Below are 115,343 nucleotides of genomic sequence, written 5' to 3' on the forward strand. Positions count from 1 at the left end.
GCCAGTGGAACCAGTACATGCTCCCCACCGTGCTCAACACCCAGCCCGAGAAGAAAGTCCTCTCCCAAGGCCTGGTCGAACTCGCCGTCTCCCAGGGCTACAAAGGCGACTGGTCCGGACTCTTCGCAGGCCTCGTCATGGCCATGCTCCCCGTCCTGGCCGCCTACATCATCTTCCAACGCCAAGTCGTCCAAGGCCTCACCGCCGGCGCCGTCAAATAACCCACCCACCACACCAGCCCCGGACGACAGCCCCGGACAACAAGACCCCAACGCGCGGCACCCTTGTGGGGGGTGCCGCGCGTTGTCGTTCCATTCCCTGAGGAATGAGATGGGGGGGGATCCGCGCGGGCGGGTGCGGTGTCCCGTCTGCGCCGTGACCGAGTGGCCCGGCAGGGTAGTTCGGGGGCGTGCGTCACCGGGGCCGGTCGGCCGCCCGTTCAGGAAGGGTCGGCGGCGGGCTCGGTCGGTTCGGGCGGGAGCCAGCCGAGTTCCCTGGAGATGACCTCGGTGGTCTCCAGGAGGGTGGGCAGCAGCTTGCGCAGCTCGCCGAGGTCGGACTGCGTCTTGATGGCGGTGATGGAGATGCCGCCCGCCGCCGAGCCGGAGTGGTCCCAGACCGGTGCGGCGATGCAGTTGGACAGGGTCTCGTACTCGCCGTCGTCGTAGGCCCAGCCCTGCCGGGCGACCTCGATGAGGCGTTCCTCGAAGGCGGTCCTGCTGGTGAGCGTGGTGTCCGTGTACTTCTCGAAGTCCGCCCCGGCGAGGATGCGTTCGCGTACCGCGCTGGGCACGTGCGCGAGATAGGCCTTGCTGACCCCGGCGGTGTGCACGGTGGCGTACCCGCCGATGCGGGTGTTCAGCCGGATCGAGCTGGGCGGCTCGATCTTGTCCACATAGACCAGGTGATCGCCCTGCGGGACCGCGAACTGGACGGTCTGGCCCACCCGTTCGCTGAGTTCCACGATGTGCGGGTGCACCACGGTCCGCAGGTCGAACTGCTCCAGCGCCGATTCGGCCAGCGCGGCGAGCCGGAAGCCGACGCCGTACCGGCCGCGCTCGTCCTTGCGGATCAGGCCCCCCGCGATGAGGGTCTGCACGAGCCGCAGCGCCGTGGTCCGGTGCACCCCCCACAGCTCGGAGATCTCGCGGAGTTCACGGGGCCGCCGGCTGCAGAATTCCAGCACCTCGATCGCCCTGCTGACCGTCTGCGCCACCATGCCTCCTGAAGCCCCGCGCCCTGGCGCCATTCTAGTGCGCCACCCATCCCCGACCCGCCTGCGTACGGGCCCGTCCGGGCCCCTCAGCCGAAGTACTGGCCGCCGTTGACGTCCACCACCGTCCCGGTGACATACCCGGAGTCGGCGGAGGCCAGCCACAGCGCGGGCCCCGCCACATCCTCGGGGGTACCCGCCCGGCCCGCCGGAATGGTGGTGAGGGTCTCCCGCTTGGAGTCCTCCGTGGTGAAGGTGTCGTGGAAGGGGGTGGCCTCGATGAAGCCGGGGGCGAGCGCGTTCACCGTGATGCCGCGCGGGGCCAGCTCCTTCGCGAGGCCCCGGGTGAAGCCGAAGACCGCGGCCTTCGAGGTGGCGTAGGCCAGCGCCCCGGGGTGGCCGCCGTTGCGTCCGGCGAGCGAGGCGATGTTGATGACGCGTCCCGCCCCGGCGGTCATCAGCGGCACGGCCTGCTGGGTGAAGAGGAACATGCTGTCCAGGTTCACCGCGAGGATGCGGTGCCAGAGCTTCAGGTCGAGTTCGCCTATCGTGGCGCGCCGCACCAGGCCCCCGACGTTGTTCACCAGGATGTCCGGGCCGCCGGTCTCCTCTTGTACGGCGCGGACGGTCCGGGCGACCTCGGTCTCGGAGGTGGCGTCGGTGGCGAGCGCCAGGGCGGGGCGGCCGGAGGCCTCGGCGAGGGCGTCGAGGAACTCCGCCGAGGGCTCGTGGCTGCGGTAGGTGAGGGCGATACGCGCACCGGCCCGGGCGAAGGCGAGGGCGATGCCCTGTCCGATGCCGATGCCGCCGCCGGTGATCAGCGCGGTCCGGTCGGCCAACTGCCGTGTCATTCCGGGTTCTCCCAGGGGTGAGGGTGAGGTCGGGTGGATGCGCTGCGGTCGAGCGCTGCGGTCGGGTGCGCTCAGCGCCCGACCGCCGTACGGGTCGCGGGGCGGTCGGCAGCGGGTATGCGCGGGGCGGCGGTGCTCTCGGGGCGCGAGGCCGCGAAGCGGTGGACGAGGAGCCCGGTGACGGCGAGGCAGGCGGCCAGGGCCACCAGGGCGATCCGCAGGTCGCCGGTGCCGCTCTTGATCAGGCCGACGGCATAGGGGGCGACGAAGCCGCCGACGTTGCCGAGCGCGTTGACCAGGCCGAGTCCGGCCGCGGCGGCGGCGCCCGAGAGTGCCGCGGAGGGCATCGCGAGGAAGGGGGCGACGGCCGCGTAGATGCCGATCGCGGCCAGGGAGAGGGAGGCGAGCGCGGCCACCGGGCTCACGGCGAGCAGGAAGGCCGCCCCCACCAGACCGACCGCGGCGAGCACCAGGCTGACGCTCGCGTGCCAGGCCCGGCGGCCGGTGCGGTCGGCGCGCCTGCTCCAGTAGTAGACACAGGGCACGGAGACCGCGTACGGGATCATCGTGATCAGGCCGAGCTGGGTGCTGCTGTAGCCGCCGATGGCGTCGACGATGGTCGGCAGCCAGAGCCCGAGGCCGTAGATGCCGCACACCATGCCGAAGTTGAGCGCTCCGTACACCAGGGACCTGCGGTCCTTGAGGCCCGCGAGGAATCCGGCGCGGCCCGCGGCGGGGGTGGCCGCGGCCTCGGCGTCGATGGTGCGGGTCAGCCACTCGCGTTCGGGGCCGCTCAGCCAGCGCGCCTCGGCGGGCCGGTCGGTGAGCAGCAGCGGGGCGAGCAGCCCGAGCAGCACCGCGGGGGCGCCCTCGACGAGGAAGACCCACTGCCAGCCCTGGAGGCCCAGGGCCCCGTCGAGGTTGAGCAGCAGCCCGGAGAAGGGGGCGCCCAGGGCGTTCGCCACCGGCTGCGCGAGGACGAAGACGCCGAGTGCGGCGACCCGCTGCGCCACCGGGAACCAGAGCGTGAAGTAGAAGAGCACGGCGGGGAAGAAGCCGGCCTCCGCGGCACCGAGCAGGAAGCGGATCACATGGAAGGAGGCCTCGCCCCGCACGAAGGCCATCGCCACCGCCATGATCCCCCAGCTGACGAGGATGCGGGCGATCCAGCGGCGGGCGCCGTAGCGGTACATGCCCGCGTTGCTGGGGACCTCCATCAGCACATAGCCGATGAAGAAGATCCCGGCCCCGAGCCCGTAGGCGGCATCGCTCAGGCCGAGGTCCTCCTCCAGGCCCGCGCGGGCGAATCCGACGTTGTTCCGGTCCAGGTACGCGATGAAGTACAGCAGGACGATCACCGGCAGGACGCGGCGGCGCACCTTGCGGATCGCCTGCTCCGGGATGCCCTGGTCGGCGGCTGGGCGGGTGGCGTGATCGAACACTGCGGCTCCTGGTCCTCCGGGCTGCCCGTACGTCCCTGAACGGGCGGCGCGAATCCTCAAGGTATGCATAGCGCACTGGCTGTGCAATAGATGCACAGCTGAATTTTTCCCGGAGTCCTCACTCCCCGCCCGATCCGGCTCCGCAGCCACCGGCCCTCTCGACTGCCCTGCCGACGCTCGGCCTTGGGCGGAAGTGCCCTGTTCAGGCGGGTGCGGATCGGCTCACCCAGGTCGCTCCGGGTGGGCGTGTCCGGCGGGGCGGCCGCGGTCGGGGCCCGTTGTCAGTGGTGGCTGGCATGCTCGGTTCTCACGCTGAGCTACCCGCCGCTCACCCACGGCGTCCGCTCGGCCTGCCCGCTCGTACGTGAACCGGAGAAGTCATGCCCACCCAGTCCCCGCCGCCCCGGCACCGCCCCGACCCCGAGACCTCCGAGTCCGAACAGCTCCTGTTCGGCGGCCCCTTGCGCTACGACCTCGGCTGGAGCAAGCACGAGGACGCCTTCCTCCAACTCGGCTTACGCGCCATGGTCACCCGCCTGCCGTCCATGCTCGCCACCACCGCGCGGCTGGCCTGGCAGGCCGACCGGAACGCCCTGCGCCTGGTGACCGCGGCGGAGGTCGGACGCGGGATCGCGCAGGCCGTGGGGCTGGTCGCGGTCAACCGGGTCCTCGCCCACCTCCTGGGCGAGGGCACCACCGCCGAGCGCCTGGGCGCCGCGGGGCCCGCGCTCGCCGTCGCCGGCCTGACCGCCGTGGCGGGCGCCGCCCTGCGGGCCCTGTCCACCGCGGGTACGGGGCAGTTGGAGCCCAAGGTCGAGCGGGTGGCGACCGAGAAGTACCTCGCGCACACCGCCGGCGTCGAGCTGGAGGCGGTCGAGGACGAGGAGTTCCACAAGCTCCTGGACAGCGCCGCCTTCGGGGCCAGTTCGGCGCGCCGCATGATCAAGTACTGCCAGAACCTCATCAACGCGCTGCTCTCGCTGATCGCCGCCACCGGTGTGCTCACCGTCCTGCACCCGGTACTGCTGCCGATCCTGCTCGCCATGACGCTGCCCAGCGCCTGGGCCGCGCTGACCATCGCGCGGCGGCGGTACCACTCTTTCCACACCTGGGTGCAGCACTCACGGGCCGGGCAGTTGCTCAGCCGCCTGCTGATCTCCACGGACGCCGCCCCGGAGATCCGGGTGCACCAGGTCGGCCCCTTCCTGCTGCACCACTTCCGGGCCATGTCGCAGACCCAGGAGACGGAGCAGAAACGCCTGGCCCACCTGGCCGCCCGTACCGGCCTGATCGCCGCGGCCTTCAGCGGAGTCGCGGCCCTCGCCGCCTACGCCACCCTCGGCGCCCTGCTGTGGACCGGCGCCATGGCGCTCTCGGTGGGCGGCACCGCCGTCCTCGCCATCCGGACCGGCGCCGCCAGCCTCGACAGCCTCGTCGTCCAGCTCAACCACTGCCACGAGGAGAGCCTGTTCGTGGCCGACCTGTTCCGGCTCTGCGAGGAGGCCGAGCAGCGGGCCATCCCGCGCGGCGGGTGCTCCCTGCCCGCACGGCCCGCCGCCATCCGCTTCGAGCAGGTCTCCTTCACCTACCGGGGCAAGGACAACTCCCGCGCGCTGGACGGGGCCAGCCTGACCATCCCCACCGGGAAGGTCGTCGCCCTCGTCGGGGAGAACGGCAGCGGCAAGAGCACCCTCGTCAAACTGCTCAGCGGGCTCTACCAGCCGGACTCGGGGCGCATCCTGTGGGACGGCACCGACGCCGGGGAGGCCGACCGGCAGGAGCTGGTCTCCCGGATCGCCGTCGTCGGACAGGACTTCTACCGCTGGCCGTTCACCGCGTCCGTGAACGTGAGCATCGGCCGGCCCGACACCGCGCCCGACCCGCAGCGGCTCGGTACGGCGGCCGCCTACGCGGGCGCCGAGGAGCTGGTGAGCGGACTGCCGCGGGGCTGGAACACCCTGCTGGCCCGCGGGTACAAGGACGGTCACCAGCTCTCCGGCGGGCAGTGGCAGCGCCTGGGTCTGGCCCGCGCCCACTACCGCGCCGGGGACGTGCTCATCGTCGACGAGCCCACCTCCGCCCTCGACGCCCGGGCCGAGCAGCAGCTCTTCGAGCAGATCCGCGCCCTCGCGGACGCCGGCCAGACCGTCATCCTCATCACCCACCGCCTGGGCTCGGTACGGGCGGCGGACCTCATCCACGTCCTGGAGGACGGCCGGGTGGTCGAGAGCGGCACCTTCGAGGAGCTGCTCTCCGCCGAGTCCGCCGGTCCGGGCGCCTTCCGCGCGCTGTACGAGATCCAGGCCGCGCAGTACGCGGGTGCCGTCAAGGTCCCCGAGCCCGCGACGCCGCCCGTCGACGAGGTGGCCTGAGCGGCGGCGGCTCGGGAGGACGGGGGCCCTGGGGGCGCCGCGCGAGGAGAACGGAGAATTTCGTGCGGGCATTGCGCGCCGAATTCACCTGCCCGTTCCCGGGGCTCGAATTCGGTTTTCGGGAATTCTCCGCACCTCAGGGTCACCGTCCGTCCAAGCTCACCCGGGAATTTCGTTGCCAAATTAACTTCCGAAAATTGTCAGATCATCAGACACTTCACGCCGAGGCAATGCTGACACGTTCATGAAGTCCCCTGACCAGCAACGATGCGCGCAAGAGTGAACGACCGTGACCAGCCCGCATTTACTCGCGTTCACCAGGCGTCACACCCTCGGGCGGGGCAAGCCGCCCGGGATCCACGAAAGGAAAACAATGAACGCGATCACCTTCGAGGAGCTTGACGGTCTCACCGGCGAGCTGCTGCCCGAGCGCGCTGTTCTGTCCACCGTTGTTCCGTTCAACAACGCCGGTGGCCACGACGGCGGCGGCTCCAGCTCCAGCGCTGTCGCGCTGGGCGGTGGCGACAGCGGCAACCACGGCGCCATCTCCTCGTCGGCGTGCCAGGCGCAGCAGGTCCACGGCACCCCCGGTCTGGTGGGCGCCCTCGGCCTGGGCTCCAACAACCCGAGCGCCAGCCTGACCTGCGTCCCGACCTCGCTCGCGACGTACTGACAGTTCCTTTGAAACCGGGGAAGGCACGGCGGCGACGCCGGGCCTTCCCCGGTCCCTTAGGGACCGGGGCCCGCACCTGGCGTCCGGCTCACGGCGGACCGCGGTACGGCGCCCCCGCGGAACCCGGACCGGGTCCCGGCGCACCATGCCCGATCCGCCGTCACGGGACTTCCCGTGCCTCCGGTCCCGCATCGCGACCCACCGGAAAAAAGGAACACCACATGACCGCCGTCAGTTACCGGGAACTCGCGTCCCTCGACGGGGAGTTGCTGCCACCGCGCATGCTGCTCTCGCTCGTCGACGTGACCTTCGGCAACCGCAGTCACGATGTCAGCCAGCCCCAGGACAACGGTCAGGGCGGAGGCGCCCCCCAGACCGGAGGCGGCCTCCAGCCCGGTGCGAGCCCCCAGGGCGGAGGCGGCAACACCACCGTCGCCTACGCCTGCCAGGCGACCACCACCCAGGGCACCCCCGGACTCATCGGCTCGCTCGGACTCGGCCAAGGGCCCAGCAGCAGCATGACCTGTGTGCCCGCCGCCGTCGTGAGCAACTGACCGCCCGGCTCCCGGCCCCCGTGGCGTTCTCAGGGCCCGGCACCTGAGCCGCGCCGTCCCGGCCCGTCGGTGACGGCACCCCGGGCGGCGGGCGTAACCGGCGCGGGGGCCGGATCGTTTGCCCTTTCGAGGCCTTCGCGCCCGATGCCCTCGTCGGCGCCTGTGACAGCCCACCGTTGGAGATCGTCATCAATACGCGAGTGTCCAGCCCCCCGGACCAGACCGCTCAGCTCACCGCCTGGGCCGTACCGAGGCTCACCGAAGGCACCGAACTGGTGGGCGAGTTCGCGGGATCCGGATACCGCGTCCCGCCGCACCTCGTACACCGCTACGACGGCCAGGTCATCCACCTGCCCCCGCTGCTCTACCAGGCGACCAAGCTGCTCGCGGAGCTGGAGTCCGCCGGGGCGCGAAGGCCCCGTGACGGGCAGGCCGCCATGGCGAGGGTGGCGATGCAGCTCAGCCAGGCCACCGGACGGGCCTTCACCGCCGAGCACATCGCCTATCTGATCGACAAGAAGCTCGCCCCGCTCGGGATCGCCCGCTACAGCGACGGCTCGCCGCCCGACATCCCCACCGCCACCAGCTTTCTGGCCCTGCGCTTCCGCAAGGCCGTGCTCTCCGAGCGGGCCACCTGGTTCATCAGCGGACTCTTCGCCTGGCTCTTCCAGCCGCTGGTCCTGATGGCCGTGGTCGCCACCGTGATGGTCGGCGAGGTCTGGGTCTTCATGAGCCAGAACGTCGGCGGCGCGGTCGCGACCACCATGGCCAAGCCCAACTCGGTGCTGATCGTGGTCCTCCTGACGCTGGCCTCGGCCGCCTTCCACGAGTGCGGGCACGCCGCGGCCTGCCGGTACAGCAAGGTCAAACCCGGCGTCATGGGCTGCGGCATCTACCTGGTGTGGCCCGCCTTCTACACCGATGTCACCAACTCCTACCGGCTCGGCCGGGCGGGACGGCTGCGCTGCGACCTCGGCGGCGTCTACTTCAACGGCATCTTCATCTGCGGGCTGATCCTGCTGTATCTGCAGACCGGTTCGCCAGTGATCCTCGCGGCGATCCTCTTCACCAACCTGGAGATGGCCCAGCAGCTGCTGCCCACGCTGCGCTTCGACGGCTACTACATCGTCTCCGACCTGGTCGGCATCCCGGACCTCTTCAAGTACATCGGGCCGATCCTGCGCCGCGCGGTGCTGCGCAAGCCCGCGGACGCCCGGCTCGACGCGCTGAAGAAGTGGCCGCAGATCGTGGTGACCGCCTGGGTGCTCACCGTACTGCCCGCCATCGCCGTGCAGTTGGGCATCGTGGTGACCCGGCTGCCCCAGTGGACCGGGGCGGCGTGGCAGTCCACCAGCGGCCTCGCGGGCGGGGCGCTCAGCGGCGGCAACCCGGTGCTCGGGGTGCTCTCCGCGCTGGTGCAGATCCTCCTCCTGCTGCTGCCGCTGTTCGGTGTCGTCCTGATCCTCTGGCAGTTGACCAGTGCCCTGGTGCGCTTCCTCTTCCGGCGCTATGTGGCGCAGGAGAAGCGGGAGCGGATGGGCGCCTGGTTCGGTGCGCGGCGCCGGGTCTGGTTCGTCCTCGGACTCGTCCTGTGCGCCTGCCTGGTGGGGGTGCTGTCCTGGGCCCTGACCCCGAAGCCGGACCGCTCCCCCTCGGTGGCCACCCGCCCCTGGACGCCGCCCGCCGAGGGCCAGGCCTCCCCGTCTCCCTCGCCCCGCGATCCGCGCCCCTCGGAGCCCGCCCGGGACCGGGACACCGGCGCCGCACAGGACCGGAACGGTGCGGACACCGCGCCGCCCACTCCCGGGCCGTCCGCCCCCGCCCAGCAGGGCACGGGCGCGGGAGGCCCCGCCCAGCAGGAGCCGGTGGCGAGCGGTCCGAGCAGCGCCCCGGGCGGCGGCGCGGGGGACGACAAGCCGGGCGCCAGGCCGAGTTCACCCGGCCCGCGCGAGGAGGAGGGCGAGCGGGAGCCGAAGCCCCGGCCCTCGGAACGCCGCTGCACCACGATCCTCGACCTGCCGCTCGGCCCCCTGCTCTGCCGGTGAGCCCGCGCCCCGGCACCCACCGGGGCGTACGGAGGTGACTCCCGTACCTCCCCGCACAGGGGTCAGGGCCGGGCGTCGCCGCCGGAACCGCGCGGTTCCTCCGGGTCGCCGGCAGCGGACTCGCCCGGCTCGTCCTCCAGCCCTTCGAGGTCTCCCACGTCGCCCCACAGGCCCTCGGCCGCCGTCTCCCCGGTGCCGCCGAGGGCCTGTTCGGTCCAGATGGTCTTGCCGGCGTCTCCGTAACGGCTGCCCCAGCGGTTGGTGAGCTGGGCGACCAGGAAGAGCCCGCGGCCGCCCTCGTCGGTGCTGCGTGCCTGGCGCAGCCTCGGCTGGCTCTCGCTGGAGTCGCCGACCTCGCAGATCAGCACCCGGTCGCGGATGAGCCGCAGGGCGACCGGGCCCGCGGCGTAGCGGACGGCGTTGGTGACCAGTTCGCTGACCACGAGTTCGGTGCTGAAGGCCAGCGAGTCGAGCCCCCAGTCGGTGAGCCGGCCGACCGCCGCCTCGCGGGCGCTCGCGACCGCCGCGGGTTCCGGCGGGAACTGCCAGGAGGCGACGTCCCGTCCGGGCACCCGGCGGGTGCGGGCGAGGAGCAGCGTCACATCGTCCTGCCGCCCCGGCGCCGCGCGTACGGGGGCGAGGAGTGCGTCCGCGATCTCCTGGAGTGGGCGTCCCGGCCGCCCGGCGCGGGCGATCCGTGCGCACAGCTCCTCGCCCGCGGACCGGCCGCCGTGGCCGTCGTCGGTGAAGCCGTCGCTGTACAGCACCAGCACGCTGCCCTCGGGGAGTTCGACCTCGGTCTGCGCGAAGGGCATGCCGCCGACGCCGAGGGTGGGGCCCGGTTCGACCTCGACCAGCTGGACCGTGCCGTCCGGCCGCAGCACCGCGGGGGCGGGGTGCCCGGCGCTCGCCATTTGGCAGTGACCGGTGACCGGGTCGTACACCGCGTAGAGGCAGGAGGCTCCCACCGTGTCGGCGTGCTCGGCCTCCTCGGCGATGCGGACGACCAGGTCGTCGAGGCGGACCAGGAGTTCGCCGGGTGGCAGGTCGAGGTCGGCGAGGGTCTGCACGGCGGTGCGCACCCGGGCCATGGTGGCGGCGGCGTTCAGCCCGTGCCCGATCACATCGCCGAGCACGAAGGCGGTACGCAGCGAGGACAGCGGCAGCGCGTCGAACCAGTCGCCGCCGACACTGGCGCCCCCGCCGGCGGGCAGGTACCTGCCGACGGTCTCGGCCGCGGCGGAGCTGGTGGCGAGCGGCGGCAGCAGGCTCTTCTGCAGGAGTACGGCCATATTGTGCTCGCGGGTGTAGCGGCGGGCGTTGTCCATGCTGAGGGCGGCCCGCGCCACGATCTCCAGGAGCAGCTCGGCGTCCTCCTCGTCGTAGACGAAGGGGGTGTGGGTGCGCTGCACCTGGACGTAGCCGAGCAGCCGGCCGCGGGCGAGGAGGACCGCGCCCATCGCGGTGTGCAGGTCCTCGGGGGTGATCGAGGCGGCCTCGGGTCCGCCGCCGAGCAGGGCGAGGTGCTCGGCGCGGCTGCGGGTGATCAGCGCCTCGCCGTTCTCCATGCGGCGGAAGTCCGGCCCGGTGGGCAGCCGCGGCAGTGAGGCGCCGACCCCCCGCTGGTCCGCGGGCCAGCTCCCGGTGGCGCTCTTGGCGGCGGTGCGCCGGACCCTGATCTCGGTGCCGATGGCGCCGGGCGGCGGCTCGGCGCCCTGGGCCATGTTCTCGACGATCTCCACGCTCGCGAGGTCCGCGAAGCCCGGCACCAGGAGGTCGACCAGGTCGCGGGCGGTCTGCTCGATGTCGAGGGAGGCGCCGAGATTGCGGGAGGCGCGGTAGACCAGGTCGAGGCGCTTGCGGGAGCGGTAGCGCTCGGTGACGTCGACGAGGGAGGTGAAGACGCCGGTGGGCCGCCCGTCGAGCCCGTCCAGGCGGACCGCCGTGAGGGAGACGAAGCGGTCGTTCTCGCCCGGGGTGCGCGCCCGGAGCACACCGGCGGTGTCCACCAGGGGCTCACCGCTGTCGACGACCTGCCGCAGCAGCTCGCCCGCGGTGCCGGTGCCGTCCAGGCAGGGGGTATCGACGAGCGGGTCGCGGCCGTCCGGGCCGATCCGTCCGGCCCGCAGCGCGGCGGGGCTGGCATGGCGTACCCGCAGGTCGAGGTCGTGGACGGCGGTCTGCCAGCGGTCCTGGCCGAGCACCGCCCGGCCGAGCGCGGTGGCGGCGCCCCAGCGCTCCATCTCCTCCTCGGGCACGCCGAGGGCGAGGAGGGCGCCCCGCTCCCCGGAGAGCGGCAGCAGGCGTACCCAGACCTCGGCGGGCCGCCCGCCGCGGCGCCGCAGCCGGAGCCACCGGCCGCCGGGGACGGGGCCCGGGCGCGCCCCGGGCGGATGCGGCAGGACCAGGGCGCGGGCCGCGGTTCCGGTCAGCTCGGCGCTGCTGCGGCCGAGCATCCGGGCCGCCGCCTCGGTGCCGTGGGTGAAGCGGCCCCGCGCGTCGAGGACCGCCACCACCGCGCCCTCGAACGGCGCCGGGGGCGGGACGGGCCGAGGACTGCTCATGCCATCTCTCCGGGGCCGGTACGCACCTGTCCCCCAGTCTGCCGCGAGCGGGCGGGGGTGGCGCGCCGGGTGGCCACGGGCTCAGAGGGCGTGCAGCGCGGGCAGCAGCTCGCGTTCCGCCCAGTCGAGGAAGGCGGGCTGGCTCTCACCGCCGATCTGGACGAGGGCGACCTCGGTGAACCCGGCCTCCGCATAGGGGCGCACCGCGCTCACGAAGTCCTCCGTACGGTCGCCGCAGGGGATGGAGGCGGCCACGTCCTCCTCGCGGACGAACTGGGTGGCGCCCGCGAAGGCCTCGGTGGTGGGCAGTTCGGAGTTGACCTTCCAGCCGCCGCCGAACCAGCGGAACTGCGCGTGGGCGCGCTTGACCGCGGTGTCCCGGTCGGGGTCGTAGCAGACCGGGATCTGGCCCACCCGTGGTTTGCCCTCGCCGCCGAAGCGGTCGAAGGCGGCGACGAGTTCGGGCTTCGGTTCGGTGGCGATCAGCAGGTCGGCGAGTTCCCCGGCGAGTTCGCAGGAGGCGTTGCCGGAGACCGCGATGCCGATCGGGGGCGGGTCGGCGGGGCGGTCCCAGAGGGTCGCGGACTCCACGTCGAAGTGGGGGCCGTGGTGGTTGAGGGTGCCGCCCTCGAAGAGCTGCCGGATGATCTGCACCGCCTCGGCGAGCTTCTCCTGCCGCTCCACGACGCCGGGCCAACCGCCGCCCACCACATGCTCGTTGAGGTTCTCGCCGGAGCCGAGGCCGAGCCGGAAGCGCCCCTCGCTGAGCAGTTGCAGGGTGGCCGCCTTCTGCGCGACGACGGCCGGGTGGTAGCGGGTGGTCGGGCAGGTCACGTACGTCATCAGCGGGATGCGAGTGGTCGCCTGCGCGGCGGCGCCGAGGACGCTCCAGGCGTAGGGGGCGTGCCCCTGCTCCGTGAGCCAGGGCGAGTAGTGGTCGGAGGTGACGGAGAAGTCGAAACCGGCCTGCTCGGCGCGGACCAGGTGCGCGACAAGGTCCCGCGGCCCGGCCTGCTCGGTCATCATCGTGTAGCCGATGTCCACCATGTCCTCAGCCCTTCCGGTCGTACGGGCGGTCGCCCGCGCGCGTACGGGTGCCCGGTACGTGCCTGCGCACACGGGCCCTCGCGCACCGGGTGGCCGCTCGCGGACAGCGGGCGCGGACCGGGCGGCGGACGCGGCGCACGGCTATGTGCGCCGCGCACGCGCCCCCGGCCGCGCGCCTGTCGCTCTTCACCGTCGCACGGGCGGGCGGTGCGCGCAGGCTCAGCGGGCCGGGGGCGGGCCAGGGGCCTCAGGCGTGGCGGATCTGCATGATCGCGACGCGGGCGTCGTGTCCGTCGACGTGCATCGGGACGCTCGCGGTGCGGTTCAGCCGCAGCTCGGTGCCGTTGGTGCCGGGGAGCCAGGCGATCTGGTCGATGCCCTTGGCGAAGGCGCGCTGCTCCTGGCCGGGGACGAGCAGGGGCAGCGGGGTGCGGTTGACGTCGCCGGTCCAGATCACCGGGTAGCCCTGGGCGTGCCAGTGGGCGAGGACCTTGTCGCGGTGCGCGGCGAAGTGCTGCTGCCACATCTTGTCGCGCCAGGCCTCCGCGGGGTCGTCCTTGCCGTTGAAGGCCCCGGCGACGTAGTGGGTGTTGGCGAAGACGAACTTCACCTGGGGGTCCGCCGCGAGTTCCAGTACCGCCTCGGTGAGGACGCGGTGCGGGGAGACCCCGGCCTTGCCGCCGTGCGCCCAGGTGACGCGGTGGGCGGTGACGTTGAAGGCGGTCGGGGCGGAGATCGGGACGCGGGAGGCGGTCTTGTCGCCGACGAAGAGGTTGCGGTAGGCGCTGCCGAAGTGCTTGCCGATGAATCCGGCCTCCTTGCCGTCGTCGTCGCCCTCGCCGATCTCCTGCCAGCCCACCAGGGGCTGGGCGAGCGCGCCGTCGACGGTCACCGCGTGGCGTACGTCGCGGATGGCCCGCTCGCGTTCGGTGAGGTGCTCGCGGCCGATGTTGGCGGTGACCACCACCAGCCGGTGCCAGGCGCCGGCGGCCCGGGCCCGCGCGGGACGGGTGCCCCGGTTCCCGGCGGCCGCGGTGCCCGCTCCCGCCGCACCGGCCAGGACGCCCGCCGTGCCCAGTGCGGCGCCGCCGCCGAGTGCGAGGGCGCGCCTCCTGCTGAGCGATTCCATGCCTGCTCCTTCCCTTGGCCGTCGCCGCGGGCCCCGGGCCTGCCGGGCCCCGCGGGCGTGATCAGGAGCGGCCATATTGTCAGGGGCACGCCAATCACTGGAAGAGGGCACCCGCCGGGGGCAGGCCCCGGGGCGTCTACCCCCGCACGTACTCCCGCGCCGCCGTGTTGATCGCCCGGCTGTCCAGGACGCGCGGCCCGGTGCCGCCGCGGCGGCTGACCACGAGCATGGCGCGGCCGACGTTCTCGGTGGTGGTGACATGGGCGGGCCCGAGGAGGCGCAGCACCGGGTAGAGCCAGGAGGTGGCCAGGTAGAAGAGGCGGTACCAGCGGGTGCGCGAGCGGGCGCCGTGCAGCGGTTTGATGAAGCCCGGCCGGAACATGTACGCCTCGAAGTCCCGGGCGAGCAGGGCGTTCTCGGTACGGCCCTTCACCCGGGCCCACATCCGGCGGCCCCGCTCGGTGCCGTCGGTGCCCTCCCCCGAGACGTACACGAAGGTCAGCTCGGGCTTTGCCGGCAGCGCGCGGGCGGCGGCGAGGGCGTAGTCGTAGGTGACGGTGGTGTACGCGCGCTCGTCGTGGCCCGCCGCGGAGACGCCGAGGCAGAAGAAGCAGGCGTCGGTGTCGGCGAACTCGGCGGTGAGCGCGGAGAAGTCGGTGAAGTCCCGGTGCCGCAGCTCGCGGAGCTTGGGGTGCGAGACGCCGAGCGGCGCGCGGACCACAGCGGTCACCGACGCGACGCCCTCGTCGCGCAGGCACTCGCGCAGCACCCCCTGTCCGACCATGCCGGAGGCGCCGAAGAGAAGTACGTGCACGGGCCCTCCCGGGCGGTGGGGTGCGGCGGCTGCGGCAGCGCGCCGGTGCCGGTGGTGGCCGGGACCCGGACGGTACCAGCAGCCGCCGCCCGCGCCGAGCCGCCCCCGCCGCGTGCCTCAGCCGGTGGTGGTCATGAACTCCCGCAGGACCGCGACCAGTTGCTCCGGCTGGTCCTCGGCGATCAGGGTGCGCGTGTCCGCGATCTCGTGCAGGCGGCCCTGCGGCAGCAGTGCGGCGAGTTCCCGCCCGTGGGCCCGCGGCATCATCAGGTCGTCCGCCGCCCAGACCACGAGGGCGGGCTTGTCGAAGCCGGTCAGGCCCTCGGCCGCCTCGGTCAGCTCGGATCTGCGGACGCCCTTGTTGTAGCGCCGGAAGTCGTGGCGGATCGCCGGGTCGGTGCGCAGCGGGCGCAGCCATCCCTCGGCGGGCACCGGGCGCCTGGTGAGCGCGCCGAGCCCCACCGGCAGCCGCCGCAGCGCCCTGAGGCCGAGCACCCACGCGAGGAGCGGCACCCCGCCGGGCATCCGGCAGGCGAGGGAGAGCATCTTGCCGGGCAGTCCCGGCGGATAGTTGTCGAAGGCCTCGCAGGAGACCAGGACGAGACGGGCGAGGCGCTCGGGGTGCCGGACGGCGACGGTCTGCGCGCGCCCGCAGTCGCTCTCCACCAGGGTGACCTCGCGCAGGTCGAGCCGTTCCAGGAACTCGGCGACGAGCGCGATGACGGTGTCCGGGGAGAGCGGCACCCGCGGGTTCATCGGCCTGCGGTGCGAACCGTAGGGCAGGGTGGGCGAAAGGACGCGGTAGTCGCCGCGGAGTCCCGGGACCACCTTGCGCCAGACGCTCGCGTCGTGGACCAGCCCGTGCAGCAGGACGATCACCGGGCCGGTGCCGCCGGTGTCCTCGTAGGCGACGGGCCCCGCGGTCAGTTCGATCTCCGGCATCGGCGCGCCTTCCGGCCCTCGCCCTCGGGCGGGGCACCCTCGCTCGTGCGTCGGGCCCACTCTAGGACGTGCCCGGTACGGGCGTGAGCGGTACGGGCGTGAGCGCGGCGCTCTCACGGGCTGTCGCGGGCCGGGGACGCCGAGTGTGCGGGAGGGCCGAAGGTCCCGGCCGGTGTGTGACGGGAGCCTCTCCCCGTTCCCGGACGGGCCTTCGTAAGGTGGGCGGAGGAATGCCCGCTGTGGAACGGACCGAGGGCCTTGTACGAACTCACCGGACTCCCCACGTGGCGTGTCGAGCTGCCGCACACCGCGGCGGCCGTGCCCGTCGCGCGCTCCCTGGTGCGTACGGCGCTGGCGGAGCTCGAACACGGCGCGGACTGCGACACCGCGGAACTCCTGACGGCCGAGCTGGTCGCCAACGCCGTGGAGCACAGCTCGGGGGACGCCCCCATCGAACTCGTGGTGGAGGTCCTGCCGACCGGCTGCCAGGTCGAGGTGCACGACCGCAACCCGGAGCCGCCGGGTGACATGTCCTTCCCCGGACCGGCCGAGGAGCCCGACCCGTGGCTGGAGCACGGCCGGGGCCTGCTCCTGATCCGCACGCTGAGCCTGTCCTGCGGCCACCGCCCCACCGACTCGGGCAAGGCCGTGTGGTTCACGCTGCCCGCGATCCCCCAGCAGCGGCACCCGACCGCCTGAGCGGGAGCCGCCCCCGTACGGCCGCCGTCACCTGCCGCCGAGGGTGGCGACCAGGACCGCCTTGATGGTGTGCATCCGGTTCTCCGCCTCGTCGAAGACGACCGAGTGCGCGGACTCGAAGACCTCGTCGGTGACCTCCAGCGAGCTGAGGCCGTGGCGCTCGTGGATCTCCCGCCCGATCTTCGTACCGAGGTCGTGGAAGGCGGGCAGGCAGTGCAGGAACTTCACCGCCGGTTTCCCGGTGGCGCGCAGGACGTCCATGGTCACGGCGTAGGGCCGCAGCGCCAGGATGCGCTCGTCCCAGACCTCTTTCGGCTCCCCCATCGAGACCCAGACGTCGGTGGCGACGAAGTCGGCGCCCCGGACGCCCTCGGCGACCTCCTCGGTGAGGGTGAGCCGGGCGCCGCTCTGCTCGGCCAGGAGGCGGGCCCGGGCGATCACGGGCTCGGCGGGCCAGTAGGCCTCGGGCGCCACGATGCGGACGTCCATGCCGAGCAGGGCGCCGGTGATCAGGTAGGAGTTGCCCATGTTGAAGCGGGCGTCGCCGAGGTAGGCGAAGGCCAGCTCCGCCAGGGGGCGGTCGGCGTGCTCGGTCATGGTGAGGATGTCGGCCAGCATCTGGGTGGGGTGCCAGTCGTCGGTCAGTCCGTTGTAGACCGGGACGCCCGCGTGCGCGGCGAACTCCTCGACCTTCTCCTGGCTGTCCCCGCGGTACTCGATGGCGTCGAACATCCGGCCGAGCACCCGCGCGGTGTCCTTCACCGACTCCTTGTGGCCCATCTGCGAGCCCGCCGGGTCGAGGTAGGTGGTGGTGGCGCCCTGGTCGGCCGCGGCGACCTCGAAGGCGCAGCGGGTCCGGGTGGAGGTCTTCTCGAAGATGAGCGCGATGTTCCTGCCCACCAGGCGCCGGGCCTCGCCGCCCGCCCGCTTGGCCGCCTTCAGCTCGGCGGCGAGCGCGATCAGGGAGCGGAACTCCTCGGCGTCGAAGTCGAGTTCCTTGAGGAAGTGGCGGCCGGCGAGGCCGGGCGGGACAGTCGCCATCGGGGCGCTCCTGGGTCGCACAACAGACAAAGACAATGGAATTCTATACGGCGAGCCACATTTCTATGCGAGAGGGGCGGGTGACCGTCCTCACTGTGGCGGGCCGGTCCCCCGGCACCCCGGTGGACCGGCCCGCCGGGGACCGGACGGCGGACGCGCTCAGGACACCGCGTCGCGCTCGACCGGGCAGCTCATGCAGCGCGGTCCGCCCCGGCCGCGGCCGAGTTCGCTGCCGGGGATCTCTATGACCTCGATGCCCTGCTTGCGCAGATGCGTGTTGGTGGTCGCGTTGCGCTCGTAGGCGACCACCACGCCCGGCTCCACGGCGAGGACGTTGCAGCCGTCGTCCCACTGCTCGCGCTCGGCGGCGTGCACGTCCTGGATCGCGGTGAGCACCCGGATCTCGTCGAGCCCGAGGGCCGCCGCGATCGCCCGGTGCATGTGCTCCGGCGGGTGGTCGGTGACCTTCAGCTCCTTGGCGTCCACCCCGGGCTCGATGCTGTACGAGCGCAGCATCCCGAGCCCCGCGTACTGCGTGAACGTATCGGCGTCGACCATGGTCATCACCGTGTCCAGGTGCATGAAGGCACGGCGCTTGGGCATGTCCAGGGCCACGATGGTGCGGGCCGAACCGGCCGCGAAGAGCTTGTGCGCGAGCATCTCCACGGCCTGCGGGGTGGTGCGCTCGCTCATGCCGATCAGCACCGCGCCGTTGCCGATGACCAGGACGTCGCCGCCCTCGATGGTCGACGGATAGTCCGCCTGCCCCTCGGACCAGGTGTGGAAGGGGCCCGCGCTCTCCGCGGCGAACAGCGGGTGGTGCCGGTAGATGGCCTCGAAGTGCACGGTCTCGCGCTGCCGGGCCGGCCACCGCATGGCGTTGATCGAGACGCCGTCGTAGACCCAGGCCGAAGTGTCGCGGGTGAAGAGGTGGTTGGGCAGCGGGCCGAGGAGGAAGTCGTCGAGCTCCATGGCGTGGAAGCGCACCGAGGTCGGCTCGGGATGCTGCTCCAGGAACTCCCGCTTCGTCATGCCGCCGATGAGCACCTCGGTCAGCTCCGCCGCGCTCATCGTCTCGAAGGCGGCGCGCAGATGGTCGGTGGCGAGCGGCCCGTACTCCTTCTCGTCGAAGACCCGGTCCAGCACGAGGGACCGGGCCTTGGACAGCGCCACCGTCTCGCGGAGCAGATCGCCGAAGAGGTGCACGGTCACCCCCCGGTCGCGCAGCACATCCGCGAAGCCGTCGTGCTCCTGCCGGGCACGGCGTACCCACAGGACGTCATCGAAGAGCAGCGCGTCCTTGTTGCTGGGCGTGAGGCGTTTCAGCTCCAGGTCCGGCCGGTGGAGGATGACGCGGCGCAGGCGTCCGGTCTCGGAGTCGACGTGATATCCCATGGGGTCCATATTTCCCCGGCCGGGGGCCCGATGCGGGTCCTTCCACCGGAAAGTTGTGGGTCTGAGGCCGGTTTCCGTGATCACCGTGTACGAAGCGGGCCTCCGCACCGGAGGTCTTCCTGCGCGGGGGCGACGAAGCGTGACGGGACGGACGGGAGGGGTGAGCGGCCGGGCCCCCGCCGGAGCGGAGGGGCCCGGCGTGAGCCCTCTCAGCTCAGCTGCGACTGGACCTGGGCGGAGATGAGTTCGAGATGGTCCAGATCGTCCAGGTCGAGGATCTGGAGGTAGATGCGCTCGGACCCGGCCTCGGCGTACCGGCCGATCTTGTCGACCACTTCGGCCGGTGAGCCCGCGAGCCCGTTGGCCCTCAGCTCGTCGACCTGGCGGCCGATGGCCGCGGCCCGGCGGGCGACCTCGGCCTCGTCCTTGCCGACACAGGCGACCAGGGCGTTGGAGTACACCATCTCCCGCGGGGCCCGGCCCGCCTCCTGGACCGCCTCCCGCACCCGGCCGAACTGGCGGCGGGTGTCCTCCAGGGAGGCGAAGGGGATGTTGAACTCGTCGGCGTAGCGGGCCGCGAGCCGGGGGGTGCGCTTCGCCCCGTGGCCGCCCACCAGGACCGGCACCTTCGCCTGCGCCGGTTTGGGGAGCGCGGGCGAGTCGCTGAGCTGGTAGTGGCTGCCCTGGTGGGTGAAGGTCTCGCCGAGCGGGGTGCTCCACAGCCCGGTCACGATGGCCAGCTGCTCCTCCAGCCTGCCGAACTTCTCCTTCGGGAAGGGGATGCCGTACGCGGTGTGCTCCTCCTCGAACCACCCGGTGCCGAGGCCGAGTTCGACCCGTCCGCCGGACATCTGGTCGACCTGGGCGACCTGGATCGCCAGCACGCCGGGGAGCCGGAAGGTGCCCGCCGTCATCAGCGTGCCGAGGCGGATGCGGCTGGTCTCACGGGCGAGTCCGGCGAGGGTGATCCAGGCGTCGGTGGGGCCGGGGAGCCCGTCCGTACCCCCCATGCTCAGGAAATGATCCGAGCGGAAGAAGGCGTCGAAGTGCAGGTCCTCGGTCGCCTTGGCGACCTTGAGCAGGGTGTCGTAGGTGGCGCCCTGCTGCGGTTCGGTGAAGATGCGGAGATCCATGCCTCCATCCTGCACTCCGCCCCGCCGTCGATCCGCGCAGGCCGGGCCCGTGGTGCGGGGCGCGATCCGCACGGGCGGCCATACGGGCCGCCGTCCCGTCCCCCGCGGCGCGCGAGACCCATGTCCGCCCCGCCCGGCGGCGGTTCACCCGACCCACTCGGGGTCGGTCTGTATCTCCATCACGGCTCCCATCTCCACCACCGCGCGCCGGGTCACCCCGGGCCGGGCCCGTAAGGCGGGTCCATGGCTGCCGCCGAGGCCGCCCGCGCCGCCTCCGCCGGACCCGGCCTCCTCCTCGGCCGGGTCCGGGTCGCCCGCCGACTCCGTGAGCGCGTGCTCGCGGTCGGTGAGGCGGCGCAGCATCTCCAGGATCCGGTCCTGGCACTCGTCGGCGGCGTCGATGGCCTCCATGCACTGCCAGTAGATCCTGTCCTCCGCCGCCGTCGAGGCGATGCCGACCAGGGCGATGCCCACTTCTCCCAGCAGTGCGCCGAGGCCGGTGAGGGTCTCGCGCGCGTCCGGGATCTCGGACAGCTGCGCGGCGCGGATCCGGTCGACGCCGAACAACGGCGAGGTGAGCGCGCCGCAGCCGCGACCGCCGATCTCGCTCAACCCCAGTGCCTCGCCCCGTAATTCCGGGGGTCCGGCGACCGCCAGCCTGCTTCCGATGGCCTGGGCGAGCGACTGCGCCTGCCAGGCCTCCACCATCACGTCCGGCGCCTCATGACTGTCCGCCAGGGCACGCCTGCCTACTCCGATGAGCCGCACCGCATCCATGCGCTGCCCCGTCTCCCCTGTCCACACGCTTACTGTGCGTTTACCCGAACTCCCTTTGTCACTACCCAGCGTGAGGGCTCCAGCAACAAAAAGCCAGGGGTAGTCGGAAAACTGTGGACAGAAGTTACCTGTGGACAACTTTGCCACTCCGGAGAGTGACATTCGAAGGTGACGTAAAGTGACGAAACCCGGGCAACTGGGGGGCGTCCAGGGCTTGTTATCGCTGCGCCGCTCCCCCGTCGCCGTCGGCCGCCAGGCCGCTCCCGGGCACCGGGAAGCGCGCTTCATTGCGCGTGATCTTGGCGTCCAGGGCGGCCAGCGGGTCGATGCCGAGCACCTCGCAGAACTGCAGCAGATAGGCGAGGACGTCCGCCACCTCGTCGCGAACGCGGTGCGCGCCGCCGGGCTCGTCCAGTACGCGCAGCGACTCCTCGGGCGTCAGCCACTGGAAGATCTCCAGGAGTTCGGAGGCCTCGACGCTGAGCGCCGCCGCGAGATTCTTCGGGGTGTGGTATGGCTCCCAGTGGCGCGCGGCGGCGAAGTCGGCGAGGCGGCGGCGCAGGGCCGCGAGGTCGGGCGGGGGCGGGGTGTCGGCTGTGGTCACCGCCCCAGGTCTACCACCCGCAGCGCACCGGGCCCCGCCCCGTCCGGCGGCTCCGGCAGCCAGTCGGTGCTGCCGACCGCCGCGAGCAGGCGGATGTGGCCGCGGGCGCAGGTCTGGGCCGCGAGCCGCCCCAGCTCGCCGAGTTGGCGCAGATCCAGGCCCCGGTCGAAGCCGTCGGCGAGCACGGTCAGCGCCTGGAAGGCCTCCGGCACCTCGGCCGCGGGATCGACTTCGAGCACCCCGGGCCCGGTGAGCAGGACCAAGGCCAGGGCGAGGAAGCGCAGTTCGCCGTCGCCGAGCCGCTCGACGGGGGTGCGGCCGCCGTCCCGGCGCTGGAGCACGGCCCGCACCCGTCCGCCGCCGAGCTCCTCGGCGAGCAGGTCGGCGGTGGTGCCCCGGCATCCGGCGCCCAGGGTGCGGACCAGGATGCCGTGCCGGATGGGGCACTCGTCGTGGGTGCGGCGCAGCACCTCGGCGAGGTTGGCGCAGTCGCCGAGCAGCCGGCCCTGGCCGGCGGGGGCAGGCCCGCGCATCCGGTCCGGCTGCGGGTCGCAGCCGAAGACCGAGCGCAGCGCCACCACCATCTGCTCGGCGGCGGCGAGGACTTGGCGCTGCCCGGCGGTCTTGCCCGCGACGCGCAGCGGGAGCAGCGCGGTGCCGAGGAGGTCGTCGGGGAGCGGGGCGCGGGTGACCGGGGCGGTGCCCGCGGTGTGCCAGGCCGCCTGGACGGCGCGTTTGCCGGGGTCGCGCAGTGCGGTCTCCAGCAGGGTGAGCGGGCCCGCGGTGAGCCGCTCGCCGACGATGCGCAGCCCCGGTTCGGCCTGTACGGCCAGGTCGAGGCGGACCGGTCCGGCCGGTCCTTCGACCGTGCAGCCGATACGGAATCCGCGGCGGCCCTGGCTGTCGGCCCGGGCCGACTCCGGCACGCAGGAGACCGGGTCGGGGAAGACCTCGTCCAGCGCGTCCCCGGAGGCGAGCCGGGCCAGTGCCGCGTAGGCGCGCAGGGCGGTCGACTTGCCGCTGCCGCTGGGGCCGCTGAGGAAGGTGAGCGGACCGAGCGGGATCGTGGTCCTGCGGTGGCCCGCGAAGGCGGACAGGCGCAGTTCGGTGAGCGTAGGGCGGTCGGGCCGCGCGGCCGCGCCGGCCCGGCCGGAGGGCCCCGGGGCGGCGGCGGTCATGGTCAAGGTCATATTCCGGACGCTAAGCGCGCGCCCGCCAGGCGAACCGTTTTGCCCGGTACCGCTTCCCACGATCGTGCGACCGGGCCGGTGCCCTGTACGGTTTTCCGCCAGACGAACCACGTGTCCGGAAAGCGGCGGCGCGGCGTACGGATCCGGCCACACCCGGAGGCTGCTAGATGCCGGGTGCCGTGGCGTCCTCGATGAGTCCCTGGACCTCGGTGTCGGCCGGGGAGAGCAGGAAGACATTGCGATCGACGCGGTGCATCCCGCAGTTGAGGCCGAAGACGACTCCGCTGCTGAAGTCGAGGACCCGCTTGGCGACGGCGGTCTCGGCCCCGGTGAGGTCGAGGAGCACCGGGATCTGCGCCATCAGGGTCTCGGCGACCTCGCGGGCGTCGGCGAAGACGTTGATCCGCAGCACGACGAACTTGCGGCGCAGTTCGGTGCCGGCGCCCGGGTCGGCCAGGGCCGGATGCCCGGGCCAGGAGGGCCAGTCCCCGCCGTTGCGCAGCGGAACCACCTGGGCGAGCCCTTCCCACTGTTCGTCGGTGACGTCGTGGCCGTTCACTTCTCCACCTCGCCCTGGCTCGTCCTGGTTTTCTGCACGGCGCAATTCTTACCCGTCTTCACCCGATCGGCCCAACTGCGACACGGGTGCGCCCCGTGTCGTATGCCACTCGCCCCGCGGTCGTATGCGCCGCGCCCCGACGGAAGGCGGCCCGCCCGGAGGTGAAGCCCGGCCGCAAGGCGCGGCGGGTCCGCCGTGCGCCGCCCGGAGACGGCCCATGGCGGAAGCCGGAGTCGCGCGGAGGTGAGGACCGCCGGAGTCTGGGAACACGTACCCGCACATGTCCGCGAGCGGAGAGGCGCGGCCCTTCATGAGCGCTGCTGAGACTGCCCAACCGAACGAGGCGGCCGGGACCCCGGCCGAGGAGAGCGCGTACCCGTCCGAGCACACCGACTATCTGTCCGAGGGCGAGATCTCGGTGCTCTCGCGGTACTGGCGCGCGGCGAACTACCTGGCCGTGGGGCAGATCTACCTGCTCGACAACCCGCTCCTCGGCGAGCCGCTGGCTCCGGAGCACATCAAGCCCCGGCTGCTCGGGCACTGGGGTACGACACCCGGGCTCACCCTCGTCTACGCGCATCTGAACCGGGTGATCAGCGCCCGCGGCCTGGACATGATCCATGTGACCGGGCCCGGCCACGGCGGCCCCGCGACGGTGGCCTGCTGCTGGCTGGACGGCAGCTACTCGCAGGTGTACCCGGATGTGAGCCGGGACGGCGCGGGGATGGCCCGGCTGTTCAAGCAGTTCTCCTTTCCCGGCGGGATCCCGAGCCATGTGGCGCCCGAGGTCCCCGGCTCGATCCACGAGGGCGGCGAACTGGGCTACTCGCTCGCGCACGCCTACGGTGCCGCCTTCGACAACCCCTCCCTGGTGGTCGCGGCGATCGTCGGGGACGGTGAGGCGGAGACCGGGCCGCTGGCCACCGGCTGGCACGGCAACAAGTTCCTCGACCCGGTGCACGACGGGGCGGTGCTGCCGATCCTGCACCTGAACGGCTACAAGATCGCCAACCCCGCGGTGCTCGCCCGGCTCCCGCGGGAGGAGCTCGACGCCCTGCTGCGCGGCTACGGGCACGAGCCGGTGTACGTGACCGGCGAGGACCCGGAGCGGGTGCACCACGCCCTGGCCGCCGCCTTCGACCACTGCCTGGACCGGATCGCCGCGCTCCAGCGCGCGGCCCGCGAGGAGGGCTCGGAAGTGCGGCCCCGGTGGCCGATGATCGTGCTGCGTACGCCCAAGGGCTGGACCGGGCCGCGGGAGGTCGACGGGAAGCCGGTGGAGGGGACCTGGCGCGCGCACCAGGTGCCGCTGTCCGGGGTGCGCGACGATCCCGGACATCTGGCGCAACTGGAGGAGTGGATGCGCGGTTACCGGCCATCGGAGCTCTTCGACGAGCGGGGGCGGCCGTGGCCGGAACTGCTCGCCCAGGTACCGGACGGTGAGCGGCGGCTCGGCTCGAATCCGCATGCCAACGGCGGCCGGCTGCTGCGGAGCCTGCCCGCTCCGGACATCGCCCGGCACGCGGTGCCCGTGCCGAGCCCCGGCACCGGGCAGCACGAGCCGACCCGGGTCCTCGGCGGCCTGCTGCGCGAGCTGATGCGGGACACCGCCGAGCGCCGCGACTTCCGGCTCTTCGGCCCGGACGAGACCGCCTCCAACCGGCTCCAGGAGGTCTACGAGGTCTCCGGCAAGGGCTGGCAGGAGGAGCTGCTCGGCACCGACGAGGACCTCAGCCGTCAGGGCCGGGTCCTGGAGATGCTCTCCGAGCACAACTGCCAGGGCTGGCTGGAGGGTTACCTGCTCACCGGCAGGCACGGCCTCTTCTCCTCGTACGAGGCCTTCATCCACATCGTCACCTCGATGGCGAACCAGCACGCGAAGTGGCTCAAGGTCTCCCGGGAGCTGCCGTGGCGGATGCCGGTGTCCTCGCTCAACTACCTGCTGACCTCGCATGTGTGGCGCCAGGACCACAACGGCTTCTCGCACCAGGACCCCGGCTTCGTGGACCACATGGTCAACAAGGATCCGGAGACGATCCGGGTCTATCTGCCGCCGGACGCGAACTCCCTGCTGGCGGTGGCCGCGCGCACCCTGGACTCGCGGGACCGGATCAACATCGTGGTCGCGGGCAAGCAGCCCTCCTTCGACTGGCTGGACCTGGACGAGGCGGTCCACCACGTGGAGCGCGGTGTCAGCGTCTGGGACTGGGCGGGCACCGACACCGGCCGGACCCCCGACGTGGTCCTCGCGGCGGCGGGCGATGTGCCGACCACGGAGGTCATGGCGGCGGCGAAGCTGCTGCGCGAGGAGCTGCCGGGGCTCGCGGTGCGGGTGGTGAACGTGGTCGACCTGATGCGGCTGCTGCCCCCGGACCGGCATCCGCACGGGCTCAACGACCGTGGTTTCGACGCGGTGTTCACCACCGACAAGCCGGTGATCTTCGCGTACCACGGCTATCCCTGGCTGATCCACCGGCTGACGTACCGGCGCCGGGGCCACGACAACTTCCATGTCCGCGGCTACAAGGAGGAGGGCACCACGACGACCCCCTTCGACATGCTCGTCCTCAACGACATGGACCGCTACCGGCTCGCGATGGACGTCATCGACCGGGTCCCCGGACTCGCCCTGACGGCGATCTCGGTACGGCAGCGGCTCAAGGACAAGCGCGCCGACCACCGCGCGTATGTCGTACGGGAGGGACAGGACCTGCCGGAGATCAGGGAGTGGACCTGGTCGTGAGATCCGGTCCGGCCCACCGGGCGGATCGGACCGCGGCGAACTAGCCGGACAACCCCAGCAAGGAGCAGCACACCATGCGTATCGCATTCCTCGTGGCGCCCGAGGGCGTCGAGCAGGTTGAGCTGACCGAGCCCTGGGCGGCCGTCGAGAAGGCGGGCGGCCAGGCGCAGTTGGTGTCCACCGCACCCGGCAGCGCCCAGGGCTTCCACCACCTCGACAAGGCGGACACCTTCCCGGTGGACCTGACGGCGGGTGAGACGAGCGCGGCGGACTTCGACGGTCTGGTGCTGCCCGGCGGGGTGGCCAACCCGGACTTCCTGCGCACCGACGAGGCCGCCGTCGCCCTGGTCCGGAGCTTCTTCACCGCGGGGAAGCCGGTGGCGGTGATCTGCCACGGCCCGTGGACGCTGGTCGAGGCGGGCGTGCTGCCGGGGCGCACCCTCACCTCCTGGCCGAGCCTGAAGACGGACATCCGCAACGCGGGCGGCAGTTGGGTGGACGAGGAGGTCATGGTCTGCACCAGCGGCCCCAACACCCTGATCAGCAGCCGCAAACCGGACGATCTGGAGGCCTTCTGCGCGGCGGCGGTACGGGAGTTCGGCGCGCAGCGGGACCGGGCCTGAGGGAGGAGTCGCGGGCATGACCGAACCGGAGGGGGGCTGGACCACACCGGGCCGCCGGGAGACGGCCGAGCAGCGCGCCGACCGCCGCTGGGCCGAGCTGCTCCAGGAGGTCCGGGTGGCGCAGACCGGCGTCCAGATCCTGCTCGGCTTCCTGCTGACGGTCGCGTTCACCCCGCGCTTCCCCGAACTGTCCACTGCGGACCGGAATCTGTACGTGGTGACCGCGGTCCTCGGGGCCTCGGCGACGGGCGTGCTGATAGGCCCGGTCTCCTTCCACCGCCTGGTGACCGGCAAGCGGCTCAAGCCGGAGACGGTGACCTGGGCCTCGGGGATGACGATCGTCGGGCTGGTGCTGCTGCTCTGCACGATCAGCTCGGCGATGCTGCTGATCCTGCGGGTCGCGCTGCACAACGACGCGGTGCCGTGGATCGCCGCGGGCGTCACCGCGGTCTTCGTGCTGACCTGGTTCGTCCTGCCGGTCTGGGCGCGGATCCGCTACGGCCGGCGGGAGAGCGGCGAGGAGTGAGCGGGCGCCCGTGACGTCAGGGCGTCAGGGCGTCAGGGCGTCAGGTGGGCCTGCACCCCGGGCGCGTACCGGTCGATCAGGCGGGGCACCGGTTCGGCCCGTAGCCGGGGGCCGCGGGCGATGCCGAACATCACGCCGAGGCCGAGCAGCATCGCGACGGCGAGTTCCGCGCGCAGCCCCGCGTCGGGTCCTTCGAGCCGGGCGGTGAGGCGTTCGGCCACCTGGGTGCGGAAGTTGGCGCGCAGGATCTCGCCGTCCTCGCGGTGCATGGGGGCGAAGACGATCCGCAGGATGGGGTCGGCGCCCTGTTCGAGCTGGCTGCGGAGCAGGTGCTCGACCATATGGCGGCCGAGGGAGTCCAGGGGCGCGTCGAGGAGGGCGGCGGCGTCCTCCTCGAAGGACATCACGCGGGCGAGCAGGGCGTCCTTGTTGCCGAAGTACTTGAGCACGAGGGGCGGGCTGACCCCGGCGCGGGCGGCGATCGCCTTGAGGGTGATGTCGGCGTGCGGCTGCCGGGCGAGGAGGTGGCGGGCGGCGCGCAGGATGGCCCGCCGGGTCTCCTCGGCGTCCCGCCGCGCGGGGGCGCCGCCGTCCGCCTGCCGCTGCCCGGTCGCCGGAGTGGTCATGGCGTTCACGCCCCTTCGAGAGCCTGCTTCGGGGTGCTCAGGCCGCTGCCCGGCCCCGGGTGGTCCGCCCGCGGTTCGGCGGGTATCGCGAGCGCGGCGGCGCAGGCGACCAGGGCGACGGTACCGGCGAGGGCGAAGGCCATCAGATAGCCGTGCAGGGTCGGTACGGGCGCGCCGCCGACCGTGCTCGTGTGGTGGACGAGGATCGCGGCGACGGCGGCCGAGCACAGGGCCTGCCCGATGGTGCGCATGAGGACGTTGACGCCGTTGGAGGAGGCGGTCTGCTCGACGGGGACGGCCCGCAGGATCAGGGTCGGCAGCGCGGAGTACGCGAGGGTGGTGCCGGTGGAGACGACGGCGCCGCCGAGGACGATCACCCACAGGGCGTGGCTGTCGGCGATGCGGACCACGTAGCCGAGGGCGATCACCACGGCGCCCAGCGCGAGGGTGATACGCGGGCCGCGGGAGGCGGAGATACGGGCCGAGAGCGGCGAGAAGAGCAGCATGATCAGGCCGTTGGGCAGCAGGCACAGGCCGCTGGCGACGATGGAGAGGCCGAGTCCGTAGCCGGTCTCGGTGGGCGCCTGGACGAGCTGGGCGGTGACCAGGGAGTTGGCGTAGAAGGCGAACCCGGCGAGCAGGGCGGTCAGATGCGGCAGCGCGACCCGGGGCCGGACGGCGAGGCGGAGGTCCACCAGCGGGCGCGGGGCGCGCAGTTGCTGGCGCCACCACAGGGCGCCGGTGAGCAGGCTCGCGGCGAAGAGGCCGAGGACGGTGGCGCTGGTCCAGCCCCACTGGCCGCCCTGGGAGACGGCGAGCAGCAGGCAGACCAGGGCGGTGGCGAGGCCGAGGGCGCCGAGGGTGTCGAAGCGGCCCGGGGTGCGGACCGGGGATTCGCGCACCGCCCACCAGGCGGCGGCGAGGCCGCTCGCACCGAGCCCGCTGGTCACCCAGAACATCACGTGCCAGTCGGCGTACTGGACGATCAGCGCGGTCAGCGGCAGTCCGAGGGCGGCGCCGATGCCGACCGTGGAGCTCATCAGGGCGACGGCGGAACCGGTGCGGTGCGGGGGCAGTTCGTCGCGCAGGATGCTGATCGACAGCGGGACGACGGCGGCCGCGGCGCCCTGGAGCGCGCGGGCGGCGATGAGCAGCCGGATTTCGCTGGTGAGGGCGCAGACCACGGAGCCCGCGGTCATCAGGGCGAGCGCGGCGAGCAGCACCCGCCGCTTGCCGTACATGTCGCCCGCGCGGCCGAGGACGGGGGTGAGCACGGCGCCGGCGAGCAGGGTGGCGGTGACCGTCCAGGAGACGGCGGCCGGGGAGGCGCCGGTCAGCCGGGGCAGATCGGGCAGCAGCGGGACGACCACGGTCTGCATGACGGCCATCAGGATGCCGCCGAAGGCGAGCACCGGCACGGTGAGCTTTCGGCGCAGACCGGTCGGCGGCCCGGCGTCGGATATCGCGGGCTCCATGGGCGTCTCCAGCGGCACGGCGGTTCGGGGGCGGCGGATCAGGGAGGTGAATTCGTATTCACCTTACCTGGTGAATTCGCATTCACCTCCGCACTCACCTGCCAAGGGAGCCGGTGCGCGCACGGGTCGCCCATCCCGCCCGCCGAGTCGCCGGTTCCGCAAGCCGCGAAGCGCCCGGCGCCCGGGCGGCGTAGGCCGTTTCCCCCGAACTGTCCCACCTGCCGGACCGGTGGACTGAACCGGGCGGGGAGCGAGCAGGAGAAGGACCATGACACGACCCAGGATCCTCATCGTCGGCGGCGGCTTCGCCGGAGTGGAGTGCGCCCGTCGGCTGGAACGCAAACTCGGCCCGGGAGAGGCGCAGGTCACCCTGGCGACGCCCTTCGGCTACCAGCTGTATCTGCCACTCCTGCCCCAGGTGGCCTCCGGTGTGCTGACTCCGCAGTCGGTCGCGGTCTCCCTGCGGCGCGGGCTGCGGGGCACCCGGATCATCCCCGGCGGCTGCGTCGGGGTGGACCCGGTGGCCAAGGTCGCCGTCCTGCGCAAGATCACCGACGAACTCGTCAACGAGCCCTACGACCATCTGGTGCTCGCCCCCGGCAGCGTCACCCGCACCTTCGACATCCCCGGTCTGACCGAGCACGCCCAGGGGATGAAGACCCTCGCCGAGGCGGCCTATCTGCGCGACCACGTCATCAGCCAGCTCGATCTCGCCGCCGCGACGACGGACGAGCGGGAGCGGCGCTCCCGGCTCCAGTTCGTGGTGGTGGGCGGCGGTTACGCGGGCACCGAGACCGCGGCCTGCCTGCAGCGGATCACCGCGGCGGCGGCCGAGCGCTATCCGCGGCTCGACCCGCGGGACATCAAGTGGCACATCGTCGACATCGCGCCGAAGCTGATGCCCGAACTCGGCGACCGGCTCGGCACGGACGCCATGCACGTCCTGCAGCGGCGCGGCATCGAGGTCTCCCTCGGGGTCTCGGTGGCCAAGGTGGAGGCGGAGCAGGTCACGCTCACCGACGGCCGGGTGCTGCCCTGCCGGACCCTGGTGTGGACCGCGGGGGTCGCCGCGAGCCCGCTGATCGGCACGCTCGGCGCGGAGACCGTCAAGGGCAGGCTGGTGGTCACCGACCGGATGACGGTGCCGCGCTTCGACGGGGTGTTCGCGCTCGGCGACGCGGCGGCCGTGCCCGACCTCGCCAAGGGCGACGGGGCGGTGTGCCCGCCGACCGCGCAGCACGCCCAGCGCCAGGGCAAGGCGGTCGCCGACAACGTCCTGGCGAGCCTGCGCGGCAAGCCGCTGGAGCCGTATGTGCACAAGGATCTCGGCCTGGTCGTCGACCTCGGCGGCCGGGACGCGGTGTCCAAGCCGCTCGGGGTGCAGCTCACCGGGGTGCCCGCGCAGGCGGTGGCGCGCGGCTACCACCTGATGGCGCTGCGCACCAATGTCGCCAAGGTGCGCACCCTCACCAACTGGCTGCTGAACGCCACGGCCGGGGACGACTACGTCCGTACCGGATTCCAGTCCCGCCGCCCGGCCCGGCTGCGGGACTTCGAGTACACGGACACCTATCTGACGCCGGATCAGGTACGCGCGCACACCGAGTCCTTGCACGCGCGGCACTGAGCACCGCTACCGGACGGGCAGCCAACCTCCCGTACGGACAGGGCAGTTGGCCCGGTGCCGGTCGTCAGCCGGTGCCGGGCCGCGTGCTGTCCGCCCCGGGGGAAGGGGAGTCGGGGCCCGCTCAGGCCGGAGCGCGCCCGGCGGCCCGGCGGCGGGAGGTCCGGCCCCGGTGCCGGGCGCGGCGCTGGGCCCGGGCGAGCAGGAGCGCGGTGAGGGCGGCGAGCGCGGCGGCGCCGAGCGACCACCGGAAGGTCGCGGTGAACGCCGCCATCCGCTGCTCGGCGGTGGCGTCCGCCTCGTCGAGGCCGTTCTGCAGGACCGCGACGAAGACGGCCGTGGCGAGCGAACCGCCCAGCCGCTGCGCCATGTTGAGCTGCGGGGAGGCGTCGCTGATCTTCTGCGGGTCGAGGGCGCGGAAGGCGGAGGTCATCGCGGGCATCACGGAGAGCCCGGCGCCGAAACCGGAGACCCCCATGGCGGCGGCGACCACCGCGTAGGGGGTGTCCGCGGTGATCAGGACGAAGGGCACGGCGGCGGCCAGGCTCAGCGCCGCCCCGACGAGTGCGGTGCGCCCGCCGCCGAGGCGCTCCACCACCCGGCCCGAGAGCCAGGTGGCCGCGGCGGCGCCGATGCTGGAGGGCACCAGGAGGACGCCGGTGGCCACCGGGTCCTCGCCGCGCACGCTCTGGAAGTACAGCGGCATGAGGACCATCCCCGCGTACATGCCCATCGCGAGGAAGACCGTGGTGAGGGAGGCGGCGCGGAAGACGGGGTCGCGGTAGAGGCGGATGTCGAAGAGGGGGTGCGGGATACGCAGGGTGCGGACGACGAAGAGGAGGAGCAGCAGCGCTCCGGCGCCGAGGGCGAAGAAGGTGCCCGCCGAGGCGTCCCGGCCGGCCTCGCCGAATCCGTAGGTGAGGCCCGCCATGCCGAGCGAGACCGCCGCGAGGCCGAGGACGTCGAGCGGGGCGGCCTCCTGGGGCCGGTCGGGTGCCAGCAGCCGCAGCGCGCACAGCACGGCGAACGCGCCGACCGGCAGGTTGACCAGGAAGATCCACCGCCAGTCCGCGAAGTGCAGCAGCAGCCCGCCGGCGAAGGGGCCGAAGACCGGGGCGAGCACCAGGGGCACCCCGACCACCGCCATCACCCGGGGCAGGTTCGCCGGTCCGGCCGCCCGGGCGAGGATGATCTGCCCGACCGGCATGATCAGCCCGCCGCCGAGGCCCTGCAGGGCCCGGAAGGCGATGAGCTGGCCCTCGTTCTGCGCCAGCGCGCACAGCAGCGAGGCGAGGGTGAACAGGACGACCGCGGTGGTGTACGCGCGCCGGGCGCCGAAGCGCCGCGCCGCCCAGCCGGAGGCGGGGAGGGCGGCGGCGACCGCGAGGAGGTAGGCGGTGGCGATCCACTGGATGGTGTCCAGGGAGGTCCCGAAGTCCGAGGCGAGGGCCTTCAGGGCGACGTTGACGATGGTGGTGTCGAGGAAGGACAGGGTCGCCCCGAGGATCACCACGGTCGCGGCCCGCCGTACCTCGGGCCCGAGGCGCGGCGCCCGGCCGGGTCCCGGCGCCCGGCCGTTCCTCGTCTCACGGTGTCGTCCGGTCACGGCCGGGTCCTCTCCCCCTCGATGCGCTGCGCCCCCGCTGCGGTGCGCAGCCAGGCGTCGACGGCGCCCGCGGCGGCGGCCGCCTCCTGCTCCAGCATGGTGAAGTGGTCGCCGGGGACGTCCACCGGGGTGTGCGGCGCCGGCCAGCGCGGCCGGTGGTCCCCGGTGAGGGAGCGCTCGGCCCGTACGAGGAGGACCGGGGTGGCCAGCGGTGCGGGCTCCCAGCGGTGGAAGAGCCCGAAGTAGCCGCCCATCGCGGTGAGCCGGGCGTCGGTGGCCCAGCCGAAGTCCTCCTCTCGCGCGAACATGGCGCTGACCATCTCGCCGCGGAAGGCCGGGTCGGCGGCATCGCCCGGCAGGAAGGTGTCGAGCAGCACCAACGCCCGTACGGGGGCGCCGAGTTCTTCGAGGCGGGCGGCGACCGCGTGGGCCAGCCAGCCGCCGGAGGAGTATCCGGCGAGCGCGAAGGGGGCGCCCCCGGTGTGCTGCCCGAGCGCCTCGGCCACCCGCCCGACGAGCGAGCCGAGGTCGGCGGGCAGCGCCTCGCCGTCCACATAGCCGGGCAGCGGCAGTACGGACAGGGCGCGGCGCTCGCGCAGGGCGGCCCCGAACCGGGCGTACTGGTGCGGGCTGGACAGGGCGGTCAGCGAGGGCAGCGCGAACAGCGGGAGTCCGCCCGCGCCTTGGTCCCCGCTCCGGCTCTGGCCCTGGCTCTGGTCATGTTCCTGGCTCCGGCTCTCGGCGAGGCGGACCGCTTCGAGCGGGGCCTGATCGGTGTCCCCGGGCCGCCAGGTGAAGGCGGGCCGCAGCCGGGCGGCGGCCACCAGGAGGTCGGTGGCCGCCTCGATCTTGCCCTCGGCGCAGGCGGCCCGGTAGAGGGCGGCGACGGGTCCGCCGCTCTCGGCCGGGTGCCGAGGCGCCCCGGGGGATGCGCCGAGCAGGGTGGCGAGGTGGGCGGCGAGCTGGGCCGGGGTCGGGTGGTCGAAGATCGCGGTGGCGGTGAGGCTGAGGCCGGTCGCCGTGTTGAGGCGGTTGCGCAGCCGTACCGAGGTCAGCGAGTCGAAGCCCAACTCCAGGAATTTGCGGTCCGCTTCGACCTCCTCGGCCGAGGCGTGGCCGAGCACGGCGGCGGTCTGGGCGCGCACCACGGCCAGCGGGTCCGAGAGGTCCGCCGCCGCGGCGGCGTCCGCCCCGGGCCTCACGGCAGGGGCGGAGACCAGCTCGCGCAGCAGATGCGGGATGCCCTCCTCGGCGGCGCGGGCCCGCAGCGCCGCGGTGTCCAGGCGCAGCGGCACCCGCAGCGGGTCCCGCTGGGCTCGGGCGGCGTCGAAGAGGGCGAGCCCCTCCTCGGTGCTCAGGGCCCGCACCCCGCCGCCCCGTGCCGGCTCCGCCGCGTCCAACCCCGCTGTCATCGCGCCGCGTTCGGCCCACAGTCCCCAGGCGAGGGAGAGTCCGGGCAGCCCTTGGGCGCGGCGCAGGGCCGCCAGGGCGTCGAGGTGGGCGTTGGCGGCGGCGTAGCTCGCCTGTCCCGGCGCGCCGAGCAGGCCGGAGGCGGAGGAGAAGAGCACGAAGGCGGTGAGGTCGAGCCCGGCGGTCAACTCATGGAGATTCCACGCCCCTTCGGCCTTCGGGGCGAGGACGGTGTCCAGCCGCTCGGGGGTCAGCGACTGCACCACACCGTCGTCGAGTACGCCCGCGGCGTGCACGACGCCCCGCAGCGGAGCCTCGGCGGGAATCGTCGCGAGCAGGGCGGCGAGAGCCTCGCGGTCGGCGACATCGCAGGCGGCCAGGCGCACCGACTCCGCGCCCGCGGCGGCGAGTTCGGCCCGTACCTCGTCCGCCGCGCCCGCGCCGCCGCCGCTGCGGCTGACGAGCAGCAGATGGCGTACGCCGTGCGCGGTGACCAGGTGCCGGGCCACGGCGCGGCCGAGCACACCCAGGCCGCCGGTGAGCAGCACCGTGCCTTCGGGGCCGAACTCCCCGCCGGGCCACGGGGCTTCGGCATCGGCGGCCGGGAGCGCGGCGCGGGTCAGGCGCGGTGCGTGGGCCGCTCCCCCGCGCAGCGCGAGGCCCGGTTCGTCGAGGCCACGGACGGCGGCGGCGAGGAGGGCGGGCGGCTCGGTGCCGTCGGTGTCGAGCAGCCGGAAGAGCCCCGGGTGCTCGGACTGCGCCGAACGCAGCAGCCCCCAGACGGCCGCGGCCACCGGGTCGGTCCCCGCCTCCGGCGCCTGCCCGGGGACGTCCATCGCCCGCCGGGTCACGAAGACCAGCGGACCCGCGGCGGGCGCGCGCAGGAACTCCTGTACGGCGCCGAGCGCGGCGTGCAGGGTGGGGCGCAGCCCGGCGCCGGTGTCCACCTCGACGGTGCGCGCGGCCTGCGGGTACGGGCCCGCCTCCGGTACGGGCAGCCGCCGCCAGTCGACCTGGAACAGGGCGTCCTGGACGCCGAGTCGGCCCGCGGCGAGCGGGCGGAGGAGGAGCGAGCCGACGGTGGCCACCAGGTTCCCCGAGCCGTCCAGGACGGTCAGCGCGAGCGCGTCCGCGCCGGCCGGGGACAGGCGCACCCGCAGTGCCTCGGCGCCGGGGCGGTGGAGCCGTACCCCGGTCCAGGAGAACGGCAGCCGGACCCCGTCCCCGAAGCCGCCGAGGCCCGCGGCGTGCAGGGCGGCGTCGAGCAGCGCCGGGTGCAGCGCGAAGCGTGCGGGGTCGGCGTCCTGCGGGGCCCCGACCTCGGCGTAGAGGTCCGCGCCGTGCCGCCAGGCGGCGCGCAGTCCGCGGAAGGCGGGCCCGTACTCCAGACCGGCCTCGGCCAGCGCCGGGTAGAAGCCGTCGAGCGGGACGGGCTCGGCTCCCCGCGGCGGCCACACGGTGTCCACGGCGGGGGCCTCGGCCGTGGCGGCGGGGGCGAGGGTGCCGGAGGCGTGCCGGGTCCAGGGCTCGCCGGTGCGGCGGGCATGGACGGCGAGCTGTCTGCGGCCCCCGGCGTCGGCTGCCTCGACCGTCACCTGGAGGTCGACTGCGCCCTGTTCCGGCAGCAACAGCGGTGTCTCCAGGGTGAGTTCGGCGATCTCGGCGGCGCCGACCCGGGCCGCCGCCTGCAGGGCGAGTTCGGCGAAGGCCGTGCCGGGCAGCAGGGCGGTGCCGCGTACCGCGTGGTCGGCGAGCCAGCGGTCCTCGCGGGCGGAGAGGCGGCCGGTGAGGACCACCGTGTCCTTCTCGGCGAGGGCGAGGTGGGCGCCGAGCAGCGGGTGGGCCAGGGACTCCACCCCGGCGGACTCCATCTCGCCGGTGCGGGCGGTGGAACGCAGCCAGTACCGCTCGCGCTGGAAGGCGTAGGTGGGCAGGTCGACCCGGCGGGCCCCGGCGAGGACGGCGGCCCAGTCGGCCTCGACACCCTGGGTGAAGGCCTCCGCGAGCGCGGCCCGGAAGCGGCCGGTGCCGCCCTCGTCGCGGCGCAGGGTGCCGAGGCCCGGGTGGTCGAGTCCCGGGACGAGGACGGGGTGCGGGCTGACCTCGATCAGGACATGGCCCCCGGATTCGCCGAGGATCCGGGTCACCTCGTCGAAGCGGACGGTCTCGCGGAGGTTGCGGTACCAGTAGCCGCCGTCGAGTTCGGTGCCGTCCAGCCACCGGCCGGTCACCGAGGACAGGAAGGGCACCTCGGCGGGCCTGGGGCGCACCGGGGCCAGCGCGCGGGCCAACTCCGCTTCCAGCTCCTCCACCTGGGCGGAGTGCGAGGCGTAGTCCACGGAAACCCGCCGGGCGCCGGGCACCCGGTCGAGCACCTCCGTCAAGGCGCTGGTGCCGCCGGAGACCACCACCGAGCGCGGGCCGTTCACCGCGGCCACCGAGACGCCCTCGGGCAGCGCCGCGCGGGCCTCGGCGAGCGGCAGCGGCAGTACGGCCATGCCGCCGCGTCCGGCGAGGGAGCGCAGGGCGGCGCTGCGCAGCGCGACCACCCGCGCCCCGTCGTCCAGGCTCAGCGCGCCCGCGACACAGGCCGCCGCGATCTCGCCCTGCGAGTGCCCGGCGACCGCGGCGGGGCGCACCCCGCAGGAGCGCCACAGCTCGGCGAGCGAGACCATCACCGCCCACAGCACCGGCTGCACCACGTCCACCCGGTCGAGCCCGGGCGCGCCCTCGGCGCCCCGCAGGACCTCGGTGAGCGACCAGTCCGTATGGGGCGCGAGGGCCCGCGCGCACTCTTCGAGGCGCGCGGCGAACACCGGTGCCCCGTCGAGGAGTTCGAGGGCCATGCCCTGCCACTGCGCGCCCTGCCCCGGGAAGACGAAGACGGGGGCGGCGCTTTGGCGGACCCGGCCCTCGTGGAGGTGGTCGGCGGGTTCCCGCTCCGCGAGCGAGGCGAGCCCGGCGAGCAGGCGCGCCCGGTCCTCGGCGACCACCGCGGCCCGGTACTCGAAGGCGCCCCGGGTGGTGGCGAGGGAGAGGCCGAGGTCGGCCGGGTCGAGCGCGGGCCGCTGTGCGGCGTACGCGGCCAGGGCGCGGGCCTGGGCGCGCAGGGCCGCCGGTGACTTGGCGGAGAGCAGCCAGGGCACGGCGGGGCCGGGGAGCACCGGCTCCCGGGGGGCCGGGGCCTGGGCTGCGGGTGCCTGTTCCAGGATGACGTGGGCGTTGGTTCCGCTGATCCCGAAGGAGGAGACGGCGGCGCGGCGGGGGCGGCCGGTGGCGGGCCAGTCGCGGCGCTCGGTGAGCAGGCTGACGGCGCCGGAGTCCCAGTCGATGTGCGGGCTCGGCTCCTCGGCGTGCAGGGTGCGCGGCAGCACGCCCTCCCGCAGGGCCATCACCATCTTGATGACCCCGCCGACCCCGGCGGCGGCCTGGGTGTGCCCGAGGTTCGACTTCAGCGAGCCGAGCCACAGCGGGCGGCCCTCCTCGCGCCCCTGCCCGTAGGTCGCCAGCAGGGCGCCCGCCTCGATCGGGTCGCCGAGCCGGGTGCCGGTGCCGTGCGCCTCCACCGCGTCGATGTCCCCTTCCCGCAGGCCGGAGTTGGCGAGGGCCTGGCGGATCACCCGCTCCTGCGAGGGGCCGTTGGGCGCGGTGAGGCCGTTGCTCGCGCCGTCCTGGTTGACGGCCGAGCCGCGCACCACGGCGAGGGCCCGGTGGCCGTTGCGCCGCGCGTCGGAGAGGCGCTCCAGGAGGAGCAGGCCCGCGCCCTCGCCCCAGCCGGTGCCGTCCGCCCCGGCGGCGAAGGACTTGCAGCGCCCGTCGGCGGCGAGTCCGCCCTGGAGGGAGAACTCGACGAAGGTCGTCGGCGTCGCCATCACGGTGGCCCCGCCCGCGAGCGCGAGTCCGCACTCGCCCTGCCGCAGCGCCTGGGCCGCCAGGTGCAGGGTGACCAGGGAGGAGGAGCAGGCCGTGTCGACGGTGAGCGCGGGACCTTCGAGACCGAGGGCGTAGGAGATCCGCCCGGAGAGCACGCTGCCCGCGTTGCCGGTGCTGAGATGGCCGTCGACGCCCTCGGGGACCTCGCCGAGCCCGCTCGCGTAGTCGTGGTACATCACGCCCGCGAAGACGCCGGTGCTGCTGCCGCGCACCGAGGCCGGGTCGATGCCCGCGCGTTCGAAGGCCTCCCAGGCGGTCTCCAGGAGCAGCCGCTGCTGCGGGTCCATCGCCAGCGCCTCGTGCGGGGAGATCCCGAAGAAGCCCGCGTCGAACTCGGCGGCCCCGTAGAGGAATCCGCCCTCCCGGACCGCCGAGCGTCCCGCCTCCCCGGGCTCGCCGAAGAGGGCGTCGAGGTCCCAGCCGCGGTCCTCGGGGAACCCGGCGATGCCCTCCCGTCCGGCCGCGACCAGCTCCCAGAGGTCCTCCGGGGAGCGGACCCCGCCCGGGTAGCGGCAGGCCATCCCGATGACCACGATCGGGTCGTCCTCGGTACGGGTCCGGGAGGGCGCCCGCGGGGACGGCGCCGGCGCGGCTTCGGGTCCCGCCACGAGCCGGGCGCGCAGGTGGGCGATGAGGGCCGCGGGGGTGGGGTGGTCGAAGACCAGGGTGGCCGTGAGGCGGGTGCCGGTCTCGGCGGTGAGGCGGTTGCGCAGTTCGACGGCGGTCAGCGAGTCGAAGCCCTGCTCGGTGAAGGCGCGGTCGAGGGCGACCGCGGCGGTGCCGGAGTGGCCGAGCACCGCGGCCACCTGCCGCCGTACCAGCTCCGCCACGCCCTCGGCGGTCCAGGTGCCGCCGGGTTCCGTGCCGCCGGAGCCCGCGGCCGGGCGGCGGGTGGCGGTACGGATCAACCCCCGCAGCAGCGGCGGTACTTCGGCGCCGGAGGGCCGCAGATCCAGCGGGGTGGGCACGAGCAGCGGCGCGGGGTGGCCGAGCGCCCGGTCGAAGAGGGCGAGGCCCTGCGGGGCGGTGAGCGCGGCGAGCCCGGAGCCGGTGATCCTGCCCCGGTCGCCCTCCGCGAGCCGCCCGCCCATGCCGCCGCCCTCGGCCCACAGGCCCCAGGCCAGCGAGGTCGCGGGCAGTCCGCGGGCCGCCCGGTGCTGGGCCAGCGCGTCCAGGAAGACATTGCCCGCCGCGTAACTGCCCTGCCCCGGCGCCCCGAAGACACCGGAGGCGGAGGAGAAGAGCACGAAGGCGGCGAGGTCCCGGTCCGCGGTGAGTTCGTGCAGATGCCAGGCCGCGTCCGCCTTGGGCCTCAGCACGGTGTCCAGGCGGTCAGGGGTGAGCGAGCCGATCACCCCGTCGTCCAGTACGCCCGCCGCGTGCACCACGGCGGTCAGCGGATGCGCGGCGGGGATGCCCGCGAGCAGCGCGGCGAGGGCCGCCCGGTCGCCGACATCACAGGCCGCGAGCCGCGCCTCACCGCCCGACTCGGCCAGCTCCGCGACGAGTTCACGGGCCCCCTCGGCTCCGGCGCCGCGCCTGCCGACCAGCAGCACGTGCCGTACGCCGTGCGCGCGCACCAGATGGCGGGCGAGCAGGGCACCGAGACCGCCGGTGCCGCCGGTGATGAGGACCGTGCCCTCCGGGTCGAGGGAGGCGGCCTGCTCGGGCCCGGCGGTGGCACGGGCGAGCCGGGGGGCCAGCACCCGGCCGCCGCGCAGGGCGAGTTGGGGCTCGTCGAGGGTGAGGGCGGCGTCGAGGTCGGCCTGCGGGGGCAGTTGGGCATCGAGGCGGGTGGGCGTCGACGGTCCGGCGTCGGGCGCCGCCTGGGTCGGCGATCCGGCGCCGGGCCCCACGTCCTCCGCGTCCACCAGCCGGAAGGCTCCCGGGTTCTCCGCCTGCGCGGACCGCAGCAGTCCCCAGACGGTCGCCGCCGCCGGGTCGGGCACCTCCTCGCCCGGTACGGCGGCCAGCGCGCCCCGGGTGACGAACACCAACTGGGCGGCGGCGTACCGCTCTTCGGCGAGCCAGGCCTGCACAAGCCCGAGGGCGCGATGCGCGAGGCCGTGCGCCGCGGGGACCGGCCCCGCCGGGGAGTGCCCCGAACCGGTGCAGGAGACCAGGACCCTGGCGGGCACCGTCTCCAGCGCGGCCAGCTCCTCGGCCGAACTCACCCACACGGACGCGGAGTCGGGCGTCGCCTCCGGCACGGGAAGCTCGGTCCAGTCGACCTCGAAGAGGGAATCGGGGCGCCGGGCGGCGGCTCCCTCAACCGGCCGCAGCGCCAGCTGCTCGACGCTGACCACGGGCGCGCCGCCGGGGTCCACGGCCACCAGGGCGACGGTGTCCCGGCCCGCCGGGGAGATCCGCACCCGCAGGGCCTCGGCGCCCGCCGCGTGCAGGGTGACGCCCGTCCAGGAGAAGGGCAGGCTCGGCCGGTTGCCGGTGACGAACTCGCCCAGGCCGACCGCGTGCAGGGCCGCGTCGAACAGCGCCGGGTGCAGCCCGAACCGGTGCGCCGCGCCCGCCTCCTCGGGCAACTCGACCTCCGCGTACACCTCTTGGCCCTGGCGCCAGACCGCGCGCAGCCCCTGGAAGGCGGGTCCGTAGCCGAAGCCCGACTCCGCGAGATGCGCGTACAGCCCCTCCACCAGGACCTGTTCGGCATCGGCGGGCGGCCAGGTGAGCGAGGGGAGCTGCGGGGCGGCAGCGGCGCCGAGCCGGCCGGTGGCGTGCCGGATCCAGGGGTCCCCGTCCTGCCGGGAGTGGAGGGCGAGAGTACGGCCGCCGTCCGGCTCGGGCGCCCCCAGCCGGATCTGGAGCTGTACGGGGGCCTGCTCGGGCAGTATCAGCGGCGCCTCGATGGTCAGCTCGTCGAGCCGCCCGAGCCCCACCTCGTCACCGGCCCGAACCGCCAGCTCCACCAAGGCGGTTCCGGGAACGAAGACGGTGCCCTCGACGGCGTGGTCGGCCAGCCAGGGGTGGGTACGCAGCGCGAGACGGCCGGTGAAGAGCACCTGCTCGTCCTCGGCCAGGGTCACGGTCGCGCCGAGCAGCGGATGCGCGGCACCCCGCAGCCCCGCCGCGGCGACATCGCCCACGCGCTCCGGCTCGGGCCAGTACCGCTCCCGTGCGAAGGGATACGTCGGCAACTCCACCCGGCGGCCCGGCAGGACCCCGGCCCAGTCGGCGTCGATCCCGTGGGTGAACAGCTCCCCCACGGCCGCGAGCACCGACTGCGCCTCCCCTCGGTCCCGGCGCAGCAGGGCGGTGCAGCCGTGACCGCCGGACGCGGACTCCGCCAGGCACTCCTGGGCGGCGGCGGTCAGCACCCCTTCGGGCCCCAACTCCAGGAAGACCAAGGCGCCTTCGCGGGCGAGGGTACGTATGCCGTCGTGGAAGAGAACGGTCTGACGGGCATGGCGTACCCAGTAGTCCGGAGAGGTCAGCTCGGCGGGCTGCGCCAGCTCACCGGTCACGTTCGAGACGAGCGGGATCCGGGGCTCCGACAACGTCAACCCGCCCACGACCGTGGCGAATTCGACGAGCATCGGGTCCATACGCGGGGAATGGAACGCATGACTCACCGCGAGGCGCTTGACGCGATGACCGGCCTGACGCGCGGCCTCCTCGATCTCCGCCACCGCATCCGCGTCACCGGACAGTACGCACGCCAACGGGCCATTGACCGCGGCGACTTCCACGCGGTCGACGTACCCCGCACACAGACGGGCAGCCTCCTCCGCCGCCACGGAAACCGCGAGCATCGCACCACCCGAAGGCAACGCCTGCATCAACCGGCCCCGGGCCGACACGAGTTGAGCCGCATCCGCGAGCGAGAACACCCCTGCCACATGCGCGGCGGCGATCTCCCCGATCGAATGCCCCAGAAGGAAGTCCGGCCGCACACCCCACGACTCCACCAACCGGAACAACGCCACTTCCACAGCGAACAACGCAGGCTGCGCCCACACCGTCTGCTCCAAAGCCTCCGCATCACCGCCGAAGACGACGCCCTTCAGCGACCGGCCCACATGACGGTCGAGTTCCGCACACACCACATCGAAAGCCTCCGCGAAGACGGGAAACGCCTCGTACAACTCCCGCCCCATACCCGCCCGTTGCGCCCCCTGCCCCGTGAACAGAAAGGCGGTCGTCGGCTCGCTGCGGCCCTCTCGTACGGCGAGGTCGTCGAGGGCGGTGAGCAGGTCCTCGCGGGTGGTGCCGGTGGCGGCGGCGCGGTGCGGGAAGCGGGGGGCGCGGGCGAGGGAGTGGGCGAGGTCGGCGGGGGTGTGGCCGGGGTGCCGGACGGCGTGGGCGCGCAGTTGGTCCGCGCGGCGGCGGAGGGCTTCGGGGGTGGCGGCGGAGAGCAGCCAGGTGTGCGCGGGCGGCAGGGGCCGGTCGTGGTTCTCGTCCGCGGCGGGCCCTTCGGGGGCCTCTTCCAGGATGACGTGGGCGTTGGTGCCGCTGACGCCGAAGGCGGAGACGCCGGCGCGGCGGGGCCGGCCGAGGGCGGGCCATTCCCTCTGCTCGGTGAGGAGTCGGACGCCGCCGGTGGACCAGTCGACGTGCGGGGTGGGGCTGTCGACGTGGAGGGTGCGGGGCAGGGTGCCGTGCCGCAGGGCGAGGACCATCTTGAGGACGCCCGCGACCCCGGCGGCGGCCTGGGTGTGCCCCAGGTTGGACTTCACCGAGCCGAGCCAGAGCGGGCGTTCGGCGGGGCGGTTCCTGCCGTAGGTGTCGAGGAGGGCCTCCGCCTCGATGGGGTCGCCGAGGATGGTACCGGTGCCGTGTGCCTCGACGGCGTCGATCTGGTCGGGGGTGAGGCGGGCCTGGGCGAGGGCCTGGCGGATGACGCGCTGCTGGGCGGGACCGTTGGGGGCGGTCAGCCCGTTGGAGGCGCCGTCCTGGTTCACCGCCGAACCGCGCAGCACCGCCAGGACCTGGTGGCCGTTGCGCCGCGCGTCCGCCAGGCGCTCCAGGACGAGGACGCCCGCGCCCTCGCCCCAGCCGGTACCGTCTGCGCCCGCCGCGAAGGCCTTGCAGCGGCCGTCGGCGGCGAGACCGCGCTGCCGGGAGAACTCCACGAAGACGCGCGGGGTCGCCATCACGGTGGCCCCGCCCGCGAGCGCGAGGCCGCACTCGGAGCGGCGCAGGGACTCGGCGGCCAGGTGCAGCGAGACCAAGGAGGAGGAGCAGGCGGTGTCCACGGTGACGGCGGGGCCGCCGAGGCCGAGGACGTAGGAGAGGCGCCCGGAGAGGACGCTCGCCGCGTTGCCGGTGCCGAGGTAGCCCTCCAGTCCGTCCTCGGCGGCCAGGGCGCCGAAGAGGGCCCCGTAGTCCTGGCCGTTGGTGCCCATGAAGACACCGGTGCGGCTGTCGCGCAGGGCCGCCGGGTCGAGTCCGGCGCCTTCCAGGGCCGCCCAGGCGACTTCGAGCAGGATCCGCTGCTGCGGGTCCATCGCCTTCGCCTCGCGGGGGCTGATGCCGAAGAAGGCGGGGTCGAACTCGGCCGCCCCGTCGAGGAATCCGCCCTCGCGCACATAGCTGGTGCCCGGCCGGTCGGGGTCCTCGTCGTAGAGGGCCGCCAGGTCCCAGCCGCGGTCGGCGGGGAAGGGGACGAGGGCGTCGGTGCCCTCGGCGAGGAGCCGCCACAGCTGCTCCGGTGAGCGCACGCCGCCGGGGAAGCGGCAGCCCATGCCGACCAGGGCGATGGGCTCGTGCTCGCGGTCCTCGGCGTCCTTCAGCCGCTTATTGGCCTCGTCGAGGTCGCTGGTGACCCGCTTGAGGTAGGACAGCAGCTTCTGCTCGTTGCCCGTCGGCTTCTGCGCGTCGCTCATGTCAGCGGGTTCCGTACTTCTCGTCGATGTACGCGAACAGGTCGTCCGCGGTGTCCAGGCCCGCGCTGCCCGCGTCCTCCTCGGCGGCCAGGTCCTCGGCCGGGGTGTCGCGCAGGGCCGCGAGGAGGGTTTCCAGGCGGTCCGCGACCTCCGCCCGGGTGGCCGCGTCGTCGAGTCCGGGCAGCGAGCCCTCCAGGCGGGCGAGGCCGTCGAGGGCCCGGCCGGCCGCGGTGCCGCCGAGGGCGGAGACCAGGTGGGCGGCGAGCGCCTCCGGGTTCGGGTGGTCGAAGACGACCCCGGCGGGCAGGCTCAGACCGGTGGCCGCGCCGAGGGCGTTGCGCAGGTCCACGGCCATCAGCGAGTCGAAGCCGAGGTCGCGGAAGGGCTTGCGGGTCTCGACCCGGTCGGCGCCGCCGTGGCCGAGCACCCGCGCCGCCTGCCCGCGCACCAACTCCCGCAGCGTGCCGAGCTGTTCCTCCTCGCTCTGCGTACCGAGCCGCTCGCGCAGACCCCCCTCCGGGGCTTGCGCGCGCTGCCGGGCCGCTTCGGGTATCCGCGCGAGCAGCGGGCTGGGCCGTACGGCGGTGAGCCCGGCGGCGAAGCGCTCCCAGTCGATGTCGGCGACGGCCAGGCAGGCATCCCCGTGGTCGAGTGCCTGCTGCAGGGCGTCGAGTGCCCGGGCGGGCGCCATGGCGCGGACGCCGTGCCGGTCCAGGCGGGCGCTGACACCGTCCGCGGCGGCGGCCATGCCACCGCCGCCCCAGGCGCCCCAGGCGAGCGCGGTCGCGGGCAGCCCGTCGGCGCGGCGCTGCTCGGCGAAGGCGTCCAGGAAGGCGTTGGCGGCCGCATAGTTGGCCTGCCCGGCGCCGCCCACCGCCCCGGAGAAGGAGGAGTAGAGGACGAAGGCGTCCAGGTCCCGGTCGGCGGTGAGTTCGTGCAGGTGGCGCACGGCCTCCGCCTTCGGCCGCAGTACGGTGGCGAGCCGCTCGGGGGTCAGCGCGTCCAGGACGCCGTCGTCGAGGACCCCCGCGGTGTGCACGACCGCCGTGAGCGGGAACTCCGCCGGCACCTCGTCGAGCAGTGCGGCGAGCGCGGTCCGGTCGGCCACGTCGCAGGCGGCCAGGGTGACCCGGACGCCCCGCTCGCCGAGTTCGGCGGCCAGTTCCCGGGCCCCGGGCGCCTCCGGCCCGCGGCGGCCGGTGAGGAGCAGGTGCTCGGCACCGCGGTCCGCGAGACGGCGGGCGAGGTGGGCGCCGAGGGCCCCGGTACCCCCGGTGATCAGGACGGTTCCGGAGGGCCGCCACTCCCCGGCCGCCGCCGTGGGACGCTCGGCGCGCACCAGCCTGCGCGCGTACAACCCGCCCTCGCGCACGGCGAGTTGGTCCTCCCCCGCCGGATCGGCGAGCACCCGGCAGAGCAGATCGAGCGTCTGCGTGCCCTCCGCCACGGGCAGGTCGAGCAGGCCTCCCCACCGCTCGGGGCTCTCCAGGGCGGCGGCCCGGCCGAGCCCCCAGACCTGGGCCTGCGCGGGTTCGGCGAGCCGGTCGCCCTCCCCGGTGGAGACGGCTCCCCGGGTGGCGCACCACAGCGGGGCCGCCACGGCGGCGTCGCCGAGCGCCTGGTGCAGCAGCAGCACCTCGTCGAGTCCGGATTTCCCCGGCGCGGCGGGCAGGCTCAGCACCCCGGCGGGCGCCTGGCGCCCCGCCAGCGCCGCACGGATCCGCTCCGCCATACCCTCCCGGCTCTCCGCCGCCGCCAGACTCAGTACCTCGGCCCCCCGTTCCAGGAGAGCCTGCCGTACGGTCCCGCCCCGGTCACCGACCAGGAGCCAGGTCCCGGCAGGCCCGGCGGCCGAGGGCTCCGCGAGGCGTTCCCAGACGACGCGGTACTGGAGGCCCGCGGCGGCCTCCCTCCCGGCAACGGCACCTCCGCTCCGCGCCGCCGCCCAGTAGCGCTCCCGCTGGAAGGGGTACGTGGGCAGTGGGACACGTGTCGTGGGCGAACTCCCGTACACGGCACGCCAGTCGGGGACGACACCGGCACAGAACAGGGCACCGAGCGCGGCAGCGGCCGAACGCTCCTCACCGGCGTCGCTTCGGAGCACCGGCACCGCGACCGGGTCCGCTTCCTCCCCCGTAGTGGGCAGGGCCTCTCGCACCAAGGCGGTCAGGACAGCTTCCGGGCCCAGTTCGAGAAAACGGGTCACTCCCGCGTCGGCGAGAGTGCGTACGCCATCGTGGAACAGGACGCTCTGCCGGACATGGCGTACCCAGTAGTCCGGAGAGGTCAGCTCGGCAGGCTGCGCAAGCCGGCCCGTCACGTTCGAGACGAGCGGGATACGGGGCTCCGACAACGTCACCCCGCCCACGACGGTGGCGAATTGGGCGAGCATCGGGTCCATACGCGGGGAATGGAACGCATGACTCACCGCGAGCCGCTTCACCCGGTGACCAGCCTCACGCGCCGCCTCCTCGATCTCCGCCACCGCATCCGCGTCACCGGACAGCACGCACGCCAACGGACCGTTCACCGCGGCCACTTCCACCCGGCCCACGTAACCCGCACACAGCCGGGCAGCCTCCTCCGCCGCCACGGAAACCGCGAGCATCGCACCACCCGACGGCAACGCCTGCATCAACCGGCCCCGCGCCGCCACAAGTTGAGCCGCATCCGCGAGCGAGAACACCCCCGCCACATGCGCGGCAGCAATCTCCCCGATCGAATGCCCGAGCAGGAAGTCCGGCCGCACACCCCACGACTCCACCAACCGGAACAACGCCACTTCCACAGCGAACAACGCAGGCTGCGCCCACCCCGTCCGCTCCAACAACTCGGCATCCCCACCGAAGACAACAACCTTCAGCGACCGGCCCACATGACGATCGAGTTCCGCACACACCCCATCGAAAACCTCCGCGAAGACGGGAAACGCCTCGTACAACTCCCGCCCCATACCCGCCCGTTGCGCACCCTGCCCCGTGAACAGAAAGGCGGTCCGGCCGTCGGGCGGGGTGCCCTGGACGGTTCCGGGGGTGGGGTCGCCGGTCGCGAGTGCGTGGAGGGAGGTGAGGAGTTCGGTGGGCGTCTCGGCGGTGAGGGAGGCGCGGTGGTCGAGGGCGGCGCGGGTGGTGGCCAGGGCGAACGAGGCGTCCGTCAGGGGCAGTTCGGGGAGGGCGGAGAAGTGGGCGTGCAGGGAGGCGGCCTGGGCGCGCAGGCCCGCGGTGTCACGGGCGGAGAGGACGAACGGGAGGGGGCCGCGGCGGACGGGCTCCGGCGGCACGACGCCCCCGCCGGGCTGTTCCGCGGACCGCTGCCCCACGACCTGCCCGAGTGCCTGGTCCGCGACCTGCGCGGGGGTCCCGCCCGCGACCTGTGCGGGCGCGCGCTCGGGTGCCTGTTCCAGGATGACGTGGGCGTTGGTGCCGCTGATGCCGAAGGAGGAGACTCCGGCGCGGCGGGGGCGGCCGGTCTCGGGCCAGTCGGTGTGTTCGGTGAGGAGGCGTACGGTGCCCGCCGACCAGTCGACCCGGGGTGTCGGCTCGTCGATATGCAGGGTGCGCGGCAGCCGGCCGTGGCGCAGGGCGAGGATCATCTTGATGACACCGGCGACACCCGCGGCGGCCTGGGTGTGCCCCAGGTTGGACTTCACCGAGCCGAGCAGCAGCGGGAGTTGGCGAGCCCTGCCGTAAGTGGCCAGGAGCGCCTGGGCCTCGATGGGGTCGCCCAGCTCGGTGCCGGTGCCGTGTGCCTCGACGGCGTCGACCTGGTCGGCGGTGAGGCGGGCGTTGCCCAGGGCCTCTTCGATGACGCGCTGCTGGGCGGGGCCGTTGGGGGCGGTGAGGCCGTTCGAGGCGCCGTCCTGGTTCACCGCCGAACCGCGCAGCACCGCCAGGACCTCGTGGCCGTTGCGCCGCGCGTCCGAGAGCCGTTCCAGGAGCAGCAGCCCGGCGCCCTCGCCCCAGCCCGTACCGTCCGCGCCCGCCGCGAAGGCCTTGCAGCGGCCGTCGCGGGCCAGACCGCCCTGGCGGCTGAACTCGGAGAACAGGGTCGGCATCGCCATGACGGTGGCGCCGCCCGCGAGCGCGAGGGCGCACTCCCGGCGCCGCAGTGCCTGGGCGGCCAGGTGCAGGGCGACCAGGGAGGCGGAGCAGGCGGTGTCCACGGTGACCGCCGGGCCTTCGAGCCCGTACACATAGGAGAGGCGGCCGGAGAGCACACTGGCCGCGTTGCCGGTCATGATGTGACCGCCGAGGTCCTGCGCGGAGTTGACGGCGACGGGGGCGTAGTCCTGACCGTTGGTGCCGATGAACACACCGGTCCTGCTGCCGCGCAGGCTGTCCGGGTCGATCCCGGCGCGTTCGAAGGCCTCCCAGGAGGTCTCCAGGAGGAGGCGCTGCTGCGGGTCGAGGGCGAGCGCCTCGCGCGGGGAGATGCCGAAGAACCCGGCGTCGAAGTGGGCGGCCCCGGGCAGGAAACCGGCCTCGCGGGCGTGCGAGCCGTGCGGCGCGTCCGGGTCGAGGAGCGCGTCGAGGTCCCAGCCGCGGTCGGTGGGGAAGCCCGTCATGGCGTCGGTGCCCGCGGCGAGGAGGTCCCACAGCGCTTCCGGAGTGTCGGCGCCGCCGGGGAAGCGGCAGCTCATGGCGACGACCGCGAGGGGTTCGCTGTCGCGTGACTCGCTCTCCCGCAGCCGTTCCTGGGTCTGCTCCAGCTCGGCGGAGACGCGCTTGAGGAAGTGGCGCAGCTTGTCTTCGTTGGACACGGGCGGGTTCTCCGTCGGGGTCGTGCGAGGGGTGGGGCGGGAGGCCGGTGGCGGCGCGGTGCTCACGAGATGCCGAACTTCTCGCCGATGAGCCCGAAGAGCTCGTCGTCGTCGGCCGTGTCGAAGCCCTCGGCGGCGGGCTCCTCGGCGGCGGATTCCTCTCCGGGTCCCTCGCCGGGGCCGTCCCGCCAGGCGGCGACCAGGGCCTGCATCCGGAGCATGATCCTGGTGTGCTCGGCGCTGCCCGCGCCGAGGCCGCGCAGCTGCCGCTCGACCTGGTCGAAGGCCTCCTCGAAGCCGCTCCCGTCACCGGCACCCAGCTCGGCGGCGAGGTGGGCGGCGAGCGCGGCCGGGGTCGGGTGGTCGAAGACGAGGGTGGCGGACAGGGTGAGGCCGGTGGCGGCGCCGAGGCGGTTGCGCAGTTCGACCGCGGTCAGGGAGTCGAAGCCGGCGTCGCGGAAGGCCTTCGTACCGGCCACCGAGGCGGGTGTGCTGTGGCCGAGGACGGCGGCGGCCTGGGCGCGTACGAGGTCGAGGAGCGCGCTCTCGCGGTCGGCGGGTGCGAGGTCGCGCAGGCGGAGCGCCAGGGCGGATCCCTGGTCCTCCTCGGCCGCGCGGGCGGCCACCAGGGCCTGTACTTCGGGGAGTTCGCCGAGCAGCGGGCTGGGGCGGCCGGTGAGGAAGGAGTCGGCGAAGCGCTCCCAGTCGACCCCGGCGACGACGAGATGGGTCTCCTCGCGGTCGAGGGCGGCGCCCAGGGCGGTGAGGGCGAGCGCGGGGTCCATCGGCCGCATGCCGCCGCGCTTCAGACGTTCGGTGACGGCCTCGCTTCCGGTGGCGAGCCCGCCTCCGGCCCAGGAGCCCCACCCGAGGGAGAGGCCCGGGAGCCCTTCGGCCCTGCGGCGTTCCACCAGCGCGTCCACCTGCGCGTTCGCCGCCGCGTAGTTCCCCTGACCGGCACCACCGACCGCACCCGCGAACGAGGAGAACACGACGAAAGCGCAGAGGTCCATCCCCCGCGTCAACTCATCCAACAACTCCGCACCCCCCGCCTTCGGCCCCAACACCCCCGCAAACCGCTCCGCGGACAACGACTCCACCACCCCGTCGTCCACCACACCCGCCACATGAAACACCGCCGAGAACGCGTACTCCGCAAGCAGGGCGGCAACCGACTCCCGATCACTCACCTCACACGCCATGACGTCAGCCCGAACGCCCAAACCCTCCAGCTCCCGGACCAGCTCCCCAGCGCCAGGCGCCGAAGCACCACGACGACCGGTCAACACCAGATGCTCCGCACCCCGACCCGCCAACCACCGCGCCACACCCGAACCCAACGCACCCGTACCACCCGTCACCAGGACCGGCCCCGACGACACCCGCCAGCCCGCACCGGGGGCCGCCGACGCGGCCGGCGGGGTCACCGCCGTGCCCGCGCGCACCAGACGCCGCCCCAGCAGACGGCTTCCGCGCAGCGCGACCTGGTCCTCGCCGGTGGCTCCGGAGAGCATGGCGGCGAGCAGACCGGCATCCGCGCCCTCGGGCGGCAGATCCACCAACCCGCCCCAGGCCAGCGGCCGTTCGAGCGCGACCACCCGTCCGAAGCCCCACACCTGGGCCAGCACGGGATCGGGCGCCTCACCCGAAGCAGCCGACACCGCACCCCTGGTCAGACACCACAACCGCCCCGAGACCCCCACCTCGTCCAACGCCTGCACCAACGCCAGCAGTTCGGTCGCCGAGGCCGGACAGGCGACCACACCGGCCACCGGACCGCCCGCCGCCGCCTCGGTGAGCAGCGCGGCCAGGGACTCCCGGGTGGGTTCCCCGGTCCGCAGTACGAGGGTGTCGGCGCCCGTGGCGGTCAGCGCGCCCTCGATGTCGGGGGTGCCGGCGGTGCCGGGACTCGTCTCGGAGAGCAGGAGCCAGCGGCCGCTGAGCCGGGCTCCGGTGGGCGGGGCCGCGAGGGGCGACCAGGTCACGCGGTAGGCCCAGGAGGCGAGTTCGGCGCGGGTGCGGCGGTCGCGGCGCCAGTGCCGGAGGGCGGGCAGCGCGCCTTCGAGGGCGGTACGGGCCGGTTCCGCGGCGCCGATCTCCTCGGCGAGGGCGGGCAGGTCGGCGCGGTCCACGGCGGCCCAGAAGGCGCGCTCGGCGGGGTCGGTCTGCTGCCCGCCCGGGGTGCCGGGGCGCGGCCAGTAGCGCGTGCGCTGGAAGGGGTAGGTCGGCAGGGCCGTGGTGCGGGCGCCCGGGAAGGCGGCGCTCCAGTCGGCCTCGACGCCGCGGGCGTGCGCCTCGGCGAGGGAGCGCAGGAAGCGGTCGAGGCCACCGTCGGTGCGGCGCAGGGTGCCGACCCCGCCCTCGGGGAGCGAGGGCAGCAGCACCGGGTGCGGGCCGACCTCGATGAACTGGTGTCCGCCGCGTTCGCCGAGGAGCCGGATCACCTCGTCGAGGCGGACGGTGCCGCGCAGGTTGCGGTACCAGTAGCCGCCGTCCAGCTCCTCGCCCCGCAGCCACTCCGCCGTCACCGAGGAGAGGAAGGGCACCCGGGCCCGACCCGGCGCCACCGGCGCCAGAACCTCGGCCAACTCCGCTTGGATCTCCTCCACTTGCGCGGAGTGGGAGGCGTAGTCGACGTCGACGCGCCGGACCCGTACGCTCCCGGCGCCGGCCCGGGCAACCAGTTCGTCGAGGGCTTCCGCGTCGCCGGAGAGCACGGTCGAGGACGGCCCGTTGAGCGCGGCCACCGAGATCCGGCCGGGCCACGGGGCCGCGAGTGCCTCGGCGGTCTCCCGGTCGGCGGCGACCGAGACCATGCCGCCGCGCCCCGCGAGCGCGACCAGCGCCCGGCTGCGCAGGGCCACCACGCGTGCCCCGTCGTCCAGGCTCAGGGCACCGGCGACACAGGCCGCGGCGATCTCCCCCTGCGAGTGCCCCACCACCGCCGCGGGCTGCACCCCGTAGGACTCCCACAGGGCGGCGAGGGAGACCATCACGGCCCAGAGCGCGGGTTGCACCACATCGACGCGGTCCAGGCCCGGCGCGCCCTCCGCAGCGCGCACCACCTCGGGGAGCGACCAGTCCACATAGGCTGCGAGGGCTTTCGCGCACTGGCCGAAGCGGTCCGCGAAGACCGGTGAGGTGTCGAGCAACTCCCGTGCCATGCCGGGCCATTGGGCGCCCTGCCCGGGGAAGACGAACACCGGTTTGCGGGCGGTGGGGGCATGGCCCTCGGCGGCCGAGGGTGCGGGGCGGCCCTCGGCGAGCGCGGTCAAGGCCTGCCGGAACTGCGGCTGTTCGGCGGCGACGACGATCGCGCGATGCGCGAAGCGGGTGCGGGTGACGGCCAAGGAGAGGCCGATGTCGGCGAGTTGAGCATCGGGCCGCGCGGCGAGGAGGGCGGCCAGATCACGGGCGCGGGCGCGCAGCGCGGACTCGGACCGGGCGGAGAGGACCCACGGCAGCGGCCCGCCGCTCTCGGGCGCGGTGGCGGACTCGTGCTCCTCGGCGGGGGCCTCCTCCAGGAGGACATGGGCGTTGGTGCCGCTCATGCCGAAGGAGGAGACACCGGCGCGGCGCGGCTCCGCGGACCGGGGCCAGGGCCGGGGCTCGGTGAGGAGGCGTACGGCGCCGGAGGACCAGTCGACCTGCGGGGTGGGGGTGTCCACGTGCAGGGTGCGCGGCAGTTCGTCGTGGCGCAGGGCGAGGACCATCTTGAGCACGCCCGCGATTCCGGCGGCGGCCTGGGTGTGCCCGAGGTTCGACTTGACGGAGCCGAGCCAGAGCGGGCGCCCCTCGGGCCGCTGCTGCCCGTAGGTGCCGAGCAGGGCCCCCGCCTCGATGGGGTCGCCGAGGGTGGTGCCGGTGCCGTGCGCCTCCACCGCGTCGACCTGCTCGGGGGTGAGGCGAGCCTGGGCGAGGGCCGCGCGCAGGACGCGCTGCTGGGAGGGGCCGTTGGGGGCGGTGAGACCGTTCGAGGCGCCGTCCTGGTTGACGGCGGAGCCGCGCAGCACGGCGAGGATCCGGTGCCCGTTGCGCCGCGCGTCGGGCAGGCGCTCCAAAAGCAGGACGCCGACGCCCTCGCCCCAGCCGGTGCCGTCGGCCGCCGCCGCGAAGGCCTTGCAGCGCCCGTCGGCGGCGAGGCCGCGCTGCCGGGAGAACTCGGTGAAGGTGGTGGGGCTCGCCATCACGGTGACCCCGCCCACCAGGGCGAGCGCGCACTCCTCCTGGCGCAGCGCCTGGGCGGCCAGGTGCAGGGCGACCAGGGAGGAGGAGCAGGCCGTGTCCACGGTCAGCGCGGGACCTTCGAGACCGAGCGCGTAGGAGACCCGGCCGGACAGCACACTGGTGGCGTTGCCGGTGGCGAGGTAGCCGTCGGTCTCCTCGGGGCCGCCGACCAGGACGGTGCCGTAGTCGGCGCCGTTGGAGCCGACGAAGACACCGGTCCTGCTGCCGCGCAGGCTCGCCGGGTCGATCCCGGCGGCCTCCACCGTCTCCCAGCAGGTCTCCAGGAGCAGCCGCTGCTGCGGGTCCATGGCGAGGGCCTCGCGGGGCGATATCCCGAAGAACTCGGCGTCGAAGTCCGCGGCCCCGTCCAGGAAGCCGCCCTCGCGCGCATACGAGGATCCGGCCCGGTCGGGGTCCGGGTCGAAGAGGGCGTCGAGGTCCCAGCCCCGGTCGGCGGGGAAGGGCGACAGGGCGTCCCGGCCCTCGGCGAGCAGCTCCCAGAGGTCCTGCGGTGAGCGCACGCCGCCGGGGAAGCGGCAGCCCATCGCGACGATCGCGAGGGGTTCGCGGGAGGCCTCGGCGAGGCGGCGGTTCTGCTCGCGCAGCCGCTCGGTCTCCTTCAGCGAGGTCCGCAGTGCTTCCAGCAGCTTGTCGTTCGAGGCAACCATGTCGTCCAGTCCCATACTTCCCGCGCGCCGTCAGGATTCGCTGTTGTCCAGCGCCAGCTGGATCAGGGCGTCCGCGTCCATCTCGTCGATGTCCGCCGACCCGGTCCCGCCCTCTTCGGCGGGCTCCTCCTCCACATCCGCGAGCTTCAGCAGTACGTCGAGGAGCCCGGCCTCCTCGATCCGGGCCAGCGGCAGCGTCGCCAGCGCCTGCCGCAGCCGCGCCTCCCGGGGGTCCGCACCGCCGAGGTCCGCGCCCAGTTCGCCGAGGAGGTGGGCGGCGAGGGCGTTCGGGGTGGGATGGTCGAAGACCAGGGTCGCGGAGAGGGCGAGCCCGGTGGCGGCGCCGAGGCGGTTGCGCAGTTCGACCGCGGTCAGCGAGTCGAAGCCCAGGTCCTTGAAGGCGCCCTCGGCGTCGATGCCCCCGCTGCCGCCGTGGCCGAGCACCGCGGCGGCGTGGGTGCCGACGAGGTCGAGCAGGGCCTCGTGCCGCTCCGCCGGGGACAGCCCGGCGAGGCGCGCGGTGAGCGGTTCCGCCTCGGGGCCGCCCCGCTGCCCGGCCGCGACCTCGGGGAGGGCGGCGAGCAGCGGGCTCGGGCGGGCCGAGGTGAAGCCGGGGGCGAAGCGCTCCCAGTCGATGTCGACGACGGTGGCCGTGGTCAGGTCCGCGGCGAGCGCCCGGTCGAGCACCCCGAAGGCGGTGTCCTGGCGCAACGGCGTCATCCCGGCGAGCCGCATCCGCTCCACCACCGCCTCGTCCACCGCCATGCCGCCCTCGGCCCAGGGGCCCCAGGCGAGCGAGAGCGCCGGGAGGCCTTCGGCCCTGCGGCGTTCCACCAGCGCGTCCACCTGCGCGTTCGCCGCCGCGTAGTTCCCCTGCCCCGCACCACCGACCGCACCCGCGAACGAGGAGAACACGACGAAAGCGGAGAGGTCCATCCCCCGCGTCAACTCATCCAGCAACTCCGCACCCCCCGCCTTCGGCCCCAACACCCCCGCAAACCGCTCCGCGGACAACGACTCCACCACCCCGTCATCCACCACACCCGCCACATGAAACACCGCCGAGAACGCGTACTCCGCAAACAGGGCGCCAACCGACTCCCGATCACTCACCTCACACGCCATGACGTCAGCCCGAACACCCAAACCCTCCAGCTCCCGGACCAACTCCCCAGCACCAGGCGCCGAAGCACCACGACGACCGGTCAACACCAGATGCTCCACACCCCGACCCGCCAACCACCGCGCCACACCCGAACCCAACGCACCCGTACCACCCGTCACCAGGACCGATCCGGACGGCACCCGCCAGTCGGCGAGGGCGGTACGGTCCCCGGGCTTCCGGTGGACGAGACGGCGGCCGAGGGCACCCTGAGCACGCAGGGCGACCTGATCCTCGCCGGTGGCGCCGGACAGCACCGCGGCGAGCAGCCCGCCGCCCTCGCCGTCACGGGGCAGATCCACCAACCCGCCCCAGGTCTGCGGCCGTTCGAGCGCGACCACCCGCCCGAAGCCCCACACCTGCGCCTGTACGGGATCGGGCGCCTCACCCGAAGCAGCCGACACCGCGCCCCTGGTCAGACACCACAACCGCCCCGAGACCCCCACCTCGTCCAACGCCTGCACCAACGCCAGGAGTTCGGTCGCCGAGACCGGGCAGGCGACCACACCGGCCACCGGACCGCCCGCCGCCGCCTCGGTGAGTGCCCGGGGGTCCGCTGAGGCGCAGTGCACGACCTCGGCGCCCGCGGCGGTCAGCGCGCGCTCGACCTCGTACGTGGTGCCGGGCTCCGCTGCCTCCGCCGTCCCCTTCGCCCCCTTCATCCCCTTCGTCTCCGGGGTCGTCTCGCCGATCAGGAGCCAGCGGCCGGAGAGTCGGGCCTCCGGTGGGGTGAAGGGCTGCCAGGTCACCTCGTAGAGGAGGCTGTCGAGTGAGGGTCCGGTGCTGCCGCCCAGCCAGGCGGGCAGGACGGCCTCCTCGGCCGGGGCGGGCCAGTAGCGCGACCGCTGGAAGGCGTACGTGGGCAGGTCCGGCGCCGAGGTGGCGGTACCGCCGAGCAGCCTCGGCAGGTCGACCCGGGCGCCGCTCGCGTACGCCTGTCCCACGGCGTCGAGCAGTGTCCGTACCTCCGGCCGGTCCCGGCGCAGCAGCGGCAGCAGCACGAAGCGATCCTGGGGGGCGGGGGGTGCGGCACTGCCGTGGGTCTCGGCCCCGGTGTCGGTGGGGAGGCAGTCCTGGGCGGCGGCGGTGAGCACGCCGTCGGGGCCCAACTCCAGGAAATGGGTGGCCCCTTCGGCGAGCAGACTGCGCACGCCCGCGTGGAAGAGGACGGTGCTGCGCACGTGCCGTACCCAGTACGCCGGGGAGCACAAGTCCTCGGCCGCGGCGGGTTCACCCGTGACGTTCGAGAGGAGGGGAATCCGGGGTGCCGACAGGGTCAACCCGCTCACCACCGCCTCGAATTCATCGAGCATCGGCTCCATGCGCGGGGAGTGGAAGGCATGGCTCACCGCGAGCCGCTTGATCCGGTGACCGACCGCCTCCGCGAGAACCGCGATCTCCTCGACCGCATCGGCGTCACCCGAGAGCACACTCGCCCGCGGCCCGTTCACCGCCGCGACCTCGACCCGACCCTCGTACCCGGCACACAACCGGACCGCGTCCGCACCCGACACGGACACCGCCACCATCGCCCCACCCGACGGCAACGCCTCCATCAACCGGCCACGCGCAGCCACCAGTTCAGCCGCATCCGCCAGCGAGAACACCCCCGCCACATGCGCGGCCACGATCTCCCCGACCGAATGACCGAGCAGGAAGTCCGGCCGGAAGCCCCACGATTCCACGAGCCGGAAGAGCGCGACCTCCAGGGCGAAGAGCCCGGCCTGCGCCCACACCGTGCGGTTCAGCGTCTCCGCGTCACCGCCGAAGACGACGTCCCGTACCGACTCGCCCAGGTGGCGGTCCAGTTCGGCGCAGGCGGCGTCGAAGGCCTCGGCGAAGACGGGGAAGGTCTCGTACAACTCCCGGCCCATGCCGGGGCGTTGGGCACCCTGCCCGGTGAAGAGGAAGGCCCACCGGGCGTCCTCGCGGGCGGTACGGGGCGGGGTGAGGCCCCCGGCCACGGCGTCCAGGGCGGTTCGCAGCTCGTCGGCGGTGTCGCCGAGGACGGTGGCGCGGTGGGTGAACGGGGTCCGGGTGGCGGCCAGTTGGCGGCCGATCCGGGCGAGGTCGTCCGGGTCGGCGGTGGGGGCCGGGAGCCCGGCGAGTCCGTCGAGGTGGCCGCGCAGGCGCTCGGCCTGGGCGCGCAGGGCCTCGGGGGACTTGGCCGAGAGGGTCCAGAGCGCGGGCAGTGCGGGCGGGGTGGTGGGCTGCCCGGTCGCGGCGGCCGTGGGTTGCGCCAACTCCGGTACCGGCGGGGCCTCTTCGAGGATCAGATGGGCGTTGGTGCCGCTCATGCCGAAGGAGGAGACACCGGCCCGGCGCGGGCGGTCGGTGGCGGGCCAGTCGCGGCGCTCGGTGAGCAGGCTGACGGCGCCGGAGTCCCAGTCGACATGCGGGGTGGGCGCGTCGAGGTGGAGGGACCTCGGCAGAACCCCGTGCCGCAGGGCCCCCACCATCTTGATGACGGCGGCGACTCCGGCGGCGGCCTGGGTGTGCCCGAGGTTCGACTTGAGCGAGCCGAGCCACAGCGGGCGGCCCTCCGGGCGCTCCTGACCGTAGGTGGCGAGCAGGGCCCCGGCCTCGATCGGGTCACCGAGGGCGGTGCCGGTGCCGTGCGCCTCGACGACGTCGATGTCGCCGCCCCGCAGGCGGGAGTTGGCGAGGGCCTGGCGGATCACCCGTTGCTGGGCGGGGCCGTTGGGCGCGGTGAGACCGTTGCTCGCGCCGTCCTGGTTGACGGCCGAGCCGCGCACCAGGGCGAGGACCTGGTGGCCGTGGCGCCGGGCGTCGGAGAGGCGTTCGACGAGCAGCATGCCGACGCCCTCGGACCAGCCGGTGCCGTCGGCCGCCGCCGCGAAGGGCTTGCACCGGCCGTCGGCGGCGAGACCGCGCTGGCGGCTGAAGTCGATGAAGGACTGCGGGGTCGACATCACGGTCACGCCGCCCGCGAGCGCGAGCGCGCACTCGCCGCGCCGCAGCGCCTCGGCGGCCAGGTGCAGGGCGACCAGGGAGGAGGAGCAGGCCGTGTCCACGGTGAGCGCGGGACCTTCGAGCCCGAGGGCGTAGGCGATCCGGCCGGAGGCGACGCTGCTCGCGCCGCCGGTGCCGAGGTAGCCCTCCAGGTTCTCCGCGGAGTGGCCGACCAGGGCGGTGTAGTCCTGGCCGTTGGTGCCGACGAAGACACCGGTGCCGCCCGCCTCGGCGGGCCGTATCCCGGCACGTTCGAAGGCCTCCCAGGAGGTCTCCAGGAGCAGGCGCTGCTGCGGGTCCATCGCCAGCGCCTCACGGGGCGAGATCCCGAAGAAGGCCGCGTCGAACTCCGCGGCCTGGCCGAGGAATCCACCGCCCCGGGTGTACGTGGTGCCGAGCCGCCCGGGGTCCGGGTCGAAGAGGGCGTCCAGATTCCAGCCGCGGTCCGCGGGGAAGGGGGTGATCGCGTCCCGCTCCTCCGCGACCAGCTGCCACAGCTCCTCCGGGGAGCCGACACCGCCGGGGAAGCGGCAGCTCATCCCGACGATGGCGATCGGTTCCTCGCTGCCCGCGGTGTGGCGCGCCACGGTGGCGGCGCCACGCCCGTCGAGCAGTTCGCCCCGCAGATGGGCGACGAGCGCGGCGGGCGTCGGGTGGTCGAAGACCAGGGTGGCGGGCAGCTCCAGACCCGTGGCACGGACGAGCTGGTTGCGGAACTCCACCGCCGTCATCGAGTCGAACCCGAGCTCCCGGAAGGCGAGTTGGGGGTCGGCCGCCTCCTCCGCCGTGTGGCCGAGCACCGCGGCCACATGGTCCCGTACCAGGCCGAGCAGCACCCGGCCCGGGTCGGCCTCCGCCGCGAGCCGCCGCGCCAGGGGCGAACCCGCTCCGGCGGGCGCGGACGAACCGGGCGCCTCCTCCGGCTCCGAGGCCGGTCCTGTTCCTGCCGGAGTGCCGCCACCCGCGCGGGCGGAGGGCGCGGCGCTCGCGGGCCAGAAGCGGCGGCGCTGGAAGGGATACGTGGGCAGGTCCACGAGGGCGCCGCGCGGGCCGGGGAACACGGCCTCCCAGTCGGGGACGGTGCCGGAGCAGTAGAGCACGCCGAGGGCCGCGGCCAGCGAGGAGGCCTCGTCCCGGTCGCGGCGGAGCAGGGCGGTCAGGCGGTGGCCGGGGTGGGCGGAGGTTTCCCGGCTGATCCCGGTCTCGCGGTCGGCGGGCGTGTCGGGTACGGGGGCCTCCTCACGTACGGGGACCGCTTCCCGCACGGGGGCCTCCTCACGTACGGGGGCCGCTTCCCGTACGGCCGAGGGAGCCGACTCGGCGGGAGCGTGCCCACCGGCGGGAGCCTCCCCACCGGCGGAGGCGTCAGCGACCCGCTCGGCAGGGCCCTGCTCAAGCCGGTGCTGAGCCAAGGTCTCTTCGGCCAAGGCGGTGAGGACGGCGTCGGGGCCCAGTTCGGCGAAGCGGGTGACTCCGGAGTCGGCCAGGGTGCGGATGCCCTGGTGGAAGAGGACGGTGCCGCGGACGTGGCGTACCCAGTGCCCCGGGTCGCGCAGTTCCTCGGCGGTGGCGAGGCGTCCGGTCACGTTCGAGACGAGCGGGATGCGCGGCTCGGCGGGAGTCAACTCCCGGACCACCGCCGCGAATTCGTCGAGCATGGGGTCCATGCGCGGGGAGTGGAAGGCGTGGCTCACCGCGAGCCGCTTGATCCGATGGCCGACCGCCTCCGCGAGAACCGCGATCTCCTCGACCGCATCGGCGTCACCCGAGAGCACACTCGCCCGCGGCCCGTTCACCGCCGCGACCTCGACCCGACCCTCGTACCCGGCACACAACCCCACCGCGTCCGCACCCGACACGGACACCGCCACCATCGCCCCACCCGACGGCAACGCCTCCATCAACCGGCCACGCGCAGCCACCAGTTCAGCCGCATCCGCCAGCGAGAACACCCCCGCCACATGCGCGGCCACGATCTCCCCGACCGAATGACCGAGCAGGAAGTCCGGGACCACACCCCAGGACTCCAGGAGCCGGAAGAGCGCGACCTCCAGGGCGAAGAGGCCCGCCTGCGCCCACTGCGTACGGTCCAGGGCTCCGGCCCCCGCCGCCTCGCCGTCGGCGTCGGCCTCCGGGCTGAAGACGATCTCCCGTACGGGCTGGGGCAGATGGGGGTCGAGGGCCGCGCAGACCGCGTCGAAGGCCTCGGCGTAGACGGGGAAGGTCTCGTACAACTCGCGGCCCATACCGGGGCGTTGGGCACCCTGGCCGGTGAAGAGGAAGGCCAGGCGGCCCGGCAGCGGTACGCCCTGTTCGAGTCCCGCCGCGGGGCGGTCCTCGGCCAGGGCGCCGAGGGCGGTGAGGAGTCGCGTACGGTCCCCGGCGACGAGGGCGGCGCGGTGGGCGAGCGGGGAGCGGCCGAGGGCCAGGGCGCGTGCGACCTGAGGGGCGGTCAGCTCCGGTCGGGCGAGGAGCAGTTCACGCAGCTGCCCGGCCTTGCGGCGGACCGCTTCCTGGGTGCGGCCGGACAGCACGGCGACGGCGGGCCGGGGCGCTTCGGCGGCCGGGGTCTCCAAGGCGGGGGCGGCGGGGGCCTGTTCGAGGAGGAGGTGGGCGTTGGTGCCGCTGATGCCGAAGGAGGAGACGGCGGCCCGGCGGGGGCGGCCGGTCTCCGGCCAGGGGCGCTCCTCGGTCAGCAGGCGTACGGCGCCCGCGGACCAGTCGACGTGCGAGGTCGGCGCGTCCACGTGCAGGGTGCGCGGGAGCACCCCGTGCCGCATCGCCATGACCATCTTGATCACACCGGCCGCGCCCGCGGCGGCCTGGGTGTGCCCGAGGTTGGACTTGACCGAGCCGAGCCACAGCGGGCGGTCCTCGGGCCGCCCCTGCCCGTAGGTGGCGAGCAGGGCCCCGGCCTCGATCGGGTCGCCGAGGGCGGTGCCGGTGCCGTGCGCCTCCACCGCGTCGATGTCCGCGGGGGTGAGCCGGGCGCGGCTCAGAGCCTGGCCGATGACGCGTTCCTGGGAGGGTCCGTTGGGGGCGGTCATGCCGTTGGAGGCGCCGTCCTGGTTGACGGCGGAGCCGCGCAGCACGGCGAGCACGCGGTGGCCGTTGCGCTCGGCGTCGGACAGCCGCTCCAGGAGGACCATGCCGATGCCCTCGGACCAGGAGGTGCCGTCGGCGGCCTCGGCGAAGGGCTTGCAGCGGCCGTCGGGGGCGAGTCCGCGCTGCCGGGAGAACTCGACGAAGGTGTGCGGCGCCGCCATCACGGTGACCCCGCCCGCGAGCGCGAGTCCGCACTCGCCCTGCCGCAGCGCCTGGGCGGCCAGGTGCAGGGAGACCAGCGAGGAGGAGCAGGCGGTGTCCACGGTGACCGCGGGGCCTTCGAGCCCGAAGGTGTAGGCGATCCGGCCGGAGGCGACGCTGCCCGCGCTGCCGTTGCCCGCGTAGCCCTCGACCTCGGGCTCGTCTGCGAGCAGGTTGACGTAGTCGTGGTACATGACGCCGGTGAAGACGCCGGTCCTGCTGCCGCGCAGGCTCGCGGGGGCGATCCCGGCGCGCTCGAAGGCCTCCCAGGAGGCTTCGAGGAGGAGGCGCTGCTGCGGGTCCATCGCCAGCGCCTCGCGCGGGGAGATCCCGAAGAGCAGCGGGTCGAACTCGGCGGCCCCGTCGAGGAATCCGCCCTCCCGGACATAGGAGGTGCCCTTGCGCGCGGGGTCCGGGTCGAAGAGGGCGTCGAGGTCCCAGCCGCGGTCGGTGGGGAAGCCGGAGATGGCGTCGCCGCCGGAGCGCACCAGCTCCCACAGGTCCTCCGGGGAGCGCACCCCGCCGGGGAAGCGGCAGCTCATGGCGACCACGGCGAGGGGTTCCTCGGGGGCGGCGGCGGGCCCGGCCGGGGCGGTGGCGGCGGTGCCCCGGTCGTCCAGGAGCCTGCCGCGCAGATGGGCGGCGAGCGCGGCGGGGGTCGGCTGGTCGAAGACGAGGGTGGCGGGCAGCCGCAGGCCGGTGGCGGCGGAGAGCCGGTTGCGCAGTTCGACGGCGCTCAGCGAGTCGAACCCGGCGTCCTTGAACACCTGGGCGGGCTCGGGCAGTTCATGGGCGGCCCGGCCGAGCACTGCGGCGGCCTCGGTGGTGACGAGGTCGAGCAGGAGGCGTTCTTGCTGCGGCGCCCCGAGGGCCGCGAGGCGTCCGGCGAAGGAGCCGGGGGCGGTCGCGGCCCGGGCCGCCGGCCTCGGCGCGGCGGGGGCGGCGAAGTGGGCGAGTACGGGCGGCAGTTCGCCCGCGGCGGCGAGTGCGGCGCGGTCGAGGCGTACGGGGAAGAGCACCGGCCGGGGGTGGCCGAGGGCCAGGTCGAGGAGGGCGAGGGCCTGCTCGGTGGGGAGGGCGCGCATGCCGCCGCGGCCCAGCCGCCGGGTGTCGGTCTCCGCGAGTCCGCTGGTCAGGCCGCTGCGTTCGGCCCACAGTCCCCAGCCGAGGGAGAGTGCGGGCAGCCCTTCGGCGCGCCGCCGGGCGGCGAGGGCGTCCAGGAAGGAGTTGGCCGCGGCGTAGGCGGCCTGCCCGGGGGCGCCGAGCACACCCGCCGCCGAGGAGAACAACACAAAGGCGGTGAGCGGGAGTTCACGGGTGAGTGCGTGCAGATTGCGGGCGGCGTCGGCCTTGGGGCGCAGCACCACGTCGAGCCGGTCGGCGGTCAGCGTCTCCACGGTGGCGTCGCCGAGCACCCCGGCCGCGTGCACCACCGCGCGCAGCGGCGCCTTCTCCGGCACGGTGGCGAGCAGTGCCGCGAGCGCCTCCCGGTCGGCCGCGTCGCAGGCGGCGGTGCGCACCGACTCGGCGCCGAGCGCGGCCAGTTCGGCGGTGACCTCCGCCTCGGCCTCGGGGCTCGCACCGCCGCGGCCGATCAGCAGCAGATGGCGTACGCCGTGCGCGGCGACCAGGTGCCGGGCGACCGCGCGGCCGAGGACGCCCAGGCCGCCGGTGATCAGGACGGTTCCCTCGGGCCCGAACTCGCCGCCGGGCGGGGCCACTTCGCTCTCGGCGGTGTCCCGGGCGGCGGGCACCAGGCGCGGCACCCGCAACTCGCCTTCGTACAGGGCTGCTTGAGGGTGGCCCTGGCCCGCCGCTGCGGCGAGGGCCTCGGGTTCCGCGGCCGGGTCGGCGTCCAACAGGGCGAAGCGGCCGGGGTGTTCGGACTGGGCGGAGCGGACCAGTCCGCGGACCGCCGCGGCCACCGGATCGGTCTCGGCGGCCCGGGTCAGGAACACCGTGCGCGGCGCGTTCTCCTCGGCGAGGGCCCGGTGCAGGGCCTCCAGGGTCTCGTGCAGGGCGGTGCGCAGGCCCCGGGAGGTGTCGGGCGCGACGGTCACCGGCGGTTCCTCGGCTGTGCCGGTGGCGGGTGCGGGCACCCAGTCCAGCTGGAGGAGGTCCTGTCCGGCCGTGGAGAGGAGGGCGGGGTCCAGGGGGCGCAGGGCCAGCGAGGCGACCGAGACCACGGGGTGGCCGCTCTCGTCGGTGGCATCGAGGGCGAGGGCGCCTGGTCCGGCGGCGGTGAGCCGTACCCGCAGGGTGGTGGCACCGCCGGCGTGCAGGCGCACCCCGCCGAAGGCGAAGGGCAGCCGGGGGCCCGCGGAGCCGGGGAGCACTCCCCCGAGGGCGGCGGGCTGGAGGGCGGCGTCCAGGAGGGCGGGGTGCAGGCCGTAGCCCTCGGCGGGGGCGGCCTCCGGCGCCGGTTCGGGCAGGCGGACCTCGGCGAAGAGTTCCGCCCCGCGCCGCCAGGCGGCCGTCAGGCCCTGGAAGGCGGGCCCGTAGGCGAAGCCCTCGGCGGCGCGGTCGGCGTAGAAGCCGTCCAGGGCGAGGGGTTCGGCGCCGCGCGGGGGCCACTCGGGATCGGGGGCGGGGGCCGGGTCGGTGTCGGGGGCGAGGAGGCCCTCGGCGTGCCGGGTCCACTCGCCGCCCCGGGGGCGGGCCCAGGCGGTGAGCGGGCGCCGCCCGTCGGGCGCGGCGTCGCCGACGGCGAACTGGAGCTGGATCTCCTCCTGTTCGGCCCAGGCCAGCGGGGCGTGCAGGGTGAGTTCGTCGAGCCGGGCGCAGCCGACGTGGTCCCCGGCGCGGACGGCGAGTTCCACGAAGGCGGTGCCCGGCAGGAGTACCCGGCCCGCCACCGCGTGGTCGGCCAGCCAGGGCTGGCGGCGCGGTGAGAGCAGCCCGGTGAAGACGTAGCCGTCGCTTCCGGCGAGGGCGACCGCGGCGCCGAGCAGCGGATGCCCGGCGCCCTCCGCCCCGGCGGGGACCGCGCCGCTCCCGGTGGCGGCGCCGTCGAGCCAGTAGCGGCTGCGCTGGAAGGCGTAGGTGGGCAGCTCGACGCGGGGCGCGTCCGGGTGGGGGGCGGCCCAGTCCACCCGGGCGCCGTGGGTGTGGATCTCGGCGAGGGCGCGGGCGAAGGTGCCCACCTCCTCGCGGTCCCGGCGCAGGGCGGCGCTGAAGCGGACCGGCTGGGCGGCGGGCTCCGCGGCGAGGCAGTCCTCGGCGAGGGCGCTGAGCACGGCGTCCGGGCCCAACTCCAGGCAGGCGGTGACCCCGTGGGCGGCGAGGGCGCGGACCCCGTCGTGGAAGAGGACAGTCCCGCGGGCGTGGCGCACCCAGTACTCGGGCGCGCACAGCTCCTCGGGGCGGGCGAGGCGGCCGGTGACATTGGAGACGAGCGGCACGGTGGGCGGCTTGAACTCCAGCCGGGAGACGACCGCGAGGAAGCGGTCCAGCATGGGGTCCATCCGCGGCGAGTGGAAGGCATGGCTGACCCGCAGCCGCTTGGTGCGGAACTCCCCCAGCCCGGCGGCGAGTTCGGTCACCGCGTCCTCGTCGCCGGAGAGTACGACGGCCGCCGGTCCGTTGATCGCGGCGAGCGCGGCCCGGCCCTCGTATCCGGCGAGCAGCGGGCGGACCGCCTCGGCGGGGGCGGCCACGGAGAGCATGGCGCCGCCCGCCGGCAGCGCCTCCATCAGCCTGCCGCGCGCGGCGACCAGGGCGCAGGCCTCGGGGAGTTCCAGCATGCCCGCGACATGGGCGGCGACGATCTCGCCGACCGAGTGGCCGAGCAGCACGTCCGGGCGCACCCCCCAGCTCTCGGCGAGCCGGAACAGGGCGCTCTCCTGGGCGAAGAGCGCGGCCTGGGTGTAGGCGGTGCGGTGCAGCAGCGCGGCCTCGGGGCTGCCCTCGGCGGCGTGCACGACCTCGCGCAGCGGGGTGTCGAAGTAGCGGTCGAGGTGGGCGCAGGCCTCGTCGAAGGCGCGGGCGTAGACCGGGTGCGCGGCGTACAGGGCGGTGCCCATGCCGGGCCGCTGGGAGCCCTGGCCGGTGAAGAGCAGGGCGAGCCGTCCGGGCACGGCGGTGCCCTCGACCAGAGAGTCGGCGCCGGTGCCCGCGGCAAGCGCGGTCAGCGCGGTCCGCAGCTCCGCGGCGTCGGCGCCGAGGACCACGGCGCGGTGGTCGAAGGCGGTGCGGGTGGTGGCCAGGGCGCGGGCGGTGCCGCCGAGGGAGGGGGTGCCGCCGGGGCGCGCCGGGTCGGTCGCGGCGAGGAGGGCCGCCGCCTGGCCGCGCAGGGCCTCGGGGCTCCGGGCGCTCAACGGCCAGGCGTACAGGGGCAGTCGGGGTTCGTCCTGGGCGGGTCGGGGCGCGGGCTGCGGTGCCTGTTCCAGGACGAGGTGGGCGTTGGTGCCGCTGATGCCGAAGGAGGAGACCGCGGCGCGGCGGGGGCGGCCGGTCTCGGGCCAGTCGGTGCGTTCGCCGAGCAGGCCGATCTTCCCGGCCGACCAGTCGACCTGGGGGCTCGGCCGGTCCAGGTGCAGGGTCCTCGGCAGGACGCCCGCGCGCAGCGCCATGACCATCTTGATGACCCCGGCGGCTCCGGCCGCGGCCTGGGTGTGGCCGAGGTTCGACTTCACCGCGCCCAGCCAGAGCGGCCGTTCGCGGTCCTGGCCGTAGGTGGCGAGCAGGGCGTGCGCCTCGATGGGGTCGCCGAGGGTGGTGCCGGTGCCGTGCGCCTCCACCGCGTCGACCTCGGCGGGGGTGAGCCGCGCCTGGTCGAGGGCCTGGCGGATGACGCGCTGCTGGGCGGGCCCGTTCGGGACGGTCATGCCGCTGCTGGCGCCGTCCTGGTTGACGGCGGAGCCGCGGATCACGGCGAGCACCGGGTGGCCGTGGGCCTCGGCGTCGCTGAGGCGCTCCAGGAGCAGCATGCCGGCGCCCTCGCCCCAGCCGGTGCCGTCGGCCGCGGCGGCGAAGGGCTTGCAGCGGCCGTCGGCGGCGAGTCCGCGCTGCTGGCTGAAGTCGACGAAGAGGTCGAGGGAGGACATCACGGTGACGCCGCCCGCGAGCGCGAGTCCGCACTCGCCCTGCCGCAGTGCCTGGGCGGCCAGATGCAGGGTGACCAGCGAGGAGGAGCAGGCCGTGTCCACGGTGACGGCGGGCCCTTCGAGCCCCAGGGTGTACGAGATCCGCCCGGAGGCGACGCTGCCCGCGTTGCCGCTGCCCGCGTACACCTCGACGCCCGGTGGCAGGGCGTCCAGGCGGGAGACGTAGTCGTGGTGCATGACGCCCGCGAAGACGCCGGTGCGGCTGCCGCGCAGGCTCCGCGGGTCGATCCCGGCGCGCTCCACGGCCTCCCAGGCGGTCTCCAGGAGGAGGCGCTGCTGCGGGTCCATGGCGAGCGCCTCGCGCGGGGAGATCCCGAAGAACTCCGCGTCGAAGGCGCCCGCTTCGGTGAGGAAGCCGCCCTCGCGGACATAGGTGGTGCCGCGGTGGTCGGGGTCGGGGTGGTAGCGGCCTTCGAGGTCCCAGCCGCGGTCGGCGGGGAAGGCGCCGACCGCGTCGCGCTCGTCGAGCAGCAGCCGCCACAGCTCCTCCGGGCTGCGCACCCCGCCCGGGAAGCGGCAGCTCATGGCGACGATCGCGACCGGTTCGGCCTCCTCGGCGGCGCGCAGCTTCTCCTTGGTCTGGTGCAGTTCGGCAGTCACCCACCGGAGGTGGTCGAGCAGCTTCTGTTCGTTGGTCATGACGTCCGGACTCCAGTTGGTCAAGGAAGGTGCACCGCGCGCGGGACGTCTCCCGCGGGCGGCTCAGCGGCGGGCCACGCCGGTGTACTGCTCGGCGAAGTTCCGTGCCTCGGCCTCGGAGGACAGGAGGTGCGCGAAGCGGGCCCGGCGCAGCCTGCGGGAGTAGGGCTCCTCGTCGGGCGCCTCGTGCAGCAGGGAGGTCATCGCCTCGGAGAACTCCTGGCCGAGCCAGGCCCGGCGCAGCGCGGTGGGGGCGTAGGCGTCGAGGTCCGCGCGCCGCCCCTGCCCGTACCAGCTGCTCAGCGCCTCGGCGAGCAGCCGGGCGTCGGCGACGGCGAGGTTGAGCCCCTTGGCCGCGCTCGGCGGGACGATATGGGCGGCGTCGCCGACCAGGAACAGCCTGCGGTACTGGACCGGTTCGGCGACGAAGCCGCGCAGCGGCACCAGGACGCGTTCCAGGATCTCGCCGGTGGGCAGGGCGCCGGTGCCGCCGGTGAGGCGGAAGTCCAGCTCCCGCCAGATCGCCTCGTCGCTGCGGTCCCCGGCGCGCTCGCCCGGCGGCACCTGGAGGTAGAGGCGGCTGACGGTGTGCGAGCGCATGCTGCTCAGCGCGAAGCCGTGCCCGCTGACGGCGTAGACCAGCTCCGGCGACATCGGCGGGGCTGCGGCGAGCACCCCGAGCCAGGAGAAGGGGTACGTACGGGAGTGGCCGGTGAGTTTCCCGGCGGGTATCGCGCGGCGGCTGACCCCGTGGAAGCCGTCGCAGCCCGCGAGGAACTCGCAGGCGATCTCGGTGGGCCGGCCGTCCAGGGTGCAGTGCAGGAGCGCGCCGTCGCCGGTGACGGCGTCCACCGAGACGTCCTCGACCCCGAAGTGCAGTCCCGGTTCGTCCTCGCGGACGGCGATCAGGTCCTTGACGACCTCCTGCTGCCCGTACATCCACACGGCGGCGCCGCTGAGTTCGGCGAAGGGCATCCGGTGGTGCTCGCCGTCGAGCCGCCACTCGAAGCCCTCGTGGACCAGGCCCTCGCGGTCCAGGCGGTCCGCGGCCCCGGCGGCGCGCAGGGTCCGCACGGTGCCCTCCTCGAGCAGCCCGGCCCGTACCCGCTTCTCCACGTAGGCGCGGCTGCGGCGCTCCAGTACGAGGGAGTCGATGCCGTTCAGCTTGAGGAGCCGGGACAGGAGCAGCCCGGAGGGGCCGGCGCCGATGATGCAGACCGGGGTGCGCAGGGTTCTGACGGTGCTCACAGGCTCAGCTCCCCCGTCGCCGAGACGCTCACCTCGGCGGTCAGCGGCAGCAGGGCCGAGGAGGGGCCGACCTGGAGGGCGCGGCGGCCCGGGGCCGGGGCCCAGGCGCGCAGTCCGGTGTCCCAGTGGGCGAAGCGGCGGGCGTCCAGGGTGACGGTGAGCCGGGTGGCGGCGCCGGGTTCCAGGGTGGCGGCGGCGTATCCGGCGAGCGCCCGGGGCGGCTGCTCGGCGCCGGCCTCGGGGCCCGCGCCGAGGTAGACCTGCGCGATCTCGCGGCCAGGGCGCCCGCCGGTGTTGCGGACCGTGAAGGAGACCTCCAACTCCTCGCCCCGCACGGCGAGTTCGAGGTCCTGGTAGCCGAACTCGGTGTAGCTGAGGCCGTGTCCGAAGGGGAAGAGCGGGGCGGTGCCGGTCCTGTCGTGCCAGCGGTAGCCGCTCAACAGGCCCTCGGAGTAGTCGACTCGGCCGTCCTCGCCCGGGTAGCGGCGGGCGTCCCCGGCGAAGGGGGTGTGCGCGGCGTCCACCGGGAAGCTCTGGGTGAGCTTGCCGCTCGGGTTGACCTCGCCGAAGAGCAGCCGCCCGGTGGCCTCGGCGCCCCGCTCCCCCGGGTACCAGATGTCGAGCACCCCGGCGACCTCGTCCAGCCAGGGCATCGGCACCGAGGAGCCGGTGTTGAGGACCACCACGGTGTTCGGGTTGGCCCTCGCCACCTCGGTGATCAGGGTGTCCTGGAGGCCGGGGAGTCCGAGGGCGGGGCGGTCGATGAGTTCGGCGAGTTCGTCGTAGGCGAAGACGACGGCGGCCTCGGCGTCCCGGGCCGCCGCCACGGCCTCCTCGATGTCGGCGCGGGCCTGCCGCGGGGTGACCCAGCCGAGGGTGAGCCGCACCGGCTGGCTGGGCACCGGCAGCGCGGAGAGCACCAGCTTGTACGTGCCGGGCTCCAGGTCGGCCGTGAGGCCCGCGGTGTCGCCGAAGGAGCTGCCCGCGAAGACGCGGGGGTGGCCCTCCAGGTCGATGGCGGCGTAGCCGCCGAGGGCGGTGACCGCGATGCGGTAGCGGCCGGGGGTCTCGATGGTGAGGCGGCCCTCGTAGAAGTAGTCGGGCTCGGTGGAGGGGCCGGGGGCGACCTCGCCCTCGCGGAACGGCGGCTGGAGAGCGGAGGCGGGCACCGGGCGGCCCGCCGGGTCCTCGCCGACCCGGAAGACGACGTCCTCGGCGCCGAGCCGCTCGGTGAGGACCTCCAGGGGGGTGCTCGCCCGCTCGGGGACGACCAGGGCGCTGCCCACCCCGGCGGTCTTGGGGGTGCGGGCGGGCAGCCCGATCACGGCAAGTCCCTTGCCCCGCAAGGCCTGTTCGGACAGCGGCAGCACCCCGCGCGGATTGTGCAGGAGCACCGCGCCCGCCTCGGCGATCTCCTGGGCGAGGGCGCTCCCGCGGGCGGCGTCGCGGGTGGTGACGGGGGCCTGGCTGCCGTCGAGGAGACCGAAGCGGGCCATCTGGCCGAGGATGCGGGCGACCGAACGGTCGAGCACCTTCTCGTCGATACGGCCCTCGGTGACCGCCTCGTCCAGGGCGGCGCCGAGGTGCTTGCCGTCGGGCATCTCCTGGTCGAGTCCGCGCTCGACGGCGGCGGTGTCGTGCACGGCGTCCCAGTCGCTCATCACCCAGCCCTCGAAGCCCCACTCCTCGCGCAGCAGGGTGGTGAGCAGGGCCTCGTTCTGGCAGGAGAAGTCGCCGTTGACGCTGTTGGTCGCGCCCATCAGGGCACCCGCTCCGGCCTCCACCACGGCCTGGAAGGCGGGGAGTTCGAGTTCCCGCAGGGTGCGCTCGTCGACGCGTACGTCGACGGCCATCCGGTTCTCCTCCTGGTTGTTGGCGAGGAAGTGCTTGGGCATCGCGATGACGCCCTGCGCCTGGATGCCGCGCACCACCGCGGTGCCGATCGCGGTGACCAGGAGCGGATCCTCCCCGTACAGCTCGAAGTTGCGACCGCCGAAGGGCTGGCGGAGCAGGTTGAGCATCGGGCCGATCAGTACGTCCTGGCGTTTGGCGCGGGCCTCGTGGCCGAGGAACTCCCCGTAGCGGGCGGCGAGTTCCTCGTCGAAGGCGCAGGACAGGGCGATCGGGGCGGGCAGCGCGGTGGTGGTCTTGCGCTTCATCCGCACGCCCGCGGGTCCGTCGGTCATCCGCAGCGGGGGGATGCCGAGCCGCGGGACGCCGGGGATGTAGCCGGACTGGCCGAGCTGCTCCGGGTCGTCGGCGCCGTGGAGGAAGGAGAGCTTCTCCTGCCGGGTCATCGCCTCGACCAGAGCGGTCACATCGGTCTGGGGTGTCTGCGGGGTCATGCGAGGTCACTTCCGTTGGACTCGGCGGGTGCGGCGGCAGCGGCGGCCGACAGGGGGTGGGCGCGCAGGGCGCGGGCCGGGGCGTCGGCCTTGAGCAGCATCTCCTCGTACTCGTCCACCGGGTCGGAGTCGAGGACGATGGCGCCGCCCGCGCCGAGTTCCCAGCGGTCCCCGGTGCGGACCATGGTGCGGATGACGATGTTGAGGTCGGCGGCGCCGTTGCAGGACAGATAGCCGAGCGAGCCGGAGTAGATGCCGCGGGCGCGCCGCTCCAGGGATTCGATGATCTCCAGGGTGCGCAGCTTGGGCGCGCCGGTCATCGAGCCGCCGGGGAAGCAGGCCCGTACGCAGTCGACGGCGTCGGCGCCCGGCTTGAGGCGGCCGCGGACGGTCGAGACGAGCTGGTGCACCGTGGCGTAGCTCTCGGCCGCCATCAGCACCGGCACCTCGACCGAGCCGACCTCGCAGACCCGCCCGAGGTCGTTGCGGAGCAGGTCGACGATCATCAGGTTCTCGGCGCGGGTCTTGGCGCTGGAGACCAGTTCGCGGCGGGCGGCCTCGTCCTCGGCGGGGGTCGCGCCGCGCGGGGCGGTGCCCTTGATCGGCTTGGTCTCGGCCGTGCCGCCCGGGCTGATCCTGAGGAAGCGCTCCGGCGAGGAGCAGGCCACGTCGAGGTCACCGAGGTGCAGGAAGGCCGCGTACGGCGCCGGGTTGAGCCTGCGCAGCCTGCGGTAGGTCTCCCAGCCGCTGTCGTACGCGGGGAAGTCGGCGGAGTTGGTCAGGCAGACCTCGTAGCTCTCGCCCGCGTGCAGGTGGTCCTGGCTGGCCTGGACCGCGCGGACATAGGCCTCCCGGCCGTGGGCGAGGCGGGGCTCGACCGGGCCGGAGGCGACGGCGGGCGGCTCGTCGAGGGGGCCGAGCGCGCCGAGCCGGGCGGCGGTCCGCTCCAGCCAGCGGGTGGCGGCCCCGGTGTCGGGGCCCTCGCTGAGGGCGAGGAGGTAGGTGCGCCGGGCGGCGTGGTCGACGGCGAGGAAGCGGTCCGCGAACAGCCATACGGCGTCGGGGGTCCGGGCGGTGTGGGCGTTCGGGGAGCCGCAGTCGGCCTTGAGTTCGTAGCCGAAGTAGCCGACGTAGCCGCCGGTGAAGTCGAAGGGCAGCGGCGGGGCTTCGATCTCGCGGCGGGTCAACTCCCGCTTGAGGTAGTCGAATACGGACTCGCGGTGTACCGAGGGCCGTGCGGCGTCGACCACGACGAGCCCCTCGCCGGTGCGGTAGCGCACGGTCTCGGCGAGCGGCCCCGACGCGTCGCCGAGGAAGGAGAACCGGGACAGGCCCTCCTCGACGCGGGCGCTGTCCAGCCAGAAGGCGTGCGCGGAGTCCGCGTAGAGCTCCTGGAAGGCGGCCTCGGTGTCGACGGCGCCCGCGAGTTCGCGTACGTGCAGCCGGTAGCGCTGCGGCTGGACGGGGGCCCCGGGCTCCTCCCGTGCGGACACGCCGGTCCCCGCCGCGCTGCCGCGGCTCCTCGGGGCGCTGCCCGAACTCCGGCTCAGGTCACGGAAGTTGGCCATCAGCCGCAGGCCGTGCTCGGTCTCGATGGACTCCGGGTGGAACTGCACGCCCCAGCGCGGCAGCCGCCGGTGCCGCAGCGCCTGGACGACGCCGTCCTCGGAGCGGGCGATGGCCTCCAGCTCGTGCGGCAGCGGCTCGGCCACGCACAGCGAGTGGTAGCGCACCGCCCCGAACTCGACGGGGATGCCGCCGAAGAGCGGGTCGCCGTTGTGCACCACCCGGGTGACGTGCCCGTGCCGGGCGCGCGGGGCGGGGATGACCTCGCCGCCCTCGGAGACGGCGAGGCCCTGGTGGCCGAGGCAGACCCCGAGCACCGGCAGCTCGGTCTTGCGCAGCACGTCCAGGGAGATGCCGAAGTCGCGGGGGCGCGCCGGGTGGCCGGGCCCGGGCGAGATCACCACGTTGTCGTAGCGGTCGAGGTCGGGCAGCTCCCCGGCGTCGTTGGTGAGGACGTCGGGCTCCTCGCCGTTGACCTGTCCCAGGAGGTGGAAGAGGTTGTAGGTGTAGGAGTCGTAGTTGTCGATCAGCAGAGTCCGCACGGTCGCACTCACTTCTCGCTGGGGGCCGGGGACCGGGGCGTGAGCCGGTCGAGGTGGGCGAGACTCTCCTCGGGCCGGTCGGCCGGGGCGAGGTGGGCCAGGTGGCCGTCGGGGCGTACCAGGGCGAGCAGCGGCCGGGGCCCGAAGCGGCCGCGCAGCAGGCGGTGCCCGGCGGCGCCGAGGGCGGCCAGGTCGTGCACGCCCGCCCGGCCGGCGAGGGCGGTGCGGGCCCGCGCCACGAGGGCGTCCCACTGCGGGGGCCTGCTGTCGCCGGGCCACACCACGGCCAGGTGCGCGCCCTGCTCCAGGAGCGGGGCGGCCGGGTCGGGGCGGGAGGCGTGGAAGAGCGGCAGCCGGTCGCCGGGCACCGCGCGCCGCCTCAGCGGGGAGCGCCACAGCGGTCCGTTCAGGGGGGCGTAGCTCAGCCCGGTCTGGCTCATCAGGGGTGCGGCGACCCTGGCGAGGAAGCCGGAGGCCTCGGCGGCCCGGATGCCCGCGTCGCGCCCGGCGGCGTCCTCGGGGGTGGGCGGCGCGGAGAGCTCCATCTCGGTGCGGATCAGCGCCCGGATGTGCTCGACCGCCTGCCGCCGCTCGCTGTCGTAGCTGTCGAGGAGGTCCGCGCCGAAGTCGCCGCGGAGCACCCCGGCGAGCTTCCAGCCCAGGTTGAGGGCGTCCCCCAGGCCGAGGTTGAGGCCTTGGCCGCCGAGCGGCACCACCGAGTGCGCGGCGTCCCCGGCGAGCAGGACCCGCCCGGCGCGGAAGCTCTCGGCGACCCCGGGCCGGGGGTAGTAGGTGCGCTTCCACAGCGGCTCGCCGAGCCGGTAGGGGATGCTGGTGCGCGCGTCGACCATGGCCTGCCAGTCCGCGAGCGGCTTCTCGGACCAGTCGTCCTCGCCGGGCATGACGATGGTGGCGAGGCGGCAGATGCCGTCCGGCAGATGGACCAGCGGCAGCAGTCCGGTGCTGCCGTAGTGGTATTCGACGCCGGAGACGGCCGGGCCGGTCAGCGGGAAGTCGCCGAGGGCGATGCCGAGCGGGAAGGGCAGCCCCGGGTAGTCGATGCCGAGCAGCCGCCGGGTGGCGCTGCCCGCGCCGTCGGCGCCGATCAGCCACTCGGGGCTGGTCTCCTCGGTGCGGCCGTCGGCGTGCCGCAGCGTGGCGCGCGGCAGCGGACCGGAGTTGTCGAGCGCCTCCAGGGTGACCCCGCACTCGACGGTGCCGCCGAGTTCCGCCAGGCGCGCCCAGAGCAGATCCTCCAACTCCCGCTGGACGAGGCCGAGTCCGAAGGGGTGCGGGGAGTCGAGGCCGCCAAGCGGGACGGTGCCGAGGCGCTCGCCGCCCGCGAAGAAGCTGACGTCGTGCGCGGGGCGGCCGCGGGCGGTGAGCGCCTTGGTGAGGCCGGTCTTCTCCAGGAGTTCCAGGAGCCGGGGCCAGATCATCACGGCCCGGGAGTGCGGGTCGCTCTCCGCGAGGGAGGGCTTGGAGTCGACGAGGCGTACCGGCACCCCCTGCTGGAGCAGATCGCAGGCGAGCAGGGAGCCGACGGCGCCGCCGCCGACGATGAGTATCCGGGGGTCGTTCACTTCCCGGCCGTCCTTTCCGCCGCGGTCCGCAGCACGTCTTCGACGGCCTCGGCGGCGGCCCTTGCGCCGCCCGCCGCCCGGATCCGCTGCCGCATCCGCGCCGCGTGCTCCGCGATCCGCGGCTCACCGGCCGCCCGGCGTACGGCGTCGAGCAGGGCTCCCGGGGCGGAGTCCGCGGGGTCGAGGCGGATGCCGAGGTGGAGGTCGGCGACGCGGTCGGCGATGATCTCCTGCTCGACCATCTGCGGGACGAGGACCATCGGGGTGGCGAAGGAGAGCGCTTCCATGGTGCTGCCCATGCCGCCGTGGGTGACGAAGACGGCGGCCTGTTCCAGCACCGACAGCTGCGGCACGGACGGGTGCACCTCGACGTTGCCGGGCAGCGCCCCGAGGACGGCCGGGTCGGTGCCCTCCCCCACGGACATCAGGAGGTGGAACTCGCTGCCGTCGAAGGCCTCGACGCAGCGGCGGTAGAAGTCGGTGGCCCGGTTGAAGACGGTGCCCAGGGAGACGTAGACGACCGGCCTGCCGTCCGCGGGGGGCTGCCAGCTCCCCTCGTCATCGCGGCCGCCGAGGCTCGGCCCGACGAAGCGGTAGTGCGGGCCGAAGCTCTCCTCGCGGGGCTGGAACTCCCGCGGCAGGAAAGCCAGGTTGAGTTCCTCCTCGAAGTCCATGAACTCCTCGGTGCCGAGTCCGCCGAGCCCCGCCTCGGCCAGGAAGGCGCCGAGCCGCCGGTCGAACTCCGCGGTGTGGGCCTCGTGTTCGGCGGAGCGGCCGGTGCGCTCCAGCATGGCGTCCATCAGGGCGTAGCCCCGGCTGGAGGCGATGCTGGGGAAGAACTGCACGGCGCGGCAGCCCCAGCGCCGGGCGAGGGCGCGCCCGGCGAAGGGCACGGTGTTGTCGTACACGATCAGATCCGGGCGTCCCTGGGCGAACTGCCGCTCCGCCAGGGCGATCCGCTCCGCGCTGCCGTGCAGGAAGAACAGCGGCAGCGCGCTCGGGTCCCCGGCGGCGAAGGCGCCCGGCGACTGGCCCGGCGAGGTCGCGACGTCATAGCGGCAGACGGTGGCGCCGAGCCGGGTGAGCCGCTCCTCGAAGGCCCCGGTGGTGAAGTACGTGACCTTGTGGCCGCGCGCGGCGAGCTCCGCGACGATGCCGAAGGTCGGCGAGACATGGCCGTGCGCGGCCACGCTGAAAAATGCGATATGTGCCATCAGTTTCCCCAGGTCTCCCGGCCGTGCCGGTCAGATCCCGATCTCCCCGTCCAAGATCTCGAACAGCTCCTCGTCGCTGACGTCCATCGCGGCCCTCGCCTCATCGGACTCCGATTTCCTTGCCGCGCCGCCGACTTGGGCCATCAGCGCGCGTAGTCGTTGCTCGGCGTACCGCTCGGTCGCCGAACCGGGTCCGGCCGCCCTGAGCATCCGCTCCAGCTCGTCGAGCCCGCGGATCACCGACTGCGCGGGCGCGTCCGCGGCCGGGGCCAGCTCCGCCACCAGGTGCTCGGTGAGCGCCGCCGGGGTCGGGAAGTCGAAGACCAGGGTCGGCGTCAGGCTCAGGCCGGTCCGCTCGCCGAGGCGGTTGCGCAGTTCGACGGCGGCGAGCGAGTCGAGCCCGAGTTCCCGGAAGGACTTCTCCCCGGCGATCCGCGCGCCCCCGCCGTGCCCGAGGACGGCAGCCGTCTCCATCTGGACGAGGTCGCCGAGGAGCCGCCCGCGCCGGGCCTCGTCGGCGGCGGCGAGCTGCGCGGCGAGCGGGGGCCCGGCGGCCGGTGCCGGGCGGGGCGCGCGCCGGGGGGCGGCGGCGGGCACGGACTCCTTGACGGCCACCAGGTTCGGGGGGCCTCCGGCGGCGAGCGCGGCGTCGAGCAGGGACAGCGCCTCCTCGTTGACGAGCGGCAGGGTGCCGTGCCGGGCCATCCGGGCGAGGGCGTCCGCGCCGAGGCGCCCCGCCATCCCGCGCTCCTCCGCCCAGGGACCCCACTGCAGGGAGAGCGCGGGCAGCCCGAGCCCGTGCAGATGGACGGCGAAGGCGTCCAGAAAGCCGTTGGCCGCCGCGTAGTTGGCCTGCGCGGGGCTGCCGTGCACCCCGGCCGCGGAGGAGAAGAGCACAAAGGCCCCCGGCGCCTGCTTGGCGGTGACCTCGTGCAGGGCGAGCGCCCCCTCCGCCTTGACCTCCATCACCCGGCTGAACTGCTCCTCGGTGAGCCCGGTCAGCAGCCCGTCGTCGACGATGCCCGCCGCGTGGAAGACCGCCGTCAGCGGCCTGCCGAGCCCCTCCACCACCTGGGCCAGCGCCGCCCGGTCGGTCACCTCGCAGGCGACGAGCGCCACCTCGGCCCCCGATTCCCGTAGCGCGGCGGCCAGTTCGGCGTCCCGCTGCTCTCCCGCGGCACGGCTGAGCAGGACGAGATCGCGGACCCCGTGCGCCCGCACCAGGTGCCGGGCCAGGACCGCGCCGAGCCCGCCGGTACCGCCGGTGATCAGGACCGCGCCACCGCTCAGCTCCGGCCAGGCGTCCCCACCGGGAGCCTGCGCGGGCACCAGCCGCGGTACGTGCAACTCGTCGCCCAGTACGGCCAGTTCGCGCTCCTCGGCGACGAGCGCGGCGGCCGGGAGACCGCTGTCGCTCGCCACCACCTGGATCTTCCCCGGGTGCTCGGACTGCGCGGTCCGCAGCATCGCCCGCACCGCGCCGGAGGCGGTGCCGGTGCCGCTCGCCGGGACGAGCAGCGTCAGCCGCGCGGTCTCGTACAGCGGACTCTCCACCCACTCCCGCAGCAGCGTCGCCGTCTCCCACACCGCCCGCCTCGCCTCGCGTACGGAGTCCTCGGTGCCCGAGGGCCCGGTGAGGTCCAGGGCGCGGACCACGGCGTCCGGCAGCGCGAAGGAGTCCTCCAGCGCCTTCAGGTCGGGGTGGGCGTCCGCCCCGAGGGCCTTCGCCACCCCGGCCGGATCGGCGCCGAGCACCGCCACCTCGCCCGCGAAGGAGGGGAGTTCCCGCGCCAGCGGCTCCCACTCCAGGGTGCGCAGGCCCACGCCCGCGGGCGCGAGGTCCCCGGACCCGGCCCGGCGCAGCTTCAGCGAGGCGATGTGGACGGCCGTGCGACCTGCCACATCCCGTAGATCCAGGGAGAGTTCGTCCTCCCCGAGCCGCCGCAACCGCACCCGGCCCGCGACCGGTTCGGACCCCGCGACCGTCACGCCCTGCCAGACGAACGGCAGCCGCCCGGCGGTGTCCCCGGCCCCCGGGGTGTCGACGAAGCCGGTGTGCAGGGCCGCGTCCAGGAGCGCCGGATGCACCAGGTGCCCGGCGCCGTCCTCGCCCTCCAGGGCCACCTCCGCGAAGATCTCCTCCCCGCGCCGCCATACGGCACGCAGACCGCGCAGGGCGGGACCGTAGCCGAAGCCCATCTCCTCGGCCCGCAGATAGATCTCCGCGGGGTCGAGCTGCTCGGCGTCCCGCGGCGGCCAGGGCTCCTCGAAGGCGGGCGGCGCCTCCGGCTCCGGGCCCAGCACCCCGGTGGCGTGCCGCGTCCAGGCGGCCTCCGGGTCCCCGGCGGCCCGTCCGTACACGGTCACCGACCAGCGCTCCGGCTCCCCTTCCTCGGCCGCCTCCGCCGCGCCGAGCGGGGCCACGGCCACCTGCACCTCGACCGCGGCCGACCCGGTCAGCCTCAGCGGCGCCTGGACGGTCAGCTCCTCCAGCGCACCGGCGCCCGCCACCCGGCCCGCGTACAGCGCCATCTCCACGAAGCCCGTGCCCGGCAGCAGCACCGCCGAGCCGACCGCATGGTCCGCCAGCCAGGGGTGCGTACGCACCGAGAGCCGCCCGGTGAACAGGAGTTCCGCCGACCCGGCCCGCTCGACAATGCCGTCGAGCAGCGGATGCGCCCCCGGCTCGTACGAGGCGCCGCTGCGCGGACGCGGCCAGTAGCGCACCTTCCGGAAGGCGTAGGTGGGCAGCGGCACCCGCCTGGCGGGCCGACCGAGGCAGGCGGCCCAGTCCACCGGGACCTCCCAGCGGAACAGCTCACCCCACAGGGCCGCCACGGTATGCGGCTCGGACCGGTCCCGGCGCAGCACGGCGGCGAAGGCACGGGGCGCCCGCGACGGCTGCCCGGCCCCGACTGCGCCCGGCACCGCTCCGGACGCGCCGAGGCAGTCCTGCGCCAGCGCCGTGAGGACCGCGTCGGGGCCGAGTTCGAGGAAGCGGGTGACTCCTGCGTCGGCGAGGGTGCGTATGCCGTCGTGGAAGAGGACCGTCTGCCGGACGTGGCGTACCCAGTAGTCCGGAGAGGTGAGCTCGGCGGGCTGCGCCAGCTCGCCGGTCACGTTCGAGACGAGCGGGATGCGGGGCTCGGACAGGCTCAACCCGCCCACGACCGCCGCGAATTCGGCAAGCATCGGGTCCATACGCGGGGAATGGAACGCATGGCTCACCGCGAGCCGCTTCACGCGGTGACCAGCCTGGCGCGCCGCCTCCTCGATCTCCGCTACCGCGTCCGCGTCACCGGACAGTACGCACGCCAACGGACCGTTCACCGCGGCCACTTCCACGCGGTCGACGTAACCCGCACACAGACGGGCAGCCTCCTCCGCCGCCACGGAAACCGCGAGCATCGCACCACCCGACGGCAGAGCCTGCATCAACCGGCCCCGCGCCACCACGAGTTGAGCAGCATCCGCGAGCGAGAACACCCCTGCCACATGCGCGGCAGCAATCTCACCGATCGAATGCCCCAGCAGGAAGTCCGGCCGCACACCCCACGACTCCACCAACCGGAACAACGCCACTTCCAGAGCGAAGAGAGCGGGCTGCCCCCACCCGGTCCGGTTCAGCTCCTCTGCCTTTCCGCCGAAGACGACGCCCTTCAGCGATCGGCCCAAGTGACGGTCGAGTTCCGCGCACACCGCGTCGAAAGCCTCGGCGAAGGCGGGGAACGACTCGTACAACTCCCGTCCCATGTCCGGCCGTTGCGCACCCTGCCCCGTGAACAGGAAGGCGAGACCGCCCGGTTGGACGGAGGTTGCTTCCGGGGTGGCGGCGGCAAGGGCGTCGAGGACGGCGGCCGGGTCGCGGGGGTCGGCGAGAGGTGCCGTGCGGTAGGGGAAGGAGGTGCGGGACTGGGCGAGGGCGCGGCCGACCTCGGTGAGCGCGAGGTCCGGGTGCGCGGCGAGATGGGCGCGCAGACGGTCGGCCTGGTCCCGCAGGGCCTCGGGGCTGGGCGCGGAGAGCAGCAGGGGTACGGGGACTCGTGCCACCGGGGTCTGGCCCTCGGAGGGCTGCTCCGCCGGGGCCTGGCCGAGGTCCGGGCCCGATATCTCTTCGAGGAAGGCGGGTGCCTCTTCGAGGATGACGTGGGCGTTGGTGCCGCTGATCCCGAAGGAAGAGACGGCAGCCCGACGCGGCCGGTCCGCAGCTCCCGGCCAGGCGCGCTCGCCGGTCAGCAGCTCCACCGCACCCGAGGACCAGTCCACATGCGGACTCGGCTCGTCCACGTGCAGGGTGCGCGGCAGCAAGCCTTCCCGCATCGCCCACACCATCTTCAGTACGCCCGCCACACCGGCGGCCGCCTGCGTATGCCCGAGGTTCGACTTCACCGAACCCAGCCACAGCGGACGGTCCCCGGCCCGCTCCTCGCCGTACGTGGCGAGCAAGGCCTGCGCCTCGATCGGATCGCCCAGCGCGGTCCCCGTACCGTGCGCCTCCACCGCGTCCACATCCCCGCCCGACAGACCGGAGTTGGCGAGCGCCTGACGGATCACCCGCTGCTGCGAAGGACCGTTCGGCGCCGACAGGCCATTGGACGCACCGTCCTGATTGATGGCCGAACCGCGCACCACCGCCAGCACCTCGTGCCCGTTGCGCCGCGCGTCCGACAACCGCTCCACCAGAAGCAGGCCCACACCCTCGCCCCAGCCGGTGCCCTCCGCGTCCGCCGCGAAGGCGCGGCACCGGCCGTCGGCAGCGAGCCCGCGCTGACGGCTGAAGTCCACGAAGGCCTGGGGGGTGGACATGACGGTGACGCCGCCCGCGAGCGCGAGGCTGCACTCACCGCGCCGCAGCGACTCCGCCGCCAGATGCAGCGCGACCAGCGAGGACGAGCACGCCGTGTCCACGGTCAGCGCCGGGCCCTCGAACCCGTAGAAGTACGACAGACGGCCGGAGGCGACGCTGACGGCGCCACCGGTGCCGAGGTAGCCCTCCAGGTCCTCGGCGGAACGGGCGACCAGGGAGGTGTAGTCCTGGCCGTTGGAGCCGACGAAGACCCCGGTCCGGCTGCCGCGCAGCGAGCCGGGCAGCACCCCGGCGTTCTCCAGGAGTTCCCAGGAGGTCTCCAGGAGCAGCCGCTGCTGCGGATCCATCGCCAGCGCCTCACGCGGCGAGATCCCGAAGAACTCCGCGTCGAAATCAGCCACTTGGCGGAGGAAGCCACCCTGGGTGGCGTATGTCGTCCCAGGGACCTCCGGGTCCGAGGCGAACAGGCCTTCCAGATCCCAGCCCCGGTCCTCGGGGAACGGTCCGACCGCGTCCCCGCCCGAGGCCACCAGCTCCCACAACTCCTCCGGCGAACGCACCCCACCCGGGAACCGGCACGCCGCCCCCACCAGCACGATCGGGTCGTCGCCGGTGGTGACGGGGTGCGGGAGGGCGGCCTCCCGTGCCGCCTCCGGGTCGCCGAGCAGTTCGGTGCGCAGGAAGGCGGCGAGCACCTCGGGGCTCGGCCGGTCGAAGGCGAGCGAGGCGGGCAGGGCCAGCCCGGTGGCGAGGGCGAGGCGGTTGCGCAGTTCCACCGAGGCGAGCGAGTCGAAGCCGAGGGCCCGGAAGGACTTCGCCGGGTCGACCGCTTCGGCGGACTCGTGCATCAGCAGTTCGGCGGCGTGCGTACGGATCAACTCGACCAGCCGCGCCTGCTGTTGGTCTGCCGGGCGGCCGGTGAGGGAGGCGAGGAGCGCGTTCGGCCCGGCGTCCTCGGGGGCGGTGGGCGCGGCCGGCAGCGCGAGCAGCTGCCGCAGCAGTCCGCGCTGCGCCACCGCCGCGGCGCCGTGCGCCTGCCCGTACCGCTCCCAGTCGACATCGGCGGCGAGTACCGCGGTCCGGCCCGACCGCAGTACGGCCTCCAGGGCGCCGAGCGCGGCGCGGGCCCGCATCGGGCGCATCCCGGTGCGGCGCAGGCGCTCGCGGACGGTCGCCACCTCCGCGGCCATGCCCTCGCCCTCCCAGGCGCCCCAGGCCACCGCCGTCGCGGGCAGCCCCTCCTGGCGGCGGCGGACGGCCAGCGCGTCCAAGGCCGCATTTGCCATCGCGTAGTTGGCCTGGCCCGCCGCGCCGACGACTCCCGCGAGCGAGGAGAACAGCACGAAGGTGTCGAGGGGGTACGCGCGGGTCAGCCGGTCCAGGTGCAGCGCGCCGCCCGTCTTGGCGGCGAGCACCCGCTCCACGCGCTCCGGGGTCAGGGCGGTGAGGACCCCGTCGTCCAGGACGCCCGCTGCGTGCACCACGCCGGTCAGGGGACGGTCGGCCGGGATGCCGTCGAGCAGCGCGGCCAGCGCCTCACCGTCCGCCACATCGCAGGCGGCGAGGGCCACCTCGGCGCCCAACTCCACCAGTTCTGCCCGGAGTTCGGCGGCACCCGGGGCATCGGGGCCCCGGCGGCCGGTGAGCAGCAGATGGGCGACGCCCGCCTTCGCGAGGTGCCGGGCCACCTTCGCACCGAGCGCGCCGGTGCCGCCCGTCACGAGGACCGTGCCCGTGCCGGAGGCGGCCCAGGGTTCACCGGTCTCCGCCGCCGCCCGCGGCTTCGGGACGGCGACCAGGCGCCGCGCATGGGCGCCGTCCGCCCGCACGGCCACCTCGCCCTCCGCCGACCCGCCCATGAGCTGGGCGGCGAAGGCACGGGCCACGGACGCATGGGCCGCGTCCCCGTCGCCGTCCTCGTACGCCTCCGGCTCGGGGAGGTCGACGAGTCCGCCCCAGGTGCCGGGCGCCTCCAGCGCGGCGACGCGGCCGAGCCCCCAGAGCTGCGCCTGATCGACCCGCACGCGGCCCTGCTCCCGCGCGGCGCGGGAGCCGCCCTCCGGGGCAGGGGCGCCCTCGGGCGAGCCCACCTCCACGGCACCGCGGGTGACCAGGTGAAGGCGCGCCTCGGTTCCGCAGTCGGCCGCGGCCTGCAGCAGCAACAGGCCGTGCAGCGGGGCGTGTTCACCGTGCAGCAGGGCGACGATCCTGCTCGGCCGGGCCGGGGCGGTGGCCTGGGACAGCTGCTCGGCGAGCGCGGCGCGGTCCAGCCCGTCGGTCAGCGGCAGCCGTACGACCTCGGCTCCCGCCGCCGCCAGCGCCGCCAGGCACTCCCCGGTGAACGCGTCCTCGGTGTCCGTCACCGCGAGCCAGGTACCGGCGCCGCCGACGCCTCCGACCTGAGCCGGACCGCCGGTGCCCGGGGCGAGGTCCAGGGGCTCCCAGACGACCTCGTACAGCAGCTCCTCGGCACGGGGGCCGCCACCAGCCGCCTTCATGGGGAGCGAGGGCCAGTAGCGCCGCCCCTGGAAGGCATAGGTGGGGAGTGGGACACGTGTCGTGGGCGAACTCCCGTACACGGCACGCCAGTCGGGGACAACACCGGCACAGAACAGGGCACCGAGCGCGGCAGCGGCCGAACGCTCCTCACCGGCGTCACTTCGGAGCACCGGCACCGCAACCGGGTCCGCTTCCTCCCCCGCAGCGGGCAGAGCCTCCCGCACCAAGGCGGTCAGGACCGCTTCCGGGCCCAGTTCGAGAAAACGGGTCACTCCCGCGTCGGCGAGAGTGCGTACGCCGTCATAGAAGAGAACGGTCTGCCGGACATGGCGTACCCAGTAGTCCGGAGAGGTCAGCTCGGCGGGCTGCGCCAGCTCACCGGTCACATTCGAGACGAGCGGGATCCGGGGCTCCGACAACGTCAACCCGCGTACGACCATGGCGAAGTCGGCAAGCATCGGGTCCATACGCGGGGAATGGAACGCATGACTCACCGCGAGCCGCTTCACCCGGTGACCAGCCTCACGCGCCGCCTCCTCGATCTCCGCCACCGCATCCGCGTCACCGGACAGCACGCACGCCAACGGACCGTTCACCGCGGCCACTTCCACCCGGCCCACGTAACCCGCACACAGCCGGGCAGCCTCCTCCGCCGGGACCGACACCGCGAGCATCGCACCACCCGACGGCAACGCCTGCATCAACCGGCCCCGCGCCCCGACAAGTTGAGCCGCATCCGCGAGCGAGAACACCCCCGCCACATGCGCGGCAGCAATCTCACCGATCGAATGCCCCAGAAGGAAGTCCGGCCGCACACCCCACGACTCCACCAACCGGAACAACGCCACTTCCACAGCGAACAACGCAGGCTGCGCCCACCCCGTCCGCTCCAACAACTCGGCCTCCCCACCGAAGACAACAGCCTTCAGCGACTCACCCGCGCTCAGGCAAGCGTCCAGCTCCGCACACACCGCATCGAAAGCCTCCGCGAAGACGGGAAACGCCTCGTACAACTCCCGTCCCATCCCCGCCCGTTGCGCCCCCTGCCCCGTGAAAAGGAAGGCTGAGGCGCCGCCTTGGGGTGCGCCCTTGCCCCGGAAGGTGTCCGGTGTCGGGGTGCCCTCGGCAAGCGCGGAGAGCGCGCGCAGCAGAGTGTCCCTGTCCTGGGCGGGGAACGCGGCGCGGTGCTCCAGGGTGGCGCGGGTGGTGGCGAGGGTGAACGCGGCGTCACGTAGCGGGAGTTCGGGGCGTTCGGTGAGGTGCGCGTGCAGGGCGGCGGCCTGGGCGCGCAGGCCCGGCTCGCTGCGGGCGGAGAGGACGAGCGGAGCCGCCCAGCCGGGTGCCGCCGCGGTGTCCCGGGGGTTCTCCTCCCCGGCAGCGGGCGCGGGCGCCTCTTCGAGGATGACGTGGGCGTTGGTGCCGCTGATCCCGAAGGAGGACACGGCAGCCCGACGCGGCCGGTCCGCAGCTCCCGGCCAGGCGCGCTCGCCGGTCAGCAGCTCCACCGCACCCGAGGACCAGTCCACATGCGGACTCGGCTCGTCCACGTGCAAGGTGCGCGGCAGCAGACCCTCGCGCATCGCCCACACCATCTTCAGTACGCCCGCCACACCGGCCGCCGCCTGCGTATGCCCGAGGTTCGACTTCACCGCGCCGACCAGCAGCGGACGGCCCTCGGCCCGCTCCTGCCCGTAGGTCGCGAGCAGGGCCTGTGCCTCGATCGGATCGCCGAGCGCGGTCCCGGTACCGTGCGCCTCAACCGCGTCCACATCCCCAGCCGACAGACCGGAGTTGGCGAGCGCCTGACGGATCACCCGCTGCTGGGAAGGGCCGTTCGGGGCGGACAGGCCGTTGGACGCACCGTCCTGGTTGACCGCCGAACCGCGCACCACTGCCAGCACCTCGTGCCCGTTGCGCCGCGCGTCCGACAACCGCTCCACCAGAAGCAGGCCCACACCCTCCGACCAGCCGGTGCCGTCCGCCGCGGCGGCGAAGGGCTTGCAGCGGCCGTCGGCGGCGAGTCCGCGCTGACGGCTGAAGTCCACGAAGGAGGCCGAGGTCGACATCACCGCGACGCCGCCCGCGAGCGCGAGGCTGCACTCACCGCGCCGCAGCGACTCCGCCGCCAGGTGCAGCGCGACCAGCGAGGACGAGCACGCCGTGTCCACGGTCAGGGCCGGGCCCTCGAACCCGTAGAAGTACGACAGACGGCCGGAGAGCACGCTGCCCGCGAGGCCGGTGCTCAGATATCCGTCGAGTCCGGGCTCCTCGGTGAGGCGCTGGGCGTAGTCGTGGTACATCTGCCCGGCGAAGACACCGGTGCGGCTGCCGCGCAGGGAGTCGGGGTCGATGCCCGCGTTCTCCAGGAGTTCCCAGGAGGTCTCCAGGAGCAGCCGCTGCTGCGGATCCATCGCCAGCGCCTCACGCGGCGAGATCCCGAAGAACTCGGCGTCGAAATCAGCCACTTGACCGAGGAAACCGCCCTGGGTCGCATACGTGGTCCCGGGCACCTCCGGGTCCGAGGCGAACAGCCCCTCCAGATCCCAGCCCCGGTCCTCGGGGAACGGCCCGACCGCGTCCCCGCCCGAGGCCACCAACTCCCACAACTCCTCCGGCGAACGCACCCCACCCGGGAACCGGCACGCCGCCCCCACCAGCACAATCGGGTCGTCCTCGCTGCTCAGGGGCTGCGCGGCGGTGGCCGGTACGGGTGCGGGGGCGCCGAGCAGCGCGGTGTGCAGGTGGTCGGCGAGGGCGCCGGGGTTCGGGTGGTCGAAGGCGGCGGAGGCGGGCAGCGCGAGACCGGTCTCGGCGACCAGGCGGTTGCGCAGTTCGACCGAGGCGAGTGAGTCGAAGCCGAGGGAGCGGAAGGGTTTACGCGCGTCGCCGCTGTCCGAAAACGGGGTGCCGAGGACATCGGAGAGGGCGCGGCCGACCAGGGTGAGGAGGCGGCCGCGCCGTGCGGGTCCGGTCAGGGCGCCCAGTGCCTCGGCGAGCCGGGCGGCGCGGTCGGGGTCCGGGGCGAGCGCGGTGGGCAGCGCGGGCGCGGGCAGGTCGGTGGCGCGCACCCGTACCTCGGTGGCTCCTTCGAGGAGGGCGGCGTCGAGGGCGTCCCGGAGTCCGGCCGGGGTGACGCCGGGCTCAATGCCGAGGAGGAGGACCGTCCGTCCGGCGGCGGTGAGTTCACCGGTCAACTGCCGGGCTTCCGCTGCCCAGTTGGCGGCCTCGAGCGCGCTCTCTTCGGTGGCGGCCGTCTCCGGGACGACGACCACCAGCGCATGGTCCGGGTGCCGTGCCGCGGTGGCGCGCCAGGCTTCGCGGGCGGTCTCCTGGTGCACGTCCGGGCAGCCGTGCTGGGTGGCGAGGTGGTCGGCCAGTTGGCGTATCGGATCCGGTGCCGGGCCCTCGGCGGCTCCGGGCGCCGTGGCGGACGGGGAGTCGGCGGGTCCGGGGCCGTCCCCCGTCCGATCGGTGGGGCCGGTCGCCCCGGGAGGCACGGTGCCCGGGGTCAGCAGCAGTACGGGCCGTCCGGCGAGAGGGCTGGTGTCCTCGGCCGGGAGGGTGGCGGGCAGGGCCGGGTGACCGGGGGCCGCGGCGAGCAGGCGGGGGTGGTGGCTCGCGGTGGCGGCGAGCAGGCGGGAGGGCTCCTCGGCGACCAGGCGGCGCAGGGTCTTGCCGGAGGCGGTCCGCGGTATCCGCCCGGTCAGGCGCAGTTCGGCGGGCACCTTGAAGTAGGCGAGGCGTTCCCGCAGCCGCCGTACCAGGGCGGCGACGGGCAGCCGGTGGCCCGGCCTCGGCACCAGATAGGCCACCGGGACCTCGCCGAGCCGGGTGTGCGGGCGGGCGACGACGGCGGCGTCGGCGACCTCGGGGCTCTCCCGGAGCACGTCCTCGATCTCGGCGGGGTGCATGTTCTCGCCGCCGCGGATGATGAGTTCCTTGAGGCGGCCGGTGATGCGCAGATAGCCGTCCTCGTCGAGGGTTCCCATATCGCCGGTGCGGTACCAGCCGTCGTGGAAGGCGCGGGCGCTCTGTTCGGGGGCGCGATGGTAGCCGGTCATCAGGCTCGGCGACGACACCCAGATCTCGCCCTCCTCGCCGGCCGCGCGGTCCCGCCGCGTCCGGGGGTCGACGACCCGTACCCCGATTCCGGGCACCGCCTTGCCGCAGGAGCCGGGCCTGCGGGGCTCGTGGAGGGTGTTGCAGGTGATGACGCCGGTGGTCTCGGAGCTTCCGTAGCTGTCGATCAGGGGCACGCCGAAGGCGGTCCTGAAGCGTTCGCCGAGCGCGGCGCCGGTGAGGGCGCCCGCCACCAGGAGGGCCCGCAGTCCGCCAAGCGCGGGGGCGATCTCCTCGGCGGCGGCGACCAGTTGGTGGAGCGTCGCCGGAACGGCCGCCATCAGGCTGTACTGCCCGTCGCGGAGTTCGGCGAGGACCTCGTCGGGTGCGAAATCGGCCATGATCCGGGCGGTCGCCCCGGCGGTGACCACCCCGAGGACGCAGAGGTTGAAGGCGAAGCTGTGGTGCAGGGGCAGCGGCCACAGCAGGCGGTCCCCCGGCTCGATGCCGAGCAGGGCGGTATAGCCGTGGGCGGCGGACCAGAGTCCGGCGTACTGGGTGGAGAGCACGCCCTTGGGTGCGCCGGTCGTGCCGGAGGTGTAGAGCATCCACGCGAGGTCCTCGGGGCGCATGCCGTCCCGGGCGGGCGCGGTGGGCTCGGTGGTCCGCAGGGTGCGGTGGTCGTGCAGCCGGGGATCACCCTCAGTGATCTTTCCGGAATCGGCGACCACCACCCGGTGCAGGCGGCCGGAACCCTCGTCCAGGGCCCGGAACAGATCGGCTCGGGATTCGTCCGTGATGACGAGAACGGCCTCGGAGTCGGTGAGAATGTGCGCGATCTCGACGTCCGAGGAATGCGGGTTCACGGGAATTCCGACGAGTTCCGCGCGGGTGAGTGCGAGCGCGCTCTCCACCATTTCCACGCGGTTACCGAGGCAGATAAGGGCATTGCTGCCGGGGGCGATTCCCCATTCGGCGAAATGTCCCGCGAGGCGGGCGGTGGAGGACTCCAAAGCGGAGTAGGTGAGGCTGCGCGCCTTGTCAACGTAGGCGATCACCTCGGGACGCTCCAGGGCATGCGTCCGCAGAATGTCCGCAAGCGTACGGACGGGAGCAGTGCCCACCCCGTGACCCCCCACTCAAGTAGCCCCTGTTATATGGCTGTTGACGGCGTGTCAGTGCAGCACAAGAGCGTGCCTTTTGAGCAGTTCTCCCGTGTCGCGGTCCGAGAGCCGGTGAGCCGTTTCGGGCCGACACTAAGGGAAGGGGAGGCACAGATCAATGAGTGTTGCGCTCGTCACATAGATGGGACGTTTGCCCCGCCCCCACCTGGGAGCTGACGGGACGTCAAACCGGACGGGCGGCACGGTCGCCGGCCGACCGGAAGCCGGACGGGGAACACATGGAGGGTACACAGGGTTCCCCGCCGTCACTCTCCGCAGCCTCCCGGGTGCGGCGCTGACAGCCGGACGGGCCCGCTGTACGCTCACGCGGAGAAGGACGGGGCCGGCACCGGACCCGACCGGTCCGCACTGGGCAGTCCCCGGAGAACTCCCGTGGGACCGGCCAATTCCCGCAATCCGCGCGGTACCCGGGTTCCCCCGGGTTCTCCCGCGCTCACCGGGTTCCCTGTCGCCTCTTCGCCGTACCCAGCAAGGAGTTCCTGGTGAGCCTGCCCCTCATGGACGAGGAGTTCTTGACCAATCCCTACCCTGCTTACGACAGACTGCAGGCCGGGGGACCCGTGCACCGCATGCTGCTGCCCAGTGGCCTGAAAGTGTGGGCGGTGGTCAGTTATGAGGAGTCCCGCAAGGCGCTCGCTCATCCCTCGCTGTCCAAGGACATCGATGCCTCCGTCCAACTCGGCTATTTCGACCGGGAGATGTCCGAGGGCGGTACGCCCCGCCTGGAGCACAGCTCGGTCGGGCAGCACATGCTGAACATGGACCCGCCGGACCACACCCGGCTGCGCAAGCTCGTCAACCGGGCCCTGACCGCACGCAGCGTGAAGCGCCTGGAGCCGGTGATCGAGGAGATCAGCACGGCCCTCCTGGACGCCGTGGAGCTGCGGGCCGCCGAGTCCGCCGACGGCAGCGTCGACCTGGTCGAGGAGTACACGGCGAAGTTCCCGGTCCAGGTGCTCGGGCGGCTGCTCGGTATCACCGAGGAGCACTTCCCGGTACTGGTCTCGCTGACCGCCGCGATCATGTCCAACGACAACGAGAACGCCGGGGCCAATATGGCCAGGTTCGGGCAGCACCTCGGCGAGATGATCCGGCTCAAGCGCGCCGATCCCGGCGAGGACCTGGTCAGCGCGCTCATCCAGGCCCGGGACGAGGACGCGAAGCTCAGCGACATCGAGCTGATCTCCACGGTCTTCCTGCTGGTCGTCGCGGGCTACGAGACCACGGTCAACATGATCGGCCACGGCCTGCGCGCGCTGCTCAACCACCCCGGGCAGCTCGCCGAACTGCGCGCCGACCCGAGCCTGATCCCGGGGGCCAACGAGGAGTTCCTGCGCTACGAGGGCCCGGGCAACCGCGCCACCCTGCGCTTCGCGACCGAGCCCTTCGAACTCGGCGGGGTGACCATCGGCACCGGCGAGTACGTCTCGGTGCTGCTCGGCTCCGCCAACCGCGACGGGGCCCAGTTCGCCTGCCCGCACCAGCTCGACGTCAAGCGCTCCACCACCGGGCACCTCGGCTTCGGCCACGGCATCCACTACTGCGTGGGCGCCCCGCTCGCCCGGCTGGAGATGGAGATCGCGCTGCGGCATCTGCTCACCCGCTTCCCGGACCTCGAACTCGCCGTCCCCGACGCCGAGTTGCGCTGGCGCAAGAGCTTCATGATGCAGGGCCTGGAGCGGCTGCCGGTGCGGCTGCACAAGGGCTGAGCAAGGACTGAGCAGGGCGGGAAAGGGTCCGCGGGAGGCGCCGGTCACGGCTCCCCGCGGACCCTTTTCCGCTCACACGGACTGCTCAGGACTTCCCGAACTCCTTCTGGATGAAGTCGAAGATCTCGTCCGCGGAGGCCGAGCCGAGCTTCTCGGCCGTCGCCTCCTCACCGCCTCCGGCACCCTCGTCCGCCGCGGCGCCCCCGCCCCCGAAGGCGCCGCCCGGGACGGCGACCAGTTCCGCGAGGGCGGTCAGCCGGGCGTGCAGCCGGGCCCGTACCTCCTCGGATCCCTGGTCGGCGAGCGGCCTCAAGGCCCTTTCCAGTACGTCGAGTTCGCCGGTCAGCGGCAGTGGGGCCGGGGCGGGCTCCGCGGTCAGCCGGGTCTCCAGATAGGCGACCAGCGCCACCGGGGTCGGGTGGTCGAAGACCAGAGTGGTCGGCAGCGTGAGACCGGTGGCGGCGCCGAGCTGATTGCGCAGCTGCACCACGGTCAGCGAGTCCATGCCCAGGTCGAAGAAGCCCTTGTGCTCCTCCACCGCGAGCGCCCCGGCGAGACCGAGCACCCGCGCGGCGTGCCCCCGGACCAGGTCCAGGAGGATCCGGCGCCGCTCCCCCTCCGCGACCCCGGCGAGCTGCTGGGCCGGCGGAACGGCGGCCGGTGCCGGGGCCTCCTCGCGGGCGGGCGCCGGGGGCAGCAGGCCCCGGAAGAGCGGCGGCACCCCGGCGGGCAGGCGGCGCAGTTCGCCGGTGTCCACCCGGAACGCGGCGAGCAGGGCCTCCTCGTGGCCGAGCGCGGCGTCGAAGAGGGCGAGCCCCTCCTCGGTGGACAGGGCGCGCACTCCGTCCCGTTCGATACGGGCGAGCCCCGCGCCGTCGAGGTGCCCGGTCATCCCGCTGGCCTCGGCCCAGAGCCCCCAGGCGAGCGAGACGGCGGGCAGCCCCTCGGCCCTGCGCTCGGCGGCGAGGGCGTCCAGCGCGGCGTTGGCGGCGGCGTAGTTGCCCTGGCCCGGTGCGCCGAAGAGCGCGGCCGCGGAGGAGAAGAGGACGAAGGCCGCCAGGTCCAACTCGCGGGTGAGGGTGTGCAGATGGCGGGCGGAGTCGGCCTTGGCGCGCAGTACCGCGTCGAGGTGGCGCGGGGTCAGCGACTGGATCACGCCGTCGTCCAGGACCCCGGCGGCGTGCACCACCGCGGTCAGCGGGTGCGCGGCGGGTATCCGGGCCAGCAGCGCGGCGAGGGCCTCGCGGTCGGCGGTGTCGCAGGCGGCGAGGGTGATCTCGGCGCCCAGAGCGGTCAGTTCGGCCTCCAGCTCGGGGGCCTTGCCGGTACGGCTGACCAGCAGCAGCCTGCGCACCCCGTGCCCGGTGACCAGGTGCCGGGCGACCGCGCTCCCGAGGGTGCCGGTGCCGCCGGTGACGAGGACGGTGCCCTCGGGGTCGAGCGCCGGGGGCTCGGCCGAGGCCGCCCGCGCGAGCCGGGGTACGTACACCTGGCCCTCGCGGACGGCGAGTTCGGGCTCCCCGGTGGCGAGTGCCGCCGCCAGCGCGGGGCCCTCGGCGGACTCCTGCGAACCGGGGTCCGCCGCGCCGGGCCCGGCCTCCGCGAGGTCCACCAGGACGAACCGTCCCGGGTTCTCGGAGGCGGCCGAGCGCAGCAGTCCCCGGGCGGCGGCCGGTGCGAGCCGCGCCGCAGCCCGCTCCGCCGGCGCGGCCGGGTCACCGGGCAGGGCCGCGGCCCCCCGGGTGACGTAGAGGAGCCGGGTGCCCGACAGGCGCTCCTCGGCCAGGAAGCGCTGGGCCAGGGCGAGCACCCGGGCCAGCTCCGGCCGCGGCTCGGCGCCGGGCTCCGCCGCCACCAGGACGGCGTCCGGTACGGGGCCCTCGCCGAGCCCGGCGGCCAACTCCTCGTAGCCGCCGAAGCGCTGGCTGCCCTCGGGGGCGGGAACCCCGGCGCCGAGGGCCGCCCAGCGGACCGGCGCGTCCCCGGCTGCCGTGGTCTTCTCCCAGATCAGACGGAACAGGGAGTCGGTGCGGGCGGCGGCGAGGGCGCCCTTGGGCAGCGGGCGCAGCAGGAGGGATTCCACCGAGGCCACCGGCAGCCCGGACTGGTCCGCGACCTCCAGCGAGACGGCCTCCTCGCCCGCGGGCGCGAGACGCACCCGCAGGGCGGTGGCGCCCGGGCCGTGCAGCCGTACCCCGTGCCAGGCGAAGGGCAGGCGGCCCGCCCCGATGCCCCCCTCGCCGCCGAGCGCGCCCAGCGGGATGGCGTGCAGGGCGGCGTCGAGGAGGGCGGGGTGCAGTCCGAACCGGGCGGCCTCGGCGGCGGGTTCACCGGGCAGCGCGATCTCGGCGAGGATCTCCTCGCCGTGCCGCCAGGCGGCGCGCAGACCGCGGAAGGCGGGGCCGTAGGCGAAGCCCGCCGCGGCGAAGTCCTCGTAGTGGCCGTCGAGTTCGAGCGGCTGTGCACCGGGCGGCGGCCAACTGGCCCCCGGCAGCGGGGTGGTGGCGGTGCCGATGGTGAGGACGCCGGTGGCGTGCCGGGTCCAGGGCGCGGGCTCCTCGCCGGGCAGCTCGGTACGGGCGTGGACCTGGAGGGCGCGGCTGCCGGACTCCTCGGGGGCGCCGACGGTGAGCTGGAGCTGTACGGCGCCCTGGGCGGGCAGCGTCAGCGGGGCCTCCAGGAGGAGTTCGCCCACCTGCGGGCAGCCGAGCAACCGGCCCGCGTGCAGGGCGAGTTCGAGGAAGGCGGTGCCGGGCAGCAGGACGTTCTCGCCGAGCGCGTGCTCGGCGAGCCAGGGGTGGGTGCCGCGGGCGAGGCGGCCGGTGAAGAGATGGCCGTCCGCGCCCGGCAGCTCCACCGCCGCGCCGAGCAGCGGGTGCCCGGCGGCGCCGAGGCCGAGCGAGGCCGCGTCGCCGCCCGCCCGGCGCGGACGCGGCCAGAAGTGCTCCCGCTGGAAGGGGTAGGTGGGCAGCGCGGTGGTGGGCTCGGTGCCGGGCGGCAGTACGGCGGCCCAGCGCGGGGCGAGGCCGTGTGTGCAGGCCCCTGCCCAGGAGGTCAGCAGCCGCTCCCGGCCGCCCTGTTCGCGGCGCAGGCTCTCGCCGAGGAAGTGCTGCTGTCCGGCCGCGTCCAGGGTCTGGCCGAGCGAGACATGCAGCACCGGGTGCGGGCTGATCTCCAGGAAGTGCGCGTACCCGGCTTCGGCGAGGGCGCGTACCGCCGGTTCGAAGAGCACCGTCTCGCGCATGTTGCGGTACCAGTAGGCGCCGTCGAGCCGCTCGGTGTCGAGCGGGGCGCCGGTCACCGTGGAGAAGAAGGGCACCGGGGAGGGGCGCGGGGCGAGGTCGGCGAAGGCGGTGCGCATACGGTCGCGTACCGCCTCGATGTGGACCGAGTGGCCGGGTGTGTCCACGCCGGGGATGCGGCGGGCCCAGACGCCGTCCGCGTCCAGGGCGGCGAGGAGTGCGTCGAGGGCCTCGCCGTCGCCGGAGACGGTGGTGGAGCCGGGGCCGTTGACGGCGGCCACCGAGAGCCGGTCCGACCAAGGCGCGAGGCGGGCGGTGGCCTCCTCGGCGGACAGGGCGAGCGAGGCCATGCCGCTGGTGCCGGAGATGTCGCGCAGGGCCTGGCTGCGCAGGGCGACCACGCGGGCGGCCTCCGGCAGGGTGAGGGCTCCGGCGACCACCGCGGCGGCCACCTCGCCCTGGCTGTGGCCGACCACGGCGGCCGGTTCGATCCCGGCGGCGCGCCAGAGTTCGGCGAGGCCGAGCATCACCGCGAAGAGCGCGGGCTGCAGGACGTCGACCCGGTCGAGCGAGGGGCCGCCCCCGGTCCCCCGCAGGACCTCGGTGAGCGACCAGTCGGTGTACGGGGCGAGCGCCTCGGCGCACTCGGTGACCCGGCGGGCGAACACGGTTGAGGTGTCGAGGAGTTCGCGGGCCATGCCGGTCCACTGGGAGCCCTGGCCGGGGAAGACGAAGACCGGGCGGGGCGCGGCGGCGAGCGCGGTCCCGGCCACCGTGGACTCGCCGGGCTCACCGGCGGCGAGGCGGTCGAGTTCGGCGAGCAGGGCGGCGCGTTCTGCGGCGAGGACGACCGCGCGGTGCTCGAAGAGGGCGCGGGAGGCGAGCAGCGAGGCCGCGAGGGCGGCGAGGCTCTCGCCGGGCGCGGCGGTCAGCTGCCGGGCGAGCAGGCGGGCGCGTTCCCGCAGTGCCTCGGGGGAACGCGCGGAGAGGACGAAGGGGAGCAGCGGGGCGGTGCCGGCCGCGCCGGGTGCGGTGAACAGGTCTTCGGTGGGCGGCAGTCGGGCCTCGGCAGCCGCTGCTGAGGCCGTCGCCTCCGGGGTCCTGGGCGCCGCGGGCTCGGGCGCGGGCGGCTCCTCCAGGAGGGCGTGGGCGTTGGTGCCGCTGATGCCGAAGGAGGAGACGGCGGCCCGGCGGGGGCGGCCGGTCTCGGGCCAGGGCCGGGACTCGGAGAGCAGGCGCACCGGCCCCGAGGCCCAGTTGACGTGGGCGGTCGGCTCCTCGCTGTGCAGGGACCGGGGCAGGACGCCGTGCCGCATCGCCATGACCATCTTGATCACGCCGCCGACCCCGGCCGCGGCCTGGCTGTGCCCGATGTTGGACTTCAGCGAGCCCAGCCAGAGGTGGTGGTCCGCGGCCCGCTCCTGGCCGTAGGTGGCGAGGAGGGACTGCGCCTCGATGGGGTCGCCGAGGGCGGTGCCGGTGCCGTGCGCCTCGACCGCGTCGATCTCCTCCGGGCGCAGCCGGGCACGCTCCAGGGCCTGCCGGATCACCCGCTGCTGGGAGGGGCCGTTGGGGGCGGTGAGGCCGTTGCTGGCGCCGTCCTGGTTGACGGCCGAGCCGCGGACCACGGCGAGCACCGGGTGGCCGTTGCGCCGGGCGTCCGAGAGGCGTTCCAGGAGGAGCATGCCGACGCCCTCGCCCCAGCCGGTGCCGTCGGCCGCGGCGGAGAAGGCCTTGCAGCGGCCGTCCGGGGCGAGCGAGCGCTGGCGGCTGAACTCCACGAAGGAGGCGGGTGTGGACATCACGGTCGCCCCGCCCGCGAGCGCCAGGGTGCACTCGCCGCCGCGCAGTGCCTCGGCGGCCAGATGCAGGGTGACCAGCGAGGAGGAGCAGGCGGTGTCGACGGTGAGCGCCGGCCCCTCGAAGCCGAAGGTGTAGGAGATCCGGCCGGAGGCGATGGAGCCCGCGCTGCCGTTGATGACGTACCCGGCCAACTCCTCCTGGCCCTCCAGGAGTCCGGCGTAGTCGTGGTACATCACCGAGGCGAAGACGCCGGTGCGGCTGCCGCGCAGGGTGCTCGCGTCGATCCCGGCGCGCTCCACGGCCTCCCAGGAGGTCTCCATGAGCAGGCGCTGCTGCGGGTCCATCGCCAGGGCCTCGCGCCGGTTGATGCCGAAGAAGGCGGCGTCGAAGCCGGTCACGCCGTCGAGAAAGCCGCCCTCGCGGACGTAGGAGGTGCCGGGGTGCTCCGGGTCCGGGTCGTAGAGGCCCTCGGTGTCCCAGCCGCGGTCGGCGGGGAAGGGCGCGATGGCGTCGGTGCCGTCCGCGACCAGCTGCCACAGCTCCTCGGGGGAGGTGACGCCGCCCGGGTAGCGGCAGCTCATGCCGATGATCGCGACGGGTTCGTGCGCCTGGTCCTGCGCGTCCTGGAGCTGCTGCCGCACATGGCGGAGCTCGGCGGTCGCCCGCTTGAGGTAGTCGCGCAGCTTCTCTTCAGCCGCCATGGGGGTCTCGCCTCTTTCTCCGAAGCTGTCGCGGGTGCCCGCGAGGGGCGGGGGCGGTGCGCCCCGAAGGTCAGGCGCCCGCCGGGGTCCTGGAGGCCTCCGGCGCGGCGAGGTCCGGGAGCAGTCCGAGGCGGCTCACGGTCCGGTCGAGGTCCAGGGGCAGGGCCCCGCCGCCCAGGCACTCGGCGGGCGGTGCCTCGCCCGCCAGGTGCAGGCGTACACCGCGGTCGCAGAGCACGTCCACCAGGTTGGCGAAGCGCTGGGCCGCGTCCCGGTGGCCCGGGCGAAGGCGGGGCAGCCCGGAGAGCACCCAGCTGCCGAAGCGGTCGGCGAGGTCGAGGTAGTCGAGGGTGGAGGTGGGGGTGGAGCACAGCTCGTGGAAGTCGAACCAGACCAGGTCACCGCGGACGGCGCGCGCCGCGATCCCGCGTCCGCGGACGGTGAGGCTCTCCCGCTCCGCGGGCCCGGGGACCCGCAGTCCGGCGGCCGCGAACTGCTCCTCGGTGCCGGGCCGCAGAAAGCCGCCCCGCTCGAACCCGGTGCGTACCGCGCCCGGGCGGCGGGCGGCGCGGTGGTCCCGCGGGCCCGCCACCTCGACCACGTCGAGGTGGCCCTCCAGGAGCGCGATCGCCGGTGCGAACAGGGGGTGGTGGACGGGGTCGGGCAGCAGCTCGGCGGGCCGGTAGTTCGAGGTCGCGAGCAGGGTGATCCTGCGGTCGACCAGGGAGCGCAGCACGCGGCCGATCATCATCGCGTCGCCGGGGTCGTGGACGTGGAACTCGTCGAAGTACAGGAAGCGGCAGTCGCCGAGGAGTTGGGCCACCGCGAGGTCCGCGGCGGCCCGGTCGCCGCGGTGGCGGGCGTAGGCGGCGTGGAACTCCCGGAAGAACTCGTGGAAGTGCACCCGGTGCTTGTGCCGCAGCTCCAGGGACTCGTAGAAGGTGTCCGCCAGCCAGCTCTTGCCGCGGCCGACCGGGCCCCAGAGGTAGAGGCCCCGGGCCGGCGCGGCGCGGCCCGGGCGCCGCACGGCAGGCGGGACTTCACGGACGCGGCCGAGGAGGCGGCGCCTGCGGGTGAGGGCCTCGCCGAGCGCCGTGAGCCGCCGGGCCGCCGCGAACTGGGAACTGTCGAGGGCGAACCCTGCCCGTTGTGCGGCGAGTTCGAACATCTCCATCAGCGGTGGTTCCCCGTTCCACGGTCGACATCGAAGCCCTGCGGGCGCCATCGACGGCCGTCGCGATCGTGCCAGATGCCCGAGGCCTGTGCCAATGCCCCTGTGTGGGCTCCCGCAGCGGGCCCCGGGCGCCCGGCCGCCGGGCCGCCCCGCCGAGACGTCCGCCTACGTCCGGGATCCGGGCGGTTGGCCGCCTTCCGCACCCTCGCGGCGGGGGCCGCCCGCCGGGAACCCGGCGCGTGACAATCATCACCGTCCCCGTACGCCGACCACGCCCACCAGGTGGAACACTGTGCCGCATGGGAGAGCTCGACGGGGGGCCGGTGAGCACCGAGGCGCTTGAGGCGCTGGCGCTGACCGGTTACGGACACTTCACGACGATGCGGGTGCAGGACGGCGCGGTACGGGGACTGTCGCTGCACCTGGCCCGCCTCGTGCGGGACTGCCGCGCCGTGTTCGGCACCGCCCTGGACCCGGAGGCGGTACGGGAGCGGCTGCGGGGTGCCCTGGCCGGGCGCACCGGCGCGCTCGTCGCCCGGGTCACCGTCTTCGACCCCGCGCTCGGCCTCGCCCGTCCGGCGGACGGGGCCCGCCCCCGGATCCTGGTGACCACCCGCGAGGCGCCGGCGCTGCCGCCCCAGCCGCTGCGGGTCACCCCGGTGACGTACGTCCGCCAGTGCGCGGGCGTGAAGCACACCGGACTCTTCGAGAGCCTGTACCTGCGCCGCCGGGCCCAACTCGACGGCTGGGACGACGCCTTGTTCGTCTCGCCCGGCGGTGAGATCTCCGAGGGCGCCACCTGGAACACCGGATTCTGGGACGGCGAGCGGCTGCTGTGGCCGGCGGCCGAGCAACTTCCCGGTGTCACCCGGGAGTTGCTGGCCGCCACCGAACTGCCCCAGGCCGAACGCCCGCTGACGCTCGATCAGCTGCCGGGCCTGCAGGCCGCGTTCGCGACCAACGCGGCGGTGGGCGTGCGCCCGCTGGCCGCGGTCGGCGAGGTGGCCTTCCCCGCGGACCACCCGGTACTGGCGCGCCTCACCGCCGCGTACGACCGGATCGCCCCCGAGGCGCTCCGCTGAACCCCTGACCGTCTCCATCGAACCGGCAGCAGCCGCCTCTCACCCGACGAAGCGCCCGCGCGGGCGCGGCACGGAAGGACAGCACTTCCCCATGACCGGCACCAGGAACACCGACGACCTGTGGATACGCCGCTACCACCCGGCCGGCCCCGGCGCGCCCAAGCTGGTGGTGCTGCCGCACGCCGGCGGCAGCGGCACCTTCTTCTTCCCGATGGCCAAGGCGCTCGCCCCCGGCATCGAGGTGCTCGCCGTGCAGTACCCGGGCCGCCAGGACCGCCACGCGGAGAAGCTGATCGAGTCCGTGGCGGAGCTCGCCGACCAGCTGCTCCCGGTGCTGCGCTCCCAACTCGACGGCCCCTTCGCGCTGTTCGGGCACAGCATGGGCGCCACCCTCTCCTTCGAGCTGGCCCGCCGCCTGGAGGCCGAGGGCCTGGTGGCCGAGGCACTGTTCCCCTCCGCCCGGCCCGCGCCCTCCCGGCACCGCGAGAACTGCACCGTGCACCTCGGCACCGACGAGGAGCTCATCGCCGAGCTGCGCGGCCTCAGCGGCACCAACGACCAGGTCCTCGGCAACGAGGAGCTGCTGCGCATGACGCTGCCCGCGGTGCGCGGCGACTACAAGGCGGCGGAGACCTACCGCTACCACCCGGGCCCGAAGCTGAAGAGCGCCGTCTACGCGATGATCGGCGACCAGGACCCGATGGTGACCGAGGAGGAGGCGCGCGCCTGGGCCGAGCACACCGAGGGGCCCTTCACCCTCGACGTGTACCGGGGCGGCCACTTCTACCTGGTGGACCACCAGCCCGCGATCCTGAAGAGCCTCGCGGACCGGCTCACCCCCGCCTGAAGCCCGCGGCATCACGACAGTCCCGGGCCAGCCACTCGGTCCGTCCCGGCGAAAGGAGCGTCAGTGACCACAGGAAAACTGCTCGCGGTCAGCGATCAGCACATCGCCCATGAGGAGAACCGCAAGCTCACCGAGGAGATGCGTCCGGGCTCGGACGAGGACTGGCTGATCGTCGCGGGCGATGTCGGCGAGAAGTTCGCCGACATCGAGTGGGCGCTCAAGCTGCTCGCCGGCCGCTTCGCCAAGGTGATCTGGTCGCCGGGCAACCACGAGCTGTGGACCCACCCCCAGGACCCGGTCACCCTGCGCGGGGTGGCCCGCTACGAGGCGCTGGTGGAGATGTGCCGGGGCGCCGGGGTGCTCACCCCGGAGGACCCGTACCCGGTGTGGCAGGACGAGGAGCAACCGGTCACGGTGGCCCCGCTGTTCACCCTGTACGACTACTCCTTCCGGGCGCCCGGCACCCGTACCAAGGAGGAGTCGCTGAAGGTCGCGCACGACTCCGGCATCGTCTGCGCCGACGAGTACCTGCTGCACCCGGACCCCTTCCCCACCCGGGACGACTGGTGCCGGGCACGGATCGCGCTCACCGAGCAGCGCCTGTCCGCGATCGACCCGGCGCACCGGACGGTGCTGATCAACCACTATCCGCTGGTGCGCGACCCCACCCTGGTCCTGCGCTACCCGCAGTTCGCGCAGTGGTGCGGGACCGAGCTGACCGCCGACTGGCATGTGCGCTTCCGGGCCGCCGCGATGGTCTACGGTCATCTGCACATCCCCCGGGTGACCTGGTACGACGGGGTGCGCTTCGAGGAGGTGTCCATCGGCTACCCGCGCGAGTGGCGCCCGCGCCCGCCGCGCGAGCCGCTGCGGCAGATCCTCCCCCAGCCCCCGGCCTGAAGCAGAGACTCCCCGCCGCCCGCGAGGCGGCGGACGTGAGCGAGGAGAATGAGAAGTGATCGAGGAGATACTGCCCGCCCAGGTGGCCTGCGCCTCGTCCTTCGGCGACCTGGCCGAGACCGCCGAGGAGGGGCTCTTCCCCGCCGAGGCCGCCGCGATCGCCAAGGCGGTGGCCAAGCGGCGCGAGGAGTTCACCACGGTGCGCCTGTGCGCGCGCCGGGCGCTCGGTGAACTCGGCCTGCCGCCGGTGCCCTTGGTGCCGGGCAAGCGCGGGGCGACGGTCTGGCCGCAGGGCGTGGTGGGCACGATGACGCACTGCGCGGGATTCCGTGCCGCGGCGGTGGCCCGGGCCGCCGACCTCACCTCGCTGGGCATCGACGCGGAGCCGAACCTGCCGCTGCCCGAGGGCGTCCTGGAGGTGGTCGCACGTCCCGCGGAGACCGCGCGGCTCGCCGAACTGGCCCGTAGCCACCCGGCGGTCTCCTGGGACCGGCTGCTGTTCAGCGCGAAGGAGTCGGTGTTCAAGACCTGGTATCCGCTGACCGGTCTCGAACTCGACTTCGAGGAGGCCGAGTTGGACATCGACCCGGAGGCGGGCACCTTCCGCGCCCGGCTCCAGGTGCCGGGCCCGCTGGTGGCGGGCGAACGCCTCGACGTCTTCGAGGGCAAGTGGCTGGCGCGCCGCGGCTTCGTGGTCACCGCGATCGCACTGGAGGCGGCGGCGAGCGAGAGCTGACGGCCCGGGCGGGGGCCGCCGGTACGGGGGTTCGGGGGTCCGGTTCCCGGCCGCTCAGGACCGGGGCCCCGCCCCGAGCGCGCGGGGCGGGCGTGGCCGTGTACCGGCGGTCCCGGTACCGACGGCGGCGTACGGCTCAGGCGTGCGTGATCTCGGCCATCTCGAAGTCGGCCTTGGCGGCGCCGCAGTCGGGGCAGGACCAGTCGTCCGGGATGTCCTCCCAGCGGGTGCCGGGGGCGATGTCCTCCTCGGGCCAGCCCTCGGCCTCGTCGTAGATGAATCCGCACACCAGGCACTGCCACTTCTTCATGGTTTCCTCAGCCGTTGTCGGAGCCGCTGTCGGAGCCGCTGTCGGGTTCGAAGTCGATCTTCTCGCGCACCCCGCAGTCGGGGCAGCACCAGTCGTCGGGGACGGCGCTCCAGGGGGTGCCCGCGGGGAAGCCCTCGCGGGGCGCGCCCCGGCTCTCCTCGTACCCGTAGTCGCAGACGGGGCAGGTCCAGCGGCTCATGCGGCGGATCCGTAGCGGGTCAGCAGCGCCTCGCGCTTGCCGGGGTGGAGGTTGGCGCGGTTGATGTCGCCGCCGTAGTGGGCCAGTACGCGGTGGTCCATCACCCGGCGCCACAGCGGCGGGATGTAGGCGAGCACGATCATCCCCGCGTAGCCGGTGGGGAGTTCGGGCGCCTCCTCGAAGTGGCGCAGGGCCTGGTAGCGGCGGGTCGGGTTGGCGTGGTGGTCGCTGTGCCGCTGGAGGTGGTAGAGGAAGACGTTGCTGGCGACGTTGTCGCTGTTCCAGCTGTGCCGGGGCGCGCAGCGCTCGTAGCGTCCGCTCTCGGTGTGGCGGCGCAGCAGCCCGTAGTGCTCGGTGTAGTTGATGACCTCCAGGAGGCTGAAGCCGAAGACCGCCTGGAGGGCGAGCCAGGGCAGCAGTCCGGGGCCGAAGGCGAGGACCAGGGCGCCGAAGAGGACCGCGGACATCGCCCAGGCGTTGAGGACGTCGTTCCGCGGCGACCAGGGGCTCTTGCCGAGGCGTTCCATGCGCTTCTTCTCCAGGCGCCAGGCCGAGCGCAGGCTGCCGGAGACGGTACGCGGCCAGAAGGCCCAGAAGCTCTCGCCGAGGCGGGCGCTGGCCGGGTCCTCCGGGGTGGCGACGCGGACGTGGTGGCCGCGGTTGTGCTCGATGAAGAAGTGCCCGTAGCAGGTCTGGGCGAGCGCGACCTTGGACAGCCAGCGCTCCACGGACTCCTTCTTGTGCCCGAGTTCGTGGGCGGTGTTGATGCCGATGCCCGCGACGCCGCCGAGGGTGATGGCCAGGCCGAGCCTGCCCTGGAAGGAGAGGCCGCCGTGGGTGAGCAGCCAGCAGCCGAAGACCAGGCCCGCGTACTGCACCGGCAGGTAGAGGTAGATGCACCAGCGGTAGTAGCGGTCCCGCTCCAGCCAGGCCGTGGCGCTCTCGGGCGGGTTGGCGCTGTCCTTGCCGAAGAGGATGTCCACGACCGGGAAGATCACATAGAGCAGGAGGATCCCGGTCCACCACAGCAGACCGAGCCCGGTGGCCTCGACGAGTGCCCAGGCGATGAAGGGGAACAGGGGGACGACCAGGCCGATGAGCCAGAGGTAGCGCTTGGGATCGCGCCAGGTGACGTCGGTCGCGGTGTCCGGACCGCCGGTCGTTGACATGACCGTCTCACTTTCACTGGACACTTTTCCGGTGGGGTGTCCAGAACGTAGGCACTACCCCACTGAGCGTCAATACCTTTGACAAGTATGGAGTCGATAGGGTGGGAACACGATGACTACCTTTCGGGAGAACGTCCGATCCCTCCTGCGAGAACGGGTACTGGACGCCGCCTACGAACTCGTGACCGCCCAGGGCTGGGCGGGCCTCAGGCTCGCCGCGATCGCCAGGAAGGCCGGGATCAGCAGGCAGACGCTCTACAACGAGTTCGGCTCCAAGGACGCCGTCGGACGGGCCCTGGTGGAGCGCGAGGCGGAGCGCTTCCTGGTCGGCATCGAGCGCGAACTGCGGCCGCACGGAAGCGACTTGGAGTCCGCCGCCGCGGCCGGTGTCGGCTTCACCCTGCGCGAGGCCGCCGACAACGGCCTGATCAAGGCCATCCTCACCTACGCCCGCACCGGCGACGAGGACCTCCTCGCCTATCTGACCACCCGGCCGGAGCCGGTCTTCAACACGGCCATCGCCATGCTGGAGGCCTACGCCGAGGAGCACTGGTCCGAGGTCGAGCCCGAGTGGCGCGGCCTCGCGGTGGAGACCATCGTGCGGCTGACCGTCAGCCATATCGTGCAGCCCGGCAGCTCCCCCGAGGAGTCGGCCCGGCGGATCGCCCGCATCACCACCCGGGTCGCCGGCTTCCCGGTCGACTGACCGCCCGGGCCTCCCGGCACCCGGCGATTCGCCACCCTCCGCACCCGCCCCACTCCCCTCCGTGCGCACGCCCTCTTTCCTGCCCCGGTCCGGACGGGCTCGAACCACCCAGGCGGCAGTAAAATCGACAAGCGATGACATCTCGGGCGGATCCCCTGGGTTCCGGCCGGGATGCCGGGTACCGGAGGCCTCCGCCGACTCCCTGCGGCGAGCACTCCGGGGGCGCCCACCACGAGGTGCGTACCGGCGGCGGGCAGCCCGCCCCGGCGGCACCGGTCATCGAGGCGAGAGAGGTGCAGCCATGACCCGAGCCGGGGACACCGCCGCCGAGGAGCAAGGGCGCGTACCGGTCGGGCCCGCGCCGGGGCCGAGACACCGGGTGGTGATCACCGGGCTGGGGGCGGTCACCCCGCTCGGGCCCTCCGTGGCCGAACTCTGGCAGGGCATGCTGGAGGACCACTGCGGGGTGCACACCCTGATCGACGAGGAGTTCGCGGACCAGCCGGTGCGGATCGCCGCCACCGCGCCCGACCCGGCCCCGCTGCTGCCCCGTTCGCGGGCGCGGCGGATGAACCGGGCCGCGCAGTTCGCGGTGCTCGCCGCCCGGGAGGCCTGGCGGGACGCCGGTCTCGACCCCGAGGGCACCCTGGCCGGCGGGCTGCTCGCACACCGCGTCGGGGTGTCGATGGGGACCATCATCGGCGGCACCCCGGTGATGGTGGCCAGCGACCGCAAGCTGCGCGAGAAGGGCCCGCGCGGGGTCTCACCGCTCACCAATCCGATGACCGTCCCCTCGCAGGCCGCCTCGCAGATCTCCCTGGACCTGCACATCACCGGCGAGGCCCGCACCGTCACCAGCGCCTGCGCCTCCGGGACCGAGGCCATCGGCCAGGCCGTCGACCGGATCCGGCACGGGCATCTCGACGTGGTGGTCGCGGGCGGCGCCGAGGCCGTCATCACCCCGGTGGTGATGGCCTCCTTCGCCGCGATGCGGGCGCTGTCCACCCGCAACGACGACCCCGCCGCGGCCTCCCGCCCCTTCGACCGCAACCGGGACGGCTTCGTCTGCGGGGAGGGCGCGGGCGTACTCGTCCTGGAGTCCGAGGAGCACGCCAGGGCCCGCGGGGCGCGGATCTACTGCGAGGCCGCGGGCTGGGGCCTGTCCGCGGACGCCCACCACATCGCGGCGCCGGACGCCACCGGCGCCGGGGTCGCCCTCGCCCTGCGCCGGGCCCTGCACGACGCCGGGACCGACGCCTCGGCGGTCGCCCATGTGAACGCGCACGCCACCGCCACCGTCGAGGGGGACCGCGCGGAGGCGCTCGCGCTGTGCGAGGTGCTGGACGGGCAGACCGCCTACGGCGCGGTGCCGATCACCGCCAACAAGGGCCACTTCGGCCATATGCAGGGCGCGGCGGGCGGCGTGGAGGCCATCGTCACCGCGCTCACCCTGCACCACGGGGTCATCCCGCCCACGCTCGGCTGCGAGGAGCCGGAGGAGGGCCTCGGCCTGGACGTGGTGACCGGCGCGGCGCGCGCCCTGCCCGAGGCGGCCGACATCGCCCTCAGCAACTCCTTCGGCTTCGGCGGGCACAACGCGGTGCTGGCGCTGCGGCGCACCGGCTGAGCGGGGCCGGGTCCGCGACCGGCCCGCGTCCGCGGGGCTCCCGGACGCGGGCGTGGGGCCGCCCCGGTCTCCCGGGACGGCCCCACGCGCGAGGAGCAGAGACTCAGTGGCGGTGCCGGTCGAAGTAGTCGGGCTGGGTCTGGACGTTCAGCTCGTCCAGGCGCACGCCCTTGGCCGGATCCGTACGGCGGTCGTCGAGCTTCAGCACGTCGAAGCCCATCGACATGTCGTTGGAGTAGATGTAGCCGTTGTAGTAGTACGCGGACCAGGAGCCGCCGACGGAGAGGGTGTCCGTGGAGAGCGGGCCGCGCTCGAAGTACGCGATCTCCTTCGGACGGGAGGAGTTGGTGAAGTCCCACACCGAGACGCCGCCCTGGTACCAGGCCTGGACCATCAGGTCCTTGCCCTTGACCGGGATCAGCGAGCCGTTGTGCGCCACGCAGTTCTCGGTGTCCGCCTGGGCCCGGGGGATCTTGTAGTAGCTGCGGAAGGAGAGCTTGCGCTTGTCGCCGCGGCCGGTGACGTCGTAGATGCCGTCCGCGCCGCGGTCGGGGCCCACCTCGTCGTTGCAGGTGGCCGCGCCACCGCCGCCGAGCTCGTCGGTGAACACCACCTTGTCGGCACGCTGGTTGAAGGTCGCCGAGTGCCAGAAGGCGAAGTTGACGTTGTCCTGGACCCGGTCGATGACCCGGGGGCGCTCCGGGTTCCTGATCGAGAAGAGGATGCCGTCGCCCATGCAGGCCCCGGCCGCGAGGTCCTCGGACGGCAGCACGGTGATGTCGTGGCAGCCGGTGGTCTTGGAGACGCCCGGGTTGGTCGGGTCACCGGGGTTGCCGCCGCCGTCGGGACCCTCACCGGGGAAGAGCACCGGGAAATCGATCACGGCGGCCTTCTGCGGGGCCTTGCGCGGGACCTTGATCACCGAGATGCCGTCGTGCGGCGGCTTGCAGTCGGGGAAGGTGTCGCTCGGCCCGTACGAGGAGACATAGACGTAGACGTTCCTGCGCTCCGGCACCAGGGTGTGGGTGTGCGAACCGCACGCCGTCTCCACCGCGGCGACGTACTTCGGGTTCGCCTTGTCGCTGATGTCGAAGACCTTCATGCCCTCCCAGGACGACTTCTCGGTCGCCGGCTGGGTGGCGCTGGCGCAGGAGTTGTCGCTGCGCGAGGAGTCCGTGGACAGGAACAGCAGATCGCCCGAGACGGAGATGTCGTTCTGCGAGCCGGGGCACAGCACCTGGGCCACGGTCCGCGGGCGCTTCGGGTTGCTGATGTCGAAGACGCGGAAGCCGTCGTAGTTGCCCGCGAAGGCGTACTTGCCCTGGAAGGCCAGGTCCGAGTTGGTGCCCGGCAGCGCCTCCTTGGGGATGTTCGCGAGGTGCTGGATGTTGTCGGAGTGGTCGACGACGCCCGGGCCGGGAATGTCGCCCTTCTCGATGGCCGACCTGGTCTTCGCCGCGTCGCTCCGCGAGACCGCGGAGGGGCTCTTCGGGCTGTCTCCGGGGTCGGGGGTGGCCACGGCGGGCGCTGCGGTGAGCAGCCCGGCCAGGAGGCCGGCCGCGGCGGCGACGGTCGCCAGCCGTCTGCGCCGGGTGCGGGGGGTGGGTGACAGGTTCACTGCGGTCTCCTCTGTCTCCATTCGGGGTGGAATGCTTGGAGGACACCCGCAGTATCGTCATGTGCACGCTGAAATCAACAGGTGGCAACGTCCTCGACACGAGGACTTGTTGTTCTCCCCCTCCCTGGAAGCGCCCAGATCAGGACAGACTCGCAGTACGCTCCAACTCCCCCCGCAGCACAGGAGGTTGCCGTGTCCCACCGCTCCCAGGCCCGCTCGCCGCGGCCGCACCGGAGACCGAGCCGGGCGGCCGCGGCGGCCGCGGTGCTCGCCGTCGTCCTCGCCCTCGCCGGATGCGAGTCGGACGGCGAGGGCAAGGCCCGGGGCGGCTCGGGGAGCCCCTCGGTGATCGCGCCGGGCAAGCCGGGTGAGGCGGCCGAGACGCTGGACCCGAAGGAGGCGGCGGAGCGCAAGTCCGACGACCGGCCCAACTCGGCCGACTTCCGGTACGCGCAGATGATGATCACGCACCACGCGCAGGCACTGGAGATGACCCGGCTCGCCCCGAAGCAGGCCGGGCAGGCGAAGGTACGCCGTCTCGCCGCCCGGATCTCCGCCGCCCAGGGCCCCGAGATCGAGGCCATGGAGGGCTGGTTGACCCGGCACGGCGGGCCGCGTGAGGACGCGCACGCGCACCACCACGACATGCCGGGCATGGCGAGCGAGGCCCAGCTGAAGAAGCTGCGCGCCGCCGAGGGCGAGAAGTTCGACGCCCTCTTCCTGAAGCTGATGATCACGCACCACGGCGGCGCCCTCACCATGGCCACCGAGGTGCAGTCCGAGGGCAACAACATCCAGATCGAGGAGATGGCCACCGATGTGGTCGCCCAGCAGACCTCCGAGATCAACCGGATGCGGGACATGTCCTGAGCCGCTGCCGCCGGTCGGGGGCGGCCGGGCGGCGGCCGGATCCCGCCGCGCTCACGCCGCCCGGGCCGGGTCGACGCCCTCCACCTCGAAGGTCACCAGGTCCTCGTAGCACCACCACCAGCGCTCGCCCGGCTCGTAGGAGCGGATCAGGGGGTGGCCGCTGGACTCGTGGTGCGCGGTGGCGTGCTTGTTCTTCGAGGAGTCGCAGCAGCCGACGTGCCCGCAGATCTGGCACTCGCGCAGATGGACCCAACTGTCGCCCAGCTCAAGGCATTCGGGACAGGAGTCGGGGCTGTCCGGGGTGACCTCCCGCACCTGGTCGAGGTGCGAGCAGACCAGATTGTCTCCGGGGGTGTTCATCCTTCAGGCCTCCTTCGCGCGGGGGCCCGGCGCCCCGCGTCCCGTGGCACGCGGGAAGTCCCGCGCCACACCGGCACCCGCTTCCACGGTCCCACCGCACCGCCGCTTGTCAAACGCTGCGGGGTGGTCCCCCGCCGCCGGGAGGCTCAGTCGGCGCCGAGCCAGCTCATCGCGCCGGTCACCAGCGCCCCGATGCCGGTGGGCAGCGCGGTGCGCAGGTCGACCGTGAAGCGGGGGCTGTGGTTGGCGGGCAGCGCGGCCATCTTCTCGGCCGCGGTGGACCCGGGGGCGGCCGACCAGGCGGCGGGGCCCACCGCGCCCAGCATCCAGTAGCAGAGCGCGATCCCCTCCTCGCCGTGCAGCGCGCGGCCCGCGTCCCCGTAGAGCGCGAAGTCCTCGGTGGCCAGGGTCGGCGGCCACATCGCCACCCGCTCGTGGCCGTAGTGGCGTACATGGGCCTCGCGCACCCGGGCGGTGGCCGCCGGGTCCGGGTGGGTGAGCGGGGAGGAGGAGGTCCGGGTGATCTCCGGTTCGCGGGGGCAGCCGGAGGCGGCGCACTCGGCGCGCAGCACCCGCTCCACCGCGGCCACCGCCCGCTCCAGCGACTCCGGGCCCACCGCCCTGACGGTCAGTCCCAGCCGGGCGCTGCCGGGGATCACATTGGCCCGCTCCCCCGCGTGGAAGGAGCCCACCGAGACCACCACCTGCTCGGCGGGGGCGCACTCGCGGGCCACCACCCCCTGGAGTCGGGTCACCGCGGAGGCGGCCGTGAGCACCGGGTCGACCGCCAGATGCGGGGCGCCCGCGTGCCCGCCGGTGCCGTGCACCACCACGTCCAGGGTGACGCTGCCCGCGGTCATCGGTCCGTAGCCGTGCGCCAGCATCCCGCCCGGCAGCGGGGCGCTGTGCTGGGCGAGGACCGCTTCGGGGCGCGGGAAGCGGCGGTAGAGGCCGTCGGTGAGCATGGCCCGGGCGCCCTCCAGGGTCTCCTCGGCGGGCTGGCCGAGGACGACGAGGGTGCCCCGCCAGGACTCCCGGGCCCGGGCGAGGAGCACCGCGGCGCCGGCCGCCGCGCCGAGGTGCAGGTCGTGGCCGCAGCTGTGCGCCGCCTCGCCGGTGGCGGCATAGGGCAGGCCGGTCTCCTCCCGGCCGGGCAGGGCGTCCAGCTCGGCGCGCAGCCACACGGTGGGGCCCGGGCCGTTCTCCAGTACGCCGACCACTCCCGTGCCGCCGACCTGAGGGGTCGTCAGCAGGCCTTCGGCATCGAGGAGTTCGGCGAAGCGGGCGGCGGTACGGGTCTCCTGGCCGGAGAGCTCGGGGTGCTGGTGGACGTCGAGGCAGAAGGCGGTCAGCGGGCGCAGCGCCGCGCCGAGTCCTTCGAGGACCGTCCCGGTCGCGGCGTCGGGTGCTGCTGCGGCGTTCATGGGGACATCGTCCACGGCCGGGCCGCGGGGCCGGACGGCAGGCCGCTGACAGAAGGTGTCAGTGAGGTGTCAGCGGGACGCCGGGCCTCCTGTCGGCGGCGGGGGGTGGAATGCGGTTGTGGCACCACGGACCTCCGGGATCCCTCCCGGGGGCCGCTCGTACCCCAAGGAGTCATCATGGAGAAGACGCCGCTCGCCTCCCTCGCGGACGAGATCCTGGAGCTCGAGTCGGAGACCTTCGAGATCTCGGACTACTCGGACGCGAGCGAGGTCGTTCTCGCCGGTTCGACGAGCTGCAGCTCGACCTCGACCTGCTCCTCGACCACCAGCACCACCTCCTGCAGCGCCTGAGCCCTCCGCTCGCGCAGCACAGACGTTCGCCCCGGTTCTCCGCGGAACCGGGGCGAACGCCCTTTTGCGGGGCGGGAGTCGGGCGGGCCCGACTCCCGTCTCAGTCCTGCTGCTCCGCCACCGGCTCGGTCTCCACCCGTACCGAGTCGGCGAGCTTGCGGCCGAGGTCCCGGGCCTCCTCGGGGGTGTCCGCGCCGACCACGATGACGCCCATCCGGTCCTCCACCGAGCGCGGCGCCGGGATGATGTCGCCCTCGGCGACCCGGAGTTCGGCGTAGAGCACGGCGGGGTGGGCCAGCACCTCGTCCCAGCCGTGCACCGAGACGACCCGGCCCGGCTGCGGGGTGAGGAAGCGGGCCGCGGAGCCCTTGACGGGGGCGAGCGCGGCGCGGTCGACCGGCAGGCCGAGGGCGTCGTCGAAGACCAGGCCGAACCACTCCAGGCCGGGCACCACGTGCCTCAGCATCCGGTGGATCCAGCCGCCCGCGTTGCGGACGTGGAACTCGCCGAGCACCACGCCGTCCTCGGTGGCCCACAGCTCGACGTGGAACTGCCCGTAGCGCAGGTCCAGGGCGGTCAGCGCCGCGGTCACCTCCCGGACGATCTCCGCGCGCAGCTCCTCCGGGACGATCGCCGGGATGACGTACTCGGTCTCGAAGAAGTACGGCGGCGGCAGCTTCTCCTTGTCGGTGACGGCCAGCGCGTGCGGCTCACCGCCGAGGAAGACGCCCTCGACGCTGTACTCGCGGCCCTCGACGTACTGCTCGACGATGAACGGCTCGCCCGCCTCGGGGAGGAAGGCGACCGCGGCGTCCAGCTCCTCGGGCCCGGAGATCTTGCTGACGCCCTCGCTGCCCATGGCGTCCCGGGGCTTCACCACCCAGGGGCCCTTGTGCTCGGCGAGGAAGGCGGCGGCCTCGGCCGCGGTGGTGCAGACCCGGAAGGCGGGCTGCCGGAAGCCGCGCTCGGCGAGGGCGGCGCGGGCGGCGTCCTTGGTGCGCACCCGGTGCACCGCGGCCGGGGTGTTGCCGGGGCGGCCCAGGGCGTCGGCGACCTCGGCGACCGCCTCCTGCGCCATCTCCCGTACGCCGAAAACGACGTCGAACTGCTCGCCCGCGGCGAGCTGTTCACGGGCCCAGGCGGCGCTGGCGCCCCGCTCGGAGAAGTCGACGGCGCTGACCGCGTCGGCCTGCTCGCTGATGGTGGGGGTCGCCGCGAGGGTGGCCTCCTGGTTGGTCACATGCACGCTCAGGCCCCGCTTGCGGGCCTCGGTTATCGCGTGCGTGACGACGTCGACCGCGAGGGTCGCGTCACCCGCACCGCCGACGAAGAGCAGCTTGCGGTGGGTGGGATCGGACATTCGGTGCTCCTGCGGGATGCGGGTACGGTCCGCGCGCGGGGCACCGCCGCCGGGCCCCGGTGCGGGGCGCGCGGCGGGTGGTCCCCCGGGCGGTTCTTCGGTCGGGGCGGCGGCCGGCCCCGCGGTGCGGGGCGGCCGACTCCCTTGTGGTCGGGTGGAGTTGGGCGTTCGACGGGCTCGGAAGTCCTACGGTACGGCGGTCAGGAGGCGGCGGGCGGGGTGAGCAGCAGCTTGCCCGAGGTCTCGCGGCCCTCCAGGAGGCGGTGCGCGGTGGCCGCCTCGGCGAGCGGGAGGCGCCGGTGGATCAGCGGGCGCAGCACCCCCGCGGCGAGCGCGTCGAAGACCGCGGCCGACCCGGCGCGCAGCGTGGCGGCGTCGTACAGGTGGTCCCGCATGGTGGGCCGGGTCAGGTACAAGGAGCCGCCGCCGCGCAGGAGTTCGACGTCCAGCGGGGGCACGGGGCCGCTGGAGAGACCGCAGAGCGCGAGCAGTCCGCGGCGGCGCAGACTGCGCAGGCTTGCCTCGTAGGTGGCGGCGCCGACCGAGTCGTAGACGACGTGCGCGCCCTCGCCGCCGGTGATCTCGCGCACCCGCTCGTCGAAGGAGTCGTAGCCGACGGCGTGCCGGGCGCCCGCCTCGCGGGCCGCCTTCTCCTTCTCCGGGCTGGAGGTCACCGCGATCACGGTGGCCCCGCGGTGCGCGGCGAACTGCACCAGGAAGCGGCCGAGTCCGCCCGCGGCGGCGAGTACGACGACGGTGTCGCCCTCGGCCACCGGGTGCGTCTGGTGGGTGAGGTAGTGCGCGGCGAGCCCCTGGAGGAGCACCGCGGCGGCCTGTTCGAGGGGTACCGCCTCGGGCACCGGGACCAGCTTCTCGGCGGCGACCGCGGTGTACTCGGCGTAGGCGCCGAGCCCGGAGGCGTAGGCCACCCGGTCGCCCGGGGCGAAGCCCGCCACCTGCGGGCCGACCGACTCGACCACGCCCGCGCCCTCCTGTCCGGGCACGAGCGGGGCCGGGGCGGGGTAGCTGCCGTCGCGGTAGTAGACGTCGATGTAGTTGACGCCGACCGCCGTGTTGCGCACCAGGACCTGGCCGGGGCCCGGCCGCGGGACCTCGGTCTCCTCGGCGAGGAGGGCGTCCGGGCCGCCGGGCTTGTGCACACGAATCGACTGCATGTCAGGCTCCTGCTGGGAAAAGAGGATCACTCGCGACGGCGCCCACGATGCCACTTCCGGCATCCCGTTGTCCCTCGCACCCGGCCGCGGTCACCGGGGCGCGCCGGGGGTGTCGAAGGCGGTCAGGAAGTAGTTGATGTCGGCGGTCAGACCGCGGACCATCTCGCCGAGTTCCTCGCCGCCGCCGGTGGCGAGGGCCTGTTCGTTGCGCCGCTTGAGGGTGTCGGAGAGCGGCAGCCCGCCGGTGGCCTGGTAGCGGATCGCGCCGTCGGGGGCGCGCCGCGGGATCACCTCGGACAGGGCGTAGCGGCTGGCGCTGAAGGGGATGTCCAGGCGCCCGGAGGCGAAGGACTCCACGATGGCGGGCAGCAGTTCGGGCGCGGCGAGGACCGGTTCGACGATCTCGGCCACCTCGCGCAGGATCCACTCCCGCTCCTCGGCGATCCGGTCCTCGTCCAGCCGGAGGCAGGAAAGCAGCGGGGAGTTGGCGCGCGCGGCGAGGACGAGGCCGTCGATATTGGCCCGGGTGTCGGGGATCCCGTACGCCTCCTGGTAGGTCTTGGTGATCAGCTTGGTGGCCCCGCCGAGCCGGGCGACCAGGGCGCCGTAGAGGATCAGGTCCTCGGCGTCGCCGCGGTCCTTGGGGAAGGGCCCCATGTACTCGTGCAGGACGGCGTGCACCTCGGTGCCCTCGGGCAGATAGCGCGCCGCGAGCTCCGGGACGGTGCGCAGCGCGGCCACGTCCTGCTCGCAGTGGCCGCCCTGGGGGTAGGCCACCGAGATGCACCTGACCCCCTCGCGGGCGGCGGCCACCGCCTCCAGGACGCTGATCGCGAGGCTGATGGAGGGCGGGACGAGCACCGCGGTCAGGGTGCCGAACAGCTCCCGGTCGATGACCAGGCCGAGTTCGGCGAGTTCGCCGCAGCGCCGGTCCACGTCCCGCCAGGCCGCCAGGGACTCGCTGAGCGGTACGGCCTTGGAGTACGGCAGGTTGTAGGAGATGCCGCCGCCCTCGAAGGAGGTGATGCCGGAGGCGACGGCGGTCTCGAAGAGCAGCCGGGCGTCGGGGGATCCGTGCCGGATCTCCAGGGGCACGCCGACCGATTCGTTCAGCTGCCGGCCGCGCTGCCAGCCGTGGGTGACGAGCGGGTAGCCGTTCAGGTCGGCCGGGTTCCTGCGCAGCGCGGCCTCGGCCTTGTCGAAGCGCTTGAGCCGGGTGTGCGAGTCGATGGTCAGCGAGAGGATGTCGGGGTTCCCGTGCCGCTCCAGGTCCTGGAGCAGGGTGGTCATCTGGACGTGCGAGCCGACCCCGCAGCGCGGCTGCAGGGCGACCCGCCCCCGCGCCCGGGCCTCGCCGAGCACCTCGGCCGCGGTGGGCTTGCCCAACTCCCGTACGTAGGCGACCGATTCGGCGAGCGAGGGCAGGGGGGCCACCGCCTGGGCGGCGACCCCCGGACCTTCGCCGACCGGGGGGAGCGCGGTTCTCTCGCTGTCCGGCTGGTGGCTCATGAGGCGACGGGCAGGGGTTCCGCCACCGGGGTGCGCAGCCGGTCCAGGGTGGCGGGCAGCTCCTCGGGGTCGAAGAGCACCACGTCGACACCGAGGCCCTTGAGCCGCTCGATGTCGTTGCTGTCCTTGTGGCTGCCGACGGAGAGGTTGCCGCCCACGATCACCGGGCAGGCCAGCTGCCCGGCCCGCCGTGCCTCGGGCAGTTCCTGGAGGTCCTCGTAGGCGTGGCCGTTGAGGCTGCCGATGATGACGGCCTCGGCCCAGGGGTGTTCGGCGTGCGCCTCGGCGAACTCGCCGACCGTGGTGCAGGTGCCGAGGTTCACGACATGGAATCCCTGGGCGCGCAGCGCGTGCGCGATCAGGTGGTTGGCCACCACATGGCTGTCGCTGGCGGCGACCCCCAGGATGACCGTCCGGGTTCTGGGCTCGGCGGAGCCGGCGGACTGCGGACCACTTTCGTACGGCATGGAAACCCCCGTCGCGGAGAGAGCGGAGAGTGCGGTGCTGAGACGGACGGACTGAGAGAAGACGATCGGTGAAGAGAAGAGAAAAAAGCGGAGGAGAGGAGAGCAGGGATCGGAGGGGAAGGGGCGGGCAGTGGGCAGCCGGGCGCGGACTCGGGGGCGCACCCGGCTGAACTCCCCGGGCTAGCCGATGAGTTCGCGGAACCGGCCCGCGTGGAAGACCAGCGGGCCGGCCGAGTCGGTCAGCGCCCCCGCCACCGTTTCGGCGACCACCAGCTCGTGGTCGCCGGCCGGGTGGATGTCGGTGATGCGGCAGTCCAGCCAGCCGAGCCCGTCCGCCGGGAGCGGGTGCCCGGCGGAGGTCAGCCCCCACTGGCGTCCGGCGAAGCGCTCGGCTCCGTGCGTGGCGAACAGGCGGCACAGGTCCGCGTGCTGGTCGCCGAGGATGGTCACCGCGAAGCCTCCGGTCTCCCGGATCGCGGGCCAGGTGGTGGAGGTGTGCGCGGCGCACAGGGCGACCAGGGGAGGTTCGAGGGAGACCGAGGTGAAGGAGTTCACCGCCATCCCCGCGGGTCCTTCCTTGGTCTGCGCGGTCACCAGCACGACGCCCGTGGTGAACCGGCCGAGGATGTCGCGAAACGAACGCTGCTCCAGCATCTGTCTTCCACTCAATCCGGGCTGGACGTGGACGTCCGGCGGTGACGGGTGAGGTCTCGGTGCCGCGCCGGACGGGCCGGCGCGGCGGGCGGAGATCAACGGGCCCTTGCGGTCCGTTACTTGGCGCGCTGGGCGATGGCGAAGTCCACCGCTTCCCGGGGGCGGGAGACCGCGCCGTTGATCTGCGGCGCCACGTAGCGGGCGAGCAGTTCCAGGCTGCGGTTGGTGTTCTCCCAGGAGGTCCAGTCGGCGACGTAGACGAGCAGGGTGCCGAAGCCGCCGGTGGCCTCCTGCATCCGGCGGATGCCGTCGACCACGTCCTCGACCGAGCCGACCAGGGCGCCCCCGGCCTCGACGCGGTCCTCCAGGGCCTTCTCGCGGGAGGCACCGGGGCTGAGCACGTCCCGTCCCGCGGCCTTGCCGAAGTACTCGAAGAGCCAGCGGTCGTAGCCCTCGCGGACCTCGTCGAAGGCCTGCTTGCGGGTCTCGCCGACGTGCACCGGCAGCGCCACCCGCCAGGCGTCGCGGTCGAGGGTCTGGCCGTACTCCTCGGCGGCCTCCTGGGCGTGCTTCCACTGCCCGGCGAGGCCGATGTGGTCCGGGGCGCCCGGGGTCATCAGCGCGAAGGGCAGCGCGAAGGAGGTCATGCTCAGGCCGTACTGGCCGATGAGGCGGGGGCTGGTGACCGAGGTGCCGCTGGTGGCCACCGCGATCTCGATGCCCTGGGGGCTGAACCGCGGCAACTGCAGCTTGGCGTCGCGCAGTTCGAACCAGTCGGTCTTCTGCGTGATGCGCTCCTCGCCGTTGACGAGTTCGAGCACGGTGGGCAGGGCCTCGTCGAGGCGCTTGCGCTGCACCTTGGGGTCGAGGCCGAAGGTGGCCGCGTCGAAGGGCACGCCGGGGCCGACGCCGAGGATGTAGCGGCCGCGGGTCAGGTGGTCGAGGTGGACGGCCCGGCTGGCGACGTGGAAGGGGTGGTGCCCGGAGAGCGGGGTGACCCCGTGCGCGAGCTTGATCTGCGTGGTGCGCTGCGAGGCCGCGGCGATCATCGTCTCCGGCGCGCCGACGAGCCCCCAGCCCAGCGTGTGGTGCTCGCCGAACCAGACCTCGTCGTAGTTCAGCCGGTCCGCGTGGTCGACCAGGTCGAGATTGCGCCTGATGGCCAGGTGCGGATCCTGTCCGGTCTCGTGGACCGGGGACAGGAAGAGACCGATACGGCTGTGCACAGCTTTCCTCCGTGGGGTGGATGGAACGGAAGGGTGTACGGATGGGAGGGGGCGGGGCCCGGGCGGTGCGGGGCGCCGCCCGCCGGGCGGGCGGCGCCGGCCGCTACTGGTCGACGCGGTAGACGAGGTCCTTGAGCACGCGGACCTTCTCGTAGTCCGCGGTGAGCTGCTCGTGGTGGGGGCCCGTCAGGAAGATCTTCATCGAGGTGGTCATCAGGTCGTTGGTGGGGTTGATGCGGGCGCCGGGCGCATAGCGCGGGGCGGCCTGGAAGACGCTCTCCAGTCCCTGCATCTCCGCGACCGCGGCACTGTCCACCGCGCTGACGATGCCGTCGAGCACGGTGGGGGCGTTGTAGACGTAGGCGTGCTGGCGCTTGGTGTAGACGCCGCCGGAGAACCGTGCGAGGAAGGCGTCGGGGTCCGCGTAGGCCAGCGCGGACAGGGCGGCCTGGTTCTGGCCGAGGGCCACGTCGTGGAAGCCCGGGTTGAGGTTGCCGTTGAGCCGGGTGCCGATCTCGACGAGGGTGGGGCCCTCCGCGGTGACGATGACCTCGGCGTGGGCGGGGCCCCACTCGACGCCGAGCGCCTTCAGCACCTCGTCCACATAGGCGACGAGGTCGGCGGCGGGCTCCTGGTCCTCGGCGAGCAGGATGTCCCGGTTGTAGATCCGCTGGCCCGAGTCGAGGAGCGTCTTCTCGTACTCCCAGATGCCGCAGGCGTAGCGGTGCCCCCGGCAGCTGACGGTGTCGACGATGTACTCGGTGCCCTCCAGATACGACTGGGCGAGC

Annotated in this window: 60 protein-coding genes and 2 pseudogenes (1 of these 62 running past the window's edge); 19 read left to right on the top strand and 43 right to left on the bottom strand. The window is 74.0% G+C overall.

What is annotated here, in order from left to right; translation table 11 throughout:
• Positions 1-221, top strand: a pseudogene (locus HFV08_RS23820) (carbohydrate ABC transporter permease); the annotation flags it as partial.
• Between the two features lie 218 nt (positions 222-439).
• Here HFV08_RS23820 and HFV08_RS23825 read toward each other — a convergent pair.
• The 3 genes from HFV08_RS23825 to HFV08_RS23835 form a co-directional block, all read right to left on the bottom strand.
• Positions 440-1,219: an IclR family transcriptional regulator gene (locus tag HFV08_RS23825; protein ID WP_210430709.1), complete on the bottom strand. Its 780-nt coding sequence runs from the start codon at positions 1,217-1,219 to the stop codon at positions 440-442.
• An 83-nt stretch (positions 1,220-1,302) separates the two neighbouring features.
• Positions 1,303-2,064 (bottom strand): SDR family NAD(P)-dependent oxidoreductase, encoded by a 762-nt coding sequence (locus HFV08_RS23830; RefSeq protein ID WP_168542291.1) that lies wholly within the window; start codon positions 2,062-2,064, stop codon positions 1,303-1,305.
• A gap of 71 nt (positions 2,065-2,135) precedes the next feature.
• Positions 2,136-3,506, bottom strand: coding sequence for an MFS transporter (locus HFV08_RS23835; protein ID WP_210430710.1), 1,371 nt, complete (start codon positions 3,504-3,506; stop codon positions 2,136-2,138).
• A gap of 380 nt (positions 3,507-3,886) precedes the next feature.
• On the opposite strand from HFV08_RS23835, the gene HFV08_RS23840 reads away from it, so the two are divergent.
• The 4 genes from HFV08_RS23840 (at position 3,887) to HFV08_RS23855 (ending at position 9,150) form a co-directional block, all read left to right on the top strand.
• Positions 3,887-5,878, top strand: coding sequence for an ABC transporter ATP-binding protein (locus HFV08_RS23840; protein ID WP_168542295.1), 1,992 nt, complete (start codon positions 3,887-3,889; stop codon positions 5,876-5,878).
• Positions 5,879-6,251: 373 nt separating this feature from the next.
• Positions 6,252-6,551 carry a hypothetical protein gene (locus HFV08_RS23845; protein WP_040246627.1) on the top strand — a complete coding sequence of 100 codons (300 nt, stop codon included), beginning with the start codon at positions 6,252-6,254 and terminating at the stop codon, positions 6,549-6,551.
• Positions 6,552-6,772: 221 nt separating this feature from the next.
• Complete coding sequence (locus HFV08_RS23850) at positions 6,773-7,105, top strand: hypothetical protein (protein WP_168542297.1); 333 nt, start codon at positions 6,773-6,775, stop codon at positions 7,103-7,105.
• A 200-nt stretch (positions 7,106-7,305) separates the two neighbouring features.
• On the top strand, positions 7,306-9,150 hold the full coding sequence (locus tag HFV08_RS23855; protein ID WP_168542299.1) for a hypothetical protein: 1,845 nt from the start codon (positions 7,306-7,308) through the stop codon (positions 9,148-9,150).
• Between the two features lie 62 nt (positions 9,151-9,212).
• Here HFV08_RS23855 and HFV08_RS23860 read toward each other — a convergent pair whose 3' ends face one another.
• From HFV08_RS23860 to HFV08_RS23880, 5 genes are all read right to left on the bottom strand, one after another.
• On the bottom strand, positions 9,213-11,714 hold the full coding sequence (locus HFV08_RS23860; RefSeq protein ID WP_168542301.1) for a SpoIIE family protein phosphatase: 2,502 nt from the start codon (positions 11,712-11,714) through the stop codon (positions 9,213-9,215).
• 81 nt (positions 11,715-11,795) lie between these two features.
• A complete protein-coding gene (locus HFV08_RS23865; RefSeq protein WP_168542303.1) occupies positions 11,796-12,761 on the bottom strand; it encodes an LLM class F420-dependent oxidoreductase in 966 nt (321 codons plus the stop codon).
• A gap of 247 nt (positions 12,762-13,008) precedes the next feature.
• Positions 13,009-13,890, bottom strand: a complete 882-nt coding sequence (locus HFV08_RS23870; RefSeq protein ID WP_168542305.1) for a hypothetical protein — start codon at positions 13,888-13,890, stop codon at positions 13,009-13,011.
• Positions 13,891-14,026: 136 nt separating this feature from the next.
• A complete protein-coding gene (locus HFV08_RS23875) occupies positions 14,027-14,704 on the bottom strand; it encodes an NAD(P)H-binding protein (protein ID WP_168542307.1) in 678 nt (225 codons plus the stop codon).
• 117 nt (positions 14,705-14,821) lie between these two features.
• On the bottom strand, positions 14,822-15,646 hold the full coding sequence (locus HFV08_RS23880) for an alpha/beta fold hydrolase (protein WP_168542309.1): 825 nt from the start codon (positions 15,644-15,646) through the stop codon (positions 14,822-14,824).
• A gap of 258 nt (positions 15,647-15,904) precedes the next feature.
• On the opposite strand from HFV08_RS23880, the gene HFV08_RS23885 reads away from it, so the two are divergent.
• A complete protein-coding gene (locus HFV08_RS23885; protein ID WP_246341977.1) occupies positions 15,905-16,345 on the top strand; it encodes an ATP-binding protein in 441 nt (146 codons plus the stop codon).
• A 27-nt stretch (positions 16,346-16,372) separates the two neighbouring features.
• Here the strand turns inward: HFV08_RS23885 and argF are convergent, their stop codons facing one another.
• From argF to HFV08_RS23920, 7 genes and pseudogenes are all read right to left on the bottom strand, one after another.
• Complete coding sequence (argF, locus tag HFV08_RS23890; protein WP_168542311.1) at positions 16,373-17,386, bottom strand: ornithine carbamoyltransferase; 1,014 nt, start codon at positions 17,384-17,386, stop codon at positions 16,373-16,375.
• Between the two features lie 159 nt (positions 17,387-17,545).
• Positions 17,546-18,781, bottom strand: a complete 1,236-nt coding sequence (locus HFV08_RS23895; protein ID WP_168542313.1) for an arginine deiminase — start codon at positions 18,779-18,781, stop codon at positions 17,546-17,548.
• Between the two features lie 209 nt (positions 18,782-18,990).
• The gene (locus tag HFV08_RS23900; protein WP_168542315.1) at positions 18,991-19,914 is read right to left on the bottom strand and encodes an LLM class F420-dependent oxidoreductase; all 924 of its coding nucleotides are present in this window, start codon (positions 19,912-19,914) and stop codon (positions 18,991-18,993) included.
• Between the two features lie 327 nt (positions 19,915-20,241).
• Positions 20,242-20,691, bottom strand: a pseudogene (locus HFV08_RS23905) (DUF6099 family protein); the annotation flags it as partial.
• A 217-nt stretch (positions 20,692-20,908) separates the two neighbouring features.
• A complete protein-coding gene (locus HFV08_RS23910; protein ID WP_168542317.1) occupies positions 20,909-21,295 on the bottom strand; it encodes a nucleotide pyrophosphohydrolase in 387 nt (128 codons plus the stop codon).
• Positions 21,292-22,485 (bottom strand): AAA family ATPase, encoded by a 1,194-nt coding sequence (locus tag HFV08_RS23915; protein ID WP_376770700.1) that lies wholly within the window; start codon positions 22,483-22,485, stop codon positions 21,292-21,294. Before HFV08_RS23915 ends, HFV08_RS23910 begins: the two co-directional genes overlap by 4 nt.
• A gap of 163 nt (positions 22,486-22,648) precedes the next feature.
• Positions 22,649-23,044: a cell division protein SepF gene (locus HFV08_RS23920; RefSeq protein ID WP_168542319.1), complete on the bottom strand. Its 396-nt coding sequence runs from the start codon at positions 23,042-23,044 to the stop codon at positions 22,649-22,651.
• A 310-nt stretch (positions 23,045-23,354) separates the two neighbouring features.
• Here HFV08_RS23920 and HFV08_RS23925 point away from each other — a divergent pair, with 310 nt between their 5' ends.
• From HFV08_RS23925 to HFV08_RS23935, 3 genes are all read left to right on the top strand, one after another.
• A complete protein-coding gene (locus HFV08_RS23925; protein WP_168542321.1) occupies positions 23,355-25,787 on the top strand; it encodes a phosphoketolase family protein in 2,433 nt (810 codons plus the stop codon).
• Positions 25,788-25,861: 74 nt separating this feature from the next.
• On the top strand, positions 25,862-26,410 hold the full coding sequence (locus HFV08_RS23930; RefSeq protein WP_168542323.1) for a type 1 glutamine amidotransferase domain-containing protein: 549 nt from the start codon (positions 25,862-25,864) through the stop codon (positions 26,408-26,410).
• A gap of 16 nt (positions 26,411-26,426) precedes the next feature.
• Entirely contained in the window at positions 26,427-26,936 is a 510-nt protein-coding gene (locus tag HFV08_RS23935) for a DUF6328 family protein (RefSeq protein WP_168542325.1), read from the top strand.
• A 32-nt stretch (positions 26,937-26,968) separates the two neighbouring features.
• Here HFV08_RS23935 and HFV08_RS23940 read toward each other — a convergent pair whose 3' ends face one another.
• Together HFV08_RS23940 and HFV08_RS23945 are read right to left on the bottom strand one after the other, a co-directional pair.
• Positions 26,969-27,562: a TetR/AcrR family transcriptional regulator gene (locus HFV08_RS23940; protein ID WP_168542327.1), complete on the bottom strand. Its 594-nt coding sequence runs from the start codon at positions 27,560-27,562 to the stop codon at positions 26,969-26,971.
• Between the two features lie 5 nt (positions 27,563-27,567).
• Entirely contained in the window at positions 27,568-29,037 is a 1,470-nt protein-coding gene (locus HFV08_RS23945) for an MFS transporter (RefSeq protein WP_168542329.1), read from the bottom strand.
• 268 nt (positions 29,038-29,305) lie between these two features.
• Between HFV08_RS23945 and HFV08_RS23950 the strand changes: the two genes are divergently transcribed.
• Positions 29,306-30,664, top strand: a complete 1,359-nt coding sequence (locus HFV08_RS23950) for an NAD(P)/FAD-dependent oxidoreductase (protein WP_168542331.1) — start codon at positions 29,306-29,308, stop codon at positions 30,662-30,664.
• 121 nt (positions 30,665-30,785) lie between these two features.
• Here HFV08_RS23950 and HFV08_RS23955 read toward each other — a convergent pair whose 3' ends face one another.
• From HFV08_RS23955 to HFV08_RS32155, 11 genes are all read right to left on the bottom strand, one after another.
• Positions 30,786-32,267, bottom strand: coding sequence for a DHA2 family efflux MFS transporter permease subunit (locus tag HFV08_RS23955; RefSeq protein WP_168542333.1), 1,482 nt, complete (start codon positions 32,265-32,267; stop codon positions 30,786-30,788).
• On the bottom strand, positions 32,264-43,450 hold the full coding sequence (locus HFV08_RS23960) for an SDR family NAD(P)-dependent oxidoreductase (RefSeq protein ID WP_168542335.1): 11,187 nt from the start codon (positions 43,448-43,450) through the stop codon (positions 32,264-32,266). The genes HFV08_RS23955 and HFV08_RS23960 overlap by 4 nt, the downstream gene beginning before the upstream one ends.
• A 1-nt stretch (position 43,451) precedes the next feature.
• On the bottom strand, positions 43,452-48,209 hold the full coding sequence (locus tag HFV08_RS23965; protein WP_168542337.1) for a type I polyketide synthase: 4,758 nt from the start codon (positions 48,207-48,209) through the stop codon (positions 43,452-43,454).
• Between the two features lie 62 nt (positions 48,210-48,271).
• On the bottom strand, positions 48,272-53,104 hold the full coding sequence (locus HFV08_RS23970) for a type I polyketide synthase (RefSeq protein ID WP_168542339.1): 4,833 nt from the start codon (positions 53,102-53,104) through the stop codon (positions 48,272-48,274).
• Positions 53,105-53,134: 30 nt separating this feature from the next.
• Positions 53,135-66,250 (bottom strand): SDR family NAD(P)-dependent oxidoreductase, encoded by a 13,116-nt coding sequence (locus tag HFV08_RS23975; RefSeq protein ID WP_376770705.1) that lies wholly within the window; start codon positions 66,248-66,250, stop codon positions 53,135-53,137.
• A gap of 102 nt (positions 66,251-66,352) precedes the next feature.
• Positions 66,353-67,537: a 4-hydroxybenzoate 3-monooxygenase gene (locus HFV08_RS23980; RefSeq protein ID WP_168542343.1), complete on the bottom strand. Its 1,185-nt coding sequence runs from the start codon at positions 67,535-67,537 to the stop codon at positions 66,353-66,355.
• The gene (locus HFV08_RS23985) at positions 67,534-69,882 is read right to left on the bottom strand and encodes a beta-glucosidase family protein (protein ID WP_168542345.1); all 2,349 of its coding nucleotides are present in this window, start codon (positions 69,880-69,882) and stop codon (positions 67,534-67,536) included. The genes HFV08_RS23980 and HFV08_RS23985 overlap by 4 nt, the downstream gene beginning before the upstream one ends.
• Positions 69,879-71,990: an aminodeoxychorismate synthase component I gene (gene pabB, locus HFV08_RS23990; protein WP_168542347.1), complete on the bottom strand. Its 2,112-nt coding sequence runs from the start codon at positions 71,988-71,990 to the stop codon at positions 69,879-69,881. The genes HFV08_RS23985 and pabB overlap by 4 nt, the downstream gene beginning before the upstream one ends.
• Positions 71,991-71,998: 8 nt before the next feature.
• Positions 71,999-73,573: an FAD-dependent oxidoreductase gene (locus tag HFV08_RS23995; protein ID WP_168542349.1), complete on the bottom strand. Its 1,575-nt coding sequence runs from the start codon at positions 73,571-73,573 to the stop codon at positions 71,999-72,001.
• Positions 73,570-74,787, bottom strand: a complete 1,218-nt coding sequence (locus HFV08_RS24000) for a macrolide family glycosyltransferase (RefSeq protein ID WP_168542351.1) — start codon at positions 74,785-74,787, stop codon at positions 73,570-73,572. The genes HFV08_RS23995 and HFV08_RS24000 overlap by 4 nt, the downstream gene beginning before the upstream one ends.
• Before the next feature lie 30 nt (positions 74,788-74,817).
• On the bottom strand, positions 74,818-87,291 hold the full coding sequence (locus HFV08_RS32155) for an SDR family NAD(P)-dependent oxidoreductase (RefSeq protein WP_312885802.1): 12,474 nt from the start codon (positions 87,289-87,291) through the stop codon (positions 74,818-74,820).
• A 527-nt stretch (positions 87,292-87,818) separates the two neighbouring features.
• On the opposite strand from HFV08_RS32155, the gene HFV08_RS24030 reads away from it, so the two are divergent.
• Positions 87,819-89,045 carry a cytochrome P450 family protein gene (locus HFV08_RS24030; protein WP_210430712.1) on the top strand — a complete coding sequence of 409 codons (1,227 nt, stop codon included), beginning with the start codon at positions 87,819-87,821 and terminating at the stop codon, positions 89,043-89,045.
• An 85-nt stretch (positions 89,046-89,130) separates the two neighbouring features.
• On the opposite strand, the gene HFV08_RS24035 is transcribed toward HFV08_RS24030, so the two are convergent.
• A complete protein-coding gene (locus tag HFV08_RS24035) occupies positions 89,131-94,773 on the bottom strand; it encodes a type I polyketide synthase (RefSeq protein WP_446696847.1) in 5,643 nt (1,880 codons plus the stop codon).
• A gap of 88 nt (positions 94,774-94,861) precedes the next feature.
• Positions 94,862-95,965 (bottom strand): cell division protein ZapE, encoded by a 1,104-nt coding sequence (gene zapE, locus HFV08_RS24040; RefSeq protein WP_168542357.1) that lies wholly within the window; start codon positions 95,963-95,965, stop codon positions 94,862-94,864.
• 299 nt (positions 95,966-96,264) lie between these two features.
• Here zapE and HFV08_RS24045 point away from each other — a divergent pair, with 299 nt between their 5' ends.
• From HFV08_RS24045 to HFV08_RS24060, 4 genes are all read left to right on the top strand, one after another.
• On the top strand, positions 96,265-97,047 hold the full coding sequence (locus HFV08_RS24045) for an aminotransferase class IV (protein WP_168542359.1): 783 nt from the start codon (positions 96,265-96,267) through the stop codon (positions 97,045-97,047).
• Positions 97,048-97,138: 91 nt separating this feature from the next.
• A complete protein-coding gene (locus HFV08_RS24050) occupies positions 97,139-97,894 on the top strand; it encodes a thioesterase II family protein (RefSeq protein WP_168542361.1) in 756 nt (251 codons plus the stop codon).
• A 63-nt stretch (positions 97,895-97,957) separates the two neighbouring features.
• Positions 97,958-98,794 (top strand): metallophosphoesterase family protein, encoded by an 837-nt coding sequence (locus HFV08_RS24055; RefSeq protein ID WP_312885803.1) that lies wholly within the window; start codon positions 97,958-97,960, stop codon positions 98,792-98,794.
• Between the two features lie 55 nt (positions 98,795-98,849).
• On the top strand, positions 98,850-99,530 hold the full coding sequence (locus HFV08_RS24060; protein WP_168542363.1) for a 4'-phosphopantetheinyl transferase family protein: 681 nt from the start codon (positions 98,850-98,852) through the stop codon (positions 99,528-99,530).
• Positions 99,531-99,666: 136 nt separating this feature from the next.
• On the opposite strand, the gene HFV08_RS24065 is transcribed toward HFV08_RS24060, so the two are convergent.
• From HFV08_RS24065 to HFV08_RS24075, 3 genes are read right to left on the bottom strand one after another with little or no spacing between them, the layout of a single operon-like run.
• Positions 99,667-99,840 (bottom strand): rubredoxin, encoded by a 174-nt coding sequence (locus HFV08_RS24065; protein ID WP_040246665.1) that lies wholly within the window; start codon positions 99,838-99,840, stop codon positions 99,667-99,669.
• A gap of 7 nt (positions 99,841-99,847) precedes the next feature.
• Entirely contained in the window at positions 99,848-100,039 is a 192-nt protein-coding gene (locus HFV08_RS24070; RefSeq protein WP_168542365.1) for a rubredoxin, read from the bottom strand.
• The gene (locus HFV08_RS24075; RefSeq protein ID WP_168542367.1) at positions 100,036-101,208 is read right to left on the bottom strand and encodes an alkane 1-monooxygenase; all 1,173 of its coding nucleotides are present in this window, start codon (positions 101,206-101,208) and stop codon (positions 100,036-100,038) included. The genes HFV08_RS24070 and HFV08_RS24075 overlap by 4 nt, the downstream gene beginning before the upstream one ends.
• 112 nt (positions 101,209-101,320) lie before the next feature.
• Between HFV08_RS24075 and HFV08_RS24080 the strand changes: the two genes are divergently transcribed.
• Positions 101,321-101,914: a TetR/AcrR family transcriptional regulator gene (locus tag HFV08_RS24080; RefSeq protein WP_168542369.1), complete on the top strand. Its 594-nt coding sequence runs from the start codon at positions 101,321-101,323 to the stop codon at positions 101,912-101,914.
• 301 nt (positions 101,915-102,215) lie between these two features.
• Positions 102,216-103,541, top strand: a complete 1,326-nt coding sequence (locus tag HFV08_RS24085; protein WP_168542371.1) for a beta-ketoacyl-[acyl-carrier-protein] synthase family protein — start codon at positions 102,216-102,218, stop codon at positions 103,539-103,541.
• Positions 103,542-103,644: 103 nt separating this feature from the next.
• Here the strand turns inward: HFV08_RS24085 and HFV08_RS24090 are convergent, their stop codons facing one another.
• Entirely contained in the window at positions 103,645-105,159 is a 1,515-nt protein-coding gene (locus HFV08_RS24090; RefSeq protein WP_312885804.1) for an LVIVD repeat-containing protein, read from the bottom strand.
• A gap of 192 nt (positions 105,160-105,351) precedes the next feature.
• Here HFV08_RS24090 and HFV08_RS24095 point away from each other — a divergent pair, with 192 nt between their 5' ends.
• Positions 105,352-106,029, top strand: a complete 678-nt coding sequence (locus HFV08_RS24095; RefSeq protein WP_168542375.1) for a DUF305 domain-containing protein — start codon at positions 105,352-105,354, stop codon at positions 106,027-106,029.
• Between the two features lie 51 nt (positions 106,030-106,080).
• On the opposite strand, the gene HFV08_RS24100 is transcribed toward HFV08_RS24095, so the two are convergent.
• Both HFV08_RS24100 and HFV08_RS24105 read right to left on the bottom strand, forming a co-directional pair.
• A complete protein-coding gene (locus HFV08_RS24100) occupies positions 106,081-106,389 on the bottom strand; it encodes a UBP-type zinc finger domain-containing protein (RefSeq protein WP_040246674.1) in 309 nt (102 codons plus the stop codon).
• Positions 106,390-106,535: 146 nt separating this feature from the next.
• Entirely contained in the window at positions 106,536-107,813 is a 1,278-nt protein-coding gene (locus HFV08_RS24105; protein WP_168542377.1) for an amidohydrolase, read from the bottom strand.
• Between the two features lie 177 nt (positions 107,814-107,990).
• Here HFV08_RS24105 and HFV08_RS24110 point away from each other — a divergent pair, with 177 nt between their 5' ends.
• Positions 107,991-108,164 carry a thiazolylpeptide-type bacteriocin gene (locus HFV08_RS24110; RefSeq protein WP_040246680.1) on the top strand — a complete coding sequence of 58 codons (174 nt, stop codon included), beginning with the start codon at positions 107,991-107,993 and terminating at the stop codon, positions 108,162-108,164.
• Between the two features lie 100 nt (positions 108,165-108,264).
• On the opposite strand, the gene HFV08_RS32160 is transcribed toward HFV08_RS24110, so the two are convergent.
• The 7 genes from HFV08_RS32160 to HFV08_RS24145 all read right to left on the bottom strand — a co-directional run.
• Positions 108,265-109,524, bottom strand: a complete 1,260-nt coding sequence (locus HFV08_RS32160) for an ATP-grasp domain-containing protein (protein ID WP_168542379.1) — start codon at positions 109,522-109,524, stop codon at positions 108,265-108,267.
• Positions 109,525-109,724: 200 nt separating this feature from the next.
• The gene (locus HFV08_RS24120; protein ID WP_168542381.1) at positions 109,725-110,699 is read right to left on the bottom strand and encodes a quinone oxidoreductase family protein; all 975 of its coding nucleotides are present in this window, start codon (positions 110,697-110,699) and stop codon (positions 109,725-109,727) included.
• Between the two features lie 90 nt (positions 110,700-110,789).
• Positions 110,790-112,208: a methylaspartate mutase gene (locus tag HFV08_RS24125; protein WP_168542383.1), complete on the bottom strand. Its 1,419-nt coding sequence runs from the start codon at positions 112,206-112,208 to the stop codon at positions 110,790-110,792.
• A complete protein-coding gene (locus HFV08_RS24130; protein WP_168542385.1) occupies positions 112,205-112,675 on the bottom strand; it encodes a cobalamin-dependent protein in 471 nt (156 codons plus the stop codon). Before HFV08_RS24130 ends, HFV08_RS24125 begins: the two co-directional genes overlap by 4 nt.
• 180 nt (positions 112,676-112,855) lie before the next feature.
• Positions 112,856-113,329 carry a flavin reductase family protein gene (locus tag HFV08_RS24135; protein ID WP_168542387.1) on the bottom strand — a complete coding sequence of 158 codons (474 nt, stop codon included), beginning with the start codon at positions 113,327-113,329 and terminating at the stop codon, positions 112,856-112,858.
• Between the two features lie 116 nt (positions 113,330-113,445).
• A complete protein-coding gene (locus HFV08_RS24140) occupies positions 113,446-114,555 on the bottom strand; it encodes an LLM class flavin-dependent oxidoreductase (protein ID WP_168542389.1) in 1,110 nt (369 codons plus the stop codon).
• A gap of 103 nt (positions 114,556-114,658) precedes the next feature.
• Positions 114,659-115,343: the 3' portion of an ATP-grasp domain-containing protein gene (locus tag HFV08_RS24145; RefSeq protein ID WP_168542391.1), read on the bottom strand. It continues 578 nt past the right edge of the window; 685 of the gene's 1,263 nt are visible here — the last part of the coding sequence; its start codon lies beyond the right edge, outside the window; it ends in the stop codon at positions 114,659-114,661.

Source organism: Streptomyces physcomitrii (genome assembly GCF_012273655.1).
Taxonomy (GTDB): Bacteria; Actinomycetota; Actinomycetes; order Streptomycetales; family Streptomycetaceae; genus Streptomyces; species Streptomyces physcomitrii.

Coding starts and splice junctions, on each gene's coding strand:
- HFV08_RS23840 (WP_168542295.1), top strand. CDS start 3,887: ATGCCCACCCAGTCCCCGCCGCCCCGGCACCGCCCCGACCCCGAGACC.
- argF (WP_168542311.1), bottom strand. CDS start 17,386: ATGGCGACTGTCCCGCCCGGCCTCGCCGGCCGCCACTTCCTCAAGGAA.
- HFV08_RS24105 (WP_168542377.1), bottom strand. CDS start 107,813: ATGAACGCCGCAGCAGCACCCGACGCCGCGACCGGGACGGTCCTCGAA.
- HFV08_RS23830 (WP_168542291.1), bottom strand. CDS start 2,064: ATGACACGGCAGTTGGCCGACCGGACCGCGCTGATCACCGGCGGCGGC.
- HFV08_RS23950 (WP_168542331.1), top strand. CDS start 29,306: ATGACACGACCCAGGATCCTCATCGTCGGCGGCGGCTTCGCCGGAGTG.
- HFV08_RS24125 (WP_168542383.1), bottom strand. CDS start 112,208: ATGAGCCACCAGCCGGACAGCGAGAGAACCGCGCTCCCCCCGGTCGGC.
- HFV08_RS23865 (WP_168542303.1), bottom strand. CDS start 12,761: ATGGTGGACATCGGCTACACGATGATGACCGAGCAGGCCGGGCCGCGG.
- HFV08_RS24110 (WP_040246680.1), top strand. CDS start 107,991: ATGGAGAAGACGCCGCTCGCCTCCCTCGCGGACGAGATCCTGGAGCTC.
- HFV08_RS24135 (WP_168542387.1), bottom strand. CDS start 113,329: ATGCTGGAGCAGCGTTCGTTTCGCGACATCCTCGGCCGGTTCACCACG.
- HFV08_RS24000 (WP_168542351.1), bottom strand. CDS start 74,787: ATGGCACATATCGCATTTTTCAGCGTGGCCGCGCACGGCCATGTCTCG.
- HFV08_RS23900 (WP_168542315.1), bottom strand. CDS start 19,914: ATGGATCTCCGCATCTTCACCGAACCGCAGCAGGGCGCCACCTACGAC.
- HFV08_RS23845 (WP_040246627.1), top strand. CDS start 6,252: ATGAACGCGATCACCTTCGAGGAGCTTGACGGTCTCACCGGCGAGCTG.
- HFV08_RS24120 (WP_168542381.1), bottom strand. CDS start 110,699: ATGCAGTCGATTCGTGTGCACAAGCCCGGCGGCCCGGACGCCCTCCTC.
- HFV08_RS23945 (WP_168542329.1), bottom strand. CDS start 29,037: ATGGAGCCCGCGATATCCGACGCCGGGCCGCCGACCGGTCTGCGCCGA.
- HFV08_RS24100 (WP_040246674.1), bottom strand. CDS start 106,389: ATGAACACCCCCGGAGACAATCTGGTCTGCTCGCACCTCGACCAGGTG.
- HFV08_RS23915 (WP_376770700.1), bottom strand. CDS start 22,485: ATGACCTTGACCATGACCGCCGCCGCCCCGGGGCCCTCCGGCCGGGCC.
- HFV08_RS23925 (WP_168542321.1), top strand. CDS start 23,355: ATGAGCGCTGCTGAGACTGCCCAACCGAACGAGGCGGCCGGGACCCCG.
- HFV08_RS23960 (WP_168542335.1), bottom strand. CDS start 43,450: ATGAGCGACGCGCAGAAGCCGACGGGCAACGAGCAGAAGCTGCTGTCC.
- HFV08_RS23985 (WP_168542345.1), bottom strand. CDS start 69,882: ATGACCCCGCAGACACCCCAGACCGATGTGACCGCTCTGGTCGAGGCG.
- zapE (WP_168542357.1), bottom strand. CDS start 95,965: ATGGAGATGTTCGAACTCGCCGCACAACGGGCAGGGTTCGCCCTCGAC.
- HFV08_RS23930 (WP_168542323.1), top strand. CDS start 25,862: ATGCGTATCGCATTCCTCGTGGCGCCCGAGGGCGTCGAGCAGGTTGAG.
- HFV08_RS23970 (WP_168542339.1), bottom strand. CDS start 53,104: ATGGTTGCCTCGAACGACAAGCTGCTGGAAGCACTGCGGACCTCGCTG.
- HFV08_RS24045 (WP_168542359.1), top strand. CDS start 96,265: ATGGGAGAGCTCGACGGGGGGCCGGTGAGCACCGAGGCGCTTGAGGCG.
- HFV08_RS24085 (WP_168542371.1), top strand. CDS start 102,216: ATGACCCGAGCCGGGGACACCGCCGCCGAGGAGCAAGGGCGCGTACCG.
- HFV08_RS23850 (WP_168542297.1), top strand. CDS start 6,773: ATGACCGCCGTCAGTTACCGGGAACTCGCGTCCCTCGACGGGGAGTTG.
- HFV08_RS24130 (WP_168542385.1), bottom strand. CDS start 112,675: ATGCCGTACGAAAGTGGTCCGCAGTCCGCCGGCTCCGCCGAGCCCAGA.
- HFV08_RS23935 (WP_168542325.1), top strand. CDS start 26,427: ATGACCGAACCGGAGGGGGGCTGGACCACACCGGGCCGCCGGGAGACG.
- HFV08_RS23825 (WP_210430709.1), bottom strand. CDS start 1,219: ATGGTGGCGCAGACGGTCAGCAGGGCGATCGAGGTGCTGGAATTCTGC.
- HFV08_RS23870 (WP_168542305.1), bottom strand. CDS start 13,890: ATGGAATCGCTCAGCAGGAGGCGCGCCCTCGCACTCGGCGGCGGCGCC.
- HFV08_RS24050 (WP_168542361.1), top strand. CDS start 97,139: ATGACCGGCACCAGGAACACCGACGACCTGTGGATACGCCGCTACCAC.
- HFV08_RS24080 (WP_168542369.1), top strand. CDS start 101,321: ATGACTACCTTTCGGGAGAACGTCCGATCCCTCCTGCGAGAACGGGTA.
- HFV08_RS24070 (WP_168542365.1), bottom strand. CDS start 100,039: ATGAGCCGCTGGACCTGCCCCGTCTGCGACTACGGGTACGAGGAGAGC.
- HFV08_RS23895 (WP_168542313.1), bottom strand. CDS start 18,781: ATGGGATATCACGTCGACTCCGAGACCGGACGCCTGCGCCGCGTCATC.
- HFV08_RS24065 (WP_040246665.1), bottom strand. CDS start 99,840: ATGAAGAAGTGGCAGTGCCTGGTGTGCGGATTCATCTACGACGAGGCC.
- HFV08_RS32160 (WP_168542379.1), bottom strand. CDS start 109,524: ATGTCCGATCCCACCCACCGCAAGCTGCTCTTCGTCGGCGGTGCGGGT.
- HFV08_RS23880 (WP_168542309.1), bottom strand. CDS start 15,646: ATGCCGGAGATCGAACTGACCGCGGGGCCCGTCGCCTACGAGGACACC.
- HFV08_RS23860 (WP_168542301.1), bottom strand. CDS start 11,714: ATGAGCAGTCCTCGGCCCGTCCCGCCCCCGGCGCCGTTCGAGGGCGCG.
- HFV08_RS24075 (WP_168542367.1), bottom strand. CDS start 101,208: ATGTCAACGACCGGCGGTCCGGACACCGCGACCGACGTCACCTGGCGC.
- HFV08_RS23940 (WP_168542327.1), bottom strand. CDS start 27,562: ATGACCACTCCGGCGACCGGGCAGCGGCAGGCGGACGGCGGCGCCCCC.